Origin of the sequence: Pseudomonas sp. B26(2017), assembly GCF_002113045.1 — a bacterium.
Classification (GTDB): Bacteria; Pseudomonadota; Gammaproteobacteria; order Pseudomonadales; family Pseudomonadaceae; genus Aquipseudomonas.
This window is the reverse complement of record NZ_NEJJ01000012.1, coordinates 1-111534: the sequence shown is the minus strand read 5'-3', so window position 1 is coordinate 111534 and position 111534 is coordinate 1. Positions and strand designations below refer to the sequence as shown.

The following is a 111534-nucleotide window of genomic DNA, read 5'->3' as shown; positions in this document are numbered from 1 at the left end:
GGTGTACAGCCTGGACGATATCGGCAAGCACCTGGTCGAGGCATGCGTCTGATGGATGTTCTAAGCCTTATCGGGATCATCATGGCGTTCGTCGCCATCATCGGCGGCAACTACCTTGAAGGTGGTCACCTCGGCGCGCTGGCCAACGGCCCGGCGGCGCTGATCGTGCTCGGTGGCACCATCGGTGCCGCGCTGCTGCAATCGCCGATGAGCGCGTTCAAGCGCGCCATGCAGATTCTGGCCTGGATCTTTTTCCCGCCGCGTGTGGATCTGGCGGGCGGCATCGACCGCGTCGTCAACTGGAGCCTCACCGCCCGCAAGGAAGGTCTGCTGGGCCTGGAAGGCGTGGCGGATGCCGAGCCCGACGCTTACTCGCGCAAAGGTCTGCAACTGCTGGTCGACGGCGCCGAGCCGGAAGCGATCCGCAGCATCCTCGAAGTGGATTTCTACACTCAGGAAGCCCGCGACGTCGAAGCGGCCAAAGTGTTTGAAAGCATGGGTGGCTACGCGCCGACCATCGGCATCATCGGTGCGGTGATGGGCCTGATCCACGTGATGGGCAACCTGGCCGATCCGTCGCAGCTGGGCAACGGGATTGCGGTCGCGTTCGTCGCTACCATCTACGGTGTGGCCAGTGCCAACCTGGTATTGCTGCCGGTTGCCGCCAAGCTCAAGTCAATCGCGTTGCGACAGTCGCGTTATCGCGAAATGTTGTTGGAAGGGATCCTGTCGATCGCTGAAGGTGAAAACCCACGCTCCATCGAGTTGAAGCTTCAGGGCTTCATGGATTAAGGGACTAACCTCATGGCACGTCGTCGCCAGCATGAAGAGCACGTAAACCATGAACGTTGGCTGGTTTCCTACGCCGACTTCATCACCTTGCTCTTTGCCTTTTTCGTGGTGATGTACTCCATCTCGTCGATCAACGAAGGCAAGTACAAGATCATCTCCGAAGCGCTGATCGGGGTCTTCACCGACTCCGACCGCGCGCTCAAGCCGATTCCGATCGGTGAAGAACGACCGAAGACCGTGACCCCGGCCAAGCCGCTGGTCAAGGACGCCGAACAGGTCGACGCCGGCATCGCCGGGGCCAGCGATCCGCTCAAAAGCATCGCCGATGACATCAGCGCCGCATTCGGCGACCTGATCGCAAGCAACCAGATGACCGTGCGCGGCAACGAGCTGTGGGTCGAGATTGAACTCAACTCCAGCCTGTTGTTCGGCAGCGGTGATGCGATGCCGAGCGACATCGCGTTCAACATCATCGACAAGGTCGCGGCGATCCTCAAACCGTTCGATAACCCGATCCACGTCGAAGGCTTCACCGACGATCAACCGATCCGCACCGCGCAGTACCCGACCAACTGGGAATTGTCCTCGGCGCGTTCGGCGAGCATCGTGCGCATGCTGGCGATGCAGGGCGTGAACCCTGGGCGTCTGGCCTCGGTGGGCTACGGCGAATTTCAGCCGGTTGCCAACAACGCCACGGCCGAAGGCCGGGCGAAGAACCGTCGCGTGGTGCTGGTGGTGTCGCGCAATCTCGATGTGCGCCGCAGCCTGACCGGCACCGGAACCGCCAATGCAACACCGGACGCCGCGTTGAAGCGTGCTGGCACACAAACTGCACCGACCCCGGTCAAGACGCCGGGACGCGAGAGTGCCGTCAATTCTCCGTCGCCCGCATTAATACGCTGAACCATGTCTCGGCCGAGTATCCCGGCCGGGAGGAACGATCTGAATGAGAGTCTGGGCAGTCGCCAATCAAAAGGGTGGTGTTGGTAAAACCACTTCTTCCATCGCTTTAGCCGGTTTGCTGGCAGAGGCGGGCAAGCGCGTGGTCGTGGTCGATCTCGACCCGCACGGCTCGATGACCAGCTATTTCGGTTACGACCCCGACAGCCTGGAACACAGCAACTACGACCTGTTTCTGCACAAGGGCGGCGTGCCGCAAGGCCTGCCGGGCCAGTTGCTGCTGTCCACCAGCGATGAACGCATTTCCCTGTTGCCGTCGAGCACCGCGCTGGCCACCCTTGAGCGCCAGTCGCCGGGGCAGAGCGGTCTGGGCCTGGTGATCGCCAAGAGTCTGGCGCAGCTGTGGCAGGACTTCGATTACGCGATCATCGACAGCCCGCCATTGCTCGGCGTGCTGATGGTCAACGCCTTGGCCGCCAGTCAGCAACTGGTGATCCCGGTGCAGACCGAGCACCTGGCCGTCAAAGGCCTGGAACGCATGGTCAACACCCTGGCGATGATCAACCGCTCGCGCAAGCAGGCGCTGCCGTTCAGCATCGTGCCGACCCTGTTCGACCGCCGCACCCAGGCGTCGATGGGCACCTTGCGCGTGCTGCGCGACAAATTCCCCGACGAGATCTGGCAGGGTTACATCCCGGTCGATACCCGTCTGCGCGACGCCAGTCGTGCCGGTGTCACCCCTTCGCAGTTCGACGGCAAAAGCCGTGGCGTGCTGGCTTACCGCGCACTGCTCAAGCATCTGCTGGCGCAGCAACTCGTTCCGCAGGTGGCTTGAGGATGAATCGGCCGATCAAACTGACTTCGCGTCCGCAACTGGCTGTGCAGTCCTATCTGGACAGCTTGCTGCAGGAAGTGACAGACGAGGTCGAGCAGGAAATCGCAGCGCCGGCCGAGGAGGTCGAGACCGCTGCGGCACTCGATGAATTCCAGGCTGCCGTGCTTGAAGAGCAGGCCCGGGATGCGCAAAAAGCCGCCCGGCCGGTCGCCCCGGTCGTAGCGCCTGCCGCTGTGGTGGCGAAGGCACCTGCGACGTTGATCAAAGAGCCTGAACCGGTGCGCGTGGTTTCGACTCTGGCACCGCTGCTGCAATCCCAGCTTCTGCAAACCCCTCCGGTTCCGGCGGCGCCAGAGCCCGCACCTGAAGCGCCTGCGCCAGCCCCGGTCGAGCCGACCCTGGTGGCGCCGCTGGTCGAAGTGCATCTGCCACCCAGCAATACGCCGCCACCGGTGGAAACCGATGGCCGTCCGGCCTGGGCGTCGGAAGCGTTCGAGTGCCTGCTGTTCGACGTGGCCGGGCTGACGCTGGCGGTGCCGCTGGTGTGCCTGGGCTCGATCTATTCGCTGGCCGGCCACGAACTGACGCCACTGTTCGGTCAGCCGGAGTGGTTCCTCGGCATCCTGCCGAGCCAGGCCGGCAACCTTAAGGTGCTGGACACCGCGCGCTGGGTCATGCCGGATCGCTATCGCGATGACTTCCGTCAGGGTCTGCAATACGTGATTTCGGTTCAGGGTTACGAGTGGGGCCTGGCGGTGCATCAGGTCAGTCGCTCGCTGCGTCTGGATCCGAATGAAATCAAATGGAGAAGTCAGCGGGGTCAGCGGCCATGGCTCGCCGGCACGGTGATTGAACACATGTGCGCCTTGCTCGATGTCTCCGCTCTGGCCGAGTTGATCGCCAGCGGTGGGGCAAAGCACATGTCCGGCAGTAAGCCGAACCACAAACCGACATAAAGACAGTACCGGCATTCAAATGCCGGCGAACGAAACACACACCGCCAGGCGCGGTTTTTCGAGGGGCTAGGGTATGAACGACAAGGCTACGGCGGCAAAGGGTTCCGAAGATCCGATTCTGCAATGGGTGACCTTCAAGCTGGACAACGAAACCTACGGCATCAACGTGATGCGCGTTCAGGAAGTCCTGCGCTACACCGAGATCGCTCCGGTTCCGGGTGCGCCAAGCTACGTGCTGGGCATCATCAACCTGCGCGGCAACGTGGTGACCGTGATCGACACCCGTCAGCGCTTCGGCCTGATGAGCGGCGAGATCAGCGACAACACCCGTATCGTCATCATCGAAGCCGACAAGCAAGTGGTCGGCATCATGGTCGACAGCGTGGCTGAAGTGGTTTACCTGCGTCAGTCGGAAATCGAGACCGCACCGAACGTCGGTAACGAAGAGTCGGCCAAGTTCATCCAGGGCGTATGCAACAAGAACAACGAGTTGCTGATCCTGGTCGAGCTGGACAAGATGATGACTGAAGAAGAATGGTCGGAACTGGAGAACATCTGATTGATTCTGGAGGTAGCGGTCATTGTCCTGTTCCTGTTCTGGGCAGGCACGCTGGCGATGTTTCTGGCGTACATCAAGGCGCAGCGCGTGATCGCTGCGCAACAGGCCCAGGGCGATGCGCTGCGTGATCAGCGCATCAAGGACCTGGCCAAGCGTGTCGACGATTACCAGAACGGCAACGTGCGCATGGGCGAAGCCCTGCACGAGCTGCGCTCGGTCGTCGGTCCGATCCCGGACAAAATCTCCCAGCTCGAACAGCGCGATCCTTCCAGCCTGTCATTCGCCCAGGCGGCGAAGCTGGTGGGGATGGGCGCGAGTGTTGATGAGCTGACCCAGTCCTGCGGGTTGACCCAGGCTGAGGCGGAGTTGATGCGCAAGCTGCACAAGAACTGATTTTTGCGCTCAAGCTGATGGCCTATTCGCGAGCAAGCTCGCTCCCACATTAGATCGGTGTACGCCGAACCAATGTGGGAGCGAGCTTGCTCGCGAAGGCGTCTTTGAAGTCTCAATAATCGTCGCCGCGTTCGGTGACGTCTTTCTCGACCATCGGCGCATCCGGATTGTGTCCCGCCGGGAACTTGCCCTTGAGGTTCCAGGCAAACGCGATGATTTCGGCGATCGTGCGGTACAGCTCTTCAGGAATGCTGTCGCCCAGTTCCATGCGCGCCAGCAACTTCACCAGTTCGGCGTTCTCGTAGATCGGTACTTCACAGTCGCGGGCGATCCGCAGGATTTCTTCGGCCAGTTCTTCGTCGCCCTTGGCGGTGAGGGTCGGGGCGTGGCTGCCGTCGTATTTGAGGGCGATGGCCTGGCGTGGAGCGGTGGTGTCATTCATGCGGTTTCGTCGACCCAGCGGTGTTCGAGGCGGGTTTGGATGCCTTGCGGCGGGGTGCCGAGGTGGCAGTCGAGGTCGCCGACATTCAGCCCGGAATCCAGCAGACGCTGGCGCAGTGCGGTCAGATTGCTTTCGATCAGGCTCGCGGTGTACGGCCGCTCGGCCCATAACTGGCTGGACAGGCTGCCGCTTATCAACTGTGCCTGAATCTGCATCGGCCCCAGCGGTTCCATGTCGAACGCCAGATCGACGCGCCACAGTTGTTGTTTCGGTTCCCGTTCATCGCGGCGCTGCTCGTTCGATTCCTGTTTCTGCGGCGCTTCTTCGCGCTGGAACTTGACCTGCAGCGGCACGATGTCCTGCAGGTTGCGCATCGGGATTTCCAGTTGCCAGGTGCTGAGCAGGCGGCCGTCGTCGGTGACGCCGGTCTGCTCCAGGCTCGACAGCTGATGACTCTGCAGGCGTGACACGGCGGCTGCGGCGAGGCGCAGCAGATGCTCCAGATCGCCTTCGCCTTCCAGACTTTGCAGCAACCGGTCGGGCAGCGGGAAGCTGCTTGGTACCGGTTTCGCGCTGACCTGACCGAGCATGCCGAGGGCGTTGCGCACGAAACTCGGTAGCGCCTGAGCCAGAGTGTTGGCGGCGATGATCGCGTTCAGGTTGGTGTTGCCCGGCAGGCCGGGGGTGAGCTGGGCGATCAGCTTGAGCAGATCGGCTTTCATGTCCGGAACCAGCGCCGGGTTCTGTCCGGTCAGCAGTTTGGTCTCCAGGAACACACCGCTGTTGGCCAGCGCCTGGGCCAGACCTTTTGGGGTGCTCAGTTGCTGCACGTCGGGCAGGTTGGCGAGCAGCCTGTCCACGGCGGCGCGCAAATCCCGGGACGTCTGATCAGTGGCGGGCGGCAGGCTCTGGAGCATTTTCAGCAAGCCGTCGAGCGAACCCTGACGGCTTTGCTGACTGACTAGTTGCTGGCTGACCGCCAGTTGTTCCTGGCGATTGCTCAGCGGCAGGAACTTCAGGGTCTGCGAGTCTTGCACCAGCGCCGACAGCAGGGTGCCGATGCGCAACGGTTGCGGGCTGTCGATGCTCAGGGTGCTGCCGCTGAGCGCGGTGTTGAGCAGGCTGACCATCGAGCGGTAAACCGTCGGTTGCCCCGGAACCTGCGGCAAGACCTGAGCCGTCAGCACCTTGCCTTGCAGCAGCGTGCCGACCGGCAATTGCGCGGTGTCGATGCGGGTGAGGGTGGCGACGCTGCTGGCGATGGCCTGTTGCACGGTGATCGCCAGATTGCCCGCCGACGGCTGGGTGATCGCCAGGCTGGTGCCCTGAGGCAGCGGCAGATTGCTGGTGGCTTGCACGGTGGTCTGACGGCCGCTGTCCAGTGTCACCTTGAGCAGCAATTGAAAGGTCTGATCCGCCTGCTTGAGCGACAACACCTCGGCCTTGGCGCTCTGGCCGGCGGCAATCAGCCCGTCGACCGGCGTCAGCAACTTCAACAGCTCACCCACCTGCGGGCGAGCGGTCGCCGGGGTGGTGGGCGGGAGCGGGAGGATGTTCATTTCGCCTGTCATACGCGGACACAACCTGAGGAAAATGCACTCGGGAGAGCGGGGGACGCCATGTATAATGCCGCCCGTCCTTCCATTCGTTCAAAAAACATAGCAATTGTTTGACGCAGCTCTCTGGATTGAGCCGTCATTGCATTTATGCTGCAACTCTTTAACGGCCGCGCCAGAGCCGACTTGAACCGTATAAGGCCCGTGATCCCTTGACCAGTCCTGTCCTGCAAACCGTTGCCCTCGCGTGTGAACGTGATCTCAGACTGCTCTTCGACAATCTCGAATTGAGACTGGCCAGTGGCGATATGGTGCAGATCAGCGGTCCCAACGGCAGCGGCAAGACCAGCTTGTTGCGCTTGCTGGCCGGCCTGATGCAGCCGACCGACGGTCAGGTGCTGCTCAACGGCAAGCCGCTGGGCGAGCAACGCAGCGAACTGGCACGCAACCTGTTGTGGATCGGTCACGCCGCCGGGATCAAGGACTTGCTTACGCCGGAAGAAAACCTCGCCTGGCTCTGCGCCCTGCATCAACCCGCCGAACGCGACGCCATCTGGCAGGCCCTGGCGGCGGTTGGATTGCGTGGTTTCGAGGATGTTCCCTGCCATAGTCTGTCTGCCGGCCAGCAGCGCCGCGTGGCGCTGGCGCGGTTGTATCTGGACAGCCCGCCGTTGTGGATTCTCGACGAACCCTTCACCGCCCTCGACAAGCAGGGCGTGGCACAGCTTGAAGAACACCTGGCCGGGCACTGCGAACGGGGAGGGCTGGTGGTGCTCACCACGCACCACACCTTGAGCCGGATGCCGGCCGGTTATCGCGACATCGATCTGGGGAATTGGGCGGTATGAGTGTGTTCGGCCTGCTGGTTGCCCGTGAATCCCGACTGCTGTTCCGCCGCCCGGCGGAGCTGGCCAATCCGCTTATTTTCTTCGCCATCGTCATCGCCCTGTTCCCGCTGGCCGTCGGACCGGAAACTCAAGTATTGCAAAACTTGTCCCCGGGGTTAGTCTGGGTGGCGGCACTTTTGTCGGTCCTGCTCTCGCTGGACGGGCTTTTCCGCAGTGATTTCGAAGACGGATCCCTCGAACAGTGGGTCCTTTCGCCGCACCCCCTGCCACTTCTGGTATTGGCCAAGGTGCTGGCACACTGGCTTTTTTCCGGGCTGGCACTGGTTTTGCTCTCGCCGTTACTGGCGTTGATGCTCGGGTTGCCGGCTGCGTGTCTGCCGGTATTGCTGCTTTCGTTGCTGCTGGGTACACCGGTGCTGAGTTTGCTCGGCGCGGTGGGCGCGGCGTTGACGGTCGGTCTGAAGCGCGGTGGCCTGTTGCTGGCGCTGCTGATTCTGCCGTTGTACATCCCGGTGTTGATCCTGGGCAGTGGCGCCTTGCAGGCGGCGTTGCAGGGGATGCCGGCGATTGGTTATCTGTTGTGGCTTGGTAGCCTGACCGCCCTGGCGATAACCCTGACACCCTTTGCAATAGCTGCTGGCCTGAAGATCAGCGTCGGCGAATAATGAGGTCTGGTTAAAATTTAACCAGCAAAGGCCCTGAGACTGCTCACACCGATGAGCGGCACCCGTGATGGAAACAGTATGAACTGGACCTGGTTTCACAAGCTCGGCTCGCCCAAGTGGTTCTACGGCATCAGCAGCAAGTTCCTGCCGTGGCTGAGCATTGCAGCGTTGCTGCTGATCGCTGTCGGCGTCGTCTGGGGCCTGGCCTTCGCGCCGCCGGACTATCAGCAAGGCAACAGCTTTCGCATCATCTATATCCACGTACCCGCAGCGATGCTCGCTCAGTCGATCTACGTGATGCTGGCGGTGTGCGGTGTGGTCGGGCTGGTGTGGAAGATGAAACTGGCCGACGTCGCCCTGCAATGCGCCGCGCCGATCGGCGCGTGGATGACCGCCGTGGCGCTGGTCACCGGGGCGATCTGGGGCAAGCCGACCTGGGGTTCGTGGTGGGTCTGGGACGCGCGGCTGACCTCGATGCTGATTCTGCTGTTTCTGTATTTCGGCGTGATCGCGCTGGGCAACGCCATTAGCAATCGCGACAGCGCCGCCAAGGCCTGCGCGGTGCTGGCCATCGTCGGTGTGATCAACATTCCGATCATCAAATACTCGGTGGAGTGGTGGAACACCCTGCACCAGGGCGCGACCTTCACCCTCACCGAAAAACCGGCGATGCCCGTCGAGATGTGGCTACCGCTGTTGCTGACGGTGCTGGGGTTCTACTGTTTCTTCGGCGCCGTGCTGTTGCTGCGCATGCGCCTTGAAGTACTCAAGCGCGAAGCCCGCGCCAGTTGGGTGAAAGAAGAAGTGCAGAACAGCCTGGAGGCCGCTCGATGAGTTTCGCGTCATTCGGCGACTTCCTCGCCATGGGCCATCACGGCCTGTATGTCTGGTCGGCCTACGGCATCTGTCTGGCGGTACTGATCCTCAACGTGGCGGCGCCGATCGCGGCCCGCAAGCGTTATCTGCAACAAGAGGCGCGTCGTCTGCGCCGGGAGAACGGCAAGTGAATCCGCTGCGCAAAAAACGCTTGATCATCATCCTGGCAATTCTGGTCGGGGTCGGCGCTGCCGTCGGCCTGGCCCTGAGCGCCCTGCAGCAGAACATCAACCTGTTTTACACCCCGACCCAGATCGCCAACGGCGAAGCGCCGCAGGACACCCGCATCCGCGCCGGCGGCATGGTCGAGAAAGGTTCGCTGCAACGTTCCCCTGATTCGCTGGACGTCAAATTCGTGGTCACCGACTTCAACAAGTCCGTGACCATTACTTATCGCGGGATCCTCCCGGACCTGTTTCGCGAAGGGCAGGGCATTGTGGCGCTCGGCAAGCTCAACGCCGATGGCGTGGTGGTTGCCGATGAAGTACTGGCCAAGCACGACGAGAAATACATGCCGCCGGAAGTGACCAAAGCCCTGAAGGACAGCGGTCAATCCGCGCCAACCCCTGCGAAGGAGGGTTGATCGATGACATCCACCATTTTCATTCCCGAGCTTGGCCATCTGGCCATGATTCTCGCGCTGTGTTTTGCGCTGGTGCAGGCCGTGGTGCCGTTGCTCGGTGCCTGGCGCGGTGATCGTCTGTGGATGGGCCTCGCTCAACCGGCAGCGTGGGGCCAATTCGCATTTTTGCTGTTCGCCTTCGGCGTCCTGACCTACGCGTTCATGACCGACGATTTCTCCGTGGCTTATGTCGCGATGAATTCCAACAGCGCGCTGCCGTGGTACTACAAGTTCAGCGCGGTGTGGGGTGCCCACGAAGGTTCGTTGCTGCTGTGGGCGTTGATCCTCGGCGGCTGGACCTTCGCCGTGTCGGTGTTCTCCCGACAGTTGCCGCAAGTCATGCTCGCGCGCGTGCTGGCGGTGATGGGCATGATCAGCACCGGTTTCCTGTTGTTCCTGATCCTCACGTCGAACCCGTTCTCGCGGATCCTGCCGCAGATTCCGGCCGACGGTCGTGACCTCAATCCGTTGCTGCAGGACATCGGCCTGATCGTGCATCCGCCGATGCTGTACATGGGTTATGTCGGGTTCTCGGTGGCCTTCGCCTTCGCCATCGCCGCACTGCTGGGCGGTCGCCTCGATGCGGCGTGGGCACGCTGGTCGCGTCCGTGGACCATCGTTGCCTGGGCCTTCCTGGGTATCGGCATCACCCTGGGTTCGTGGTGGGCTTATTACGAACTCGGTTGGGGGGGCTGGTGGTTCTGGGACCCGGTGGAAAACGCCTCCTTCATGCCATGGCTGGTGGGCACTGCGCTGATTCACTCGTTGGCGGTCACCGAGAAACGTGGTGTGTTCAAGAGCTGGACGGTGTTGCTGGCGATTGCCGCGTTTTCCCTGAGCCTGCTCGGCACCTTCCTTGTGCGTTCCGGGGTACTGACGTCGGTGCATGCGTTTGCCTCCGATCCCGCGCGCGGCGTGTTCATCCTGATTTTCCTGCTGTTCGTGGTCGGTGGTTCGCTGACCCTCTTTGCCTTGCGCGCTCCGGTGGTCAAGAGCCAGGTCGGCTTCAATCTGTGGTCGCGGGAAACCCTGCTGCTGGGCAACAACCTGGTGCTGGTGGTGGCTGCCTCGATGATCCTGCTCGGCACGTTGTATCCGCTGATCCTCGATGCCATCAGCGGCGCCAAGCTGTCGGTCGGCCCACCGTACTTCAATGCACTGTTCATACCGTTGATGGCGTTGCTGATGGTGGTGATGGCGGTCGGCGTGATCGTGCGCTGGAAAGACACCCCGGTGAAATGGCTGGCCAACATGTTGACCCCGGTGCTGTTGGGCAGCGTCGCTCTGGCGGTCGTTGCCGGTATTGCCTATGGCGATTTCAACTGGGCGGTGATCGCAACCTTCCTGCTGGCGGCCTGGGTGTTGCTGGCCGGCGTGCGCGACATCTTCGACAAGACGCGCCACAAAGGCCTGATCAAAGGCCTGCCGACCCTGACCCGCAGTTACTGGGGCATGCAACTCGCCCACCTCGGTATCGCCGTCTGCGCGCTGGGCGTGGTGTTGTCGAGCCAGAACAGTGCCGAACGTGACCTGCGTCTGGCGCCGGGCGAGTCGATGGACCTGGCCGGTTATCAGTTCGTGTTCGAAGGCGCCAAACATTTCGAAGGCCCGAATTTCACCTCCGACAAGGGCACCATCCGGGTGATCCGCGATGGCCGTGAAGTCAGCGTGCTGCACCCGGAAAAACGCCTGTACACCGTGCAGAGTTCGATGATGACCGAAGCCGGGATCGACGCCGGCTTCACCCGCGACCTCTATGTCGCGCTGGGTGAACCACTGGGCGACGGTGCCTGGGCGGTGCGGGTGCATGTGAAGCCGTTCGTACGCTGGATCTGGTTCGGCGGTCTGCTGACCGGCCTGGGCGGGCTGCTGGCGGCGCTGGACCGGCGTTACCGAGTCAAGGTCAAAGCCAAAGTGCGTGAAGCGCTGGGCATGGAAGGAGCCGCTGCATGAGACGTTGGTTGATGCTGGTGCCACTGGCGATTTTCTTGCTGGTGGCGGTATTTCTTTATCGCGGTCTGTACCTGGATCCGGCGGAGCTGCCGTCGGCGATGATCGGCAAACCGTTCCCGGAGTTTTCCCTGCCGGCGGTGCAGGGCGACAAGACCCTGACCAAGGCTGACATCCTCGGCAAACCGGCGCTGGTCAACGTCTGGGGCACCTGGTGCATTTCCTGCCGGGTCGAGCACCCGGTGCTGAACAAACTCGCCGAGCGCGGCGTGGTGATCTACGGCATCAACTACAAGGACACCAACGCCGATGCGCTGAAGTGGCTGGCCGAGTTCCACAATCCGTATCAACTCGACATCCGCGATGACGAAGGCTCCCTGGGCCTGAACCTCGGTGTCTACGGCGCGCCGGAAACCTTCTTCATCGACGCCAAGGGCATCATCCGCGACAAGTACGTCGGCGTGATCGACGAGCAGGTCTGGCGGGAAAAGCTGGCGGCCAAATATCAGGCGCTGGTCGATGAGGCCAAGCCATGAAGCGCTTTTTAGCTGCCATGGTGCTGGGCTTGAGCCTGGCCGGTGTGGCCCACGCCGCTATCGACACCTACGAGTTTGCCAAAGAAGGCGATCGCGAGCGTTTTCGCGAACTGACCAAGGAGCTGCGCTGCCCCAAATGCCAGAACCAGGACATCGCCGATTCCAATGCGCCGATTGCCGCCGACCTGCGCAAAGAGATTTTCCGCATGCTCGGCGAGGGCAAGGACAATCAGCAGATCATCGACTTCATGGTCGACCGCTATGGTGATTTCGTCCGCTACAAGCCGGCGCTCAATGCCAAGACCGCGTTGCTCTGGTTCGGCCCGGCCGGTTTGTTGCTGGGCGGGTTCGTGGTGATTGCCGTGATCGTCCGCCGCCGTCGCGGGCAACGCGCCGAGACGCCGCAATCGCTGTCCCCTGAAGAGCGTCAGCGCCTCGACCAACTGTTGGATAAAAACCAAGAATGATTGATTTCTGGCTTGCCGCAGGGCTGTTGCTTCTGGTCGCCCTGAGTTTTCTGCTGATCCCCGTTCTACGCGAACGTCGCGCCCAGCGTGAAGAGGATCGAACCGCTCTCAACGTCGCCCTGTATCAGGAACGCGTCGCCGAACTGCAATCGCAGCAGGCCGAAGGCGTTCTCGATGCCGCGCAAATGGACAGCGGCCGTGCCGAAGCGGCCCGTGAATTGTTGGCCGATACCGAAGGTGTGGCGCCGGCGCGGGTGTCGCGTTTGGGCAAGCCACTGCCATTGTTGGCGGCTGTGCTGGTGCCGGTGCTGGGCCTCGGTCTGTACCTGCATTTTGGCGCGAGCGACAAGGTCGAGCTGACCCGGGAATTCGCCCAGGCGCCACAGTCGATGGAAGAGATGACTCAGCGTCTGGAGCGCGCAGTCGCCGCGCAACCGGATTCCGCTGAAGGTGTGTATTTCCTCGGTCGCACCTACATGGCCCAGGATCGTCCGGCGGACGCGGCGAAGATGTTCGAGCGCGCCGTCAATCTCGCCGGTCGTCAACCGGAGCTGCTGGGTCAGTGGGCGCAGGCCCAGTACTTTGCCGACAACAAGAAATGGTCGGACAAGGTGCAGGCGCTGACCGATGAAGCGCTGAAAGCCGATCCGAAGGAAGTCACCAGCCTCGGCCTGCTGGGCATCGCCGCGTTCGAAGGCGAGCGCTATCAGGAAGCGATCGACTACTGGAACCGTCTGCTGGCGCAACTGCCGCCGCAGGACAAATCCCGCGAGGCCCTGCAGGGCGGCATCGCCCGCGCCACCGAAAAACTGCAGGCCAGCGGCGGCAAGGTTGCCCAGGCGCCGGCGGCGAAAGCGGCGGCGCTGTTGAAAGTGCGGGTGGATCTGGCCAGCGAGTTGAAAGGCAAGGTGCAACCGGGCGACAGCGTGTTCATTTTTGCCCGCGCCACCTCGGGCCCGCCGGCGCCGCTGGCGGCCAAGCGCCTGACCGTCGCCGATCTGCCGGTGACCGTCGAACTGGGCGATGCCGACGCGATGATGCCGCAATTGAAACTGTCGAACTTCCCCGAAGTCCAACTGGTTGCGCGCATCTCCCGTGCCGGTCAGCCGACCGCCGGTGAGTGGGTCGGTCGCAGCGGGCCTCTGGCCAGCAGTACCACCGCGCCACAGACACTGACCATCGACAGCCCGGACAAATAGCCGGAACCAACAGGAACGCACCGCCATGAACGCCATCGCCCGAATCACAGTCCTCACACTGGCCCTGGGCTTGAGCGCATGTGCGGTGCAACGACCGGAGCCGAGCACCAGGCTGCCGCCGATCCCGCCGTCACAACCCAGCCCGACCCCGTCGACCAGCCCGACGCCGAGCAAACCGGGGATTCCGGCCAAGCCCGCCAAACCCGTCCCGCGCACCTCCGCCAGCTTCGCCCCGCCACCGGGCGGCAACAGCCACTGGGACCAGAAGCTGGGCGTGTATGTGCTCGACGACCAGACCAACACCTTCTACCGCCAGCGCACCTACTATCGCTGGAACAACGGCTGGAGCCGCTCGATCAGCCCCAACGGCCCGTGGGAAGAAACCAACATCCACGGCGTACCGGCGGGACTGGGCAAACAGTTCGGGGAGTAATGAAAAACGGCGATCTTTGGATCGCCGTTTTGCTGTCTGGGGTGATGAACAATGCCTCACTCGTATCCAGTCCTTACCGCCTGAGCTTTCTTTGCGAGAAGCGCCATCGCCTGCTCGCCGGGCCACTGCATCAATCACATGCTGCAAAACAACCGAACGTCGTGCTGTGAATTTCTGTGCTTGAGTAAAGATAACTCTAGGGTTGCTTTTGTTAAGCCGAAGCAAGGAGGCGGTTGGTGCAGAGCAGGCTATTGATCAAGGAGCTGGAGGAGGCAGGCTGGACGCTGGACCGGATAACCGGCAGTCACCACATCTTCACGCACCGTTACAACCCATACACGATTCCCGTCCCTCATCCGAAAAGGATTTGCCGGTCGGGACGGTCAAGAGCATCAGAAGGCGTGCCGGGTTGTACAACCCGCCAGCCAGTGACACAGGAGATTCGTAATGCAATACCCAATCTGCATCGAGTGGGGTGACGAGAACACCGCCATCGGGATTCAGATCCCTGACATTCCCGGCGCGGTAACCGCCGGGGATACGTTTGAGGATGCCTACAACGCGGCCGTCGAGATTGCCCATATCATGCTGCAGGAGATCGCGGCTGATGGCGACTCGATCCCGATGCCGACTTCGGCGGCCGCCCATCGCAACAATCCGGAATTTGCCGACATGGGTTGGGGCATGCTGGAGCTGGATATTTCGCCGTACATGGGCAAGACCGAAAAGGTCAATGTGACGTTGCCCGGCTATGTCATCCAGCGCATTGACCGCTACGTGCGTGAACACAACGTCAAAAGCCGTTCCTCTTTTTTGGCAGATGCCGCCATGGAAAAACTGGTCCGGCATTGAGCCTCGAGCACTGTCGGATCAGCGATCCGGCAGTGCTTTTCAGCTTCTAGGCAGTTGCCAGAACAGGCTTTTGCGAAGCACTCAAAAACCGCACCAGCGCCAGCAGCGGAAACGCACTGCCAACAATCACGATCCACAACCAGCCGCCATGCTCGTACACCGCACTCGCCACCGAGGAGCCGAAGGCGCCGCCGACGAAGATGCTGGTCATGTACAGCGCATTGAGGCGGCCGCGGCTTTTGGCGTCGAGGGAGTAGACCGCGCGCTGGCCGAGCACCATGTTCATCTGTACGCAGAAGTCGAGCACCACGCCGGTCACGGCCAGGCCGATCACGCTGTAGGCCGGATGGATGAAGGCGGGCAGGAAGCTCAGGCTGGCGAACAGCATGGCCAGCAGTGAGGCGATGCGGGTGTGGCCGGCGTCGGCCAGGCGTCCGCTGATCGGCGCTGCGATGGCACCAATGGCGCCGACCAGGGCGAAGATCGCGATTTCACTCTGGGACAGGCCATGGTTGCGTGCCAGTTCCAGCGGCACGGCGGTCCAGAACAGGCTGAACGTGGCGAACATGCAGGCCTGGTAAAACGCCCGCTGACGCAGCACCGGTTGCTTGCGCAGCAGCGTCCACAGCGATCCGAGCAACTGACCATAAGAAGCACTGTGATCCGGCTGGCGCTTGGGCACGGTCAACAACAGCACCACGCTGATTGCTGCCATCAAGGCTGCTGCAATCATGAACATCGCCCGCCAGCCGAGATGGTCGGCGACCACGCTCGACACCGGACGTGCCAGCAGAATCCCCAGCAACAGACCGCCCATGATCCCGCCGACCACCCGGCCACGGGATTCCTCCGGCGCCAGATGCGCTGCCAGTGGAATCAGCACCTGCACCGACACCGAGCTGAAACCTACCAGCAACGAAATCAGCAGGAACACATTCGGTTGATCGGTAAACGCCGCACCCAGCAGGCTGGCAATCGCCACCACGGTGGTGATGATCATCAGACGGCGGTTTTCCAACAGGTCGGCCAGCGGCACCAGGAAAAACAGGCCCAGCGCATAGCCGATCTGGGTCAGCGACACGATGAAACTGGCCATGGTGTCGGTCAGGCCGATGTCCGGCGCGATCAGGCCGATGATCGGCTGGGCGTAGTAGATGTTGGCAACGATGGCGCCGCAGCAGAAAGCGAACAGCAGCACCATGCCTCGGGTCATTGCGTGAGTTGTGGCGGTCATAGGGTTCTCGATCCAGCGAAAAGGAATGCGGTGAGGCTAAGGGACGGGCCGAGCCGGCAGTAGAGGCTTCTGATCGATATCAGTTATTCCGTTGCGGAACAGGTGGCGCCGAGCAATCCATTGTTCATCGGCGAACCTTGCGTCCGACCGTTGAGTGGCGATGATACATTCACTTACATCTTGTTCGATAGCGTGCTTATGTTGTGACCGGGTTTCAACGTTCATCAACGGAGGATTGCGATGTTTCGTCAGTTGCTTCGCCACACCAAAACCATTGCCCTGATCACTCTGCTCGGCGTCACTGCCGCACAGGCCGCCGAAGCGCCGGGGATGCGCATGGGCGTGCGCGGCGAGATCACCGGGGTCAGCCCCGACTCGCTCAAGGTTCACGTCACCAGCGGTGAAAACGTGGTGGTCCGGTTGACCCCGGACACCAAGGTCCGCGCGGTCACTCTGGCCAATATCGAAGACATCAGGCCCGGCAGCTACATCGGTTCGGCCGCCATTCCCCAGGAGGATGGCACGCTCAAGGCGCTCGAGGTTCACGTCTTCCCACCGGAGCTGGCCGGTAGCGGCGATGGCCATCGGCCGTTCGATCTCGCCAAGGGCAGCAGCATGACCAACGGCAGCGTCGGCGATCTGGTGGTCAGCAACGGCCGGGTGCTGACCGTCAATTACAAGGGCGGCCAGCAGAAGATCCTGGTGCCGGAGGATGTGCCGATCGTCAACCTGACGCCGGGCGATCGCAGCCTGCTCAAGGTCGGGGTGAAGATCGTCACTTTCGTGACCCAGAGCGCGGACGGCACGTTGACTGCGCAATCGATCTCGGCGGGCAAGGATGGCGTCAAGCCGCCTATGTAGCCGCAGACAAAAAAGGCGACCTCTTCAGGTCGCCTTTTTCATGTCAGCTCACGCCTTACTGGCCGTTGTAGATCTGGTCGAAGATCCCGCCGTCGTTGAAGTGGGTCTTCTGCACGGTGCGCCAGTCGCCGAAGGTCTTCTCGACCGACAGAAAGTCGACTTTCGGGAAACGGTCGGTGTACTTGGCCAGTACCGCCGGGTCACGTGGACGCAGGTAGTTGGCGGCGGCGATTTCCTGGCCTTCCGGCGACCACAGGAACTTCAGGTATTCCTCTGCCGCGGCGCGCGAGCCTTTCTTCTCGACGACTTTGTCGACTACCGACACCGGCGGCTCGGCTTCGGCGGAGACGCTCGGGTAGATGACTTCGAACTGGTCGCGGCCGAATTCGCGGGCGATCATTTCCGCTTCGTTTTCGAAGGTCACCAGTACGTCGCCGATCTGGTTGGTCATGAACGTGGTGGTCGCGGCGCGGCCACCGGTGTCCAGTACCGGCGCTTGCTTGAACAGCTTGCCGACGAAGTCTTTGGCCTTGTTCTCGTCACCGCCGTTCTTCAGCACGTAGCCCCAGGCCGACAGGTAGGTGTAGCGGCCGTTGCCCGAGGTTTTCGGGTTCGGCACGATCACTTGCACGCCGTCCTTGAGCAGGTCCGGCCAGTCTTTCAGGGCTTTCGGGTTGCCCTTGCGGACGATGAACACGGTGGCCGAGGTGAACGGTGCGCTGTTGTTCGGCAGGCGGGTGACCCAGTCCTTCGGCACCAGTTGACCGTTGTCGGCCAGGGCGTTGATGTCGGTGGCCATGTTCATGGTGATGACGTCAGCCGGCAGGCCGTCGATCACCGAACGGGCTTGTTTGCTCGAACCGCCAAAAGACATCTGCACGGTGATGTTCTCTTTGTGCTCGGCTTGCCAGTGTTTCTGGAACGCAGTGTTGTAGTCCTTGTAGAAATCGCGCATCACGTCGTAGGAAACGTTAAGCAGAGTCGGTGCGGCCTGAGCCACGCTGCCGAAGGCGAGACCAGCGGCGAGAAGTGAGGCGCCAAAGAGTTTTTTCACTGCGCATTCCTTGTTCTGTAGGGGGTGTTTTTTACAAAGATGAGGCCATTTGCCAGCGACTATAGCGGGGCACGCATAGTCGTTTAAAGATTAAAAAGAACTTTGCTTATTCCATTTTTTTGAATAACGGATTACCGCACCGCGAACAGAATGCGGCGCTGCTTTCATGGCTCTTTTTTTGGCAAACCGGGCAGTCGTGTTGCAACTGTTCACCACGCATCGCATTGGCCAGTTCAGCGGTGAAGATTCCGGTGGGCACAGCGATGATCGAGTAACCGGTGATCATCACCAGCGATGAAATCACCTGCCCCAATGGCGTCTTCGGCACGATGTCACCGAAACCGACGGTGGTCAGGGTCACGATAGCCCAATAGATACCCTTGGGGATGCTGGTGAAACCGTGCTCCGGGCCTTCGATCACGTACATCAAGGTGCCGAAGACCGTTACGAGTGTGCAGACGCTCACCAGAAACACCACAATCTTCTGCTTGCTGCCGCGCAGCGCCGACATCAGGTAGTTGGCTTGTTTGAGGTAGGGACTGAGTTTGAGGACTCGGAAAATTCGCAGCATCCGGATGATCCGGATAATCAGCAGGTACTGCGCATCGCTGTAGTAGAGCGCGAGGATGCCCGGCACGATCGCCAGCAGGTCCACCAGTCCATAAAAACTGAATGCATAGCGCAGAGGTTTGGGCGAGCAGTACAGACGCAGAATGTACTCGCCGGCAAAGATGATGGTGAACCCCCACTCGATATATGCCAGCACGTCGGCGTAATTGCGGTGAACGCTGTCGATGCTGTCGAGCATCACGATCACCAGGCTGGCAAGAATGATCAGCAGCAGGATGCCGTCAAAACGTCGCCCGGCGGGGGTGTCGCTCTGGAAAATCATGACGTAAAGCTGTTCACGCCAGTGCTTGTTACTGTCCATGGATAACGCCTGAATCAAAGATCAGCGCAGCCTAGGTTGATTCTCCCCGTCAGCGCAAGGCGCGACGTTGATCTGCGGTTGGTGCATCAGGCGAATGCCGGTGCGCAGCAACCAGCAGGCGAGAATGAACGGTGCCGTGAGAGTCGCCAGACCCAGGGCACTGAACAGCGGCGTCAGCAGCAGCGCCAGACCAATGCCCAACAGCGGCAGCCAGGGTTGCTGGCGCTGGGCGCTGAAGGCGAGGGCGGCGAGCACAGCGTTGTAACCCCCCAGGCCCAACAGCGCGACCTGGCCGTCGTGGTGCAACAGGCTGGAACCCAGGCCGATCGCCGACGCCAGCAACGCCCAGGCAAAGGCCCGGCGATCGGCGATCAGCAAACCGGCGGCGATCAATCCACCGGCCAACGGATGGTCGAGGAACATCACCTGACCGAAGCTTTTCAGCGCGGCGCCGAGCAGGTTCGCGGTATTCATTTCAAGCGCCGGAGCTGGCGTCGAAGGCTCGGCGAAACACAGGAACACCCAGCTCAACAATACGAACGGCGCAGTGTAAGCGGGCAGGTACTCGGTGAGGCGTGCGCGTTTGAGCCACTGCTGCGTGATCATCGCGCTCAGGCCACCGGCCGCCAGAATCAGCGGTGGCAGCATCGGCGACCAGGGGAAATACAGGCTCAGCAAAAGACCGACCAGCACGCCGTTGTAGCTGAACAGTCCGGCCTGACGATCAGCCTTGGCGTAGTTGCGCCGTTGCGCGGTGAGCAACCCGGCGACCGCGCCGAGCAGCGCGCCGGCAAACAGCACCGGCGCGGTGAATAGAATGGCCAAAAGGCACAGCAGGCCACACAGCGGATGACGCTGGAGGAAGATCTGACTGAAACCGTTGAGCAAAGCCTCGGCCCAGTCGGGGCAGTGGGTGTTGAAATGATTGGCAGGCATGGCAGGTCATTCGGTACTGATCGTTCCCACGTCGAGGCGTCGAACCGTCTGCGTGGGAATGCCTCAAAGGACGCTCTGCGTCTGCTCTTGGGACGCAGAGCGTCCCGGGCCGCATTCCCACGCGGAGCGTGGGAACGATCTTGGTCAGTGGTTAAATCAACGTTTCGATCCGCAGCGAATTAGTCGACCCCGGCTGCCCGAACGGCACACCCGCGGTGATCAGCAACGTATCGCCACGCTCGGCCATTCCTTGAGCCTGAGCGATTTCCAGCGCGGTCGAGCACACTTCATCCACCTGACGCAGGCGATCATTGACCACCGAGTGAATGCCCCACGCCACGCTCAAGCGGCGGGCGGTCTGCAGGTTCGGCGTCAGGTTGAGGATCGGCGCTTTCGGCCGTTCCCGCGCCGCCCGCAGACTGGATGTGCCGGACTCGCTGTAGTTGACCAGCACCGCCACCGGCAGCACGTTGCTGATGCGGCGGATCGCGCAACTGATCGCATCGGAAACAGTCGCTTCGGCTTTCGGCCGGCTGACGTCGAGTTGGGTCTGGTAATCCGGACCGTTCTCGACCTGGCGGATGATCTTGCTCATCATCTGCACGGCTTCCAGCGGGTACTCGCCGGACGCCGTTTCTGCCGACAGCATCACCGCATCGGCGCCTTCGGCCACGGCGTTGGCCACGTCGGTGACTTCGGCGCGGGTCGGGGCCGGGGAGAAGCGCATCGACTCAAGCATCTGCGTCGCCACCACCACCGGTTTGCCGAGCTGACGGCAGGTGGTGATGATGTTTTTCTGGATCTGCGGCACGCTCTCGGCCGGCACCTCCACGCCCAGGTCACCGCGAGCCACCATGATCGCGTCGCTCAGTTCGGCGATCTCGCGCAGTTGCTCGACGGCCGACGGCTTCTCGATTTTTGCCATCAGGAACGCCTTGTCGCCGATCAAGGCGCGGGCTTCGCGGATGTCTTCAGGACGTTGCACGAACGACAGCGCGACCCAGTCCACACCCAGCTCCAGACCAAAGCTCAGGTCGCGACGATCCTTGGTGGTCAGCGGGCTCAGGTCGAGCACCGCTTGCGGCACGTTCACGCCTTTGCGGTCCGACAGCTCGCCGCCGTTGAGCACGGTGGTGTCGATCGCATCGCTGTATTTGGTGACGACCCGCAGACGCAGTTTGCCGTCATCGAGCAGCAGGTCCATCCCGGCTTCCAGTGCCGCGATGATCTCCGGATGCGGCAGATTCACCCGGCGTTCGTCGCCCGGTGTCGCGTCCAGATCGAGGCGGAAGGCCTGACCGCGATGCAACTGAACCTTGCCGTCAGCGAACTTGCCGACCCGCAGTTTCGGCCCTTGCAGATCCATCAGGATGCCGAGCGGATAGTTGAGCTGGCGCTCGACTTCGCGGATCCACTGATAGCGCTTGGCGTGGTCGGCGTGATCGCCGTGGCTGAAGTTGAGGCGGAAGATGTTGACCCCGGCCTCGACCAGCTCGCGGATGTCTTCGATGCCGTCGACGGCAGGCCCGAGGGTGGCGAGGATTTTGACCTTTTTGTCAGGCGTCATGATTTGGAACTCTCGAGGATCAGAATGGCGCGGAAGTCGTTGACATTGGTGCGGGTCGGCTCGGTGACGATCAGCGCATCGAGCGCCGCGAAGTAACCGTAACCGTTGTTGTTATCCAGCTCGTCGCTGGCGCTCAGACCCAGGGCGGCGGCGCGGGCGTAGCTGTCCGGGGTCATGATCGCGCCGGCGTTGTCTTCCGAGCCATCGATGCCGTCGGTGTCACCGGCCAGCGCATAGACGCCGGGCTGGCCCTTGAGGCTGTCGGTGAGGCTGAGGAGGAATTCGGCGTTGCGTCCGCCACGGCCATTGCCGCGCACGGTCACGGTGGTTTCGCCGCCGGACAGGATCACGCACGGCGCTGCCAATGGCTGGCCGTGATGAATGATCTGGCGTGCGATGCCGGCATGGACTTTCGCCACTTCGCGGGATTCGCCTTCCAGGTCGCCAAGGATCAGCGTGCTGAAACCGGCCTGACGGCATTTCACCGCCGCCGCATCGAGCGATTGCTGAGGGCGGGCGATCAGCTGGAAGTGACTGCGGGCCAGGCTCGGATCGCCGGGTTTGACGGTTTCCGATTCCGGGCTTTGCAGCCAGGTGCGCACGGAGGCCGGAATCTCGATGCCGTAGCGCTTGATGATCGCCAGCGCTTCGGCGCTGGTGCTCGGGTCGGCCACGGTCGGGCCGGAGGCGATGACCGTGGCGAGGTCGCCCGGTACATCGGAAATCGCGTAGGTATAAACAGTCGCCGGCCAGCAGGCTTTGCCCAGCCGTCCGCCCTTGATCGCCGAGAGGTGCTTGCGCACGCAGTTCATCTCGCCGATGGTCGCGCCGGATTTGAGCAGGGCTTTGTTGATCGACTGCTTGTCGGCCAGGGTGATGCCTTCGGCCGGCAGCGCCAGCAGGGCAGAGCCACCGCCGGACAACAGGAAGATCACGCGGTCGTCTTCGGTCAGGTTGCTGACCAGTTCCAGCACCCGTTTGGCCACGGCCAGACCGGCAGCGTCCGGCACCGGGTGCGCGGCTTCGACCACTTCGATTTTTTCGCACGGGGCGCCGTGACCGTAACGGGTCACCACAAGGCCCGAGACTTCACCTTCCCAGCAGCGCTCGACCACTTGCGCCATGGCAGCGGCAGCCTTGCCGGCGCCGATGACAATCACGCGACCTGTGCGATCGGCCGGCAGATGAGCTTCGAGGACCTGGTTCGGATGGGCCGCGTCGATGGCTGTGGCAAACAGCTCGCGCAGCAGGTGTTGCGGATCGACCGACATGGCGGGCTCCCATTCTTATTGTTCTTGGTTAGTGCGGGTGATCGTTCCCACGCTCTGCGTGGGAATGCCTCAATGGACGCTCTGCGTCCGCTTCGGCAGGGACGCGGAGCGTCCCGGGCTGCGTTCCCACGCAAAGCGTGGGAACGAGCGACGGGGCAGGCTTACTTCTTGTCGCGAATCGAGAAGTTGGCCATGTGTTCCAGGCCCTTGATCAGCGCCGAGTGGTCCCAGTTGCTGCCACCGATGGCCGCGCAGGTGCTGAACACTTGCTGGGCGTTGGCGGTGTTTGGCAGATTGATGCTCAGCTCCCTGGCGCCTTGCAGGGCCAGGTTCAGGTCCTTCTGGTGCAGGCTGATGCGGAAGCCCGGATCGAAGGTGCCCTTGATCATGCGCTCGCCGTGCACTTCGAGGATCTTCGAAGAGGCGAAACCGCCCATCAGCGCTTCACGCACCTTGGCCGGATCGGCACCGTTTTTCGAAGCGAACAGCAGGGCTTCGGCGACGGCCTGAATGTTCAACGCAACGATGATCTGGTTCGCCACTTTCGCGGTCTGACCGTCGCCATTGCCACCGACCAGAGTGATGTTCTTGCCCATGGCCTGGAACAGCGGCAGTGCGCGTTCGAAGGCATCGGCGTCGCCACCGACCATGATGCTCAGGGTCGCAGCCTTGGCGCCGACTTCACCACCGGACACCGGGGCGTCGAGGTATTGCGCGCCTTTCTCGTTGATCTTCGCGGCGAAAGCCTTGGTGGCGGTCGGCGAGATCGAGCTCATGTCGATCACGACCTTGCCTTTGCCGATGCCGGCCGCTACGCCGTCGGCGCGGAACAGCACGTCTTCGACCTGCGGGGTATCCGGCACCATGACGATGATGAATTCGGCTTCCTGGGCCACTTCTTTCGGGTTGGCCAGAGCGACCGCGCCAGCGGCGACCAGGTCGTCAGGGGCCGCGTCGTGGTGCGCCGACAGGAACAGGCTGTGACCGGCTTTCTGCAGGTTCGCCGCCATTGGGTGGCCCATGATGCCGGTGCCGATGAATCCGATTTTAGCCATGAGAAAATCCTCTTGTTTTTGTCTTGCTCAAGCAAATAGGGGGTCAGATCGCGTTGTGGGTCTTCAGCCAGCCGAGGCCTGCTTCAGTGGTGGTCAGCGGTTTGTACTCGCAGCCGACCCAGCCCTGATAACCGATGCGATCGAGGTGTTCGAACAGGAAGCGGTAGTTGATCTCGCCAGTGCCCGGCTCGTTGCGGCCCGGGTTGTCGGCCAACTGCACATGGTTGATCTCGGCCAGATGCGATTGCAGGGTGCGGGCCAGATCGCCTTCCATGATTTGCATGTGATAGATGTCGTATTGCAGGAACAGATTGGCGCTGCCGACCTGCTCGCGAATCGACAGGGCCTGCGCCGTGTTGTTCAGGTAGAAACCCGGGATGTCGCGGGTGTTGATCGCTTCCATCACCAGTTTGATGCCGACGGCTTGCAGCTTTTCGGCGGCGTACTTGAGGTTGGCGACGAAGGTCTTTTCAACGGTGGCATCGTCCACGCCCTGCGGACGGATACCTGCCAGGCAGTTGACCTGGGTATTGCCCAGGACCTGTGCGTAGGCGATGGCCAGATCGACCCCGGCGCGGAACTCTTCGACCCGGTCCGGCAGGCACGCGATACCGCGCTCGCCCTTGGCCCAGTCACCCGCCGGCAGGTTGAACAGCACTTGGGTCAGACCGTTGGCGTCGAGTTTGGCCTTGATCTCGGCAGAGCTGAAATCGTACGGGAACAGGTACTCGACACCGCTGAAGCCGGCCTTGGCGGCGGCATCGAAACGGGCAAGGAAATCCTGTTCGGTGAACAGCATGGACAGGTTGGCTGCGAAACGCGGCATGGTGGTCTCCCGTTCTAGATTCTCGTTCCCACGCTCTGCGTGGGAATGCCTCTATGGACGCTCTGCGTCCGCTTTGGGACGCGGAGCGTCCCTGGCTGCATTCCCACGCAAAGCGTGGGAACGATCAAGCAAAAGCAATCAATCGAGCAACGAAATCGCGGTAGGCGCATCGTTGCCGACCAGTGCCAGGTCTTCGAATTCGTTGACGGCGTTGATCTCGGTACCCATGGAGATGTTGGTCACACGCTCCAGAATGATCTCGACGATCACCGGCACCTTGAACTCTTCGATCAGCTCTTCGGCCTTGCGCAGGGCAGGGGCGATGTCAGCCGGTTCGAACACACGCAGTGCCTTGCAGCCCAGACCTTCGGCGACTGCGACGTGGTCGACACCGTAACCGTTGAGTTCCGGCGCGTTCAGGTTATCGAAGGACAGCTGCACGCAGTAGTCCATTTCGAACCCGCGCTGGGCCTGACGGATCAGCCCCAGGTACGAGTTGTTCACCACGACGTGGATGTACGGCAGATTGAACTGAGCGCCGACCGCCAGTTCTTCGATCATGAACTGGAAGTCATAGTCCCCCGACAGGGCCACGACTTTCCGGTTCGGATCGGCCTTCACCACACCCAGCGCTGCCGGAATGGTCCAGCCCAACGGGCCGGCCTGGCCGCAGTTGATCCAGTGACGCGGCTTGTAGACGTGCAGGAACTGCGCGCCGGCAATCTGCGACAGACCAATGGTGCTGACGTAGCAGGTGTCTTTGCCGAACACCTGGTTCATTTCTTCGTAAACGCGCTGCGGTTTGACCGGCACGTTGTCGAAGTGGGTCTTGCGTTGCAGGCTGGACTTGCGCTGCTGGCAGTCCTGCAGCCATGCGCTGCGGTTTTTCAACTTGCCGGCGGCTTGCCATTCACGGGCGACTTCGATGAACACGGTCAGCGCGGCAGCGGCGTCGGACACGATGCCCAGGTCCGGGGTGAACACGCGGCCGATCTGGGTCGGTTCGATGTCGACGTGAATGAACTTGCGGCCTTCGGTGTAAACGTCGACCGAACCGGTGTGACGGTTGGCCCAGCGGTTGCCGACGCCCAGTACCACATCGGATTTGAGCAGGGTGGCGTTGCCGTAGCGGTGCGAAGTCTGCAGACCGACCATGCCGACCATCAGCGGGTGATCGTCCGGGATGGTGCCCCAGCCCATCAGGGTCGGGATGACTGGAATACCTGTCAGCTCGGCGAACTCGACCAGCAGCTCGCTGGCGTCAGCGTTGATGATGCCGCCACCGGCGACCAGCAACGGACGTTCGGCCTGATCCAGCATCGCCAGGGCTTTTTCGACTTGCACGCGGGTCGCGCTCGGCTTGGCCAGCGGCAGTGGCTGGTAGGCGTCGATGTCGAATTCGATTTCAGCCATCTGCACGTCGAACGGCAGGTCAATCAGCACCGGGCCCGGACGGCCGGAACGCATTTCATAGAAGGCTTTCTGGAAGGCGTAAGGCACTTGGCCCGGCTCCAGAACAGTGGTCGCCCACTTGGTCACCGGCTTGACGATGCTGGTGATGTCGACGGCCTGGAAGTCTTCCTTGTGCATACGGGCGCGGGGTGCCTGGCCGGTAATGCAGAGGATCGGGATCGAGTCCGCGGAGGCGCTGTACAGACCGGTGACCATGTCGGTACCGGCCGGGCCGGAAGTGCCGATGCACACGCCGATGTTGCCGGCCTTGGTGCGGGTGTAGCCCTCGGCCATGTGCGAGGCGCCTTCAACGTGGCGAGCGAGGACGTGATCGATGCCACCGACTTTCTTCAGGGCGGAATACAGCGGGTTGATCGCAGCACCCGGAATGCCAAAAGCGGTATCGACCCCTTCACGGCGCATCACCAGAACGGCGGCTTCGATTGCTCTCATTTTGCTCATGGTTTTGTGCCTCTTTACGTTTTGTAATTGTATACAAGTGGCTTTGCGCAGAGTGTATTCACGGCGGACGGCGCAGGTCAATCCATTTTCTCAAGCACCTGTTTCATTCGTCGGAAGCCGATTCTGCTGTGGCTTTTCGTCGCATGAGGCGCTTTTCGGCGATTATTGTATACAAAAAAATAATTCATTGTGTTCTATTTGTTGCATCGGGCTGCGGCACAAACGCGCAGCACAAACACGCAGCCCAACGACTTTCCCAATAACAAAATGAGGACGGCACCATGAGCGCTTTAACCTTGAAAGTCGCAGTCAAGCTGGTCAACGAAGCGATCAGTGCAGGGCGGGCCATCTCCGCCGCGCCGCTGACCATCGCGGTACTGGATACCGGCGGCCATCTGGTCACCCTGCAACGCGAAGACGGCGCCAGCCTGCTGCGTCCGAACATCGCCATCGGCAAAGCCTGGGGCGCCATCGCCCTGGGCAAGGGCTCACGCCTGCTGGCGCTGGACGCGCAACAACGCCCGGCGTTCATCGCCGCGCTCAACAGCATGGGACAGGGCAGTGTCGTGCCGGCACCGGGCGGTGTGCTGATTCGTGATCAGGCGGGCAACGTGCTGGGTGCGATCGGCATCAGCGGCGATCTGTCGGACATCGATGAGCAGGTCGCGATCAAGGCCGTAGAGGCCCTGGACCTGCGGGCGGATGCGGGGGTGGCTGCGTGATTTGCGGCGTTTGAACTGACGCCATCGCTGACTGGCTCGCTCCCCATTGATTCGAAGTGTCGGACACAAAATGTCTAACACTGCGAGCCCACTGTGGGAGCGAGCTTGCTCGCGAAGGCGATTCAACAGACACATCCTGCCAAAGTCATCCGCAGTCTAATTCTGTTCGCGGATCTAACCTTTCAAATCTTCTATTGAAAGGGCAACGGAATGCCGAAATCATCAGCCTCACATCGACTGCGCTTGGGGCGTTATGACGAACCCAATCGCATTTATCTGCTGACTGCCAATACGTTGAGACGTGCTCCTTTTTTCAGGGGCTACATGTTGGGTAGATTGGTCGCAGATCAGTTTCAAAGTGCTCAGGAGCAAGGCTTGGTTGATTCATTGGCCTGGGTGGTCATGCCTGATCACTTGCACTGGTTGATCAATCTGAAGCAGGGATCGCTCCGTGAGCTGATGCAGAAAACCAAATCCTTGAGTGCGCGGGCTGTGAATCTAAGCGCCGGGAGAAGCGGAAGTATTTGGCAGCCGGGGTTTCATGATCATGCGCTGCGTCGGGACGAGGATTTGGTGAAAATGGCCTGGTATGTGGTGGCCAACCCATTGCGGGCCGGTTTGGTGAAAAAGCTGGCTCAGTACCCGTTGTGGGATGCGGTCTGGGCCTGTCGGTAAGACTGAGTCGCCCCGTTCGCGAGCAAGCTCGCTCCCACAGAAGATTTGTGAACGCCACAGATCCAGTGTGGGAGCGAGCTTGCTCGCGAAGGGGGCACCGCAGTCTTTCAGTCCGGCTCGCAGCCCTTGAGCACCAACCGGATGATGGTTTGTGCTGCCGCTTCATAGTCGGCTTCGTCGAGCTTTTCCTTGCCGGTCACTGCGGAGATCTGCCAGTCGAAGTCGGCGTAGGTCTGGGTCGCGGCCCAGATGCTGAACATCAGGTGGTTGGGGTCGATCGGGGCGATCTGGCCGCGCTCGATCCAGGTCTGGATGCAGTCGATGTTGTGCTTGGCCTGGCCGTTGAGCTGCTCGACCAGGTCGGCGCTCAGGTGCGGGGCGCCGTGCATGATTTCGCTGGCGAACACCTTGGAGGCGAAAGGCAGGTCGCGGGAGATGCGGATCTTCGAGCGAATGTAGCCGCTCAGTACTTCGCTCGGTACGCCGTCCGGGTTGAACGGGGTCGAGGCCTGCAGGATCGGCACGATGATACTTTCCAGTACCTCGCGGTAGAGGTTTTCCTTGGACTTGAAGTAGTAATAGACGTTGGGCTTGGGCAGTCCTGCCTTGGCGGCGATGTCGCTGGTTTTGGTCGCAGCGAAGCCCTTGTCGGCAAACTCTTCACTGGCTGCACGCAGGATCAGTTCTTTGTTGCGCTCGCGGATTGTGCTCATAAACCCGGTGGTTCCTTGCCTGTTCTGGCGGTTGCGCATGGTAGCACCGGCCTCGCGCGGCGCTCAACAATGCCCCGTGTGGCCTGCAGTCGCGGTATGCTGCGCGGCATTATTCACATAAGGAAACAAGATTCATGGCAGGAAGCAGTTTGCTGGTGCTGATCGACGACATCGCCACCGTTCTGGACGACGTTGCGTTGATGACCAAAATGGCTGCCAAGAAAACCGCCGGCGTGCTCGGCGACGACTTGGCGCTCAATGCCCAGCAGGTCTCCGGCGTACGCGCGGAGCGGGAAATCCCGGTGGTCTGGGCGGTGGCCAAGGGCTCATTCGTCAACAAGCTGATCCTGGTGCCGTCGGCGCTGGCGATCAGCGCGTTCGTGCCGTGGCTGGTGACGCCGCTGTTGATGGTCGGTGGCGCCTACCTGTGTTTCGAAGGTTTCGAAAAACTCGCGCACACGTTTCTGCACAGCAAGGCTGAAGACGAGGCCGAGCACGCCCAGTTGGTCGAAGCCGTTGCTGATCCGGCAACCGATCTGGTGGCCTACGAGAAAGACAAGATCAAGGGCGCGATCCGCACCGACTTCATCCTCTCGGCGGAAATCATCGCCATCACCCTCGGTACCGTGGCCGATGCTTCGCTGACCCAGCAAGTGATCGTGATGTCGGGCATCGCCATCGTCATGACCGTGGGTGTTTACGGTCTGGTGGCCGGTATCGTCAAGCTCGATGACCTCGGCCTGTGGCTGACGCAGAAGCCCGGCGCTGCGGCGAAGCGTATCGGTAACGCTATCCTGCGTGCCGCACCTTACATGATGAAAGGCCTGTCGGTTATCGGCACCGCAGCGATGTTCCTGGTCGGTGGCGGCATTCTGACCCACGGCGTACCGGTGGTGCATCACTGGATCGAAAGCGTCGGCGCAGCGGCCGGTGGCGCCGGGTTTGTGGTGCCGATGCTGTTGAACGGCGTGGCGGGGATCATCGCGGGTGCGGTGGTGCTGGCGGGCGTGTCCGTGATCGGCAAAGTCTGGAAAGCCCTGAAGGGTTGAATCCCGAGGCAAACAAAAAGGCCATTCGACTCGCATCGAATGGCCTTTTTTTGTAGCTGGCGTTTTTACTCGGCGATCTGCAACTTGCGCGACTCGGTGTAGACGTAGCGCACCTTCTCGTACTCGAACGGTGAGTTCAGCTGACCGTAGCGGAAGCTGGTCTGGTAACGCTTGTCGACCGCGCGCAATGCCCAGACTTCCGGATGGTTGGAGCTGACTTCCGAAACATTGAGAAAGTTGATCGCGGACTCGGCTGAGAAATCCACCGCAAGGCCGGCGGTATCGCGCAGGTTCGACGGGCCGAGAATCGGCAGCACGAAATAGGCGCCGCCCGGTACGCCGTAGAAGCCCAGGGTCTGACCGAAGTCTTCGTTCTGGCGCGGCAGGCCCATGGCGGTGGCCGGGTCCCAGAGCCCGGCGATGCCGATGGTGGTGTTGAGCAGCAGGCGCGCGGTGGTTTCCATCGAGCGTTTGCCCTTGAACTGCAACAGGCTGTTGACCAGATTCGGCACGTCGCCAAGGTTGTTGAAGAAGTTGCTCACGCCGGTGCGCACGAAGCTCGGGGTGATGTAGCGATAGCCATCGACCACCGGCAGGAACACCCATTGGTCGAAGCGGTAGTTGAAGTGGTAGACGCGCCGGTTCCACTCTTCCAGCGGGTCGTAGACGTTCAGCGCGCTGAGGGTCGAGCGCTCGAACTCGCGCTGATCCAGCCCCGGGTTGAACTTGAGTTTGGACAGCGGCTCCTTGAAGCCGTCGCTGTCGATGACCACCGGTGCATTGGCTTTGCTGTTGTCGGCCTGGGCCATACCTGCACTGAGGAGCGCTGCAATCAGCAGGAGATATTTAGCCACGGAAGAACTCCAGCATGGCGTCGCTGTTGACGCGATAGTTAAGGTTGCCGCAATGGCCGCCCAGTGGGTAAACGGTCAGGCGATCACCGAAGGTCCGACGCAGGAAACCGAGATCGCCCGGACCGAGGATCACGTCGTCGGCGTTGTGCATGACGGCGATTTTCGGGCTGTCGTGCAGGTAATCCTTCAATGCGTACAGGCTCACCTGATCGATCAGTTGCAGCAGGCTGCCGCCGTCGGTGCGGGCGCGCCACATCGGGATCACCTGTTCGGTGAGGTAGCAGTCGAAGTCACATTGCAGCGCACGCTTGAGGAACGGCGTGAGGCTGGTGCCTTCGGTGATCGGGAATTTCGGCGGGGTGATCAGGCCACGGCGGTTGATCAGGTCCGAAGTGAACGCGATGTCCGCCGCCGAGAAGCGGAACGAGGTGCCGATCAGCATCGCCATCTGCTCGTTGCTCAGATGCTGCTTGGACTGCTGGAAGTCGTAGAGCAACGCATCGTTGAGGTCGATGTAGCCTTTTTGCTGGAAGTAGCGGGTCAGTTTGCTCAGCACCAGTTCATAGAAGGTGGTGCTGTTGTTGATGCCCTTGACCTCGGTCTGCACCAGCTTGTCGAGGTTGGTGATCGAGGTATAGAGGTTGACCGGTGGATTGAGCAGCAGGACTTTCTTGAAGTTGAAGCTGCGACGGGTTTCATCCAGATGGGCAACGAACGCTGCGTCCAGTGCGCCGAGGCTGTAGCCGCTGAGGTAATAGTCGGTGACCGGCAGTTTCGGGTTCTGCGCCCGCACGGCCTGCATCACCCGATACATGTCTTCGGCGTCTTCCTTGGTCACGCCGGGGGTGGCGAAACGCGAGGCGGCGCTCATGAAGTCGAAGCTGGTCGGCGACGACAGCTGCACGACGTGGTAGCCGGCCTTGTAATAAAGCTTCTTCAGGTATTCGTTGAGCGTGCTGTCGTAGCGCGCGCCAGTGCCGGCGATCAGGAAGATCAGCGGCGCGGCCTTGTCCTGGGTGGCGATGCGATAGGTCAGTTTTTTCACCGGCCAGAAATTGTCCGGCAGGATGAATTCGCGCTCGGGGCGCAGGGTGACGCTGCGATCGGTCTGATCGATGTCGTCGTCCAGTGGCAGTTCAGGGCGCAAGTCCGGCGGCGTGGTGGCGATGGTCGCCTCGAACGGATTGGTCAGGGGATAGCCATAGCTGGCGGCGTCGATATCCACCGCCAGCGCGGACGCACTCAGAATAAGGCCGCCAAACAGGGCGGCGAAGCGCAAGGAACGGAGCATGACTGGATCCCTTAGAGGAAGGTGCCGAATGAAGTTCGCAGGCTATGACCACCGGGTTTGCGCCAAAGTGCCATGCCACGGCATCTATCTGACGGAATTCGGAGTAATAGTAGCCGGACGATACACTTTGCAAGGAATGAATGACCAGTTAAGAGTTGTTAGTCCTTGCGTATGCGCGGCGGCGGATTAAGCTGGCCGCCGATTTCATCGATTGGAGTGTTCCATGTCCCGCCGCTTGCCTGTGATTCTGCTGCTCGTTCTGTTGCCGTTGTGGCTGGCCGCCAGTTATGGCGCGCGTTATGGCTTCATGGAGGACGCGCTGTGGGTAGGCATCTGCGTGGATGAGGCGAGCCGTTGGGAATGCTCGGTGCGCTCGAATCTGGGCCTGATCATTCATTTCCAGATGCTGGGCTGGGCGGCGGTCGCGGCCGCGGTGATCGGTTTTGTCGTGCCGGGACGGGCAGGGCGGTGGCTGGCGGTGCTGGCGCTGATGTTCGGGTTGCCGGCGCTGGCGCTGTACAACACGACGCTGGCGGTGTTTGCGGTGGTGATTGCCGGGTTGCGGTTGGTAAGAAAGTCGATGATGCGCTAAGCAGGTTTGCATGACCTGTTATTTCTGACAGTTGACGATGTCTGCGGCACCGAACATATTCAAGCCGTCGTAGAGGGTTGATCCTGTCGGGAGATTCCGCGATGCATTCACATACGCCTGTGATGACCGTGACGGATCCACGAGGTTTGGTGGTGCGTGATGTCGCCTATTACAGGGCTGCTGTCGGGAATCTCATTGAACGACGGGTCACCCATCAGGCCTACGATGCTTCCAGGCGTGCAACCAAGCGCTATGACCCTCGTCTGTTCCTGCTTCTCGATATGGAGCCCGATATCCGCGCAAGCCTGCGAACGGTATTCAACCTCGCGGGGGAAGAACTGCTGACCGATAACGTCGACATCGGCTGTCGCGTGCAATTGTCAGGGCCTGCTGGCCAGAACGTCGATAGCTGGGACAGCAGGTCAACGCATTTTCATACGGTTTACGATGAGCTTATTCGTCCTGTAAAGGAAACCGTGCGTGTGCCCGGCCAGGCTGAACGGACCTGTACGTATTTTTCGTATGGTGGCAGCGGAGTGCCGTTTGCCGAGCGCAATCAATGCGGGCAACTCATTCGGCAAGATGATAATGCCGGAACAAAATTTCATCGCTCGTATTCACTCAAAGGCGAGTTACTCGAAAGTACTCAACACTTTCTAGAGATCGTGGCACCACCGGATTGGCCTTCTTCAGAGATTGATCGCGATCTGCTCCATGAGTCAGGCACTGGTGCAACGACCCGCTCTTGTTACAGCGCGACGTCTCAACTGCTTAGCGAAATCGATGCCAAGAGCAATACCCGCATCTTCAATTATCAAGTGGATGGGCAGGCTCTCGGAATAAAAGTGAAAGTAGGAAAGGACGGGGCGCCAACTGATGTGGTCACCGAGATTCGGTACAACGCTTTCAATAAAGTCGAGCAGCAAACTCTGGCCAATGGGCTGGTCTGCTCTGCCTCTTATTCTCCGGTCGATGGAAGACTGTATGAGCTGAGATCACAGATCCCGGGCCATTCGCCTCTGCAGCACCTTGTTTACCGATACGACCCGGTGGGTAACGTGGTCGCTATCGAAAACCGCGCGTTGCGCGTTCGCTACTTCGGTAATCAGAAGATTGATCCTGTCAGGACGTTCCGTTACGACACAAATTACCAACTCATCGGTGCTACTGGATGGCAGGTGATTGGAGGGAGTGCAGGCCCGAGCCTGCCTGCGTTTCAGTCCCCGGCGGATCCGGGGCAGTTGGAAAACTATACGGAGTCGTTCGATTACGATTGCAGCGGAAATCTGATCAAGCAAGTTATCAGCGCAGCGATTGGAAGTCGCACTCAGCAGATGGTTGTCTCGAAGTACAGTAATCGTGCACTGGTGCAAAAAGAAAATGGAGATTTACCAACGGAAGCTGAAATTGCACAGGGGCACGATTTGGCTGGCAACAAGCTTATTCTGCTACCGGGGCAGCAACTGGAATGGGATGAGCGCAATCGATTGTGCAGAGTAGGGACGGTAGTGCGCCCTGATTTGCCAAACGATGATGAGGCATACGTTTACGATCATGGCGGGCAGAGACTGCGGAAAATTCGCACGACTCTGCGCGGTCGTTTGGCAATTCCCCAGGAGGTTCGTTATCTGGGAGCGCTGGAAGTGCGAACCAGCAGTTCAAGCCTGCTGCAAGTCATCAACGTGCAGGCAGAACTGTGCGATGTCCGTGTGCTCAACCGAAAAGATCCGCGGTCAGGTAAAGCCACTGTCACTATCCGGTTTGCAGTGACTGATCAGATTGGCTCTTGCTGCCTGGAACTTGATGAGACCGGCGCGCTTATCAGTGAAGAAGTTTTTTCTGCCTTTGGCCGCACAGTCTGGTGGGCGGGCAGCGACCAGATTAAAGCCAGTGACAAGACCCGGCGTTTTTCGGGCAAGGAACGGGACTTAACAGGACTGTATTACTACGGAGTGAGATATTACGTGCCTTGGTGGCACCAATGGCTCAGCCCGGATCCTGGCGGTGTGGTGGATGGTTTGAATTTGTACCGTATGGTTGGTAATAACCCGGTTACTTTTTTTGATGACGCAGGGTTTGCCGGTACTGATATCAATGTAAGTAGCCAGGGCAATTATGAGAGTCTGGTTGCCAGCTTTTCAGCGGGCGATATTCTGTTCGGGCTGCGAGAACCTCGTGATGCTGCGCTGAAAGCCCTGGAAAAGGTCGGGTTCAAGGAATTTTCAAGAGTGCCTTTGTGGAGAGGCGGGTTAACGAGGGTGCTTTGGGAGAAAAAACGCAATGTCCTGAAGCAGAATGACCTGACCGATGCTGCGTTTGGCCCGACGGTTACGGCGGGTATTTACAGAACGAACGAGCAGATCAAGTCAGAGCTGGTCGATGTGGATCGTGGTATTGGTTACAAAGAGTTTGCAATGACCAATCGGTATTTTCAAAAGGATGAAAAAGGCACCGGCAACTTCATTGAAATAAACGTTCCGATGTGGCGTCGCTCAAGTAAAGCAGGTTTGGAGTACCAGATTTTCGGGCGAAATAAAAAAGTCCTCTTTGCGATCGATAACTTGATGGAGACGCTGGATGACATTGTTGCAAAAACGGCAGGAGCAGGAACCAGTGTGACGGCCTCTGAAATAAGATATGTGTATCGGCGAAAAGACACGCCTGAAGTCAAAAACAATGTGAAATTTTTTGTGGCTGACAGAGAAGTGCCGCAGGCAGAGTTCTTTGCATTGCCGGCCTGGAAGAATTATCAACCTAAGAAAACGTTCAAAAGCGTTGCTGTACCGCGTCGAGCAACGCAAAACATGCATTAGTCGCGGGCTTTCAGGTTAGCGGGATAAGTTGGTACATGAGGGGGGGAGCGCAAATCCTGTTCTCCAGGCTGGAGACAGGATTTGCGTGCAGTCCTGAATATCAGTTCTTGCGAACCCGCAAGCAGCGCCAAAGCGCAGCCACCATCAACACGCTGACCAGCGCCCAGCCCCACGCCTGCTGATTCTGCAAACCTTCGCGGAACAGTTGCGGCGCAATGCCGGCGCCGATGATGAAGGTCAGCAGGGCGATCTCCCGACGGGCCACATTTACCGGGCGGCACAGGTAAACCAGCGCCGGCAGGATGAATGCCACACTCGGAAAGCTTCGGTAGCGCGGATCGAACACCAGCTCCAGCATCATCACCGCAGCGGCGAATCCGGCCGCTGCGACCAGCCAGCCGGCCCGTCGCTCAAAAGCGTTGAACGCCCGCTCACGCCAGCCGCTGCGGGCGCTCAAGGTCAGCGCGGCATGGGCCAGCACCAACAGATTCAGAGCCGTCAGTAACCCGACCCACAGCCATTCGCTGGCAAACCGCGTGGTCACTCGCGCCAGATCACCCCAGGCGCCAATCGAACAGGCGGCGAGGGCGCCGAGCAGCGGCAGGATCAGCGCCGAGCGCGTCGTGCGAACCCGGCCACCCAGCAGCAATGTTCCGAGGAAAATCAGCCCGCCGACCGCCAGCCACTGCGACCAGTACGGCACGTTCGACACCGGCCCGGCCAGCACGCCTTTGTCCTGGCGATCAGCATCGAACAGTCCCCAATAACCGCCGACCGCCCCCTCGCTGCCGCGCTTCCACGGCTGGTCGAACGCTTCGATCAGGTTGTACCGCCAGCCTTCCTGTTCGGCGAGGGTGACAAAACCACGTATGAACCTGGCTTCGTTGACCCGGCTCGGCAGTGCGGTCTCACGCTGGCGGCCTTCACTCGGCCAGCCGGTTTCGCCGATCATCACGTCCTTGGGCGCGAACTTGTTGCCGAATACTTGGCGCACTTGCGCTACATGATGCAGCGCGACGTCAATGTTCGACGGATCGTCTTCCCAGTACGGCAGCAAGTGAATGGTCAGAAAATCCACCGCCGGCGCGACTTCCGGGTGTTTGAGCCAGAACTCCCAGACATCCGCGTAGGTGACTGGTTGCTTGATGTGGCTCTTGACCTTGTTGATCAGCTTCGCCAGTTGCGCGCCGGTCACTTCCTTGCGCAGCAGGGCTTCGTTACCGACGATCACGGCGCTGACCACGTCCGGGTTGGCATTGGCCGAGGCAATCAGTAGGTCGACTTCCTTCTCGGTGTCCACCGGGTTGCTGTTGACCCACGCGCCGATCATCAACTTCAGGCCATGCTTGCGCGCCAGATCCGGCAGCGCTTCGAGGCCGGTCATCGAGTAGGTGCGAATGCATTCGAAGCGGGTGGCGAGCAGGGCGAGGTCGGCGTCCATGCGCTCCGGGCGCAGTTTGAACGGGACGTCGAACGGCGACTGGTCCTTGTCGAACGGGGTGTAGGAGGCGCATTGCAGCTTGTGGGTCGGGGTGGTGACGTCCGGCAGGATCACCGGTTTGCCGAGTCCGTACCAGAAGCCGCACAGGGCAAACAGCCCGAGCAGGCAGGCGAGCAGATAAGGAAGAAAGGGGAAGCGGGAGGTCGCGGACATGGTCAGGCCGAGTGGCTGCAAAGCGACGCATGTTACCTGCATTTATGAGCAGGTTGGTGGCCCGCACGATTTTGACATGCAAAGTTCGGGCGGATTGTCTGGCGCCAAATATCCGAATGCAGTTAATGGCTTTCTGATGTCGTTTCTCGTTGCCTTGAGGTCGCTGACAGAGCAGGTCTTATCGGGCGTCGGGTTGATGATCGGAGCCATCAGTACTCCGCTGATGTTCTAACGAGTTTGCGGTCGGGCGTGATGGGGGCGCTGTGCACCATAACAATACGTTGACGATGCCCGGCATCCGTCGGGCGCAGCATTTCGGGGAAGTAACGATGAAGATGCGACGACTTTTAGGCGCAGGTGCCGCTCTGGTGCTTGCGATGGGCTCCACTTTCGCCAGCGCTGAAAAACAGACCCTGAACATCGGTTACGTTGACGGTTGGTCCGACAGTGTCGCGACCACCCACGTGGCGGCCGAAGTGATCAAGCAGAAGCTCGGCTACGACGTGAAACTGCAAGCCGTCGCCACCGGCATCATGTGGCAGGGTGTCGCCACCGGCAAACTCGACGCCATGCTCTCGGCCTGGCTGCCAGTGACCCACGGCGAATACTGGGCCAAGAACAAGGATCAGGTCGTCGATTACGGCCCGAACTTCAAGGATGCGAAAATCGGTCTGATCGTGCCGGAGTACGTCAAGGCCAAGACCATCGAAGATCTGAAAACCGACGACTCCTTCAAAAAACGTATCGTCGGCATCGACGCCGGTTCAGGCGTGATGCTCAAGACTGATCAGGCGATCAAGGATTACGACCTGACCGGCTATCAACTCAAGGCCAGTTCCGGCGCCGGCATGATTGCCGAGCTGACCCGCGCCGAGAAGAAAAACGAATCCATCGCCGTCACCGGCTGGGTGCCGCACTGGATGTTCGCCAAGTGGAAACTGCGCTTCCTCGACGACCCGAAAGGTGTGTATGGCGCGGCTGAAACCGTGAACAGCATCGGCAGCAAGGAGCTGGCGACCAAGGCGCCGGAAGTGGCCAAGTTCCTGAAAAACTTCCAATGGGCTTCGAAAGACGAAATCGGCGAAGTCATGCTGGCGATTCAGGACGGTGCAAAACCTGACGTAGCGGCCAAGGATTGGGTGGCCAAGCACCCTGAGCGTGTTGCCGACTGGACCAAGTGATTTAAGCCGAAGCGTCTAATCTGCGCTTCCCAGGGCTGTCCGACATATCAGTCGGACGGCCTTTTTTGTTGGTCCTCTATTAATAGGCAGCGTTGGCCTTTTTTCGACGGGTCTGGAAATTGGCAAAAACGTCATGGCGTTCTACTACTAAGGTCGTCTGGAACCCGGCTCGCAGCCGCATACAGTGGATATGTTCCAAAAATAAAAATCTGTGCTGCGAGGATAAAAACAATGAACGACAGCATTTACCTCTCGATTCAGAACAGCCCGCGCTTCAAGGAGCTGGTCAAGAAAAGAGAAAGGTTCGCCTGGATACTCTCGGCGATCATGCTCGGGCTCTACTCCGGCTTCATCCTTCTGATCGCGTACGGGCCGCAAGTGCTCGGGACGAAAATCAGTGCCGAATCATCCATCACCTGGGGCATCCCGATCGGTGTCGGACTGATTGTCTCGGCCTTCATCCTGACCGGCATTTACGTGCGCCGCGCCAATGGCGAGTTCGACGACCTGAACAACGCGATTCTCAAGGAGGCTCAGCAATGATCCGGCGTCTACTGGCTCTTTTGAGCATCGCAGCGTTCGCTCCGGCCGTCTGGGCCGCTGACGCCCTGACCGGCGAAGTCCACAAGCAACCGCTCAACGTTTCCGCGATCGTCATGTTCGTGGCGTTCGTTGGTGCGACCCTGTGCATCACTTACTGGGCGTCCAAACGCAACAACTCGGCAGCCGACTACTATGCGGCGGGCGGCAAGATCACCGGTTTCCAGAACGGTCTGGCAATTGCCGGTGACTACATGTCGGCGGCGTCCTTCCTGGGTATTTCCGCGCTGGTGTTCACCTCCGGCTACGACGGCCTGATCTACTCGATCGGCTTCCTCGTGGGTTGGCCGATCATTCTGTTCCTGATCGCCGAGCGTCTGCGTAACCTGGGTAAATACACCTTTGCCGACGTGGCGTCCTACCGTCTCGGGCAAACCCAGATCCGCACCCTGTCTGCCTGCGGTTCGCTGGTGGTGGTGGCGTTCTACCTGATCGCGCAAATGGTCGGTGCCGGCAAGCTGATCCAGCTGCTGTTCGGTCTCGACTACCACGTTGCGGTGATTCTGGTCGGTATCCTGATGTGCCTGTACGTGCTGTTCGGCGGCATGCTGGCAACCACCTGGGTGCAGATCATCAAGGCTGTGCTGTTGCTGTCCGGTGCCTCGTTCATGGCGCTGATGGTGATGAAGCATGTCAACTTCGACTTCAACACCCTGTTCTCCGAAGCCATCAAGGTTCACGCCAAGGGCGAAGCGATCATGAGCCCGGGCGGTCTGGTAAAAGACCCTATCTCGGCATTCTCCCTGGGTCTGGCACTGATGTTCGGTACCGCCGGCCTGCCGCACATCCTGATGCGCTTCTTCACCGTAAGCGACGCGAAAGAAGCTCGTAAAAGCGTGCTGTACGCGACCGGTTTCATTGGCTACTTCTACATCCTGACCTTCATCATCGGCTTCGGTGCGATCCTTCTGGTCAGCACCAACCCGGCCTTTAAAGATGCGGCGGGCGCTCTGCTCGGCGGCAACAACATGGCGGCAGTGCACCTGGCGAACGCCGTGGGCGGCAGCGTGTTCCTCGGCTTCATCTCGGCGGTGGCGTTCGCGACCATCCTGGCGGTGGTGGCCGGCCTGACTTTGGCCGGTGCTTCGGCGGTGTCTCACGACCTGTACGCCAGCGTGATCAAGAAGGGCAAGGCCAACGAGAAGGATGAGATTCGCGTTTCGAAGATCACCACCATCGCGCTGGGCGTTCTGGCCATCGGCCTGGGCATCCTGTTCGAAAGCCAGAACATCGCGTTCATGGTCGGTCTGGCGTTCTCCATCGCGGCAAGCTGCAACTTCCCGGTGCTACTGCTTTCGATGTACTGGAAGAAGCTGACCACTCGTGGCGCCATGATTGGTGGCTGGCTGGGGCTGGTGAGCGCGGTGGGGCTGATGATTCTTGGCCCGACCATCTGGGTGCAGATCCTGCATCACGAGAAGGCGATTTTCCCTTACGAGTATCCGGCGCTGTTTTCGATGATCATTGCGTTCATCGGGATCTGGTTCTTCTCGATCACCGACAAGTCGGCTGAGGCCGAGAACGAGCGGGCGCTGTTCTTCCCGCAGTTTGTGCGTTCGCAGACCGGGTTGGGGGCGAGTGGGGCGGTATCGCACTGAGGATCTTGTGTAGTTTGAGTTGAATGAAAATGCCCTGGTCGAGAGATTGGGGCATTTTTTGTGGGCGGTTATCGGACTTTCTTTGGGGTGGGATATCCGTTGCTGCGGTAATGGGCACCAGCGGTGGCACCCGAAGAAACGGCTATGTACCCAATCAACAATAAACCAGTCGGTCCAAAGGCCGCTGAAATGCCCCAAACAAAAAACGGCCCCCATTCTCATGGAGGCCGTTCCCGGTACAGCGCTAAGACGCTATCGCTAGACAGCTCTTATTTGCGGTCTTCCAGCTTGGTGATGTCCCGCGACTCGTAGCCAGTGTAAAGCTGGCGCGGACGGCCGATCTTGTACGGGCTGGAGAGCATTTCCTTCCAGTGCGAGATCCAGCCGACAGTACGTGCCAGGGCGAAAATCACAGTGAACATGCTGGTCGGAATGCCGATCGCCTTGAGGATGATCCCCGAGTAGAAGTCGACGTTCGGATACAGCGAGCGCTCGATGAAGTACGGGTCGGTCAGCGCGATCTCTTCCAGGCGCATGGCCAGTTCGAGTTGCGGATCGTTCTGGATGCCCAGTTCCTTCAGCACTTCGTCGCAGGTCTGCTTCATTACAGTCGCGCGAGGGTCGCGGTTCTTGTAGACGCGGTGACCGAAGCCCATCAGCTTGAACGGATCGTTCTTGTCCTTGGCCTTGGCGATGAACTTGTCGATGTTCGAAACATCGCCGATTTCATCGAGCATGGTCAGCACGGCTTCGTTCGCACCGCCGTGGGCAGGGCCCCACAGTGCGGCGATACCGGCGGCGATACAGGCGAACGGGTTGGCACCCGAGGAGCCCGCCAGACGCACGGTGGAGGTCGATGCGTTCTGCTCGTGGTCGGCGTGGAGGATAAAGATCCGGTCCATGGCCTTGGCGAGTACCGGGCTGATCGGTTTGATCTCGCACGGGGTGTTGAACATCATGTGCAGGAAGTTTTCCGCGTACGACAGGTCGTTGCGCGGGTACATCATGGGTTGACCCATGGAGTACTTGTAAACCATCGCGGCCAGGGTCGGCATCTTGGCAACCAGGCGGATCGCGGAGATTTCGCGATGCTGCGGGTTATTGATGTCGAGGGAGTCGTGGTAGAAGGCCGAGAGGGCGCCGACTACACCACACATGACGGCCATCGGGTGGGCGTCACGGCGGAAGCCGTTGAAGAAGGTTTTCAGCTGCTCGTGAACCATGGTGTGGTTCTTTACGGTGCCGACGAACTGGGCCTTTTGCTCTGCAGTTGGCAGTTCGCCGTTCAGCAGCAGGTAGCAGGTTTCCAGGTAGTCCGACTTTTCAGCCAGCTGTTCGATCGGGTAGCCGCGGTGCAGCAGGATGCCGTTGTCGCCGTCGATATAGGTGATCTTCGATTCGCAGGAAGCGGTCGACATGAAACCGGGGTCGAAAGTGAAGCGGCCCGTGGCCGTCAGGCCCCGAACATCGATAACATCGGGACCAACGGTGCCGGTTAAAATGGGCAGCTCGACGGGGGCTGCGCCCTCGATGATCAACTGCGCTTTTTTGTCAGCCATGTGGCCTCCTATTTATGCTTGAAATCATCAGACAGACCCCCACGCAGGGCCCGCACCACTATAGTGAGATAAATTCGAATGTCAATTTGCCTAAAGTCTTGCTCCAGAAGGCTTTAACCGTACTTTTTCCTCGAAATTGCCTGCCATTTACGCCTTTTATACGACTTGTGCAATCCGCTATTGGGGGTAGGCGATTGCGTTGTCATTAGTAGCCTAACTGTCTATACTCGGCGACCGACCGCCAAGGGCTTTTGGGCTCGCTTTCATTGGGGGTCGCATCCCTGGGTGGTGGTTACCTGACCAGTGCACTCCCCAACAACTTTGCCCTGATTGTTAGGGGCTCTTCAGTGTGAAAAAAAAGCCGTGAAAAGCCAACGACCTGTAAACCTAGACCTAAGGACCATCAAACTCCCCATCACCGGCGTTACGTCGTTTCTTCACCGTGTTTCCGGCATCATCCTCTTCCTGGGCCTCGGCATCATGCTTTATGCATTGGGCAAATCCCTGGGTTCCGAGGAAGGTTATGTCGAGGTGAAGGCATGCTTGACCAGCCCGCTGGCCAAGTTCGTAGCATGGGGCCTCCTGTCCGCTCTTCTGTATCACCTGGTTGCCGGTGTGCGCCACTTGATCATGGACATGGGCATCGGTGAGACGCTGGAAGGCGGCCGCCTGGGCTCGAAACTGATCATCGCCGTTTCCGTGGTGCTGATCGTTCTGGCAGGAGTTTGGATATGGTAACCAGCGTTACAAACCTTTCGCGTTCGGGCCTCTATGACTGGATGGCACAACGTGTGTCTGCGGTCGTTCTCGCGGCTTATTTCATTTTCCTGATCGGCTACCTCGCCGCGAACCCGGGCATTGGCTACGACCAATGGCACGGCCTGTTCGCCCACAACGGAATGCGTATCTTCAGTCTGCTGGCACTGGTTGCCCTGGGCGCTCACGCCTGGGTCGGCATGTGGACCATCGCGACCGACTACCTGACGCCAATGGCGCTGGGCAAGTCCGCGACTGCAGTACGTTTCCTTTTCCAGGCAGTATGCGGCGTCGCGATGTTCGCTTACTTCGTCTGGGGTGTGCAGATTCTCTGGGGTATCTGATTCATGGCTAACATTCCAACGATTTCTTTCGACGCCATCATTATTGGTGGCGGCGGTGCCGGCATGCGCGCTGCGCTGCAACTGGCACAGGGTGGTCACAAGACTGCCGTGATCACCAAGGTTTTCCCGACCCGCTCGCACACTGTGTCCGCACAGGGCGGCATCACCTGCGCCATCGCATCGGCCGACCCGAACGATGACTGGCGCTGGCACATGTACGATACCGTCAAGGGTTCCGACTACATCGGTGACCAGGACGCTATCGAATACATGTGTCAGGAAGGCCCGGCTGCCGTTTTCGAGCTGGACCACATGGGTCTGCCGTTCTCGCGTACCGAAACCGGCCGTATCTACCAGCGTCCATTCGGCGGTCAGTCGAAGGATTACGGCAAGGGCGGGCAGGCTGCCCGTACCTGCGCCGCTTCCGACCGTACCGGTCACGCGCTGCTGCACACTCTTTATCAGGGCAACCTGAAAGCCGGTACCACGTTCCTGAACGAGTACTACGCAGTCGACCTGGTGAAAAACCAGGAAGGCGAATTCGTCGGTGTGATCGCAATCTGCATCGAAACCGGCGAAACCACCTACATCCGCGCCAAAGCCACCGTACTGGCTACCGGCGGTGCAGGTCGTATCTATGCCTCCACCACCAACGCCCTGATCAACACCGGTGACGGCGTCGGCATGGCTCTGCGTGCCGGCGTGCCGGTACAAGACATCGAAATGTGGCAGTTCCACCCGACCGGCATCGCCGGCGCCGGTGTACTGGTTACCGAAGGTTGCCGTGGTGAAGGTGGTTACCTGATCAACAAGCACGGCGAGCGTTTCATGGAGCGTTATGCTCCGAACGCCAAAGACCTTGCCGGTCGTGACGTGGTTGCCCGTTCGATGGTTAAAGAAATCATCGCCGGCAATGGTTGCGGTCCGAATGGCGACCACGTAATGCTCAAACTCGACCACCTGGGCGAGGAAGTGCTGCACAGCCGTCTGCCAGGCATCTGCGAACTGTCGAAGACTTTCGCACACGTTGATCCGGTGGTTGCTCCGGTTCCGGTTGTTCCGACTTGCCACTACATGATGGGCGGCGTTGCCACCAACATTCACGGCCAGGCGATCACTCAGGACGCCGAAGGCGTGGATCAGATCATTCCTGGTCTGTTCGCAGTCGGTGAAGTGGCTTGCGTATCGGTTCACGGTGCCAACCGTCTGGGCGGCAACTCGCTGCTCGACCTGGTGGTATTCGGCCGCGCTGCCGGCCTGCACCTGGAGAAGGCGCTGACCGACGGCATCGAATATGACGACGCTACCGAAGCCGACATCGAAGCTGCCCTGGCGCGTCTGAACGCCCTGAACAACCGTACCGACGGCGAAGACGTCGCCACCCTGCGTCGCGAGCTGCAAAGCTGCATGCAGAACTACTTCGGTGTATTCCGTACCGGCGAATACATGCAGAAGGGTATTGCCCAGCTGGCAGATTTGCGCAAGCGCATTGCCAACGTGAAGATCAACGATAAGTCGCAGGCGTTCAACACTGCGCGTATCGAAGCGCTGGAACTGCAAAACCTGCTGGAAGTGGCTGAAGCTACCGCCATCGCTGCCGAAGTACGTAAAGAGTCCCGTGGTGCTCACGCCCGTGAAGACTTCGAAGACCGTGACGACGAAAACTGGCTGTGCCACACCCTGTACTTCCCGGGTGAGAAACGTGTCGCCAAGCGTGCCGTGAACTTCTCGCCGAAGACTGTTCCGACTTTCGAACCTAAAGTCCGGACTTATTAAGGGTGACCGCCATGTTGAAAGTCAGTGTTTATCGTTACAACCCTGATCAGGACGCTGCGCCGTTCATGCAGGAATTCCAGGTCGATACCGGTGGTAAAGACCTGATGGTGCTGGACGTGCTGGCCCTCATCAAGGAACAGGACGAAGGTTTCTCCTATCGTCGCTCCTGCCGTGAAGGCGTCTGCGGCTCCGACGGCATGAACATCAACGGCAAGAACGGCCTGGCGTGCATCACGCCGCTGTCCGCTGTCGTGAAAGGTAACAAGCTGGTCATTCGTCCGCTGCCAGGTTTGCCGGTTATCCGTGACCTGGTTGTCGATATGAGCATCTTCTACAAGCAATACGAGAAGGTTAAGCCATTCCTGCAGAACGACACGCCGGCTCCGGCCATCGAGCGTCTGCAGTCCCCTGAAGAGCGTGAAAAGCTCGACGGTCTGTACGAGTGCATCCTGTGCGCTTGCTGCTCGACCTCTTGCCCGTCCTTCTGGTGGAACCCGGACAAGTTCCTGGGTCCGGCTGCCCTGCTGCAAGCGTACCGCTTCCTGGCAGACAGCCGTGACACCAAGACGTCCGAGCGTCTGGCGTCCCTCGATGACCCGTTCAGCGTCTTCCGCTGCCGGGGCATCATGAACTGCGTCAACGTATGTCCGAAAGGCCTGAACCCGACTAAGGCCATCGGTCACATCCGTAACATGTTGCTTTCGAGCGGCGTGTGATTCAGCTGCTGTAACCGCTGTACCCGAAGAAGGCTTAGGCGCGGGCTTCAACCCGCGCCATGGCTATAACCAGAGCAGCAGCCATAAGCTGCGGCTCTTATTTTGAAGAAATGAGACAAGCAGGGGCATCCGGGCTGGTACCCGGACTATCAGTGTGATCCTAAGTGGCTTGTTTTGGTCGCTGCATTCGGACTTCTGCAAGCTTGCTCGGTGTCGACACCGGTGGTGTTCCCCTAACCGAGGGTGACCAAGCATGCAAGAAAGCGTGATGCAGCGCATGTGGAACAGCGCCTACCTTTCCGGAGGTAACGCTGCCTATGTGGAAGAGCTTTATGAGCTCTACCTGCACGACCCTAACGCTGTGCCAGAAGAGTGGCGCAACTACTTCCAGAAGTTGCCTGCCGACGGCAACTCCTCCACCGATGTTTCGCACTCCACGATTCGCGATCATTTCGTGCTGCTGGCAAAGAACCAGCGCCGCGCCCAGCCGGTTTCCGCCGGTAGCGTGAGCACTGAGCACGAGAAGAAGCAAGTTGAAGTGCTGCGATTGATCCAGGCCTACCGTATGCGTGGCCACCAGGCAGCCCAGCTTGACCCGCTGGGGCTGTGGCAGCGTCCTGCACCTGCAGACCTGTCGATCAATCACTACGGCTTGACCAATGCCGATCTTGATACGACCTTCCGTGCCGGCGACCTGTTCATCGGCAAAGAGGAAGCGAGCCTACGCGAAATTCACGAAGCGTTGCAGCAGACATATTGCCGCACCATCGGCGCTGAATTTACGCACATCACCGATTCCGAGCAGCGCCAGTGGTTCCAGCAGCGTCTGGAAAGCGTACGTGGCCGTCCGGAATACTCCGCCGACATCAAGAGCCACCTGCTCGAGCGTGTGACGGCCGGTGAAGGTCTGGAAAAATACCTGGGTACCAAATACCCGGGCACCAAGCGTTTCGGTCTGGAAGGCGGCGAAAGCCTGATTCCGATGCTCGACGAACTGATCCAGCGTTCCGGTTCCTACGGCACCAAGGAAGTCGTCATCGGCATGGCCCACCGTGGCCGTCTGAACGTACTGGTCAACACCTTCGGCAAGAACCCGCGCGAGCTGTTCGATGAGTTCGAAGGCAAGAAGAAGGTCGAGCTGGGTTCCGGTGACGTTAAATACCACCAGGGCTTCTCGTCCAACGTAATGACCACCGGCGGTGAAGTTCACCTGGCCATGGCGTTCAACCCGTCCCACCTGGAAATCGTTTCCCCGGTGGTCGAGGGTTCGGTTCGCGCCCGTCAGGATCGTCGCAACGACCCTACCGGTGAGAAGGTTCTGCCGATCTCCATCCACGGTGACGCGGCATTCGCCGGTCAGGGCGTGGTGATGGAAACCTTCCAGATGTCGCAGACCCGCGGTTTCAAGACCGGCGGTACCGTGCACATCGTGATCAACAACCAGGTTGGTTTCACCATCAGCAACCCGCTGGACTCGCGCTCCACCGAGTACGCGACCGACGTTGCGAAAATGATCCAGGCGCCGATCCTCCATGTGAATGGTGATGATCCGGAAGCCGTATTGTTCGTGACCCAGCTGGCCATCGACTACCGCATGCAGTTCAAGCGTGACGTGGTGATCGACCTGGTCTGCTACCGTCGTCGCGGCCACAACGAGGCCGACGAGCCAAGCGGCACCCAGCCTCTGATGTATCAGCAGATCACCAAGCAGCGCACCACCCGTGAGCTGTACGCTGATCGTCTGACCCAGGCCGGTGTATTGGATGCAGAGCGTGTTCAGGCGAAAGTCGACGAATACCGCAACGCGCTGGACAACGGTCTGCACGTGGTGAAGTCGCTGGTCAAGGAGCCGAACAAAGAGCTGTTCGTGGACTGGCGTCCGTATCTGGGCCACACCTGGACTGCGCGTCACGACACACGCTTCGATCTGAAGACCCTGCAGGAACTGTCCGCCAAGCTGCTGGAAATTCCGGAAGGCTTCGTGGTTCAGCGTCAGGTCGCGAAGATCTACGAAGACCGTCAGAAGATGCAAGCCGGCGGCCTGCCGATCAACTGGGGTTATGCCGAAACCATGGCGTACGCGACCCTGGCGTTCGAAGGTCACCCGATCCGCATGACCGGTCAGGACATCGGCCGCGGTACGTTCTCGCACCGTCACGCTGTGCTGCACAACCAGAAAGATGCCGGTACCTACGTGCCGTTGAAGCATCTGTTCGAAGGTCAACCGCGTTTCGAACTGTACGACTCGTTCCTGTCGGAAGAAGCCGTACTGGCGTTCGAATACGGTTACTCGACCACCACGCCGAACGCGCTGGTGATCTGGGAAGCCCAGTTCGGCGACTTCGCCAACGGTGCGCAGGTCGTGATCGACCAGTTCATCACCAGCGGTGAACACAAGTGGGGCCGTCTCTGCGGTCTGACCATGTTGCTGCCACACGGTTATGAAGGTCAGGGCCCTGAGCACAGCTCGGCGCGTCTTGAGCGTTACCTGCAGTTGTGCGCCGAGCACAACATTCAGGTGTGCATGCCGACCACCCCGGCCCAGATCTACCACTTGCTGCGTCGTCAGGTGATTCGCCCGCTGCGCAAGCCATTGGTCGTTCTGACTCCAAAGTCGCTGCTGCGCCACAAACTGGCCATCTCGACCCTGGAAGATCTGGCCGAAGGTTCGTTCCAGACCGTTATCCCGGAAATCGATGCCCTGGACCCGAAAAAGGTCGAGCGCGTTGTTCTGTGCAGCGGCAAGGTCTACTACGACCTGCTGGAAAAACGTCGTGCCGAAGGCCGCGAAGATATCGCCATCGTGCGTATCGAGCAGCTGTATCCGTTCCCTGAGGACGACTTGAAAGAAGTCCTGGCTCCTTACACCAATGCCAAAGCGGCCGTGTGGTGTCAGGAAGAGCCGATGAACCAGGGCGCCTGGTACTGCAGTCAGCACCACCTGCGTCGCAGCATCAGCAACCTCAACAAATCTCTCGTCCTCGAGTACGCGGGCCGTGAGGCTTCTGCTGCACCAGCATGTGGTTACGCATCGATGCACGCCGAGCAGCAGGAACAACTGCTGCAAGACGCGTTTACCGTTTAACGCCTTCGCGCACCTGAAACCGAATTTAAGGAACCACAGATAATGGCTATCGAGATCAAAGCCCCCACTTTCCCGGAATCGGTTGCCGATGGCACCGTTGCCACCTGGCACAAACAACCGGGCGACGCCGTCAAGCGTGACGAACTGATCGTCGACATCGAAACCGACAAAGTCGTACTGGAAGTGCTGGCTACCGCCGACGGCGTGCTGGGCGCAATCGTCAAGGGCGAGGGCGAAACCGTCCTGTCCGACGAAGTTCTGGGCTCCATCGTTGAAGGCGGCGCTGCTGCCGCCGCTCCGGCTGCCGCTGCTGCTCCGGCCGCTGCTGCCGCTACCGCTGCTCCGGCCGCCGATGGCGAAGACGACCCGATCGCTGCTCCTGCCGCGCGCAAGCTGGCTGAAGAGAACGGCATCAACATCGCTTCCGTTGCCGGCACCGGCAAGGGCGGTCGCGTGACCAAGGAAGACGTGGTTGCAGCCGTTGCTGCCAAGAAAGCCGCTCCGGCTGCCGCGCCTGCCAAGGCTGCTGCTCCGGCCGCCGCCGCTCCTGTGTTCGCCGCTGGCGACCGCATCGAGAAGCGCGTTCCGATGACCCGCGTGCGTGCCACCGTTGCCAAGCGTCTGGTTGAAGCTCAATCGAACATGGCGATGCTGACCACTTTCAACGAAGTCGACATGACCGAAGTCATGGCCCTGCGTTCGAAGTACAAGGACCTGTTCGAGAAGTCCCACAACGGCGTACGCCTGGGCTTCATGTCGTTCTTCGTGAAGGCTGCCACCGAAGCGCTGAAGCGCTTCCCGGCGGTCAACGCCTCGATCGATGGCAACGACATCGTTTACCACGGTTATGCCGACATCGGCGTTGCTGTTTCCAGCGACCGTGGCCTGGTAGTTCCGGTTCTGCGTAACGCCGAACACATGAGCCTGGCTGAAATCGAAGGCGGCATCGCCACCTTCGGCAAGAAAGCCCGTGACGGCAAACTGTCGATGGACGAAATGACCGGCGGTACTTTCACCATCACCAACGGTGGTACCTTCGGTTCGATGATGTCGACCCCGATCGTCAACCCACCGCAGGCAGCGATTCTGGGCATGCACAACATCATCCAGCGTCCGATGGCCATCAACGGTCAGGTCGTGATCCGTCCGATGATGTACCTGGCACTGTCCTACGATCACCGTCTGATCGATGGCAAAGAAGCTGTAACCTTCCTGGTGACCATCAAGAACCTGCTGGAAGATCCGGCTCGTCTGTTGCTGGATATCTGATAGAAGCAGTCGCGCGCTGCAAGCTTCAAGCTGCGGGAAAACGCAGCCTGGCTTGCAGCGCGCGGCTTGAAGCTTTTCGCTAAAGAGGATTTTTTGAATGTCGCAGAAATTTGACGTAGTAGTGATCGGTGCTGGCCCTGGCGGCTACGTGGCAGCTATCAAGGCCGCGCAACTCGGCCTGAGCACTGCCTGCATCGAGAAGTACACCGATGCTGAAGGCAAGCAAGCCCTGGGCGGCACCTGCCTGAACGTAGGCTGCATTCCTTCCAAGGCGCTGCTGGACAGCTCCTGGAAATACAAGGAAGCGAAAGAAAGCTTCAACGTCCACGGTATCTCGACCGGCGAAGTCAAAATGGACGTCGCTGCGATGGTTGGCCGCAAGGCCGGCATCGTCAAGAACCTGACCGGCGGCGTTGCCACCCTGTTCAAGGCCAACGGCGTTACTTCGATCCAGGGCCACGGCAAGCTGCTGGCTGGCAAGAAAGTCGAAGTCACCAAGCCGGACGGCTCGGTTGAAGTCATTGAAGCCGAAAACGTCATCCTGGCTCCAGGTTCGCGTCCGATCGACATTCCACCGGCTCCGGTCGATCAGAAAGTCATCGTTGATTCGACTGGCGCTCTGGAATTCCAAACCGTACCGAAGCGTCTGGGCGTAATCGGCGCTGGCGTGATCGGTCTGGAACTGGGTTCGGTCTGGTCGCGTCTGGGTGCAGAAGTGACTGTCCTGGAAGCGCTGGACACCTTCCTGATGGCAGCGGACACCGCTGTTTCCAAGGAAGCGCTGAAAACCCTGACCAAACAGGGTCTGGACATCAAGCTGGGCGCTCGCGTGACCGGTTCCAAAGTGAACGGCGACGAAGTCGTTGTGAACTACACCGATGCCAACGGCGAACAGACCATCACTTTCGACAAGCTGATCGTAGCCGTCGGTCGTCGTCCGGTGACCACTGATCTGCTGGCTGCCGACAGCGGTGTGACCTTGGACGAGCGCGGTTTCGTGCACGTTGACGATCACTGCGCTACCACCGTACCGGGCGTTTACGCCATCGGTGACGTGGTTCGCGGCATGATGCTGGCGCACAAGGCCTCGGAAGAGGGCATCATGGTTGTCGAGCGCATCAAGGGCCACAAGGCCCAGATGAACTATGACCTGATCCCTTCGGTTATTTATACTCACCCGGAAATCGCATGGGTCGGTAAAACCGAGCAGGCCTTGAAAGCTGAAGGCGTTGAAGTTAACGTCGGCACCTTCCCGTTCGCAGCATCCGGCCGTGCCATGGCCGCCAACGATACCGGTGGTTTCGTCAAGGTTATCGCCGATGCCAAGACTGACCGCGTATTGGGCGTGCACGTGATTGGCCCGAGCGCTGCAGAACTGGTTCAGCAGGGCGCGATCGGTATGGAATTCGGCACCAGCGCTGAAGACCTGGGCATGATGGTTTTCTCCCATCCGACCCTGTCTGAAGCCTTGCACGAAGCAGCTTTGGCAGTGAATGGCGGCGCCATCCACATTGCCAACCGCAAGAAGCGTTAAGACACACAATAAGAAACCACGGCGGTACGGCCCGTCGTGAGCCTTGCGTGCAAGACTCACCGCGGAATGTCCGCTGGACGCAGCCTTGCGTAGCTGCACCGGGTATCCGGAAACGCTACGCAAGCAGCAGTCACAGGTGGCGCGGCACTCATAAAGAGCGCAGCGCCGAATGCGCAGTACCTAACGAAGACGGTAAAAAGCATGAATCTTCACGAGTATCAGGGTAAGCAGCTGTTCGCTGAATACGGCCTGCCAGTTTCCACTGGTTTCGCAGTAGACACCCCGGAAGCAGCAGCAGAAGCTTGCGACAAAATCGGCGGCAACGAGTGGGTTGTCAAAGCCCAGGTTCACGCCGGTGGTCGCGGTAAAGCGGGCGGCGTCAAGCTGGTTCGCAGCAAAGAAGACGCCAAAGCCTTCGCACAGCAGTGGCTGGGCAAGCGTCTGGTGACTTACCAGACTGACGCCAACGGCCAGCCAGTCACCAAGATCCTGGTTGAATCGTGCACTGATATCGCTAAAGAGCTGTACCTGGGCGCTGTCGTTGACCGTTCGAGCCGTCGCATCGTGTTCATGGCTTCCACCGAAGGTGGCGTGGACATCGAGAAAATCGCTCACGACACTCCAGAAAAAATTCTGAAAGCCACTATCGATCCACTGGTTGGCGCTCAGCCATTCCAGGGTCGCGAGCTGGCATTCCAGCTGGGTCTGGAAGGCAAGCAGGTTGCTCAGTTCGCCAAGATCTTCGTAGGTCTGGCCAAGCTGTTCAAGGATCACGACCTGGCTCTGCTGGAAGTGAACCCGCTGGTGATCAAGGCTGACGGTGATCTGCACTGCCTGGACGCCAAGATCAACATCGACGCCAACGCAATGTACCGTCAGCCCAAGCTGAAGACTTTCCACGATCCGTCGCAGGACGATCCGCGCGAAGCGCACGCTGCCAAGTTCGAACTGAACTACGTAGCGCTGGAAGGCAACATCGGCTGCATGGTGAACGGTGCCGGCCTGGCCATGGGTACCATGGACATCGTCAACCTGCACGGCGGCAAGCCAGCCAACTTCCTCGACGTAGGTGGTGGTGCTACCAAAGAACGCGTAACCGAAGCTTTCAAAATCATTCTGTCCGACAGCAATGTCGCTGCAGTACTGGTTAACATCTTCGGCGGCATCGTTCGTTGCGACATGATTGCCGAAGGCATCATCGGTGCAGTGAAAGAAGTCGGCGTGAAAATCCCGGTTGTTGTTCGTCTTGAAGGCAACAACGCTGAACTGGGCGCTAAAGTACTGGCAGAAAGCGGTTTGAACATCATCGCTGCTACCAGCCTGACCGACGCTGCTCAACAAGTCGTTAAAGCTGCGGAGGGCAAGTAATGAGCGTCCTGATCAATAAAGACACCAAAGTAATCTGCCAGGGCTTCACCGGTGCGCAGGGTACTTTCCACTCCGAACAAGCCATTGCCTACGGCACCAAAATGGTTGGCGGCGTGACGCCAGGCAAAGGTGGCACCACTCACCTGAACCTGCCTGTGTTCAACACCGTGAAAGAAGCTGTAGAAGCCACTGGCGCTACCGCCAGCGTGATCTACGTTCCGGCTCCTTTCTGCAAGGACTCGATCCTGGAAGCGGCGTTCGGCGGCATCAAGCTGATCGTCTGCATCACCGAAGGCATTCCTACCCTGGACATGCTGGACGCCAAAGTTAAGTGCGACGAGCTGGGTGTTACCCTGATCGGCCCTAACTGCCCAGGCGTGATCACTCCTGGCGAATGCAAGATCGGCATCATGCCCGGTCACATTCACTTGCCAGGCAAGGTCGGTATCGTTTCCCGTTCCGGCACCCTGACCTACGAAGCTGTCAAGCAGACTACTGACGCCGGTTTCGGTCAGTCGACTTGCGTCGGCATCGGTGGTGACCCGATTCCGGGTTCGAACTTCATCGACATCCTGAAGCTGTTCCAGGAAGACCCGAAGACCGAAGCGATCGTAATGATCGGCGAGATCGGCGGTTCTGCTGAAGAAGAAGCGGCTGCCTACATCAAGGCCAACGTGACCAAGCCGGTTGTTTCCTACATTGCTGGTGTGACTGCTCCTCCGGGCAAGCGCATGGGCCATGCTGGCGCAATCATCTCCGGCGGCAAAGGCACTGCAGACGAGAAATTCGCTGCTCTGCAAGACGCTGGCGTGAAAACCGTGCGTTCGCTGGCAGACATCGGCAAGGCCCTGGCCGAGCTGACTGGCTGGGAAGTGAAGAAGTAAGCTTCGGCTGACTCCTCTGCTCCAGCAACAAAGGCCACCCTCGGGTGGCCTTTGTCGTTTCTGGCGTTCGGGTAGGCGATGGCAATTTATAAGCACTCACCCAATAACATGCAAAAACGCGACACGGAAACGTCGCGTATCGGATAGTTCGCCCTCTAACAGTGCGTTTGTCAGGCAAATTCGTTAGGCTAGCAGCCATTTTTGCGTCTGCCGCCCACAAGGCATGCAACGCGCTAAACGGGTCAGTCCTATACGGATTGACAGCATTTCCCTAACCCCACAGGGAAATCCCCCTCTAAATTCCGATTCAGTAGTGTGGTATTTCCTTAATGAAAGTTTTGAAAGGTCAGGACATCCTGGCACTTGGCTTTATGACATTCGCCCTGTTCGTCGGGGCCGGCAACATCATTTTCCCGCCTATCGTCGGTTTGCAGTCCGGGCCCAACGTCTGGATAGCGGCGCTGGGCTTCCTGATCACGGCGGTCGGTTTGCCCGTGGTCACCGTGGTCGCACTGGCCAAGGTCGGTGGCGCAATGGACGCTCTGAGCAGCCCGATCGGCAAGATCGCCGGCGGCGTACTGGCAGCCGCTTGCTATCTGGCGGTCGGCCCGTTGTTCGCCACCCCGCGTACCGCGACCGTTTCCTTTGAAGTAGGCCTGGCGCCGCTGACCGGAGAGAGCCCACTGGCGCTGTTCCTCTACAGTTCGGTGTACTTCCTGCTGGTGTTCTTCATTTCGCTCTACCCTGGACGTCTGCTGGATACCGTCGGTCGCTTCCTCGCGCCGCTGAAGATCATCGCCCTGGCCGTCCTCGGCATCGCTGCGTTCGCACTGCCTGCCGGTGACATCGGCGTGGCGACTCCGGAATACGTTGCGGCACCTTTCTCCCAAGGGTTCATCAATGGTTACCTGACCATGGATACCCTCGGCGCGCTGGTGTTCGGCATCGTCATCGTCAACGCGATCCGCTCCCGTGGCGTCGAATCGCCGGTGCTGATCACCCGTTACGCGATCATTGCCGGGCTGATTGCCGGTGTCGGTCTGGCGCTGGTGTATGTCAGCCTGTTTCGTCTGGGTTCCGGCAGCCATGAAGTGGCGGCGGGCGCGACCAACGGCGCCGCGGTGCTGCATGCGTATGTGCAACACACCTTCGGTTCGCTGGGCAGTGGCTTCCTCGCCGTGCTGATTTCCCTGGCGTGCCTGGTGACCGCGGTTGGCCTGACCTGCGCCTGTGCCGAATACTTCAGCCGCGTACTGCCGCTGTCGTACAAGACCCTGGTAATCATCCTCGCGGCGTTCTCGCTGCTGGTGTCCAACCTGGGTCTGACCAAGCTGATCGCGTTCTCGATCCCGGTACTGACCGCGATCTACCCGCCGTGCATCGTGCTGGTGGCCCTGAGTTTCTGCGCTGCGTTCTGGCATGAGCAGAGCCGCATCATGGGCCCGGTGATGCTGGTGTCGTTCGTGTTCGGCACCATCGATGCGTTGAAAGGCGCCGGTCTGGCGGACTGGATGCCATCGCAACTGGCCCACCTGCCGCTGAGCGAGCAAGGTCTGGCGTGGCTGGTGCCGTGCGTGATGACCCTGGCAGTTGCCGTGGTGTGCGACCGCCTGCTGGGCAAGCGCGCCGAAGCACTCGCCTAAGATTGCCGGGCCGCCACAAGCGGTCGCCGAGCGATTAAACAGAAATGCCCCGTATCAATCGATACGGGGCATTTTTTATGGGCTTCAGGCAGTGTCTTTTTCCCTCGACTAACGTCGAAGGGGAGCCGAAATCTTCATCACAGGGAATTGCATGTCGTTCATCCAAGCCAACCTGATCCACCTGCTGGCCGCGCTCTGGTTTGTCATCTGCTGGGCCGGCTACACCCGTTATGCCACCTGGAAAGGTCGTGATACCGCGTGCCTGGCCAGCGTGCTGCACCTGTACCGCGAAGACTGGATGCGCCGCATGCTGCTGCGTGACAACCGTATCGCCGACGCCAGTGTGATCGGTAACCTGGAGCGCAACGCCTCGTTCTTTGCCTCCAGTACGCTGATTATCCTGGCGGGCATTCTGACCGTGCTCGGCGCTTCCGAGCGCGCGGTGTCGCTGCTGGCGGATATTCCGATGGTGCAACAGGCCTCGCAGGGCATGTCGGAGATCAAATTGCTGTGCCTGGCACTGGTGTTCGTCTATGCCTTCTTCACCTTCAGCTGGTGCATGCGTCAGTACAACTTCGCCGCCATTCTGGTCGGCTCGGCCCCGATGATCGGTGAGCGGCAAGTGTCGGAGCAGGAGCGCAAGGCATTTGCATCGCGGGCGGCGCGGGTGATCTCGATGGCCGCCAACCAGTTCAACTTTGGTCTGCGTTCCTACTACTTCGGAATGAGCATGCTGGCGTGGTTCGTCAGCCCGTGGCTGTTCATGTTGATGAGTGCAGGCGTGGTGCTGGTGTTGTATCGCCGCGAGTTTCATTCCGACGTACTCGATGTAATGGTCTATACCCCTACAGAGGCGCCATTGCCCGAAGCGAACAAAGAGGCTGCTTGATGAGTATTCCGTTCTGGTGTGTGTTTATCAGTGCATTGTTGATCTACGTGGCGCGTATGCCGGTCGGCAAGGCCATGAAAGAACAGGGCGGTTACAACAACCACCTGCCACGTCAGCAACAGGCGCAACTCACCGGTTACGGGGCCCGTGCGCTGGCGGCACATCAGAACAGCATCGAAGCGTTCATCCTGTTTGCCGTTGGCGTGCTGATGGCGCATACCACGCAGACGGCGGGATGGCTGATCGATGCATTGGCGATCATCTTCGTGATCTCGCGAATTCTCTATCTGTGGTTCTACCTGGCGGATATTCCTACGCTGCGCAGTCTGGTCTGGCTGGTCGGCTTAGTGTGTTCATTGTTGCTGATGATTAGTCCGACTTTTAGAACCGTCTTGCTCTAAGACGGCATTGGCAAAAAATCACAGGCAAAAGAAAACCCGCACTTGGCGGGTTTTCTTTTTTGCTATCGAGAAGCAGCTTATTGCTTCTTGGCAGCTTCTTCTTGCGCTGCAGCGTTCGATTCGGCCTGATCTTTGGCGGCTTCGGCGTTTTCTTTCGCCGCGTCGTTCACTTTATCCTGAGCTTCGTTCATTTTTTGCTGAGCTTGTTCAGCATGTTGGTTGGCATCTTGAGCTTTGTCCTCGGATTTTTTATCGCAGGCAGCGAGACCGAGGGAAGCGGTCAACATCAAGGCAATAGCTAAAGTCTTACGCATGGGGTGTTTCTCCTTATGGAAAATAACTACTGGCCTTAAGAGCTCAGGCCCTTGGGTTAAGTTCCTCATTTCTTTCAGATATATAAGTTTGTTTTGCAATGGAACTTTTGCTGTTCTTTCCACTACGGCGAACAGTGATTAACAAGAGTAATTATCAAATGGCCGAAAGCCCCGTTTTTGAGCGTGCGACACGGTTTCTCTCGGCCTTGCGCCACTGTCAGGTGCTGGGATTGAAGATGCATAGCGCAAGTGGCGAAGGCCTGACGGTGGTGCTGCCGTACAGTGCACAAATCGTCGGCAATCCGCTGACCGGCGTAGTCCATGGCGGGGCGATCACGTCGCTGATGGACACTGCGTGCGGAATGTCGACGCTGTGCGTCCTGCCGGAATTCGAAGTCTGCCCGACCCTCGATCTGCGCATCGACTACATGCACGCCGCCGAGCCGAATAAAGACGTGTATGGCTTCGCCCAATGTTATCGAGTCACCACCGATGTGATCTTCGCCCGCGGCTTCGCTTATCAGGACGATCCCGAGCAACCGATTGCCCACGTTGTCGGCACCTTCATGCGCATGGGCAAGGGGCTTAAAGGCACCAAAGGCTTTGGTGGCGCGATCAAGGGAGAAAACCCATGAGCGATGATTTCAAGCAGCAACTGCAAGGCGCCCACGAGAAGGGGGACTACGCGCCGCTGCTGAAACTGATCCCCTACGCCGGACTCATCGGCGTCGAGTGTTCGCGGGTCGGTGACGACTTGCTGTTCAAGCTGCCGGCAAACAAGGACAACATTGGTAACCCTTTATTGCCGGCGATTCACGGCGGGGTGATCGCCGGGTTCATGGAGCTGTCTGCGGCCCTGCATCTGTTGATTTTCACCGGTGCGCCCGGTGTGCCGAAGATTATCGATTTCTCCCTTGATTACCTGCGAGCCGGGCAGTTTCGCGATACCTGGGCCCGGTGTCAGGTCTGCCGTCAGGGCCGGCGGGTGGCCAACGTCGCGGTCACGGCCTGGCAAAGCACTGAGAGCGAACCGATTGCCACTGCCCGCGCGCATTTCAAAATCGATGAGCCCTTGAAATCCTGAAGCACGCCCCCAATTCACAGATCAACCCGCCGCCGACCAGCAAGGTCGCGGCCAATGCCATCTGATTGGAGTTTGATGACCATGAGTGTGGAAACTCAAAAGGAAACCCTGGGCTTCCAGACCGAGGTGAAGCAACTGCTGCACCTCATGATCCATTCGCTGTATTCCAACAAGGAAATCTTCCTTCGCGAATTGATCTCGAACGCCTCTGACGCCGTCGACAAATTGCGCTTCGAAGCCCTGGCCAAGCCAGAGTTGCTCGAAGATGGCGCTGAACTGAAAATCCGTGTGAGCTTCGACAAGGACGCCAAGACCGTCACCCTCGAAGACAACGGCATCGGCATGAACCGCGACGATGTGATTACCCACCTGGGAACCATCGCCAAATCCGGCACTGCCGATTTCATGAAAAACCTGTCCGGCGATCAGAAGAAGGATTCGCACCTGATCGGTCAGTTCGGTGTGGGTTTCTACTCCGCATTCATCGTTGCCGACCAGGTTGACGTGTACAGCCGTCGCGCCGGCACCGCTGCCAGCGAAGGCGTGCATTGGTCGTCGAAAGGCGAGGGCGAATTCGAAGTCGCCACCATCGACAAGCCAGAACGCGGCACCCGCATCGTCCTGCATCTGAAAAAAGGTGAAGACGAATTCGCCGATGGCTGGCGTCTGCGCAACATCATCAAGAAATACTCCGACCACATCGCGCTGCCGATCGAGCTGCCGAAAGAAGTGGCCGCTGCCGAAGGCGAAGAAAAGCCTGAAGCCGAATGGGAAACCGTCAACCGCGCCAGCGCCCTGTGGACCCGTCCTCGCACTGAAGTGAAGGATGAGGAATACCAGGAGTTCTACAAACACATCGCCCACGACTTCGAAAATCCGCTGTCGTGGAGCCACAACAAGGTCGAAGGCAAGCTCGAATACAGCTCGCTGCTGTACGTGCCGGCCCGCGCACCGTTCGATCTGTACCAGCGTGAAGCGCCGAAAGGCCTGAAGCTGTACGTACAGCGCGTGTTCGTAATGGATCAGGCCGAGTCGTTCCTGCCGCTGTACCTGCGCTTCATCAAGGGTGTGGTCGACTCCAACGACCTGTCGCTGAACGTGTCGCGGGAAATCCTGCAGAAAGACCCGATCATCGACTCGATGAAGTCGGCGCTGACCAAGCGCGTGCTGGACATGCTGGAAAAACTGGCGAAGAACGAGCCTGAGCAATACAAGGGCTTCTGGAAAAACTTCGGTCAGGTCATGAAAGAAGGCCCGGCAGAAGATTTCGCCAACAAGGAAAAAATTGCCGGTCTGCTGCGTTTCGCATCGACCAATGGCACCGATGGCGAGCAGATCGTCGGTCTGGCCGAGTACCTGGCGCGTGCCAAGGAAGGTCAGGACAAGATCTACTACCTCACCGGCGAAACCTACGCGCAGGTCAAGAACAGCCCGCACCTGGAAGTCTTCCGCAAGAAAGGCATCGAAGTGCTGCTGTTGACCGACCGCATCGACGAGTGGCTGATGAGCTACCTCAGCGAGTTCGACGGCAAGAACTTTGTCGACGTCGCGCGCGGTGATCTGGACCTGGGCAACCTGGACTCGGAAGAGGACAAGAAGGCCGCAGAAGAAGTCGCCAAGTCGAAGGAAGGTCTGGTCGAGCGTCTGAAAACCGCACTGGGCGACTCCGTTGCCGAAGTCCGGGTTTCCCATCGCCTGACCGACTCGCCGGCCATTCTGGCCATCGGTGAGCAGGACCTGGGTCTGCAAATGCGTCAGATCCTCGAGGCCAGCGGGCAGAAGGTGCCGGAATCGAAGCCGATCTTCGAATTCAACCCGAGCCACCCGCTGATCGAGAAGCTCGACAACGAGGCCAGCGACGATCGCTTCAGCGACTTGTCGCACATCCTCTTCGACCAGGCCGCCCTGGCGGCTGGCGACAGCTTGAAAGACCCGGCCGCTTACGTGAGCCGCCTGAACAAGCTGCTGGTCGAACTGTCTGCTTGATCAAGCTTTAGAAAAACCCGCTTCGGCGGGTTTTTTCATTCTGGTGTTCAACCACTCTGGAGTCAGAAATGAGCCAAGTCACTGTACGTTCCGTGGTCTATCAGATTGACGGCCAGCCATATGAAGGTCGTCTGGCGTTCGACGCCGAGCACACAGGCGCACGCCCGGGCCTGTTGATGGCGCCGAACTGGATGGGTGTCAGCGCTGGCGCTGAAGAGATCGCCAAATCGGTGGCGACCAAGGGTTATGTGGTACTGATCGCTGACGTTTACGGCCAGGCCGTGCGTCCGCAGAATGCCGATCAGGCCGGTGCGGCAATGATGCCGCTGAAGAATGACCGCGCGCAGTTGCGCAAGCGTATGCAGGCCGCGTTCGAGCAATTGCAGAAACAGGGCGAGGCGGCGGTTGATACCTCGAAACTGGCTGTGTTCGGTTTCTGCTTCGGCGGCTGCTGTGCGCTGGATCTGGCGCGCACCGGTGCGGCAGTGAAAGCGGCGGTGTCGTTCCACGGCACGCTGGATTCGCCGAACCCTGCGGACGCGAAGAACATCAAGGGCTCGGTGCTGGTGCTGCACGGTGCTTCGGACCCGCTGGTGCCGAAAGAGCAGTTGCCGGCATTCGAAGACGAGATGAACGCCGCCGGTGTCGACTGGCAGCTGCTGAGCTACGGCGGCGCGGTGCACTCGTTCACCGATCCGCACGCCAACGTGCCGGGCAAGATGATGTACGACGCGAAGACCGCAGCGCGGGCGTTCAAGTCGATGCATGACTTGCTGGAAGAAGTGTTCAAGGGCTGATTCGGTTGAAAACACTCCCACGCCTGGCGTGGGAGTGCTGGTTTAAAGCGGTGTCGGCTCGCTGCGTGATTTCGGCAGCTCGATCCGCTCGACTTCCCCCGGCACTGTCGGCCAGTCACCGGCCGCCCACTTGCGCCGCGCCTCATCGATTGCTGCCGGATCGCTCGCGACAAAGTTCCAGTTGATCCGCCGTGGCCCATCCAGTGGTGCGCCGCCGAACAGCACCGCGTGGCTGTCGCTCTCGGCGAACAGACTCATCTCTTCCCCGGTAGGCAATACCACAAGCGCGTGGGGTTCGACCGCTTCGCCGTTCAACTGCACATCACCACTCAACACATACAAAGCCCGCTCTTCATGCTCAGTCGGAATCAGCAGCGTGGTTGCGGTCTGCATCTTCAGTTCGGCATAGAGCGTAGGAGAAAGCACCGGCACCGGCGATTCCAGGCAAAAGCCTGACCCGGCAATCATGCGGATCTGCACGCCAAGGTTATCGCTGACCGGCAATGTCGAGGCCGGGTGATGGCTGTAATGTCCCGGGCCTTGTTCGTGATCTTTGGGTGAGGCGAGCCAGATTTGCAGGCCGTGCATCTTGAAGCTCTGATCCCATAGCGGGTCGGGCGTGCGCTCGACGTGAGCGATCGCCGTGCCGGCCGTCATCCAGCTGACATCGCCGGCGCTGACCACCTGATCCGAACCCAGGCTGTCCTTGTGCTGAATCTGTCCTTCGAACAGGTACGTGAGGGTCGAGAGACCGATGTGCGGGTGCTGTCGGATATTCATGCCTTTGCCCGCCGGATAAACCGTTTCGAGCATGTGGTCGAAAAACACGAAAGGCCCGACGCTGCGGCATTTGGCTGACGGCAGCGGACGCAGAATCGGCTGGCCTTCGACGTCTTCGGCGCGCGGGCGGATGATCAGGGGTTGGGTGTCCATGGTCCATTCCAGGCTGAGCGGGTGATGCGTGGAGCATAACCCGCCGGTGTCGTCGGGTGATTACTGGCTGTCGAAGCCGACGGGTGCGTGAGTCTCGATAGTGACTTCGCTGGTGGTCATCAGCTTGTGGATCGGGCAGCGATCGGCCACGCGCAGCAGTTCTTCGCGCTGGGCATCGGTGAGCACGCCCTTCAGGGTGAGGGTTACGTGCAGGGCGTATTTGCCTTTCTGTTCCTGGCTGTTGTCGCGTTTGACCTCAACGCCGACGCCGGTCAGCGGGATGTCCTTTTTCTTCGCGTACAGCTTCAAGGTCAGGGCCTTGCAGGCGCCGAGGGCGGCGTCGAAGTAATCGTGCGGCTCCGGAGCCGAGCCTTCGCCGCCGGCGGTCGTCGGCACATCGGCAAACAGCTCATGCTCATCGATCTGTACGCTGTGGCGAAAACCATCGGCGGACACGGTATTGACTGTAACGGTCATGTGAACCTCGCATGCGGTAGGAAAAAGGGATTCGATCAAAAAAGACCTTTGCAGGTATAGAGCATTCCCACACAGGCGCGTTCCACTTTCTTGCCGGGTGAACCCTCGTCGCCCGACAAGGGTCTAGGCTATGCCTGTCTGCCGGAGAATGCTTGTGTCCGTGTTTCGTTTGAGCCTTGCCTGCCTGATAGTTTTCACCGGCGCCGCCAGTGCCCGGGATTACACCTACAGTGACGCGCACCTGCATTACGTGGATTTTTTCCAGGAAACCGCCGGCATGCCGAAATTGCTGACGGCCATGAAGGAAAACTCCATCGAGCACGTGATGATTTCCGGCATTCCCGTGGCGAAGAAATGGCACGAAGACGAGCCGAAACGCCCGCGTTATTACGCAGGCGATGACGCCGATGCCTATTGGTACAGCGCGACTGACGTGATCGTCGCCGACGCGGTGCAGAAGCTCACGCCGGAGCAGCGCCAGTACTTTCACCCGTTTCTTTCAGGCTTCAACCCCAACGACAAGAACTCCGCCGCGCACATCCAGCGCATGCTCGATCTGTATCCCGGCTTGTGGCAGGGCATCGGCGAAGTTTTCACCCGTCACGACGACCTTACGGCGCTGACCTCCGGCGACACGCCACGTGCCAACAACGAAGCCATGACCCGCGTCTATCACCTGGCCGCCGAAAACGATCTGCCGGTGATGCTGCATTCCAACATCACCTCCAAGCGTGAGAAAAATCCGCTGTACCTGAAGGAAATCGAAGAGCCGCTGCGCAATCATCCGCACACCCGGTTCATCTGGGCGCATGCCGGTACCAGTGCCGAAATCCATCGTCATCAGGCGCAGCTGGATTTTTTGCTGCCGACCCTTGCGCGAATGCTGGAGGCGTACCCGAACCTGTTCATCGATTTGTCGTGGAGCCTGCTGACGCCTTATCTGCTGGACGAAAAGGGTCAGCCGCGAGCGGAATGGGTGCAACTGGTGGAGCGTTATCCGGATCGCTTCATGATCGGTTCGGATGTGGTCGGGCGATTCAATAAACTCGGCAAGGAAATCCACGGCTTCAAGCCGTTTCTCGACGCCTTGCCGGAGGCGGTGGCGAAAAAAGTCGCGCGAGACAACTTCCTGGCGATCTTGCCGCGAACAGCGCTCAAGTCCGGCAAATCCGCGCTGAATCGTTAATGCCGATGGTTCGGAGTATCAAGGCTATTTGATATCACGTTTTGGTCTTACGCATTTTTCCAAAGGGCCGATACCTTCTAGAGCAACCAGCTGCAGGGTTGATGCAGCGCTTTTGGAAGGAACCAGAGCAATGAGTATCCGTAGTCTCAATATCGCGCCTCGGGCCGGGCTGGGTTTTGGGGTGCTGGCGTTGATGGTGTTTGCCCTTGGCGCGTTCGCCCTGTTGCAGATGTCGAACATGCGCGCGCAATCCGACGAGGTCGACAATAACTGGTTGCCCAGCGTGATGGCGGTGGGCGAGATGAGCCAGGACATGCTGCGCCTGCGCGCGCTGACCATGCGCCTGTTGCTCAATCGCGATCCGCAGGCGCTGGATCAGAATGTGGCCAAGCTCAACGATTTGCGCGGTGTGCTGAGCGAAGCCCAGCAGCGTTACGACATCCTGATCGTGCTGCCCAAAGAGCGCGAACTGTTCGAGCGCTTCAAGGTCGCCGAACACAAATACCTGGAGCTTCAGGCGCAGGTGATGACGTTATCCGCTCAGGGACGAGTGGAGGAGGCGGCCGCCATTCTCAACGGGCAGATGAGCCCGCTGGCGGATGATATTGCAGTGACCCTGCGGGAGCTGGTGGAACTGAATAAACACAACGCCAATCTCGCCACTGAGGCCGCACGGCTGGTGTTCACCAACTCGCGGGTGTGGGTCGGGGTGATGATCGGCATCACCGCGCTGATTACCATCGCGCTGGCGTTATTGCTGACCCGCAGCATCGTGCTGCCGCTGTCGCAATCGCTCGACGTCGCGCAAGTGGTGGCCAGTGGCGATCTGACCGGCGATATCAGCATTTGCGGCAAGGACGAACCGGCGCGGCTGCTCCACGCGCTCAAGAGCATGCAGCACAATCTGCGCGACACCATCCGCCGGATCTCGGAGTCCTCCAGTCAACTGGCTTCGGCCTCGGAAGAGTTGAGTTGCGTCACCGAGGACGCGACGCGAGGACTGCACCAGCAGAGTCTGGAAATTGAACAAGCCGCCACGGCAGTCAATCAGATGACCGCCGCCGTGGAAGAGGTGGCGAGCAATGCCGTCGCCACTTCAGAGGCTTCCCGTGAGTCTGATCGCATAGCCCAGCATGGCCGCGAGCAGGTGCAGCAGACAGTGTCGTCCATCGAGCTGCTGGCGGACGATGTCACTGCCAATGCCGCGCAGGTGGAAGATTTGGCGCAGAAGGTCTACAGCATCAGCAAGGTGCTGGATGTGATCCGCTCGATTGCCGAGCAAACCAATCTGTTGGCCTTGAACGCGGCAATCGAGGCCGCGCGGGCGGGGGATGCCGGACGGGGTTTTGCGGTGGTGGCGGACGAAGTGCGGGCGCTGGCCCATCGCACTCAGCAATCGACGCAGGAGATCGAGCAGATGATTGGCGGCATCCAGCAGGGCACCGATTCGGCGGTCAGCTCGATGCAGCAGAGCAACGTCCGGGCGCGCTCGACCCTGGAGCTGGCAAAGGCTGCTGGCGTGGCGCTGGAGGAAATCGCTTCGGCGTTCACTTTGATCAATGAGCGCAACCTGGTGATCGCCAGTGCGTCGGAAGAACAGGCCGCCGTTGCGCGGGAAGTGGATCGCAACCTGATGAATATTCGTGATCTGGCGATGCAGACTTCGGCGGGGGCCAATCAGACCAGCGCCGCGAGTCAGGAGCTGTCGCGGCTGGCGGTGGACCTGAACAGCATGGTCGCCAGGTTCTCGGTCTGATCACCGTTCGACAGGCGAAAAAAAGCCCCGCATTTGCGGGGCTTTTCAATGTTGCGTCGGATCAGCTGCCTTTGACCGTTTTGCCGTTGACCGTGCCGTCGAGGAGCATGATGTTGTACTCCTTGCCGTCGGTTTCGACCTGTTGCAGGCGAACCAGCAGGTAATCCCAGTCCTTGGCGAACCACAGGACAGTGATGCGCTTGCTTTGTGTCGGATCGCGCACGCGTTCGACCTTGATCGCATCGATCTGGCCGGCCTTGGTTTCGACTTTTTCCGAGCCCAGCACGCGGAAGTCGTAGGTATCGACTTCGCCATCATCGACGACCTGATAGCTCATGCTTTTCTTGCCGGCAGCCACATCATGCTGCAGCGCCAGCTGATAGGTGGATTTGTCGACCATGCCGCGGTTGAGCGGGATTTTCACCGCATCGCCGCGGTCGGTGCCGGTCACCAGCTTGTTGGCCCAGTCGAAGTCCAGGTCAGCTTTTTTCGCTTTGCCCAGGCCACCGCGTTCGAAGTGGTAGGACTGTGGCAGCAGGGTGTCCTTGTCCAGGGTCAGCGTGCTTTCCTCGGACAGGCTGGCAATCATCATCGACGCCTTGAAGCTGAGCTTCCAGACCCCGTTGGCTTCCTTGGTCAGGCTGCGTGAAGCGGTGCCGCTCATGGGCAGTTGCTTCCAGTCGGCGGTGTAGCTGGCGGAGAACGGTTGAAGGTCTGCCGCCTGGGCGAAAGGCAGGGCGAGCAGAGCGCAAGCGAAGAGCAGGGCGCGACGCATAAAATCTCCTAGTTTCGAATCAAGTGACCGCTGGCCCCGAGTAACTGGCCATCCAGTAAAGCACCTTGCTCGCCGAGGCTCAGCCGTCCTTCGGCGAACCAGCGTACGGCCATCGGGTAGATCAGGTGTTCCTGCATGTGAACCCGTTGCGCCAGACTTTGCGGCGAATCGTGCAACTCTACCGGTATTACTGCCTGTACGACCAGTGGTCCGCCATCGAGTTCCTCGGTGACGAAGTGCACGGAGCAGCCGTGTTCGGCATCGCCGGCCTCCAGCGCGCGCTGATGCGTGTGTAACCCTTTGTATTTGGGGAGCAGCGACGGGTGGATGTTGAGCAGGCGACCCTGGTAGTGACGGACGAAGTCAGCGCTGAGAATGCGCATGAAGCCGGCCAGTACCACGAGTTTGGGGTTGAATTCGTCGATCAGTTCGATCAGAGCGGTATCGAAGGCCTCGCGGCCCTCGAATCCCTTGTGATCCAGCGAGCGGGTGGCGATACCCGCGTCACTGGCGCGTTGCAGGCCGTAGGCGTCGGCGCGGTTGGAAATCACCGCAGCGATGCGGACCGGGCTGTCGCCGGTCCGCGTGCTGTCGATCAGGGCCTGCAAGTTACTGCCGGTGCCGGACAACAGCACCACGACATCACAGGTGTTTGGCATCAGTGAGCCTTGAGGTTCTTCAGTTCGACCTGAGCCGCGCCTTCGGCAGCGTCGGCGATCTGACCGATGACCCAAGGCTGCTCGCCGGCGTCACGCAGGGTGTTCAGGGCAACTTCAACGTGTTCTTGAGCCACGCAGATCACCATGCCCACGCCGCAGTTCAGCACGCGGTGCATTTCGGTTTCGTCGACGTTGCCTTTCTCTTGCAGCCAGTCGAAGACAGCCGGGCGGTTCCAGCTGGCCACGTCAACCACGGCCTGAGCGCCTTTTGGCAGGACGCGCGGGATGTTGTCGAGCAGACCGCCACCGGTGATGTGGGCCATGGCTTTGACCGCGCCGGTTTCCTTGATCAGCTTGAGCAGCGGCTTCACGTAGATGCGGGTCGGGGCCATCAGCAGTTCGGTCAGCGGCTTGCCGTCGAGCTGAACGGTTTCGATGTCGGCACCGGACACTTCGATGATCTTGCGGATCAGCGAGTAGCCGTTGGAGTGCGGGCCGGACGATGGCAGGGCGATCAGGGCATCACCGGTGGCGACTTTCGAGCCGTCGATGATTTCGGCTTTTTCCACGACGCCGACGCAGAAGCCGGCCAGATCGTAGTCTTCGCCTTCGTACATGCCAGGCATTTCAGCGGTTTCGCCGCCAACCAGCGAGCAGCCAGCCAGTTCGCAGCCTGCACCGATACCGGTAACCACGGTGGCGGCCACGTCGACGTTCAGCTTGCCGGTGGCGTAGTAGTCGAGGAAGAACAGCGGCTCGGCGCCGCACACCACCAGATCGTTGACGCACATGGCGACCAGATCCTGGCCGATGCTGTCGTGCTTGTTCAGGTTCAGCGCCAGGCGCAGCTTGGTGCCGACGCCGTCAGTACCGGAAACCAGCACCGGTTGTTTGTAACCGGCCGGGATCTCGCAGAGGGCGCCGAAACCGCCCAGGCCGCCCATGACTTCCGGGCGCGCAGTGCGCTTGGCGACGCTCTTGATGCGTTCGACCAATGCTTCACCGGCGTCGATGTCTACACCGGCGTCCTTGTAGCTCAGGGAGGGTTGCTTGCTCATGATCCAGGCCTTTAGGGGAGGGGATTCAGGGGTAACGACCGAGTTCAGCGGGAACGCCGAATCCGACAGGGGCGATTGCCTCACGCGAAGTTCGGGGTGCCCGGCTGTTGCCGGTCTGCGAAGGCGCGCGATTTTATCAGGCTTGAGGGGCAGCGGCCATCCTCACGCCGACGGGCAGGGGCATATCGGTGGAAAAATTTTGCAATTGACACTGTGGGTGACATCACGGGTGCCTGTATAAGGAACCGTCTATCGTTAGGACTGTGCGAAAACTTACCGACCGCTTGTGAATGTTTTGCGACGGCCTGTGGTCACAGGCTTGCAGAACGGTTCACGCGGCCTGTTCCAGCCGCTCTTGTCGACGGGAATTCTCCATGCGTTTTTGTAAATTGCTGTTAGTGGGTGGCTTGTCTCTGATCAGCCTGGCGAGTCAGGCCGAAAATCTCAAAAGTCTTTATCAGGTGCGCGAACCGGTCACTGGCCAGTCGCCAGAGGAACGTGATCGTGCCACCCAGGCCGCGCTGGATACGCTGGTGCTGCGCCTGACCGGCGACCCGAAGGCCCCGCAGAACCCGGGGCTGGCGCCGGTTCGCAAGGATCCACAGCAGATCATGAGCCAGTTCGGTTTCGATGCCGGGCCGCCGGAAGTGCTGAAAGTCGATTTCGATCCGGGAACCACCGAGCAGGCGTTGCGCCGTGCCGGACTGGCGCTGTGGGGTGCCAACCGGCCCTCGATCCTGAGCTGGTGGCTGAATGATTCGACCGAGGGCTCGAGCCTGGTCGGCGACGGTCAGGCCAGTGCCGCGCCTTTGCGTCGCGCCGCTCAGCACCGTGGGTTGCCGTTGCGCCTGCCGCTGGCGGACTTGAGCGAGCAATTGGTTGCCACGGCACCCGCGCTTGAGGGGGCTGACCCGGCGCCATTGCGCAACGCTTCCGAACGCTACAACGCAGACGCTTTGCTCGCCGTGCATGCCCGCGAAGAAGGCGGGCAATGGCAAGCCAAATGGCAGTTGTGGCTCGGCGACAAAAAAGAGGCGGGCAATGTGCAGGGCGCGGATCAGGCCGCCGTGGCCGATGCAGTGATGCTGGCGGTGACTGAACGGTTGGCGCCACGCTTTGTAGCCAAGCCGGGTGCGTCCGGCCAGCAGACCCTGGAAGTGCAGGGCATGAATCTGGAGCACTACGCGGCGCTGTTGCGGTTACTCGAACCGTTTGGCGTGCGTCTGCAGAGTGTCGATGCCGATCGCATTCTGTATCGGGTCAATGGCAGCGCCGATCAGTTGCGAGCGCAGTTGTCGCTGGCGAAGTTGCAGGAACTGCCGGCCGAGGCGCCCGCTCCGGTGGCTGCGCCGCAACCTGCGGTCGCCGGGACGCCGCCAGTCGTTGCGCCGACGCCGACACCGGCGGCGCCGTCGTTGCGGTTCCGCTGGTAGGTTTTCTTTCTTATATATAAGCAATGGAGTGTTACATGGCCGATACGCGGCGTTGGTTCTGGCTCGGTGGGGTGCTCCTGCTTTGCGCGTTTGTCTGGTTGCTGCATCCGATTCTCACGCCGTTCCTGGTGGCGCTGTTGCTCGCCTATCTGTTCGATCCGCTCGTCGATCGTCTGGAGCGTCTGGGGCTGTCGCGCACCTGGGGTGTGATTGCGGTGTTCGCCCTGTTCACCCTGATCGTCACCGCGTTGTTGCTGGTGCTGGTGCCGATGCTCGCCAGGCAATTGCTGCGGCTGTACGAACTGGCGCCGCAAATGCTCGACTGGTTGCAGCACACTGCTGTGCCATGGGCGCAATCGAAACTGGGGTTGTCGGACGGCTTCTGGAAGTTCGACAAGGTCAAGGCCGCGATCAGCGAACACATGGGTCAGACCACCGACATCGTCGGTGTGGTGCTGAGTCAGGCGACGGCGTCAAGTCTGGCGCTGATCGGCTGGCTGGCAAATCTGGTGCTGATCCCGGTGGTGAGCTTTTACCTGCTGCGTGACTGGGACGTGATGATGGCCAAGATCCGTGGCCTGCTGCCCCGTGATCGCGAAGAGCGTGTGGTGGCGCTGGCGGGTGAGTGCCATGAAGTGCTGGGCGCGTTCGTGCGCGGGCAGTTGCTGGTGATGCTGGCGCTGGGCGTGATTTATGCGGCGGGCCTGATGATTGTCGGGCTGGAGCTGGGTCTGTTGATCGGTCTGATCGCGGGGCTGGCGGCGATTGTTCCGTACATGGGGTTCGTGATCGGTATCGGTGCGGCGTTGATTGCCGGGTTGTTCCAGTTCGGTGGCGATCTGTATCCAATGATCGGCATCGTGGCGGTGTTCATGGTCGGTCAGGCCCTGGAAGGCATGGTGCTGACGCCCTTGCTGGTGGGGGACCGGATCGGCCTGCACCCGGTGGCGGTGATCTTTGCGATTCTGGCCGGTGGCGAGCTGTTCGGCTTCACTGGTGTGCTGCTGGCATTGCCGGTGGCGGCGGTGATCATGGTGCTGGTGCGGCATGTCCACGATCTGTACAAGGATTCGGACATCTATAGCGGGGCGGATGAGCCGGAGTTGTAATCGTGACGTGCGGGCCGCCCGGTGGATTGCCGGGTTGGCCCGTCTCATGCAGGCCATGGCGCCAAAGAAACTGTCATAAAACCAGCACGTTAACGCAAACCTTTGATTTTGCTTGGGGTCTGTCGCATTGTGCGCTCCGCTTCACGGGTATAAACTTCGCTCACTTTACACAGAGGCCACTAACGGTTCCTTGGGAACTGTTCAGTCAGCATGAAACCGATTCAGCTGCCCCTAGGTGTGCGTCTGCGTGACGACGCCACCTTCATCAACTACTACCCAGGCGCCAATGCCGCTGCACTCGGCTATGTCGAGCGTCTATGCGAAGCCGACGCCGGCTGGACCGAAAGCCTGATCTATCTGTGGGGCAAGCACGGGGTGGGGCGTACGCATCTGTTGCAGGCCGCGTGCCTGCGCTTCGAACAGATGGGCGAGCCGGCGGTGTACCTGCCGCTGGCCGAGTTGATGGATCGCGGCATCGAAATTCTCGACAACCTCGAACAGTACGAACTGGTCTGCCTGGACGACTTGCAGGTGATTGCCGGCAAGGCGGACTGGGAAGAGGCGATGTTTCATCTGTTCAACCGTCTGCGTGACAGCGGTCGCCGCTTGCTGATCGCCGCCTCGACCTCGCCGCGTGAACTGCCGATCAAGCTTGCCGACCTGAAATCGCGCCTGACCCTGGCGCTGATTTTCCAGATGCGTCCTCTCTCCGATGAAGACAAATTGCGTGCCCTGCAATTGCGCGCATCCCGTCGTGGTCTGCACCTGACCGACGAGGTCGGGCATTTTATTCTGACTCGCGGTACCCGCAGCATGAGCGCGCTTTTCGATCTGCTGGAACAGCTCGATCAGGCCTCTTTGCAGGCTCAGCGCAAGCTGACCATTCCCTTCCTGAAAGAAACCCTGGGCTGGTAAAACCGGTGCTTTCAGCCGGTTTCGGCATATTTCAGGCGCCAGAAAACCCGCTTTCCAGTGCGTTGCGCAGGCTGCGTCTCGATTCAAATAGGCTTAAGCGCTTAGATGTTAACGAGAAACCGGGAAGTCACAAAAAGATCGATTGAATTTGCAAATGAGGCTGATAGCGGGCATAGTCTCGGCTTCTTTACAACTATCAGCCACGGTCGTGCCCATGCTAAAGCGCTTCGCACCCCTCGTGCCTCTCGCACTCGTCACTCTGTTGTTCGGTTGCGCTGCTCATTCACCTGTTAATCAAGAGCAGCAACAACAGGCTAAAAATTCCGCCACCGCCCAGTCTTCCGTTATTTACCAGGAAGAGCTGGACACCGAAAAAGAACTCGCCGACTTCAACGGCAAGAAGCCTTACCAGCTTCCGGTTCTGGCCGACAGCATCCTCGAACGCGGCATGTCCCTGATCGGTACCCGTTACCGTTTCGGCGGTACCTCTGAAGCCGGTTTTGATTGCAGCGGTTTCATCGGCTACCTGTTCCGCGAAGAAGCCGGCATGAACCTGCCGCGCTCCACCCGCGAAATGATCAACGTTGATGCGCCACTGGTTTCGCGCAGCAACCTCGAGCCGGGCGACCTGCTGTTCTTCGCCACCAATGGTCGTCGCGGTCGTGTAAGCCACGCCGGGATCTACCTGGGCGACAACCAGTTCATCCACTCCAGCTCTCGTCGCAGCGGCGGTGTTCGCATCGACAGCCTGGGCGACAGCTACTGGAGCAAGACCTTCATCGAAGCCAAGCGCGCTTTGGCGAACGCTCCAACCGTGGTTACCGCTCGCAAGTAACCACGCATTTGTCGCCACGCTCGTGGCGACAAAAAGGCCTTTCAGAGGCAATAGACCTAAACTTTACAAGGTGAAGTTAAAGTCTTACTTGAAGTTTGCCGCGTAGCCGCTAGAATCCTGATCTATATTGATGGCAAACCGCCTGCGTTCCACCGCAGGCGGTTTTGTTTTCTGTCGAATCGGCAGTCAAAGCCTCAGCCAGATCAGGATGTTCTGCATATGACGATGTCGGCCCGCTTTGCCTTGATGTTCTTCGCTGCGCTGCTCAGCGCCTGCGCCAGCCGCACTCCGCCGCCTGCACCGGTGGTTCGCGCTCCGATCGTGTTCGGATCCTCCCAGGCTTTTTCACCCGCTGCCGAAGACGTACTGTTTCGCGCGCTCGGGCTGGTGGGCACGCCTTATCGCTGGGGTGGCAACACGCCGGATTCGGGCTTCGATTGCAGCGGTCTGATCGGTTTCGTCTACCGTGATGCCGCCGGCATCAGCCTGCCGCGTTCGACCCGCGAGATGATCGTCATGCAGGCGCCGAATGTCAGCAAGGAAGGGCTGCAAACCGGCGACCTGATCTTCTTCGCCACCAATGGCGGCTCTCAGGTCAGTCATGCGGGAATCTACGTCGGGGAAGGGCGCTTCGTGCATGCCCCGGCCACCGGCGGTACGGTGAAGCTGGACAGCCTGTCGAAAGCGTATTGGCAGAAAGCCTATCTGAGCGCCAAGCGCGTTCTGCAGCCGGAGCACCTGGCACATAACCCGTAGCCCAGATACATAAAAACCCGTGGGAGTCGAACGACTCCCACGGGTTTTTTAATGCCTGCAATACGTTAGCGGGTCGCTGACACCCGCCACACCTTGTTCCCCACGTCATCGGCTACCAGCAATCCACCTTGCTGGTCGATCACCACGCCGACCGGGCGACCCAAAGCGTTCTCGTCCTTGTCCAGGAAACCGGTCAGCACATCCACTGGCGTGCCGCTCGGCTTGCCAGCGGCGAACGGTACGAAGATCACCTTGTAGCCACTGTGCGGTTTGCGGTTCCACGAGCCGTGCTGGCCGATGAATGCGCCTTCCTTGAACTGCGCCGGCAGGCGATTGCCTTCGGCGAAGGTCAGGCCCAGTGACGCGGTGTGCGGGCCGACGGCGTAGTCGGGGGCGATGGCCTTGGCCACCATGTCCGGCCGCTGTGGTTCCACGCGCACGTCGATGTGCTGGCCGTAGTAGCTGAACGGCCACCCATAGAAACCACCGTCCTTGACCGAAGTGATGTAGTCCGGCACCAGATCGCTGCCGATTTCGTCGCGCTCGTTGACGGCTGTCCACAGCGCGCCGGTTTGTGGCTCCCAGGCCAGGCCGTTGGGATTACGGATGCCCGAGGCAAAGATCCGGTGATTGCCAGTGGCGCGGTCCACTTCCCAGATCGCCGCACGACCTTCTTCCTGATCGAGGCCGTTTTCACCGACGTTGCTGTTCGAGCCGACGGTGACGTACAGCTTGCTGCCATCCTTGCTGGCGATGACGTTCTTGGTCCAGTGGTGGTTGAGTGTGCCGCCCGGCAAGTCCACGACCTTGATCGGCTGGCTCTTGATTTCGGTCGCGCCGGGCTCGTAGTTGAAGCGCAACAGGCGATCGGTGTCGGCCACGTACAGATCGTTGCCGACCAGAGTCATGCCGAACGGCGAGTTGAGGTTCTGCAGGAACACCGTGCGGGTCTCGGCCACGCCATCATGATCGGCATCGCGCAGCAGGGTGATGCGGTTCGGGCTGGGGACGCCGGCACCCGCGCGGCCCATGACTTTTTTCATCACCCAGCCGCGAATGCCCTTGCTGTCGTCCGGTTTCGGCGGAGCGTTGGTTTCCGCCACCAGCACGTCGCCATTGGGCAGTACATACAGCCAACGCGGATGATCGAGATTTTCGGCGAAGGCTGCCACCTGAGTACCTGCCGCTGCCGTCGGTTTCGCGCCGGCCGGCCAGCCGATGGCCGGGGCGATGTTCACCGTCGGAATCAGGGTCTTGTTCGGTTCGGGCAGTTTCGGTGACGGGCCAGTGCCGTCGGAGACTTGCAGGCTGGAGGATTCACCACAGGCGGCGAGCCCTCCGGCGAGCACGATGACGAAAACGAGCTGGGGCTTGCGCATTGCTGATCTTCCCTATGAATGCATTCTTAGTCATAGAGAAGCGCACAAGCCCGATGGTTCAACCCTCAGCCGCGGGCTTCCTTGAAAAGCACGGCAATGCCGGGGTGATAGTTGCCGGCTTCGCTGCGCAATTTGCGGTAGGCGTAGGGAAAGTACCAGGCGACGGCGCAGGTGTGTTCCTTTTGCAGGTCGTCGACCATGTCCTGCAACTCTTCCGGGCTGGCGCTGTGCTGGGCTTTTTGCGGGGCGACGAACAGGCAGCCGAGTTTCAGGTCGCTGGCGTAGCTGATGCGCCTGGCGTCGCTGGTGATATCCACCAAAGCCTGCGTCAGATTCAGGTTGGTGACGCGCGGCCAGCGTTGGGTGGCCTGGATGAAGGCGCGATCTTCGGCGCCAGCAATGAACAGGTCGGCGCGGGCATTGCGCTCGCCTTCTTCGTTTTGTTTGCGGGTGGCGGTGTCGCTCAAGGTCACCAATTCGGCCATCCAGGCAGCGGCGGACAGCAGGCCGAGGTTGGCTTTTTCGTCGTGCCAGTAAGGAGTGTCATTGTCGCCGCGCACGGCGTTGTAGCGGTCGATACAGTCAAACCAGCGTTCCAGCACCGGGCGCAGGAATTCCAGCCGCGGATTGCTGATGATCATGCCTTGCATGGTGCTCTCCCTTGTTATTGTGATGTGCTCTCTGCAGTCAAAAAGCATGGCTCTTTGATATCACTGCTGACAGTGTGGCACAAGATTGGCGTCAGTTAATTGATCAGCGGCAGTTATTCGCCGCACGAGACCCTCTTCAATTGACGCTCCACCCCCAACCCTCTAACCTTCGCGGCTTGTTTCAGGTGCTCTGTGGCGCATGTCGACAGAGTGAAACAGGGAAGCCGGTGAGGCGGGTCTCCAAGTGATGAATCCTCACGATCCCGGCGCTGCCCCCGCAACGGTAAATGAGTAAAAGCTGCGTCTGATGCCACTGCGTAAAAGCGGGAAGGCGCGCAGCCAGGCGCAAGCCGCTCATGAGCCCGGAGACCGGCCTGATCCATCCAGCGGCATCACGGTGGGCGATGCCAGGCTTGTTGCCGTCTATTCTTGTGCCTGCCCGCCGTTATCCAGCCTCAACGGAGAGCTCCCCCATGACTGATTCCCCCGAACGCGACGAGCGCCACCTGGCGCGCATGCAGCGCAAAAAAGCCGTGATCGACGAGCGCATCGCCAATTCGCCGGACGAATGTGGCCTGGTGCTGGTGCTGACCGGCAATGGCAAAGGCAAAAGCAGCTCGGCGTTCGGCATGCTCGCCCGCGCCATGGGCCACGGCATGCAGTGTGGTGTGGTGCAGTTCATCAAGGGCCGCAACAGTACTGGCGAAGAGCTTTTCTTTCGTCGTTTCCCCGAGCAAGTGCGCTTCCATGTAATGGGCGAGGGCTTCACCTGGGAAACACAGGACCGTCAGCGTGACATCGCCGCCGCCGAAGCGGCCTGGGCAGTCTCCCGCGAGCTGCTGCGTGATCCGTCGATCGGTCTGGTGGTGCTCGATGAACTGAACATCGCCCTCAAGCACGGTTACCTCGATCTGGATCAGGTGCTCAGCGATCTGCAGGCCCGTCCGCCGATGCAGCATGTGATCGTCACCGGTCGCGCCGCCAAACCGGAAATGCTCGAGATGGGCGACACCGTCACCGAAATGGGCATGATCAAGCACGCCTTCCAGGCCGGCATCAAAGCGCAGAAAGGCGTCGAACTTTGAATCAACCACGTCACTGCCCGGCGGTCCTGATCGCCGCGCCGGCTTCCGGTCAGGGCAAGACCACCGTCACCGCCGCGCTGGCCCGTTTGCATCGCAATCAGGGGCGCAAGGTTCGCGTGTTCAAATGCGGCCCGGACTTTCTCGACCCGATGATCCTCGAGCGCGCCAGCGGTGCGCCGGTCTATCAACTGGACATGTGGATGGTCGGCGAGCAGGAAAGTCGACGCCTGTTGTGGGAAGCCGCCGCCGAAGCCGATCTGATTCTGATCGAGGGCGTGATGGGCTTGTTCGACGGCACGCCGTCGAGCGCCGATCTGGCCCGGCATTTCGGCGTGCCGGTGCTCGGCGTGATCGACGGCACCGCGATGGCCCAGACCTTCGGCGCGTTGGCCCTGGGGCTGGCGCGCTATCAGCCGGACTTGCCGTTCGCCGGCGTGCTGGCCAACCGTGTCGGCACCGTGCGTCATGCGCAGTTGCTCGAAGGCAGCCTCACCGAAGGCCTGCGCTGGTACGGCGCGTTGTCCCGGGAAACCGGGATCGAACTGCCGAGCCGCCATCTCGGTCTGGTGCAGGCCAGCGAACTCAATGACCTCGACGTGCGCCTCGACGCCGCCGCCGAAGCGCTGGCCGGCACTTGCGAGGTAGCGCTGCCACCGGCCGTGGAGTTCGCCGCGCCTGAAATCGGCAAGACCGAAAGGCTGCTCGAAGGCGTGCGAATCGCTGTCGCCCGCGACGAAGCTTTCGCCTTTACCTACGGCGCCAGTCTCGACTTGCTTCGGGCGATGGGCGCCGAATTGAGTTTCTTCTCGCCGATCCGCGACAGGCAACTGCCCGACGCCGACAGCTTGTACCTGCCCGGCGGCTATCCGGAATTGCACCACGTTGCCTTGTCGCAGAACGCCGACATGCTCAAAGCGATCCGCGCGCACCATGCGGCCGGCAAACCGCTGCTCGCCGAATGTGGCGGCATGCTGTACCTGCTCGACTCGCTGACTGATGTCGAAGGCACCCGCGCTGATCTGGTCGGCCTGTTGAGTGGCGACGCCGTGATGCAAAAGCGCCTCGCCGCGCTGGCGCTGCAAGAAGTCGACTTGCCGGAAGGCCAGTTGCGCGGCCACACCTATCACCATTCCCTGACCACCACCGAACTGACGCCAATCGCCCGTGGCCACAGCCCCAATGGCGGGCGCGGCGCGGAAGCGGTTTACAGGCAAGGGCGGATGACCGCCTCGTACGTGCATTTCTATTTCCCGTCCAATCCTGCAGCTATCGCAATATTATTTGCGCCCGACCATAAGGCCCCCATCGCTGGCAAGCCAGCTCCCACAGTGGGCGGTGTGATGTCTGAAGAAACGCAATCCGTTGTGGGAGCTGGCTTGCCAGCGATGGGGCCATGACCGACAACGCCTTCACTGACGCCGAGCGCCAAGCGGTCTACCGCGCCATCGCCGAACGCCGCGACATGCGCCACTTCAGCGGTGGCACGGTCGAGCCGGAACTGTTGCGCCGATTGCTTGAGGCGGCACATCAGGCACCGAGCGTCGGCCTGATGCAGCCGTGGCGCTTCATCCGCATCAGCGACCGCGCCTTGCGTGGCCAGATCCAGAACCTTGTTGAAGAAGAACGCGTGCGCACCGCCGAAGCCCTCGGCGAGCGCAGCGACGAGTTCATGAAGCTCAAGGTCGAAGGCATCAGCGACTGCGCCGAAGTGCTGGTGGCTGCGTTGATGGACGATCGCGAGCGACACATTTTTGGCCGCCGTACGCTGCCGGAAATGGACATGGCGTCGCTGTCCTGCGCGATCCAGAACCTGTGGCTGGCCGCGCGTGCCGAAGGCCTGGGCATGGGCTGGGTGTCGCTGTTCGAGCCGCAGGCACTGGCCGATCTGCTGAAACTGCCGGCCGGGGCCAAGCCGCTGGCGGTGCTTTGCCTGGGGCCGGTCAAGGAATTCTATCCGGCGCCGATGCTGGTACTCGAAGGTTGGGCGCAGGAGCGTCCGCTCAATGAGTTGCTGTATGAAAATTTCTGGGGAGTGAGTCAATGAGTGTGGCGTTGTTGAGTGTCGCCGCAGTTGCGCTGGATGCGCTGCTGGGTGAGCCGAAGCACTGGCATCCGCTGGTGGCGTTCGGCAATTTCGCCGGGCGCATCGAGCAACGTTTCAACAGCGCCGGTCGTGGTTGGCGCAGCCATGGCGTCACCGCGTGGGTGATCGCGGTGTTGCCGCTGACCCTGCTGGCCACCGCGTTGTCCTGGGCGCCGTATGTGGGCTGGATCGTCGAGATTCTTGCGCTGTATTGCGCCCTCGGCATGCGCAGCCTGGGTGAGCACGTCGAGCCGGTCGCCAAGGCCCTGCGCAGCGATGATCTGGAGGAGGCGCGCAAGCGTGTGGGTTATCTGGTCAGTCGACAGACCGATGAGCTGGACAGCACCGCCGTCGCCCGGGCCGCCACCGAATCGGTACTGGAAAACGGTAGCGATGCGGTGTTCGCCGCGCTGTTCTGGTTTGTCGTGGCCGGTGCGCCGGGCGTGGTGCTTTATCGTCTGAGCAATACACTTGATGCGATGTGGGGCTATCGCAACGAGCGCTTCGAGCGATTCGGCTGGGCGGCGGCAAAAATCGACGACATCCTCAACTACATTCCTGCGCGGCTGGTGGCGTTGACCTACGCGCTGCTGGGCAATACCCGACTCGCGTTGAAATGCTGGCGCACTCAGGCGCCGAAATGGGACAGCCCGAACGCCGGCCCGGTGATGGCTGCCGGCGCAGGTGCCTTGGGCGTCGAGCTGGGTGGCCCGGCGATCTACCACGGCGAGCTGCACGAGCGTCCGCAACTGGGCGAGGGCGCGCCGGCGGATGCCGATTCCATTGATCGCGGCTGGCAATTGGTCCGGCGCGGGGTATGGTTATGGCTGCTGATTCTCTGCGTGGGGGCTGAATTCTATGCTTGAGCACGGTGGCCGGTTGCGCAGGGCGGCGCTCGAATACGGTATCGCGGAAGAAGACTGGCTCGACCTGTCCACAGGCCTGGCGCCGTGGCCGTTTCCGGTCCCGGAGATTCCGCTGCGAGCCTGGGCACGTTTGCCGGAGAACGATGACGGTCTGGAGCAGGCTGCCTGCGATTACTATGGGGCCAACAGTTTGCTACCGGTGGCCGGTTCACAGATGGCCATTCAGTTGTTGCCGCGATTGCGCCGGGCCGGCAAGGTCGGCGTGCTGTCGCCATGTTATGCCGAGCATGCCGAAGCCTGGCGGCGCAGTGGCTACATCGTGCGTGAGGTGCTGGAGCAGGAAGTCGATTTCTTTCTCGACAGTCTCGACGTCCTGGTAGTCGTCAATCCGAACAATCCGACAGGCCTGAATCTGACCCCGGCGCGTTTGCTCGACTGGCATGCGCGGCTGGCCCAGCGCGGTGGCTGGCTGGTGGTCGACGAAGCGTTCATGGACAACACACCGCAGTTGAGTCTCGCCCCCCATGCGCATCAAGTGGGGTTGATCGTGCTGCGCTCGTTCGGCAAGTTTTTTGGTCTGGCCGGTGTGCGGCTGGGGTTCGTGCTGGCCGAGCGCAAGTTGCTCCGGTTGCTGGCCGAACAGGTCGGGCCCTGGGCAGTCAGCGGGCCGACTCGTGTGCTGGGGCAGGCCTGTCTGCGCGACACCGAAGGCCACACGCGTCAGCGGATTCGCAGCGACGAGGCCAGCGAGCGGCTGGCTGCGCTGCTCGAACGTTATGGCTTCAAACCGCAAGGCGGCTGCGCGCTGTTTCAGTGGTTGATCACCGAACAGGCCGCCGCGCTGCATGAATTCATGGCTCGACGCGGCATTCTTCTGCGCCTGTTCGCGCACAACAGCAGCCTGCGATTCGGGTTGCCCGCCGATGCCGCGGACGAGGCGCGCCTTGAGCAAGCCCTGCAAGCATTCGCCAAGCATTGTTCCAAGGAAAAAACCGCATGACCACATTGATGGTGCAGGGCACCACCTCCGATGCCGGCAAAAGCACGCTGGTGACGGCACTGTGCCGCTGGGCGACCCGTCAGGGCGTTGCCGTGGTGCCGTTCAAACCGCAGAACATGGCGCTCAACAGCGCGGTGACTGCCGACGGCGGCGAGATCGGCCGCGCGCAAGCGGTGCAGGCCCAGGCGGCGTTTCTCGAACCGCACACCGACATGAACCCGGTGCTGCTCAAGCCCAACAGCGACACTGGTGCCCAGGTCATCATCCACGGCCGTGCGGTCACCAGCATGAACGCCGTCGCCTATCACGACTACAAAGCCATCGCCATGCAGGCCGTGCTCGCTTCCCATGAGCGCTTGAGCACCGCGTATGCGCTGGTCATGGTCGAAGGCGCAGGCTCGCCGGCAGAGATCAATCTGCGCGCCGGCGACATCGCCAACATGGGCTTCGCCGAAGCGGTGGACTGTCCGGTGCTGTTGATCGCCGACATTAATCGTGGCGGCGTGTTTGCCCATCTGGTGGGCACGCTGGAACTGCTGTCGCCGAGCGAGCAGGCGCGAGTCAAGGGCTTCATCATCAACCGTTTTCGCGGCGACATCGCCTTGCTGCAACCGGGCCTCGACTGGCTGGAGCAGCGCACCGGAAAACCGGTGGTGGGCGTACTGCCGTATGTGATGGATCTGCATCTGGAGGCCGAGGACGGCATTGATCAGCGCCAGACCGACAAGGTCGAGCAAGTCCTGAAAGTGATGGTGCCGGTGCTGCCGCGCATCAGCAACCACACCGATTTCGATCCGCTGCGTCTGCATCCTCAGGTGGATCTGCAATTCATCGGCCCGGGGCAGGCGATTCCGCCGGCCGACCTGATCATTCTGCCGGGCTCGAAAAGCGTGCGCAGCGATTTGGCCTATCTGCGCGCCAATGGCTGGGAGACCGCCATCAGCCGGCATCTGCGCTATGGCGGCAAGTTGCTGGGGATTTGCGGCGGTCTGCAAATGCTCGGCGAGCAGGTGCACGATCCGTTGGGCCTGGAAGGCGCACCGGGTTCCAGCGCCGGTCTGGGGTTGCTGGCGTTTGAAACGCAGCTCGAAGCCGAAAAACAGTTGCGCAATGTGCGCGGGCGTCTGGCGCTGGAAGATGCCGAGGTCAGTGGCTATGAAATTCATGCGGGCGTGACGACGGGAGCGGCGCTGGAAAAGGCGGCTGTGCGTCTGGACGACGGTCGCTGCGACGGCGCGCAAAGTCTCGACGGGCAGATTTTCGGCACTTACCTGCACGGCCTGTTCGAATCGCCGGCGGCCAGTGCGGCCCTGTTGCGCTGGGCCGGACTGAGCGATGTGCAGGAGGTGGATTATCACGGCCTGCGCGAACGCGATATCGAGCGGCTGGCGGATCTGGTGGAAAAACATCTGGACACTGATTTGTTGCGTCAACTCTGTGGAATGTGATTTGCCCATGCCGGCCCCTCGCGAGCGAGCTTGCTCGCGAAGACGGTAGCTGTAGCACTGATATTTATAGGATTTATCCATGCTCCAACTGATCCTCGGCGGCGCCCGCTCCGGCAAAAGTCGCCTGGCCGAAAAACTCGCCACTGAGAGCGCGCTGGCCGTCACTTACATCGCCACCAGCCAGCCGCTGGATGGCGAGATGAATGAACGCGTCGCCCATCATCGCGCGCGGCGTCCAGCCGAGTGGGCGTTGATCGAAGAGCCGCTGGAGCTGGCTCGGGTGCTGCGCGAAACCGCCAGCCCCGACCGTTGCCTGCTGGTGGATTGCCTGACCCTGTGGCTGACCAATCTGCTGATGCTCGAAGACGTCGAACGCCTCGCCGCCGAACGCGAAGCGTTGCTTGAATGCCTGGCGTCGCTGCCGGGTGAAATCATTTTTGTCAGCAACGAGACCGGAATGGGTGTCGTGCCGCTGGGCGAATTGACTCGCCGCTACGTCGATGAAGCCGGTTGGCTGCATCAAGCTCTGGCCGAGCGTTGTCAGCGAGTCGTCCTGACGGTCGCCGGCCTGCCCCTGACTTTGAAAGGACCTGCGTTATGACCCAAGCCTGGTGGCTGAATCCGTGCAAACCGGTGGATGCGCAAGCCGTTGAAAACGCGGCGGCGCGTCAACAGCAATTGACCAAACCCGCCGGCTCCCTCGGGCAGCTCGAATCGGTGGCGGTGCAACTGGCCGGGTTGCAGGGCCGGATCAAGCCGAACCTCGATCAGGTCTGGATCGCGATTTTTGCCGGCGACCACGGCGTTGTCGCCGAAGGCGTTTCTGCGTTTCCGCAGGAAGTTACCGGGCAGATGCTGCTGAACTTCGTCAGCGGCGGCGCGGCGATCAGCGTGCTGGCGCGGCAACTCGGCGCGCAGCTGGAAGTGGTGGATCTGGGCACCGTGACCCCGTCGTTGAACCTGCCAGGTGTGCGTCACCTGAACATCGGTCCGGGCACGGCGAATTTCGCCAAGGGCGCAGCGATGACTCGGGCCCAGGGCGAACTCGCCTTGCAGGGCGGCCGCGACAGCGTGCTGCGCGCGAAGGCGGCGGGCGCGCAATTGTTCATCGGCGGTGAAATGGGCATTGGCAACACTACCGCCGCCAGTGCGCTGGCTTGTGCTTTGCTGGATTGCCCGGTGGCGCACCTGACCGGCCCCGGCACCGGGCTGAATGCCGAAGGCGTCAGCCATAAGGCGCAGGTGATCGAGCGGGCGCTGGCGCTGCATGCGGCACAGCGCGGTGATGCGTTGCAGACCCTGTTCAATCTCGGCGGCTTCGAGATTGCAGCGTTGGTTGGCGCGTATCTGGCGTGTGCTCAGGAAGGTGTGGCGGTGCTGGTGGACGGTTTCATCTGCACGGTCGCCGCGTTGGTGGCGGTACGCCTGAATCCGGCCTGCCGTGAATGGTTGCTGTTCGGTCATCGTGGTGCGGAGCCGGGCCATCGCCATGTGCTGGAAACCCTTGGCGCTGAACCGCTGCTCGAACTGGCTCTGCGTCTGGGGGAGGGCAGTGGTGCGGCGCTGGCGGTGCCGTTGTTGCGTCTGGCCTGCGATCTGCACGGCCAGATGGCAACCTTCGCCGAAGCGGCGGTGGCGGATCGCCCGGCATGACTTTGCGTCTGGATCTGCTGCGCCACGGTGAAACCGAACTCGGCGGCGGCCTGCGCGGCAGTCTTGACGATGCGCTGACCGAAAAAGGCTGGGCGCAAATGCGCGAAGCGGTGATCGGAAAAGGGCCGTGGGATCGGCTGGTCAGCTCGCCGTTGCAGCGTTGCGCGCGCTTCGCTGAGGAATTGAGCGCGCAGCGGGATCTGCCGGTATCTCTGGACAAAAATCTGCAGGAGCTGCATTTCGGTGCCTGGGAAGGGCAGAGTGCGGCGGCGTTGATGGAAACCGATGCCGAGGCGCTGGGTCTTTTCTGGGCGGATCCCTACGGGTTTACCCCGCCGCAGGGTGAGCCGGTCAGCGATTTCTCTGCGCGGGTGCTGGCGGCGGTGATGCGACTGCACGCGGCACACGGCGGCGAGCGGGTGTTGCTGGTCAGTCATGGCGGCGTCATCCGTCTGCTGCTGGCGCGGGCCCGTGGTTTGCCCCGTGAACAACTGCTCAATGTCGAAGTCGCTCATGGCGCACTGTTTTCGCTGATCGTCTCGGCTGATGGTTCGCTCAAGGAGGTGTGCTGACATGCTGCCTCTGTGGATCGCCCTGCAATTTCTCAGCAGCCTGCCGATTCGTCTGCCGGGCATGCCGACCCCTGAACAGCTCGGCCGCTCGCCGCTGTTTTATCCGCTGGTGGGGTTGTTGTTCGGTGTGATTCTCTGGGCGCTCAACTTTGTGCTGGCGGGCGCGCCGTTGCTGCTGCACGCGGCGCTGTTGCTGACGGTGTGGGTGCTGCTCAGCGGCGCGTTGCACCTTGATGGCCTGGCGGACAGCGCCGATGCGTGGCTCGGTGGTTTCGGTGATCGCGAGCGCACGCTGACGATCATGAAGGATCCGCGCAGCGGGCCGATCGCCGTAGTGACGCTGGTGCTGGTGTTGCTGCTCAAGTTCGCCGCGTTGCTGGCCTTGATCGAGCAGAAGCAGGGTATGACGTTGATCTTCGTCCCGCTGATCGGGCGTGCGGCGCTGCTCGGGCTGTTCCTCACCACTGCCTATGTGCGGGCCGGTGGATTGGGGCAGGCGCTGGCCGATCATCTGCCGCGCAAGACGGGTTGGCAGGTGCTGGCGCTGAGTGCAGCGGCATGTGTGGTGATCGCCGGGCTTAACGCGGTCGTGGCGTTGTTGCTGGCGGTCGTCGTGTTCATCTGGCTAAGGCATCTGATGGTGCGGCGACTGGGCGGAACCACAGGAGATACGGCGGGTGCGTTGCTGGAATTATTGGAGATGTCGGTGCTGGTCGGGCTGGCTTTGTTTTGATCTGTAACTTGATTTAACAGACTTGCGGGTATATACACGCATCATGCTTCCTTCTCAGTGTTTGTGCACCAACCTGCGACGCGCCGCCCGTGGCGTCAGCAGGCATTACGACGGCGCTCTCGACGGCTTCGGGATCAACGTTGCCCAGTATTCTTTGCTGTGCAATCTGCAGCGCCTGGATCAACCGAGCATTTCCGAACTGGCCGAAGCGATGGGGCTGGATCGCAGCACCCTCGGGCGCAATCTGCGGGTGCTGGAAGGCGAAGGGCTGGTGGCGCTGGCCGAGGGCGAAGACATGCGCAACCGCATCGTCCGGCTCACCGAAACCGGTGCGCAACGACTGGCAGCGGCTTTGCCGGCCTGGGAAGCGGCGCAGCAGCGGTTGATCGACCGACTGGGTGCCGAGAAGCGTGAAACCTTGCTGCGGCTGTTGGATGAACTGGCCTGAGGGCCGGTTTTTTCCGAATCTAAGCGGGTATATACCCGCGACTGGAGAATAACAATGAGTTCGATGTGGCGTACGTGCGGTTGGGTGTTGCTGGGGAGTGCGCTGATTCTGGCGTTGTCATTGGGCGTGCGGCACGGTTTCGGGCTGTTTCTGTCGCCGATGAGCGCGCAGTTCGGCTGGGGCCGTGAAGTGTTCGCGTTCGCCATCGCCTTGCAGAACCTGATCTGGGGTCTGGCGCAGCCGTTTACCGGCGCACTGGCCGACCGCTTCGGCGCGGCAAAAGTGGTATTGATCGGTGGTGTGCTGTACGCCTTGGGCCTGGTGTTCATGGGCCTGTCGGAAACCGCGCTGGGCCTGTCTCTGAGTGCCGGTCTGCTGATCGGCATCGGGCTCTCCGGCACCTCGTTCTCGGTGATCCTCGGCGTGGTCGGCCGTGCTGTGCCGCCGGAAAAACGCAGCATGGGCATGGGCATCGCCAGTGCTGCCGGTTCTTTCGGCCAGTTCGCCATGCTGCCCGGCACCCTCGGGCTGATCGGCTGGCTCGGCTGGTCGGCGGCATTGCTGGTGCTGGGCCTGCTGGTGGCGCTGATCGTGCCGCTGGTGAGCATGCTCAAGGACAAACCGCTGCCGGTGCTGGGCCATGAACAAACCCTGTCCGAAGCCCTGCGTGAGGCTTGCTCGCATTCCGGTTTCTGGCTGCTGGCGTTCGGCTTTTTCGTCTGCGGGTTTCAGGTGGTGTTCATCGGCGTCCACCTGCCGGCGTATCTGGTCGATCAGCATCTGCCTGCAAGTGTCGGCACCACGGTGCTGGCGTTGATCGGTCTGTTCAATATCTTCGGCACTTACACCGCCGGTTGGCTCGGCGGGCGCATGTCCAAGCCGCGTCTGCTGACCGGACTTTATCTGTTGCGCGCCGTGGTGATCGTGCTGTTCCTGTGGCTGCCGGTGACGACGACCTCGGCCTATCTGTTCGGCATGGCCATGGGCTTCCTGTGGCTGTCGACGGTGCCGTTGACCAACGGTACGGTGGCGACCTTGTTTGGTGTGCGGAATCTGTCCATGCTCGGCGGTATCGTGTTCCTGTTCCATCAATTGGGTTCGTTCCTTGGCGGCTGGCTGGGCGGGGTGGTGTACGACCGGACCGGGAGTTATGACTTGATCTGGCAAGTGGCGATTCTCTTGAGCCTGCTGGCGGCGGCGCTGAACTGGCCGGTGCGCGAGCGCCCGGTCGAGCGCCTGCAAACGCGTGCGAGCGCTGCATGAACCGTTATTGGCCGCAGATCGTCATCACCGCACTCGGTGCCGCGTTGCTGGCGCTGGTGTGGTGGGGCTGGCATCGGGGCGGGCTGGCGCTGATGCAGTTGGGCATGGGTGCTTGCTAGACCGGCGGGAGGGCGAGTAACGTCGAGGTCTGACGATTGCTCAAGGATGCCCGACATGCTCAAGCGCTGGTGTGCTGTTCCCGCTTTGCTGATGGCGTTGACCGGACTGGCCCAGGCCGCGGATTGTCCGGATCTGTTGCAAGGTTCGTTGCCCAAGTTGCGGGCCAAGGAATCCATCGACCTGTGTCAGCGTTACGCCGACAAACCGCTGGTGGTAATCAACACGGCCAGCTTCTGTGGTTTCGCGCCGCAGTTCGAGGGGCTCGAAGCGCTCAATCAGCGCTACAAGGCCCAGGGCCTGGAAATGCTCGGCGTGCCTTCCAATGACTTCAAGCAGGAATCCAAGGATAGCGCCGAGACCGCCAAGGTCTGTTACGCCAACTACGGCGTGACGTTCACCATGACCGAGCCACAGAAGGTGCGGGGCGACGATGCCACCCACCTGTTCCAGGTGCTGGCCAGACAGAGCAGCGCGCCGAAGTGGAATTTCTACAAATACGTCATCGACCGTCAGGGCAAGGTCATTGCCAACTTCTCCAGCCTGACCAAGCCGGATGATCCGGAATTTCTGGCAGCCATTGAAAAAGCCATTGCCTCCAAGCCGCTGAAACCCTGATCTACGCCCACTAAAAAGCCCCGCCTCTGTGAAGAGAGCGGGGCTTTTTAGTGGACGAGGCCTCAAACGCTAAAGAGATCAGCTTCGCCGTACAGCATCAGAAGCGGTAGGTTGCGCCGACACCGAAGCCGTTTGCCGAGTTTTCGTACTGCGAGTTGTAGCTCTGGCCACGATCGTTTTCGTTGCGGATGTTGACCTTCTCTTCCTTCAGGTACGAGTAGGCAACGTCGATGGTCAGGTCTTCGGTCGGGCTCCAGCCGGCACCGATGCTGAAGATGGTCCGGTCGCCGGTCGGGATGCGTGGCGAACGGTCGACGTTGTTGGTCGGCGCCTGGTCGAACGTCAGACCGGTACGCAGTACCCATTCCTTGTTCAGCTGGTAGGACGTACCGATGGCGTAAGCCCAGGTGTCATGCCAGTTCTGCTCTTCGGTGATCTCGCCGAACTGGCCAGCCAGCAGAGGCTGTACGCCGGAGTTCTTGACGGTGATCTTTTCCAGCTGGCTCCAGCGGGTCCAGGTGGTACCGGCGTAGACGTTCCAGCGGTCGTTGATCGCCTGCGTGACCGAGAAGTCCACGGATTCAGGCGTGGTGATCTTCAGCGAAGCGTCGTATTTCTGGTTCGCACCCAGGCCGACCGCGCCCAGCACACCGTAGTTGACCTTGGTGTTGCCTTCGAGCTTGTAGTCGACTTTCGAGTGGTAGGTCAGACCCAGGCGAGTGGTGTCGGTAGCCTGTACCAGAACGCCGATGTTGTAGCCCAGTGCGGTGTCGTCACCCTTGATCTTGACCTTGCCGTCCGGCGCAGCCTGAGTGATCGACAGGTTGGATTCCAGCGAGCCGTCGATGCGGTTGATGGTCGGACCGAAACCGATCGACACCACGTCGTTGAATTTGTAGCTGACAGTCGGCTGGAAGGTAATGACCTTGACTTCGGACTTGCTGCCGAAGTAGCGGCCGGCAAAGCCGTTTTCATAGTCGGTGATCAGGCCGAAGGGTACGTACACACCCAGGCCGAATGTCCAATGCTCGTCGATCGGCTTGACGTAGTAGCCCATAGGTACGGAGGTGAAGGGCACCATGTCGCCTTTGTTGCTGCCGCCGTTCGGGCTGGAGCTGGCGTCATTGATATCGGTTTTTGCGTCGAGGAATGCAACACCGCCAGTGACTTGTTCGCGCGTGATGCGCGACATGCCGGCAGGGTTGCCATAAACAGTGCTTGCGTCGTCGGCAGAAGAAGATCGCCCGGCGTACCCAGTCCCCATCCCGCTGATGCTGTGTTCGTTGATGGCAAAGCCAGCTGCGAAGATCTGGGTGGATGCCACGGTTACGGCAAGGCTAAGGGTGGTTTTGAGCATGACTTTTTTCATTATTAGAACTCCTGGTGATCACCGGGGCGAAAATTACCAACATTTTCGTCCTAGCGCTATAGGCCGTATGCCTTGAGTTAGAGCGGTTTTGTAGGACAATCCGACCAGATTCGCTACTCGTTGAACGATGTTGCGAAACCGGCGGATCAGCAAGCGACCTGATTCAGCGGTGAAACACAGGTTTGCCAGGCGCAGGTGAAATCGCGCAGACGACCTTGAGGCTGGAAGGTCTGACGCCAGATGCGCGCCATGCCCAGCAGGTCATCCGACTCGGGGAGGACGGGGTTTTGTTCTTCGACCAGCAGCCAGGCAATGGCCGTGGCGTAACGCAGGTTGACGGTCAGTTCGAGGTGCGGGCCGCTGAGGAAGGCATGCTGGCTTGCGAGGCCACGAACCAGGCTGGCGCGTTCGGGATCCAGTGCCAGGTAATGATCCCAGAGCGCCTGGTGACGGTGTTCGGCGATCCGGTACAGGCCGTGGCCACGGCGGTCGTGCAGGGCGGAACCGAGGGCGGACTGGCTGGCGGCGATGCCCAGCAACAGGGATTCGGCGGTGGCGCAGTGACGTCCCAGATAAATCAGCGTGGGACGGATCACATGGCGGCACAGTTCGCTGGCAGCGATACCCATAAAACCCTCGGATCTTGTTATTGGGCGGCGAGACCTGAAGGGGAGCTTGGCAGCTGTGGATCGAATCAGGCCCGCCGGAAGCGGATCACGCCGCTTGAGTTGAAGTGTAGTGTCATATTCGCGACGTAAAGGCCTGTTTTTAAAATATTTCCGGCGGGGCGTTATAACCGTTATATCAGTTGGTGCTTAAGCGGAAAGTCGCAAAAGCGAAACATCGGGCAATAAAAAGCCCCGCGTTTTAAGCGGGGCTTTTGCTTTTGCAGCCATTTCGGCCTCTCAGGCGATCAATGCCTGACGGGTGCGATCAATTACGGCCTGCAGCGGTTCGGCGCTGGAGTATTGATCGGGATACAGACGCTCGCTGTGGCGGGCGATCCCGTGTTCATTGACCACGGTGAAGCTGAAGCAGCCTTTGCGAGCGGCCATGATCAGGCAGTTCATTGGAGCAAAAGCGTTGGTTAGGGTGCGAATGGCATCCTGAGTCTGGATTTGAGTCGACATAGTTATTAGGTGTTCCTACAAATGACACGGATAAGAACCGTGCAACGTTAAAACGTTCCAGTAACGTCAACCACCATTGGTCGAACGAAGAACCCGACTGGAACAAGGCAGCCAGTTCGAGCGCTATAAAAGTGGGCGCGCTTGGGCTGGCAGGTAGGTACTTAGGAGGACAGGCAACACATCGAGGGCAGAGGTTCTGGGCCCGGGGTGAAGATCCTGATCAATTTGCAGGTTGGTTCGGTCAGAGTAAGGGGTCTTCGCAACACCCTTTGCATTCGATTCAAAGGCTGTGTTGTCGCAAGATTTACCTGGAAACCATCGAGGGGTCGATCCCGCTTTTGTCGGTGGAGGCTTCTGTGAAAGAAGGCTGACCGTGGGGTGTGTTCGACCGGAATTGACTTTCAGCTTGGTACTAACGCCGCGGATACTAACGGAACGATCCCCGAAAGGCAAACCCGCTGATCAAAAATAAATCAGGAGACATTGCCAGGCCCGTAACCTGCCCCGATCTGGCTCACACAATGACCGTCGGTCGCCACGACGTGACCGGCGCTGAAGCTCGGCGCAGGGGCTTGTCCCCAGCCTGAATGCCAAAACGACCCGAAAAGGCGCATCGATATAACCGCGTAACAGGTACTTGTGCACATTAGTTGCGCAGACGGTAACGGCGCTGTCATAACGATCCTGACCCCGATGGCTGCCTGCATCGAAAGTTTAAGTCAATGAAAAACATCGCTTTTTTTAACTGGTGAAAAAATCGTCAGTTTGACTGCGAGCCCCGTTCCACAAGGCTTTGCGGCGACTGGAAGGCGGTTGTCCACTGAGTTATCCACAGCTTCTGTGGATTGTCCCGAGCGCTTGCTCTAGCACGGGCGTGCCGGGTTTTTTTCGACTTTACCTGTGCGAAAAAAAGAGTAGAGTGGCGCGCCTTCCGATCTGTCCCACAGTGCTTTATGAAGTTTCGTTCAGCTCCAGAATCTGTTACCTCTCAACCCCCTCGTGTTACCGCTCCCAAGCGATTTTCCGTGCGCGTGGCCGAATGGCTGCTGGACAGCCCGCGTCTGGGCGAGAGCCAGAATGCCAAGCACCTCGCCGGCCGCCTGCTCAAGCAACCGGCCCGGGAAGGGGTGGTCGCGGCGCAAAGTCGTCTCGGCCAGTTGATGTGCCGCGAGTGCGGCAATGCCCGGGATCGCCGCATCGGCCAGGACCTGCTGCGTCAGGCCGCCCGCGCGGGTGACCGACGTGCGCAACAGGAACTCGGCCTGATCGAAGACTGAGCTGTCCAAGACCTGGCGCCTTGGTTAACCTTCAGGCTTTATCGGATCGGCGAGAATCACTATGGCGATGGACTTGACCGGCATCCTGCTGGGACTGGCAGGCGCGGCGGTGCCGCTGCTGGCACTGGCGTGGCAACTGCAACGTCGGGCCAGTCAGAGCCGGTCTGAAGTCGCGTTGCTTGAGGAGCGGCTGGCCATGGCGCAGATGGCCCAGGACGGTCTCACTGCACAATTAGAAGCCTGCCGCGATGAAGTCGCCGACCTCGGCCAGGCCAACGCCTCCAGACAAGCGGATCTCGCGGCCGTGCGCCGGGAAGTCGAGCTGTTGCAGATCGAGCGCGATGACGCCCGTGACGCCGCCCATGCCTGGAACATTGAGCGCGCCAACAAGGAAGCCGAATTGCGGCGCCTGGACGCCCAGGCGGCTTCGCTGAATGCCGAATTGCGCGAGCAACAGGAAAGCCATCAACAACGCCTGGATGACCTGCAAGGTTCCCGCGACGAGCTGCGCGCTCAGTTCGCCGAACTGGCCGGCAAGATCTTCGATGAGCGCGAACAACGCTTCGCCGAAACCAGCCAGCAACGCCTCGGCCAATTGCTCGACCCGTTGAAGGAGCGCATCCAGTCGTTCGAAAAACGTGTCGAGGAAAGCTACCAGGCCGAAGCCCGCGAGCGTTTTTCGCTGGCCAAGGAACTGGAACGCTTGCAACAACTGAACCTGCGCCTGAGCGATGAAGCGACCAACCTGACCCGCGCCCTGAAGGGCCAGAAGACCCAGGGCAACTGGGGCGAGCTGATTCTTGAGCGCGTGCTTGAGCATGCCGGGCTGGAGAAGGGGCGCGAGTACCAGACTCAGGTCAATCTCAAGGGGCCGGACGGCGAGCGTTTCCAGCCGGACGTGATCATTTACCTGCCGGGCGACAAGCAGGTGGTGGTCGACTCAAAGGTCAGCCTCACCGCGTATCAGCAGTACGTGGCGGCGGACGACGACGCCATTGGCCAGATCGCCATGAAGCAGCATGTGCTGTCCTTGCGCAGCCACGTCAAAGGCCTGGCCGGCAAGGATTACAAGCGTCTGGAAGGCTTGCACAGCCTCGATTTCGTCTTGCTGTTCGTGCCCATAGAAGCGGCGTTTTCCGCAGCATTGCAAGCCGAACCGGCGCTGTTCCAGGAAGCTTTCGATCGCAACATCGTGATTGTCAGCCCGACCACATTGCTGGCGACGCTGCGGGTCATCGACAGTCTGTGGAAGCAAGAGCGCCAGAGCCAGAACGCCCGGGAAATCGCCGAGCGCGCCGGTTGGCTGTATGACAAGTTCGTGTTGTTCATTCAGGATCTGGACGAAGTCGGCAATCGCTTGCAGCAACTGGACAAAGCCTACAGCGCGGCGCGCAACAAGCTGACGGAAGGACGGGGCAACCTGGTCAGCCGCAGCGAACAGCTCAAGTTGCTCGGTGCGCGGGCCAGCAAGAGCCTGCCGGCCGATCTGCTGGAACGCGCAATGACCGATGCCGACGGGTTGGTCGAACTGCCTGAATAAGTTGCTCTTCTAGAGCGGCAAATAGCGACTCAACAATGCCCGCAACGCCGCCGGTTTCACCGGTTTGGCCAGATAATCCAGCCCCGCTGCATGAACCTGCGCCACGGTTTCCGGATGCCCGTCGGCGCTGATCACCACTCCCGGCACCGGCTCGCCCAGTCTTGTGCGCAACCAGGCCATCAGATCAGTGCCGGTTTCGCCGTGATCCAGGTGATAGTCCACCAGCGCCAATTGTGGCCGCACGCCGTCGTCCAGCAGCGCCGCGCATTCTTCGCGGTTGCGCGCGGTCCAGACCTGACAGCCCCAGCGTGTGAGCAGGCTGTTCATGCCGATCAGAATGCTGTCTTCGTTGTCGATGCACAGCACCTGCGCGCCGCTGTGCAGTTTGCCATTGATTTCCACCGCCGCTGGCGGCTGCACGGTCTGCGCTTTGGTCAACGGCACGCGGACACTGAACACGCTGCCACGCCCCGGCCATGAACGTACGCGCAATGTATGACCGAGCACTCGGCACAGGCCGTCGGCGATCGCCAGGCCCAGACCCAGACCTTTTTCGGCGCGGGTCTGGTGGCTGTCGAGGCGTTTGAATTCCTCGAAGATCACTTGCTGTTTGTCCTCCGGAATCCCCGGCCCGCGATCCCACACTTCAAGACAGATTTCGCCTTGTCGCCGACGCACGCCCAGCAGCACCGGGCCTTTTGCGTAGCGGAACGCATTGGTGAGGAAGTTCTGCAGAATGCGCCGCAGCAACTTGATGTCACTGTCGATGCGCAACTGACTGCCTCGTACCCGGAAACTCAGGCCCTGTTCCTGGGCCAGTGCCTTGAACTCCGCGCCGAGGGTATCGAACAGCTCATTGATCGCGAACGGCTTGCGATCCGGGTTGATCTTGCCGTTTTCCAGGCGCGAGATGTCCAGCAGGTCGCTGATCAGGTCTTCGGCCGAACGCAGCGAACTGTCCAGATGCTGCACCAGTTTCTGCGCCTCGCCGCTCAAGCCGTCGTTCTGATGGGAGAGGGCGGCGGAGAACAGCCGCGCGGCGTTCAACGGCTGCATCAGGTCGTGACTGACGGCGGCGAGGAAGCGGGTCTTGGACTGGTTGGCCGCCTCGGCATTGCCTTTGGCCTCCGTCAGCGCGACGTTGAGTTGCGACAGTTCTTGCGTCCGTTCGCTGACCCGTTGCTCCAGGCCTTCGTTGGCCTCGGTCAGCGCCTGCTCGGCTTCGCGGAACGCGGTGATGTCGGTGAAGCTCATGACGAAACCGCCGCCGGGCATCGGGTTGCCGATCAGCTCGATCACCCGGCCGTTGGGGAACAGTCGCTCGGAGGTGTGGGCACGGCCCTGACGCATCCAGTGCAGGCGCCGGGCAACGTGAACTTCCGCTTCACCGGGGCCGCACAAACCGCGTTCGGCGTTGTGGCGAATGATGTCGGCAATCGGGCGGCCAACGCTGATCAAGCCGTCCGGATAGTTGAACAGCTCCAGATAGCGACGGTTCCAGGCCACCAGTTTCAGCGACTGGTCGACCACGCTGATGCCCTGGGTAATGTTCTCGATGGCGCCTTGCAACAGTGCGCGGTTGAACTGCAGCACTTCCGACGCTTCGTCGGCGATCCGGACCACGTCCTCCAGCTGCATTTCCCGACCTTCGATGGCGGCTTTTACTACAGCACGCGTCGAAGAGGCACCGAGGACACCTGCCAGCAAGCGCTCGGTGTGGGCGATCCATTCGCCGTCGGCATTCTGATTCGGGTTGAAGCCTTTGCCCTGGCGGTAGGCGAAGCGGATGAAACTCTGCCGCGCGCGTTCTTCACCGACAAAACGCGCGGCCAGTTGCAGCAAGTCGTCGATCTGCACCGCCAGCATCGAGCGTGCACTCGGCCGGGCGCTGATTTCCTGGCCGATAAAACGTCCGGCCTGCCAGTGCTCCGAGACCCGTGTACGGGACAGCACCGAGACCCAGGCGAACAACGTGAAGTTGCCCGCCAGCGACAGCACCACGCCTTGGGTCAGCGGGGTGATCGGCAGGTTCAGTGGGTTGCTGTGCAGCCAGGCGAGGCCGGGAAAACTGTCCAGCGACCAGCCGAGGCTGCGGGCAGCGATCGGCAGGATCAGGGTGTAGAACCACAGGAACGTGCCGGCGGCCAGGCCGGCGAACACGCCGCGACGGTTGGCCTGTTTCCAGTACAGCGCGCCGAGCATCGCCGGGGCCAGTTGGGTCACAGCGGCGAAGGCAATCTGGCCGATGGTCGCCAGGCTCGCGGTCGAGCCGAGCAAACGGTAGCTGACGTAGGCCAGCAACAAAATCACCACAATGCTGACCCGGCGCACCGAGAGCATCCACTGGCGGAACACTTCGAACGGGCGCTCGGCATTGTTGCGGCGCAGCAGCCACGGCAACAGCATGTCGTTGGAGACCATGGTCGACAGCGCCACACTCGCCACGATCACCATGCCGGTAGCCGCCGATGCACCGCCGATAAACGCCAGCATCGCCAGCGCCGGGTGGGCCTGGGCCAACGGTAGGCTGATCACGAAAGAGTCGGGGATGACCGAGCTGGGCAGCATCATCTGACCGGCCAGGGCGATCGGGACTACAAACAGCGCTGCCAGGGCGAGGTAGGTCGGGAACACCCATTTGGCCAGGCGCAGATCCTGCGGGTCGATGTTCTCGACCACTGTCACGTGGAACTGCCGGGGCAGGCAGATGATTGCCATCATCGCCACGCCGGTCTGTACCACCATCGATGGCCAGTTGATGGTTTCCTTCCAGTATTCCTCGAGGCGCGGTGCGAGCATTGCCTGATTGAACAAATCGTCGAAGCCGTCATACAGCCCATAGGTGACGAAGGCGCCGACGGCGAGGAAGGCAAACAGCTTGACCAGCGACTCAAAGGCAATCGCCAGCACCATGCCGCGGTGGTGCTCGGTGGCATCGAGGTTGCGCGTACCGAAAACAATGGTGAACAGGGCCAGCACCAGCGACACGATCAGGGCCGTGTCCTGGGCGCGGGTGCCCATGGCGTCGGCACCGGCACCGATCAGCAGGTTCACGCCGAGGACGATGCCTTTGAGTTGCAAGGCGATATAGGGCAGAACGCCGACCAGACAGATCAACGCGACCACCACCGCCAGCGATTGGGATTTACCGTAGCGGGCGGCGATGAAGTCGGCGATGGAGGTAATGTTCTCCTGTTTGCTGATCATCACCATTTTCTGCAGCACCCACGGCGCGCCCAGCAATAGCAGGATCGGCCCGAGGTAGATCGGCAGGAACGACCACAGTTGTTCGGCGGCCTGACCGACCGCGCCGAAAAACGTCCAGCTGGTGCAGTAGACGGCCAGCGACAGGCTGTACACCCAGGCACGCACCCGTGGCGGCAGCGGTGTGCTGCGACGGTCGCCGTAGAAGGCGATGGCGAACATGATGGCCATATAGGCCAGGGCGACGGCGGCGATCAGCCCGGTGGACAACGACATGGAACACTCCCGACAGAAAACGACCGGACTTGCGCCCGGTCAGACAGTCTCGCACGGGCGCGACAGTTAGTCAGTGTCGACCAAGGTCGTGGCGCGGCGGGGTGTCGCAGTCACGGAACCGGGCGGTTCTGTGGTCAATCCGGTTTGAGCGCGAGGTCGATCAAACGGTGCAGTTCATCGACTTCCAGCGGCGCCGCCGAAAACAGAATGCGGAACACCACCGGGGACACCACCAGATTGATCAGCCGATCCACGCTCGGCGCCGTTTCCTCTGGGTGGCGCTCGATGATGGTCTGCAATTGCGCACCGATGATCGTCACGCAATACCCCGGCGTCGCGCTTGCCTGCACATCGCGCATCATGTTGCGCCCGGGTTCAGAACTCATTTCGTCGAGATATTGTTCGGCCCATGCGCGGATATCGCTGCGCAGGCTGCCGGTTTCTGCCGGCTCGCTGTCGGGGCGCATGCGGGCGAGGGCGACGTCCGCGAGCAAGGCCGCCAGATCTCCCCAGCGTCGATAAATCGTCGACGGCGTCACGCCTGCACGCGCCGCGATTTGCGGGACGGTCACCGTTGAGCGCTCCTGTTCTTGCAGAAGCGCGCGGACTGCCGAGTGAATCGACTCTTGCACCCGGGCACTGCGACCGCCGGGGCGTAAACCTTCTTTAATAGCCATGCGCCAGACCTTAACACAAAGAATTTGCTTTAAGCGCAAGCCGAGAGCACACTCCGCAAAAGCAAAAAATTAGCTTTTGCGGAGTGTGCCCATGACCAGCCTTGCTTCCAACCGATCCAGCCTGTGGTTTCTGGCGATCACCTTACTGAGTTTTCTCGCCGCTTCCACTGCGCCGACGCCGTTGTATCACCTGTATCAGGATCAGCTGCATTTTTCGGCAGCGGTGCTGACCCTGATTTTCGGCGTCTACGCGCTGAGTCTGCTGGCCGCGTTGCTGACAGTCGGGTCGCTGTCGGATCACCTGGGACGCAAACCGGTGATCTTCACCGCCGTGACGCTCAATTCGCTGGCGATGCTGCTGTTTATCTACGCCGACAGCGTGGGTTGGCTGATCGGCGCGCGAGTGCTGCAAGGCTTCGCCACCGGCATGGCCACCGCGGTGTTGAGCGCGACGCTGCTGGACACCGACCGTCAGCAGGGCCCGCTGATTAACAGTGTCGCTCCGTTGCTGGGCATGGCGTTGGGCGGCATGGGCTGCGGCTTGTTGGCCGAGTTCGCTCCGGCGCCGTTGCAGTTGACCTATTGGTTGCTGCTCGCGCTGTTTGTGTTGCAGGGGATTTATGTGTGGCGCTTGCCGGAAAGCGTCTCGCCGCAAGCCGGGGCATGGGCCTCTTTGCGGCCAACCCTGCATGTGCCGGTTCAGGCGCGTTCGACGCTGTGGCGGGTCTTGCCGCTGAACACCGCGACTTGGGCGCTCGGTGGTTTCTATGCCTCGCTGGCCCCATCGCTGGTGCGCACGGCCACTGGCTCCACCTCCAACCTGATCGGCGGCGCGACTGTGGCGGCACTGACCGTCACCGGTGCGTTGATGATCTTCACGTTGCGCAATCGTCCTGCTTCCCGGGCACTGCAACTCGGCGCGAGCCTGCTGCCAGCCGGGCTCGTGTTGGTTCTGCTGGGCGTGCACAGCGCCAGTCTGTCGCTGTTCTTCTTCGGTACGCTGGTGGCCGGTTGTGGGTTTGGCTCCGGTTTTCTGGGAGCGGTGCGCAGTCTGGTGCCGCTGGCATTGCCGCATGAGCGCGCCGGGTTGATGTCGGCATTCTATGTGCTGAGTTACCTGGCGTTCTGCCTGCCGGCTCTGCTGGCCGGGCACTTCACCCATAGCGTGGGCCTGCTGGCCACCACCGATGTGTATGGCGCGGTATTGATCGTGCTGGCGGTCGGAGCGCTGCTGATGAGTTTTCGGGCGCAAGCGGCGAAGACCTGCAGCGCGCCATAAGCCTGCGGATTCGGTTAGCCTTGGCCAGCCACAACTTTTTCACGGATCGACGCATGAAGATTATTCGCAGCAAGACCTTCACCGCCGAGCGCGCCTGGGGCGCGCTCGACATCGCCAACATGAACGGCATCACCACGCGTCTGCACTGGACCGATCAGCCCTACAAATGGCACGTCAATGACGGCGAAGAAGTGTTCGTGGTGCTCGACGGTCAGGTGCTCATGCACTATCGCGAAGAAGGCGAGGAGAAGCAGGCATTGCTGGAGGTTGGCGACATCTTCTATGCGTCCATCGGCACTGAACATGTCGCTCATCCTCAGGGCGCGGCGCGAATTCTTGTCATTGAAACCGAAGGCAGTGTCTGACTGCATATCTACTAAATAGATAACAGTTAGAGATATTACCCGTTATATAGATATTCGATTCGGTTCTACCATGAGCTCAACCTCACCTGAGGACAGGAGTTCATGATGATTTGCCCCAACAGCGCCAAACCCGGCATCAAGCCATTCAGCCAGCTTCAGCACCCGCGCGAAGTGATCCGCCAATTCACCCCGAACTGGTTCGCCGCCACCATGGGCACCGGCGTGCTGGCGTTGGCGCTGGCGCAATTGCCGGTGTCCGTTCCCGGATTGCACGCCGTGGCCGAAGGGCTGTGGCTGTTCAACATTCTGTTGTTCGTGCTGTTTACTGCTGCCTACGCCGCCCGCTGGATTCTGTTCTTTGACGAAGCGCGGCGGATCTTCGGCCACTCCACGGTTTCGATGTTCTTCGGCACCATTCCCATGGGCCTGGCGACGATCATCAACGGCTTTCTGCTGTTCGGTCTGCCACGCTGGGGTGAAGGAGTCATTCAACTGGCCGAAGTGTTGTGGTGGCTGGACGTGGCGATGTCGCTGGCCTGCGGCGTGCTGATCCCTTACATGATGTTCACCCGTCAGGCGCACAGCATCGATCAGATGACTGCCGTCTGGCTGCTGCCGGTGGTGGCGGCGGAAGTGGCGGCGGCCAGCGGCGGACTTCTCGCGCCGCATCTGGCCGATGCGCACTCGCAACTGGTGATGCTGGTGACTAGCTATGTGCTTTGGGCGTTTTCCCTGCCGGTGGCGTTCAGCATCCTGACCATCCTGTTGCTGCGTATGGCCTTGCACAAATTGCCCCACGAAAACATGGCGGCTTCGAGCTGGCTGGCGCTGGGGCCGATCGGCACCGGGGCGCTGGGCATGTTGCTGCTGGGCGGCGATGCGCCAGCGATCTTCGCGGCCAACGGTCTGTCAGGCATCGGCGAAATCGCCTCGGGCCTGGGCCTGATAGCAGGGATCACGCTCTGGGGGTTTGGTCTCTGGTGGATGTTGATGGCGCTGCTGATCACCGTGCGTTACCTGCGTGATGGCATCCCGTTCAATCTCGGCTGGTGGGGCTTTACCTTCCCGTTGGGCGTGTATTCGCTGGCGACTCTGAAGCTGGGCAGCACCTTGCACCTGACGTTCTTCAGCGTGGCCGGTTGTGTACTGGTGACGTTGCTGGCGGCGATGTGGCTGATTGTAGGTAAACGCACGCTGCAAGGCGCATGGCGCGGCGAGCTGTTTGTTTCTCCGTGCATTGCAGGTTTGAAGAAATAACCTGAAAAGTTTAGGTAAGGTGTGGCCTGGATCGCGGACCGACATTCCAATAAGCGTATCCAGGCCACTCGTTACCCAACATCAGGGACACACGGAAGATGAGTCACCCCTCACAGTTCAACCTGCTGCGTACCCGGCGCTTCCTGCCGTTCTTCATCACCCAGTCGCTGGGCGCGTTCAACGACAACGTGTTCAAGCAGTCGTTGATCCTCGCCATTCTCTATCGGCTGACCATCGAAGGTGACCGCTCGATCTGGGTCAACCTGTGTGCACTGCTGTTTATTCTGCCGTTCTTCCTGTTTTCGGCGCTGGCCGGGCAGTTCGGGGAAAAATTCGCCAAGGACGCGTTGATCCGTCTGATCAAACTGGCTGAAATCGTCATCATGGCCGTGGGATCTGTCGGCTTCCTGTTCGATCACCTGTCATTGATGCTCGTGGCGCTGTTTGCCATGGGCACGCACTCGGCACTGTTCGGGCCGGTGAAATATTCGATCCTGCCGCAGGCGTTGCGCGAGGACGAACTGGTCGGTGGCAACGGGCTGGTGGAGATGGGTACATTCCTGGCGATCCTGGCCGGGACCATCGGCGCCGGGGTGATGATGTCATCGGCCAATTACGCGCCAGTGGTGTCCGCCGCGATTGTCGGCATCGCCGTGTTGGGTTACCTGGCCAGTCGCAGCATTCCCCGCGCTGCGGCGGCCTCGCCGCAGATGCGCCTGAACTGGAACATCTTCAGTCAATCATGGGCAACCTTGAAACTGGGGCTGGGGCAGACACCAGCAGTTTCGCGCTCGATTGTCGGCAACTCGTGGTTCTGGTTTGTCGGGGCGATTTATCTGACGCAGATTCCGGCTTACGCCAAGGAATGGATGCACGGCGACGAAACCGTAGTCACCCTGATTCTGACTGTCTTCTCGGTCGGCATCGCACTGGGTTCGATGCTGTGCGAGAAGCTTTCAGGGCGCAAGGTCGAGATCGGCCTGGTGCCTTTTGGCTCGTTCGGCCTGACTGTTTTCGGTCTGTTGCTGTGGTGGCATTCCGGTGGAATTCCGGAAAGCGCCGTCGGCCATAGCTGGATCGAAGTGCTGAGTTTCGGCCATGCCTGGGCGGTGTTGCTCGATGTGCTGGGCCTCGGGATCTTCGGTGGGTTCTACATCGTGCCGCTGTACGCGCTGATCCAGTCGCGCACCGCCGAGAACGAGCGGGCGCGGGTGATTGCCGCCAACAACATTCTCAACGCGCTGTTCATGGTGATTTCGGCGATTGTCACCATCGTGTTGTTGAGCGTGGTCAAGCTATCGATCCCGCAGCTGTTCCTGGTGGTGTCGCTCCTGAACATCGGCGTCAACGCCTACATCTTCAAGATCGTTCCCGAGTTCAGCATGCGTTTCATGATCTGGCTGCTCAGCCATTCCATGTACCGCGTCGAGCATCGCAACCTTGAGGCGATTCCCGATGAGGGCGCGGCGTTGCTGGTGTGCAACCACGTTTCGTTCGTCGATGCCTTGCTGATTGGTGGTGCGGTACGTCGGCCGATTCGCTTTGTCATGTACTACAAGATCTACAACCTGCCGGTGCTGAACTTTATCTTTCGCACAGCGGGGACGATTCCCATCGCCGGACGCCAGGAAGACATCCAGATCTACGAAAAGGCCTTCACCCGGATTGCCCGGTATCTGAAGGAAGGTGAGCTGGTTTGCATCTTCCCGGAGGGCAAGTTGACCGCCGATGGTGAGATCAACGAGTTCAAGGGCGGGCTGACGCGGATTCTCGAAGAGACACCGGTGCCGGTGATTCCGCTGGCGTTGCAGGGGTTATGGGGGAGTTTTTTCAGTCGCGATCCGAACAAAGGGGTGTTCCGGCGCTTGTGGTCGCGGGTGACGCTGGTGGCGGGTAAGCCGGTCGCCGTTGACGCGGCGCAACCAGCGGAGCTTCAGGCGATGGTCGGGGAATTGCGCGGGACTGTCAGGTAGTTATCAAGAAAGCCGCCATCCCTGACGGATGGCGGCAACGGCTCAGGCGCTGACCTTGAGCCCGATCAGCCCTGCGACGATCAACGCCACACTGGCCAGGCGGATCAGCGCCATCGATTCGCCAAACAAAATGATCCCGGCAATCACCGTGCCCACGGCACCGACCCCGGTCCAGATCGCATAAGCCGTGCCCAGCGGTAGTTCCTTCATCGCCAGCCCCAGCAAGCCCAAACTGACTGCCATGGCGGCAACGGTGAGAACGGTGGGAAGCGGACGGGTGAACCCATCGGTGTATTTCAGGCCGACGGCCCAGCCGACTTCGAACAGGCCGGCGAAAAACAGAATGATCCAGGACATGAAAGACCTCCATCGATTGACGGGGCCGTCCCCAGATTGAAAACTCGATTGAGCCGCAGGGTCGTCCCCGCGTGGCGCACATACTACCGAAAATTGTGCGCCGCGCCTTGATACGGGATCAGTCGGCCGCCTGTTGCGCCAACGTCTCACGGTCTTGTTTTTCGCTCATCCGCCGGAAGTACGTCGACAGCAGCGCCCCGGAAATGTTGTGCCACACACTGAACAATGCGCTCGGTACCGCCGCCAGCGGCGAGAAATGCGCACTGGCCAGCGCGGCACCCAACCCCGAGTTCTGCATGCCGACTTCCAGCGCCAAAGACTTGCGCTGAGGCAGCGGCAGGCCGAACAGGCGCCCGGTGAAATAACCCAGCAGATAACCGAAGCTGTTGTGCAACATCACCACGGCCATGATCAGCAGGCCGGATTCGGCGATCTTCGCCTGGCTTGCGGCAACCACGGCGGCAACGATGATCACGATGCTGACCACCGACACCAGCGGCAATACTTCCACCGCGTGGCGCACCTTGTCACCGAGCACACGTTGCGCGACCACACCGAGGACGATTGGCAGCAGCACCACTTGCAGGATCGACCAGAACAATTCCATGAACGAAACCGGCAACCAGGCCGAGGCCAGCAGCCAGATCAGCGCCGGTGTCAGCAGCGGGGCGAGGAGGGTGGTGACGGCGGCGATGGCCACCGACAGTGCCAGGTCGCCACGGGCCAGCCAGGTCATGACGTTCGATGAGGTGCCGCTCGGGCAGCAACCGACCAGAATCACGCCGACGGCGATTTCCGGCGGCAGATGAAAGATCTGGCACAGCAACCACGCCATCCCCGGCATGATCACGAAATGCGCGACCACGCCCAGGGCCACACGCCACGGATGGCGGGCGACAGCGGCGAAGTCGTCGAGTTTGAGGGTCAGGCCCATGCCGAACATCACCAGCCCGAGCAGCGGTACGATCGCGCTTTTCAGACCGAGGAACCAGGCCGGTTGCAGGAACGCGAGCACCGCGAAAATCAGAACCCAGTAAGCGAAGGTGTTGCCGACAAAACGACTCAGTGCAGCCAGTGCGCGCATGGTCTGTTCCTTATTATGTGAAAACGCCACCGAAGCGGTGGCGTTTGAAGATAACCCAAAGACTGCGCAGAGACTCAGATCCCCTGCGGAGTCTCTTCACCGCCCAGTGCTTCAACCAGCGCCGGCAGGAAGTCGCCGAACGTCAGCATCATCAGGGTGAAGCTGGCGTCCAGTTGGCCGAGGGCTTCGTCGCCGCCGTCCTGTTCTGCCTGATCCTGCAACAGATCTTCGAATTTCAGGCGCTTGACGGTCATCTTGTCGTCGAGCATGAACGACAGTTTGTCCTGCCAGGCCAGCGACAGTTGAGTCACAACCTTGCCGGTGCTCAGGTGCAGCTGGATTTCTTCGCTGGTCAGATCCTGACGCTTGCAACGCACGATGCCGCCGTCTTCGTGGGTGTCGCGCAGTTCGCACTCGTCCAGTACGAAGAAGTCCGGAGCGGCTTGCTGGGTGGTGACCCATTCAGTCATCACGGCGGTCGGCGCGGTTTTCACGGTCAGTGGGCGAACCGGCAGGGTGCCGATCACTTCACGCAGCGTGGAGAGCAGGTCTTCGGCGCGTTTCGGGCTGGCCGAGTTGACCAGGATCAGACCCTGTTTCGGCGCGATGGCGGCGAAAGTCGACGAGCGGCGGATAAAGGCGCGCGGCAGGAAGGCCTGGATGATTTCATCCTTGATTTGATCGCGTTCCTTCTTATAGACCTTGCGCATCTGCTCGGCTTCGATCTCTTCGACCTTTTCCTTGACCGCATCGCGCACGACGCTGCCCGGCAGGATGCGTTCTTCTTTACGAGCGGAGATCAGCAGGAAGTCACCGCTGACGTGCACCAGTGGCGCATCTTCGCCCTTGCCGAACGGCGCCACGAAACCGTAGGTGGTCAACTCCTGGCTTGCACATGGACGCGCCAGTTTGGTGGCCAGTGCAGTTTCCAGCGCCTCGGCATCGACAGGCAGGTCTTGGGTCAGGCGATAGATAAGCAGGTTCTTGAACCACATGGGGTGAGTCTCTCCTTTATACAAAGGGGGCATTATTGTCTTCGCCGGGTCATAGGCCAACCCTTCTCTAAGCCTTTGGAAGGGCTAAGAAAATTAATTAAAAAAGTGCTTGCCAGAGGTTGGGACGCTCCGTAGAATGCGCGCCACACCGAAGCGAAGGGTGATTAGCTCAGCTGGGAGAGCGTCTGCCTTACAAGCAGAATGTCGGCGGTTCGATCCCGTCATCACCCACCATTCGTTTCAAGTGTTTAGCGCAGCGGTAGTTCAGTCGGTTAGAATACCGGCCTGTCACGCCGGGGGTCGCGGGTTCGAGTCCCGTCCGCTGCGCCATATTCGGTAACCTGGAACACTGAACGCCAGGTCGCCACGGAAAAACCCGCCGAGGCGGGTTTTTTTCTGCCTCGAGTTGTACCTGCGGGATGTATCGTTTCACCGGTTTTCGGATTTATTTGAAAAAAACTTCAATTAAATCAACATGTTACGAAAATCTGTGGCATAATGCGCCCCGTAACGAAGCGAAGGGTGATTAGCTCAGCTGGGAGAGCGTCTGCCTTACAAGCAGAATGTCGGCGGTTCGATCCCGTCATCACCCACCATTCGTTTCAAGCGTTTCGCGCAGCGGTAGTTCAGTCGGTTAGAATACCGGCCTGTCACGCCGGGGGTCGCGGGTTCGAGTCCCGTCCGCTGCGCCATATTCGGTAATCTGGAACACTGAACGCCAGATCACCTCAGAAAGCCCGCCTTGTGCGGGCTTTTTGCTGCCTGGGATTTGGCTTTCGCTGAGTCTGGCCATGAGAAAGCGACCGTTGACGGTCGCTTTTTTCGTTTCTGGCGCTGCTATTGCGCCGAGTTGCGGCTGTGGCGGTAATCGCTGACCGCTTCATATACCGCTTTGCGCAGCCGGTTGATTCCGCCAATCGGGCGATGGGCTTCGATGCCGAACCAGGGATTGAACGACAGGTTGTCGCATTGCAGGTTCAGCGCCGGGGTGTCGAAGTCCTGCGGGGGCAGAGTGATCCTGGCCACAGTCTGAAATGGACTGTCCTGCTCGCGCCATTCGATGCTGGTGTCTTCGATCGGCATGAACTTGTTCGCGTCCTGCCTCTGGATCTGCAACACAAAGCACGCCGGCATCCGGTCGGTGGACAGTTGCTGGTTCAATGCGCTGCGCAGGAAGTTCGGCAGATCCTGGTTCTGTTTCGGCAAGGTATAAGCGGGGCAGCGCTCCGGATCCGGCATCACCCGGAACTTGGCATTGGCCTCGCCGAACTTGTAGGGCGATACCGAGAAATATGTCGTGCGGGTCGGGCTTTCCGGCGGTGGCGATAAGGTTGCCAGTGCAATGAACAGATGCCGGATTTGCCAACTACGCGGATCCCACCCCGGAAAAAACGCCATGACCCTCTTGCCGTCAGCCTGCGCCGCCACATTCTGACGATACTCGGCGACATTGCTGACAAAGAAGTTCGGGTGACTGAACATCACGAAATCCTGTTCGCGCAGCTCCTGACGATCGGCCAGCAAGGATTTGCCCGGCACATCGAGCAATTTGATCGCCATGCCCCGGGCATCGCGGATGCTGTCGAATTGCGGATAGGCGTTGCCGTTGGACAGCCGCATCGTTGCTTTCCACAGCTTGCCCGGTTCGCTGAATACGCCCTGGCGCAATTCCTGAGCCAGATCCGGCAACACTTGTACATCGGCTTTCACGCAGCCATGGGCCTTGGCATGGGCATCGCGCAGGTAGCGGGTGCTTTCGCGGTGCTGATCGACGATGCGCACGGCGGTCTGGATCACGTCCTGGGTCATGGCGGCTTCGCCGTCCGGAATCTGCTCCAGCGCCGATACCGGACCCCGGTGCTGCCAGGCAAACCACGCGGTGGTCAGGGCCCAGCCGATCAGGCCGATCACCAGCAGGAACAACAGGGTTTTGCCCAGTAACCGTCCCAGCCAGAGCCAGAAACGCGCCAGCATCGAAGGTCTTTTGAAGGAATTGAAGATCATGGCAGTTGTGCCTCCAGCGGGCCGCCCAGCACTTTCAGGTATTCGAGCAGCGCCCAACGTTCTTCTGGCTGCAACAGTCGGCCGATCACCCCGTTGCCGCGTTCGCCGGCGCGGAATTCATGGCCACTGTTGTGGTTGCCGGTGATGCGGGTGTCGAACAGGAAACCGTTGGTGAAAGCCTCGGTGCGGTACCCAAGATGGCGTGGATCGTATTCAAGCGTGCCTTTATAGAAGGTCGTGGCGCGCTCGTCCTGAGGCGACAGCAACTGATAAAGGCTCGGGACCGAGCCGTTGTGCAGGAACGGGGCCGTGGCCCATACCCCGGCGAGCGGACGCGCCTTGTAGGCGACTTTTTCGCGAACGCCGATCGGCAGGCCGAAGCCATCGAGTTGTGGCTTCTCGGCAGCGGTAACGCCCGCTTCACGGTACGCACGGTTTTCCACGAAGGCGGTCACATAAGCCAGTCCCTTGGCCACTGATAGCTGGCTGAGGTCCAGTGGTTCCTTGGGGGTGGGGTGCAACTTCACGTCCATTTGTTCAAGCTCTGCCGGGTTCCATTGCAGGGCGGTCAGGTCGAAGCGGTGATTGGCAATGTTGTTGGCGGCATTCGGGTCGGTGCCGATGACATCCACCGCAAGCATGTGCAGGTGTTGTACCCAGCGCTCGCCTTCCCGGGTCTGGCGCGGGACGTGGCATCCGGCGCAATTCTCGGCGAACAGGGTTCGCCCCTTGGCTGCCAAGGGTTTGTCGACGACGCCCAGCACCTCTTCAGGCCATGCCGGCGGTTGCAGTTTTTGCAGGGTTTCTTCGATTTTGTGCAGATCACGCACACGTACGCTGGAGGCATAGCGCTCATCGCCCTGCAGCGGTTGGCCGTTGGCGTCGAAGAAATTCAGAGTGGCGCCGACACCCAGTGCCTCGCCGATATTGCGTGCCATCGGCTGCTGCGCCGAACCGTTCCACTGCACCCAGTCGAAGGTCCACATGTCCCACAGCTGCGGGTAATCCACGGGAGCGTTGGCCACGCGGTAATTGCTCGGGGAGATCGCATCGCCAAAGGTCGCGTTGGCGATACGGCCGAAGGCATCGGTGCGGCCCGGGCCTTCTTCGGTGGGGTAGAGGCCGCGGTGGGTGTCGTTCCACGCCACTTTGATGAAGGTGTTCAGTGAGCTTTTGAAGTCTTTGCGCAGTTGTTCATTGCGTGCGTCGTAGTCGTTGCCCAGCACATTGCGGGCGAAGCGCTCGAATTTCCACGGGTTGTAGTAAGTCGAGGTGAGACTGGCAACCAATGCCTGTCCGAAACTGCCGCCGCGCAATGTAGGAACGCTGGAAGGCAACACGTGTTGGGCCGTGCCCCCGTCGATGCGTATCGCCTGGCCATTGAAATGCAGCTCGCCGGTGTGGCAGGCCGCGCAAGTGATGTCGAGATATTGCTCGGCGCTGCCGGGATTTTGATGCCGGGCGAAACCTACCGGCAGATTGCCCGGGTTTTCGGGCGTGGCTTTCTGCTGCGGATCGATCAGAAAACCAAAGCGTGCAAGGTATTCCGGGGAGGCAAAGCGTTGCTGCGAGAATGGTAGCTCCAGCGCCTGAAACCATTCGTAACGAAGGCCTTTGACCTGCGTCCCCTGCGGGGTGAAGTAGTAGGTCTGGCGCTCTTGCTCAGTCCATTGGTTCAGGTAATGCACTTGTTTTGCAGGCGCGGGGAAGGGCAATCTCGGATTGGCGACATAGTAAAGAACTACCGCCAGGATCAGTCCCAGCAGCACCACGATCAGCGTCAGCACACGGTATAAGAGGCGCAAGATGAACGTCCTTGTCGAGTTGTTGCGCTGTTATGCCTGAGCGAGGCCGTGTGCGGCAAGTGGCCATTACGCCAAGTGTTGTGGGAAGCGGCATCAATCACTGTCGGCGAAAGATGACAGAAGCTTCATCGTGCCTTTCGCCAAATGCTTTTTAATCCCTGAACTTATCGGAAGATTCCTGCTCTCATGCCGGTAGCCATTGGTCGTGGCGGCCTGATAAGCTCGCGGCTTTACTCGATTGCCCTTTCGGCGCATGAACAAGGAAATAGCATGAAACAGCATCGGTTGGCGGCGGCGGTTGCCTTGGTTAGCCTGGTACTCGCGGGTTGTGATTCGCAGACCAGCGTAGAGCTGAAAACCCCGGCGCAAAAAGCTTCCTACGGTATCGGCCTGAACATGGGCAAGAGCCTTGCTCAGGAAGGCATGGATGATCTGGACTCCAAAGCGGTAGCCCAGGGCATCGAAGATGCCGTCGGCAAGAAAGAACAGAAGCTGAAAGATGAAGAACTGGTCGAAGCCTTCGCCGCGCTGCAAAAGCGTGCCGAAGAGCGTATGGCCAAGATGAGTGAAGAGTCGGCAGCCGCCGGCAAGAAATTCCTCGAAGAAAACGGCAAGAAAGCCGGCGTGACCACCACCGCTTCCGGTCTGCAGTACGAAGTGGTCAAGAAAGCCGACGGCCCGCAGCCCAAACCTACCGATGTCGTGACCGTTCACTACACCGGCAAGCTGACCAACGGCACCGTTTTCGACAGCTCCGTCGAACGCGGCAGCCCGATCGATCTGCCGGTCAGCGGTGTGATCCCGGGTTGGGTCGAAGGCCTGCAACTGATGCACGTTGGCGAGAAGTACAAGCTGTACATCCCTAGCGATCTGGCTTACGGCGCACAATCGCCAAGCCCGGCAATCCCGGCCAACTCGGTTCTGGTTTTCGACCTGGAACTGCTGGGTATCAAGGATCCAGCCAAAGAAGACGCCGCCAAGTAATCTGCGTCGGTTTCAACAACAACGCCTCGCTTATGCGGGGCGTTGTTGCATCTGGACGATGGTCAGCGTAAACAGACCGAACCGATGCCGGTCCTGGCAGTCCTAGACTTTAAGGTTGCCGCGCTAGACGTCTAGAGCCGCCAAGTCAATGAAATATTGGGATTTTTTATGTGAGTAAAAAACGCCCGATCTGAGCGCAGCCCTTATGAAACGGGGCTCTCAGCGCTTAAATGCAGCTCTGTTCACAAGGTTATCCACAATTTGTGTGGATAACATTTCAACGGGAGAAATAAATGAAAGCGCCGTGGAATTTCGCCCGATTCCTTCCTCTGGCCGGACGATTGCTGGCGCGAGGCCGCTTGCCGACCCTGTTGTTCGCCGTGGCCAGCAAAGGCGCCGCCCAAGGCAATCGCCTCGGCAAGCTGAAGGACGATTTGCGTCTGTTGCAGGCACTGTGCCTGGCCTATTGGCGCGGCGAGTACCGCGCAATCAGCGCCAAGGCGATCGTTTCGGTGGTTGCCGGTCTGATGTATTTCCTCAGTCCGGTCGATGCAATTCCCGATTTCATTCCCATGTTCGGCATGCTTGATGACATCGCCGTCCTCGCCTGGCTGATGAAAACCCTCGACGATGAACTGAATGCTTTCCGCCTGTGGCGTCAGCGCCAGACGCCGGAAAAGCTCAGAGTGGTCGAGCGCCTGCCCGATACCCCCGAGCAACTTCAGCTTCAGGGCCCGAAAAAGTCCTGAATTGCGACAGCCTCTTATTCAGATAGATACCCCCCACGACCTTGGCCGCTGTTAGGATTACACTTCTAGGGAAAAGTGCCGACTCGCTAAGTGTTGTTGTCCTACGGGGTAGTCATGGATATTCAGATAATTGCACGCGATGGCGAACCCGAATATGCGGTTCTGCCATGGGCTCAGTATCAGGCTCTACTGAAAGCAGCAGGCATTAACGAAGCACCGTCGCAACCGGCTCCAGCGCCGCTTGCGGCAACCCCGGACCCGATTCTTCCAGGTCTGGATCAGTTACGCAGTTTGCGCGAAGGGAAGGGCATCGCCATCGAGGCGCTGGCCCGCACGGTAGGCATCAGCCCGTCTTACCTGGCCATGATTGAAAGTGGCGAGCGTCTGCCCGACGCCGCGATTCGCCGCAGCCTGGCCTGGGAGTTGACGGTGCCAGGGTGGAGGGAACAATCGTGAGCGTACGCATCAGTCGTCAACATTGGGACGGATTGCTGGGGGAACTGGATCAGGCGCGCAGGCAGCGCCATCTTTTGACTTATCGAGCCTTGCTCGAACGCCTGCAACTGCCCACGCCGGCCATGCAGACATTGACCGCTGCACTGGAGCATCTCGCGGCACTGGACGCGAAAGCCGAACAGCCGTTGCGCAGCTCGCTGGTGATCAGCCAGGGTGCCAGTCGCCTGCCACGCACCGGTTTCTTTGAATGTGTCGAGCGCCTGGGGCGTTTTTCCGGGCCGTCCGACGGTGTCGCCGCCGCCTCCTGGCATGCTTCGGAAGTGGTGCGGGTCTTTGAGTACGAGTACCCGGAATCGGCGGAGGCCTGAGTGTTTTTACGACTCAAGGCGCGGGCCAGTTACTGGCTGGCCCGCAGGCTGTTTCACTGGGCGTGGTTTGTCCGTCAGCCCCGCGGCTGGCGCTGGCTCGAAGGGCAGTTTGCGCGCATGGCCAATCTGGGCGATGTCGGCGCGCAAAGTTTTTACGGGCACATCCTGACGTTTCGCGGGGTTGGCCTGGGCGCACGTGAGGAAGGTGTACGTTTGTTGCGACTGGCGGCGCTGGCCGGGGATGGCAAAGCGGCATATCAAGTCGGTGTCATCAGTCTTGCAGGTACGCCGAGCAAAGCGCCAGATCCTTCGGAAGCCGCTCGCTGGTGGACCATGGCCGCGAAGGCCGGGCATCCGTTGGCCGAGCTCAAGTTGAAAGAGCTGGCCGGCCGAGACGCTTTTAAATAGGCAAATCATCTGTTCCGTGAACGGGGCGTGAGGTAAACCTCCCGCCCCGTTTTTGCGTCTGCCGTGCGATAAAAATCAGTTACAGACTTCTCCTACATCCTCCGCCTACTCGCCTGACTTCTTTTCTGATTGATCCCCCGCAAAGTCCCTCGCCTGATTTTTGCGCGAGGGAACGCATATGTTCGACCCGGTTTTACGTTTCGCCATGCGCATGGGATTGCGCTGATGGATGCCGTCACCCGCATCGAGCAAGAACTCGACAGCTTTCCCCGCACCCTCGATCTCTATCGCGAACAACTGAAGCACTGGCTCAGTCGCTCGGCAGATGGTGTCAGTCATGCGGCCGATCTGCCGTCGCTGATGGGAATGGAGCGGATCATCCGTTTCGGCGAGCACAGCACGGCGGTCGCGATTGACGACAACCGTTTCTCTTCTGCGCTCGTGCAATGCCCGGAATCCGGGCCGATGGAGATCGAGAGCAAGTTCGAGTCGGTATACGACATTCCATTGGGCGGCATCGTAGTCGATGTGGTGGCGATGGACGGTGGCGAGGTCAACTCCGTCACCCTCGATGCTCAAGGCAAGGGGGTGTTTACCGGTGAAGCAGGCAAGTTCTACCGGGTGTTGGTGCACAGCGAGGCCAGCGAGCAGCAGATTGATGCACTTTTCGAGTCCTACGATGGCCTGAGTCGGCAGCTGGATGGCTGGCTGCGCAGCGAGTGGCAAGGCTTCAAGCCGCAGTGGTCGCAGTCGGTGGTGACGGCGGCGGGCAACGGCATGCTCGCCGGGAGCTGGGCGGCGATCGAGGGGGTGTGGGACAGCATCGGGTTGTTGTCGGAAATTCTCAAGGACCCCGGAAAGTTTGCCGAGCGGTTGGGCAGTGGCGCCGCACAGCTGATTGCGCTGGCAGAAACAGCGCCTGAAATGATGGAGAAGCTTCAGTTACTGGTCAGTGACGAGGCGGCGCTGTGTTTGTTGCTGCGTACTGCGAGCCTCTGGCTGGAAATGTTGCCCGGCACTGAAATTGCCGGGAAAACCGCCGAGGCAGTCTCGATGGTGGTGGTGCAGCTGCTGATCGATGTATTGATCGGCGTTGTGCTGACTTTCGTTGGCGCCGGGGCAGGGATCGCTTATCTGACCTTGCGTCTGGCGGAGCGTGGCGCTCAGTTGTTGTCGGCGGTGACGCGACTGGTGAAGGCGATGTTCGGCATCGTCAGCACCTTTATCGGTTATGTGAACCACTACAAGTCCGTCGCCGCAAGGGGCATCGCCGCCGGGGTGAAAAAGGGTCGCATGCAATTGCGCTGGGATGCCCGGCGTAATGCTTCCCTGAAAAAAGACGAGCAGCACGACGACACGCCGGATCAGGCGAAAAATCCCAACGGCGACAGCGTCGATTGTGCGCCGCTGACCTGCACCAACGGCTGTCCGGTGTCGATGGTCACCGGGGAAGAACTGCTGACGTTGACTGACGGTGTACTCGATGGGCTGTT

General features: G+C 60.4%; 110 protein-coding genes, 4 tRNA genes, 2 pseudogenes and 1 riboswitch (1 of these 117 only partly in view). Of the genes and pseudogenes, 82 read left to right on the top strand and 34 right to left on the bottom strand.

Annotated elements, in window-relative coordinates:
* The 7 genes from CAF79_RS18885 to CAF79_RS18855 all read left to right on the top strand — a co-directional run.
* On the top strand, positions 1 to 52 hold the end of the coding sequence (locus CAF79_RS18885) for a chemotaxis response regulator protein-glutamate methylesterase (protein ID WP_085699432.1). The gene continues 1085 nt to the left of window position 1, outside the view; 52 of the gene's 1137 nt are visible here — the last part of the coding sequence; its start codon lies off the left edge, out of view; it ends in the stop codon at positions 50 to 52.
* A complete protein-coding gene (locus CAF79_RS18880) occupies positions 52 to 792 on the top strand; it encodes a flagellar motor protein (RefSeq protein ID WP_064384022.1) in 741 nt (246 codons plus the stop codon). Before CAF79_RS18885 ends, CAF79_RS18880 begins: the two co-directional genes overlap by 1 nt.
* Positions 793 to 804: 12 nt before the next feature.
* The gene (gene motD / locus CAF79_RS18875) at positions 805 to 1695 is read left to right on the top strand and encodes a flagellar motor protein MotD (RefSeq protein ID WP_085699430.1); all 891 of its coding nucleotides are present in this window, start codon (positions 805 to 807) and stop codon (positions 1693 to 1695) included.
* A gap of 43 nt (positions 1696 to 1738) precedes the next feature.
* Positions 1739 to 2527: a ParA family protein gene (locus CAF79_RS18870; protein WP_011333076.1), complete on the top strand. Its 789-nt coding sequence runs from the start codon at positions 1739 to 1741 to the stop codon at positions 2525 to 2527.
* Positions 2528 to 2529: 2 nt separating this feature from the next.
* Positions 2530 to 3483 carry a CheW domain-containing protein gene (locus CAF79_RS18865; RefSeq protein WP_085699428.1) on the top strand — a complete coding sequence of 318 codons (954 nt, stop codon included), beginning with the start codon at positions 2530 to 2532 and terminating at the stop codon, positions 3481 to 3483.
* Between the two features lie 73 nt (positions 3484 to 3556).
* Entirely contained in the window at positions 3557 to 4042 is a 486-nt protein-coding gene (locus CAF79_RS18860; RefSeq protein ID WP_065260749.1) for a chemotaxis protein CheW, read from the top strand.
* On the top strand, positions 4043 to 4435 hold the full coding sequence (locus tag CAF79_RS18855) for a DUF2802 domain-containing protein (RefSeq protein WP_085699425.1): 393 nt from the start codon (positions 4043 to 4045) through the stop codon (positions 4433 to 4435).
* A gap of 112 nt (positions 4436 to 4547) precedes the next feature.
* Here the strand turns inward: CAF79_RS18855 and CAF79_RS18850 are convergent, their stop codons facing one another.
* Both CAF79_RS18850 and CAF79_RS18845 read right to left on the bottom strand, forming a co-directional pair.
* Positions 4548 to 4877, bottom strand: a complete 330-nt coding sequence (locus CAF79_RS18850) for an EscU/YscU/HrcU family type III secretion system export apparatus switch protein (protein ID WP_007959228.1) — start codon at positions 4875 to 4877, stop codon at positions 4548 to 4550.
* A complete protein-coding gene (locus tag CAF79_RS18845; protein ID WP_085699423.1) occupies positions 4874 to 6448 on the bottom strand; it encodes a flagellar hook-length control protein FliK in 1575 nt (524 codons plus the stop codon). The genes CAF79_RS18850 and CAF79_RS18845 overlap by 4 nt, the downstream gene beginning before the upstream one ends.
* Positions 6449 to 6645: 197 nt before the next feature.
* Here CAF79_RS18845 and ccmA point away from each other — a divergent pair, with 197 nt between their 5' ends.
* The 13 genes and pseudogenes from ccmA (at position 6646) to CAF79_RS18785 (ending at position 14881) form a co-directional block, all read left to right on the top strand.
* Complete coding sequence (gene ccmA, locus CAF79_RS18840) at positions 6646 to 7281, top strand: cytochrome c biogenesis heme-transporting ATPase CcmA (protein WP_007959232.1); 636 nt, start codon at positions 6646 to 6648, stop codon at positions 7279 to 7281.
* The gene (gene ccmB / locus CAF79_RS18835) at positions 7278 to 7946 is read left to right on the top strand and encodes a heme exporter protein CcmB (protein WP_007959235.1); all 669 of its coding nucleotides are present in this window, start codon (positions 7278 to 7280) and stop codon (positions 7944 to 7946) included. Before ccmA ends, ccmB begins: the two co-directional genes overlap by 4 nt.
* A 78-nt stretch (positions 7947 to 8024) precedes the next feature.
* Entirely contained in the window at positions 8025 to 8780 is a 756-nt protein-coding gene (locus CAF79_RS18830) for a heme ABC transporter permease (RefSeq protein WP_085699421.1), read from the top strand.
* Positions 8777 to 8953, top strand: a complete 177-nt coding sequence (ccmD, locus tag CAF79_RS18825; protein ID WP_011333085.1) for a heme exporter protein CcmD — start codon at positions 8777 to 8779, stop codon at positions 8951 to 8953. Before CAF79_RS18830 ends, ccmD begins: the two co-directional genes overlap by 4 nt.
* Positions 8950 to 9405 carry a cytochrome c maturation protein CcmE gene (ccmE, locus tag CAF79_RS18820; RefSeq protein WP_085699419.1) on the top strand — a complete coding sequence of 152 codons (456 nt, stop codon included), beginning with the start codon at positions 8950 to 8952 and terminating at the stop codon, positions 9403 to 9405. The genes ccmD and ccmE overlap by 4 nt, the downstream gene beginning before the upstream one ends.
* Before the next feature lie 3 nt (positions 9406 to 9408).
* A complete protein-coding gene (locus CAF79_RS18815; protein WP_085699416.1) occupies positions 9409 to 11397 on the top strand; it encodes a heme lyase CcmF/NrfE family subunit in 1989 nt (662 codons plus the stop codon).
* Positions 11394 to 11930, top strand: a complete 537-nt coding sequence (locus tag CAF79_RS18810; protein ID WP_011333088.1) for a DsbE family thiol:disulfide interchange protein — start codon at positions 11394 to 11396, stop codon at positions 11928 to 11930. The genes CAF79_RS18815 and CAF79_RS18810 overlap by 4 nt, the downstream gene beginning before the upstream one ends.
* Complete coding sequence (locus tag CAF79_RS18805; protein WP_011333089.1) at positions 11927 to 12397, top strand: cytochrome c-type biogenesis protein; 471 nt, start codon at positions 11927 to 11929, stop codon at positions 12395 to 12397. Before CAF79_RS18810 ends, CAF79_RS18805 begins: the two co-directional genes overlap by 4 nt.
* A complete protein-coding gene (gene ccmI / locus CAF79_RS18800) occupies positions 12394 to 13596 on the top strand; it encodes a c-type cytochrome biogenesis protein CcmI (RefSeq protein ID WP_085699414.1) in 1203 nt (400 codons plus the stop codon). Before CAF79_RS18805 ends, ccmI begins: the two co-directional genes overlap by 4 nt.
* A gap of 25 nt (positions 13597 to 13621) precedes the next feature.
* Complete coding sequence (locus CAF79_RS18795; protein ID WP_085682968.1) at positions 13622 to 14029, top strand: hypothetical protein; 408 nt, start codon at positions 13622 to 13624, stop codon at positions 14027 to 14029.
* Positions 14029 to 14199 (top strand): hypothetical protein, encoded by a 171-nt coding sequence (locus CAF79_RS29190; RefSeq protein WP_170929746.1) that lies wholly within the window; start codon positions 14029 to 14031, stop codon positions 14197 to 14199. Before CAF79_RS18795 ends, CAF79_RS29190 begins: the two co-directional genes overlap by 1 nt.
* A gap of 66 nt (positions 14200 to 14265) precedes the next feature.
* Positions 14266 to 14477: pseudogene (locus tag CAF79_RS18790) on the top strand (type II toxin-antitoxin system HicA family toxin).
* Complete coding sequence (locus CAF79_RS18785; protein WP_085699412.1) at positions 14477 to 14881, top strand: type II toxin-antitoxin system HicB family antitoxin; 405 nt, start codon at positions 14477 to 14479, stop codon at positions 14879 to 14881. The pseudogene CAF79_RS18790 and the gene CAF79_RS18785 overlap by 1 nt, the downstream one beginning before the upstream one ends.
* 46 nt (positions 14882 to 14927) lie before the next feature.
* Here the strand turns inward: CAF79_RS18785 and CAF79_RS18780 are convergent, their stop codons facing one another.
* The gene (locus CAF79_RS18780; RefSeq protein WP_085699410.1) at positions 14928 to 16115 is read right to left on the bottom strand and encodes an MFS transporter; all 1188 of its coding nucleotides are present in this window, start codon (positions 16113 to 16115) and stop codon (positions 14928 to 14930) included.
* A gap of 240 nt (positions 16116 to 16355) precedes the next feature.
* Between CAF79_RS18780 and CAF79_RS18775 the strand changes: the two genes are divergently transcribed.
* Positions 16356 to 16976 carry a DUF5666 domain-containing protein gene (locus tag CAF79_RS18775; RefSeq protein ID WP_085699408.1) on the top strand — a complete coding sequence of 207 codons (621 nt, stop codon included), beginning with the start codon at positions 16356 to 16358 and terminating at the stop codon, positions 16974 to 16976.
* A gap of 55 nt (positions 16977 to 17031) precedes the next feature.
* Here CAF79_RS18775 and CAF79_RS18770 read toward each other — a convergent pair whose 3' ends face one another.
* The 8 genes from CAF79_RS18770 to gcl form a co-directional block, all read right to left on the bottom strand.
* On the bottom strand, positions 17032 to 18030 hold the full coding sequence (locus tag CAF79_RS18770; RefSeq protein WP_085699406.1) for a sulfate ABC transporter substrate-binding protein: 999 nt from the start codon (positions 18028 to 18030) through the stop codon (positions 17032 to 17034).
* Positions 18031 to 18136: 106 nt separating this feature from the next.
* Positions 18137 to 18961, bottom strand: coding sequence for an ion transporter (locus CAF79_RS18765; RefSeq protein WP_064378643.1), 825 nt, complete (start codon positions 18959 to 18961; stop codon positions 18137 to 18139).
* Between the two features lie 21 nt (positions 18962 to 18982).
* Positions 18983 to 19897 carry an urea transporter gene (locus CAF79_RS18760; protein ID WP_085699404.1) on the bottom strand — a complete coding sequence of 305 codons (915 nt, stop codon included), beginning with the start codon at positions 19895 to 19897 and terminating at the stop codon, positions 18983 to 18985.
* A 151-nt stretch (positions 19898 to 20048) separates the two neighbouring features.
* Positions 20049 to 21464 carry a pyruvate kinase gene (pyk, locus tag CAF79_RS18750; protein WP_085699402.1) on the bottom strand — a complete coding sequence of 472 codons (1416 nt, stop codon included), beginning with the start codon at positions 21462 to 21464 and terminating at the stop codon, positions 20049 to 20051.
* Entirely contained in the window at positions 21461 to 22735 is a 1275-nt protein-coding gene (locus tag CAF79_RS18745; RefSeq protein ID WP_085699400.1) for a glycerate kinase, read from the bottom strand. Before CAF79_RS18745 ends, pyk begins: the two co-directional genes overlap by 4 nt.
* A 161-nt stretch (positions 22736 to 22896) precedes the next feature.
* Positions 22897 to 23790 (bottom strand): 2-hydroxy-3-oxopropionate reductase, encoded by an 894-nt coding sequence (locus tag CAF79_RS18740; RefSeq protein ID WP_085699398.1) that lies wholly within the window; start codon positions 23788 to 23790, stop codon positions 22897 to 22899.
* Between the two features lie 43 nt (positions 23791 to 23833).
* Positions 23834 to 24616, bottom strand: a complete 783-nt coding sequence (gene hyi, locus CAF79_RS18735) for a hydroxypyruvate isomerase (RefSeq protein WP_085699396.1) — start codon at positions 24614 to 24616, stop codon at positions 23834 to 23836.
* A 138-nt stretch (positions 24617 to 24754) separates the two neighbouring features.
* Entirely contained in the window at positions 24755 to 26530 is a 1776-nt protein-coding gene (gene gcl, locus CAF79_RS18730) for a glyoxylate carboligase (protein WP_085699394.1), read from the bottom strand.
* A gap of 281 nt (positions 26531 to 26811) precedes the next feature.
* Between gcl and CAF79_RS18725 the strand changes: the two genes are divergently transcribed.
* Together CAF79_RS18725 and CAF79_RS18720 are read left to right on the top strand one after the other, a co-directional pair.
* The gene (locus tag CAF79_RS18725; RefSeq protein ID WP_007959289.1) at positions 26812 to 27252 is read left to right on the top strand and encodes a heme-binding protein; all 441 of its coding nucleotides are present in this window, start codon (positions 26812 to 26814) and stop codon (positions 27250 to 27252) included.
* Positions 27253 to 27462: 210 nt separating this feature from the next.
* Positions 27463 to 27927 carry a transposase gene (locus CAF79_RS18720; RefSeq protein ID WP_085699392.1) on the top strand — a complete coding sequence of 155 codons (465 nt, stop codon included), beginning with the start codon at positions 27463 to 27465 and terminating at the stop codon, positions 27925 to 27927.
* Positions 27928 to 28034: 107 nt separating this feature from the next.
* Here CAF79_RS18720 and CAF79_RS18715 read toward each other — a convergent pair whose 3' ends face one another.
* Complete coding sequence (locus CAF79_RS18715) at positions 28035 to 28640, bottom strand: TetR/AcrR family transcriptional regulator (RefSeq protein ID WP_085699390.1); 606 nt, start codon at positions 28638 to 28640, stop codon at positions 28035 to 28037.
* Positions 28641 to 28774: 134 nt separating this feature from the next.
* On the opposite strand from CAF79_RS18715, the gene CAF79_RS18710 reads away from it, so the two are divergent.
* Positions 28775 to 29689, top strand: coding sequence for a DUF808 domain-containing protein (locus tag CAF79_RS18710; protein WP_085699388.1), 915 nt, complete (start codon positions 28775 to 28777; stop codon positions 29687 to 29689).
* A 65-nt stretch (positions 29690 to 29754) separates the two neighbouring features.
* Here the strand turns inward: CAF79_RS18710 and CAF79_RS18705 are convergent, their stop codons facing one another.
* Positions 29755 to 30543 (bottom strand): VacJ family lipoprotein, encoded by a 789-nt coding sequence (locus CAF79_RS18705; protein WP_085699386.1) that lies wholly within the window; start codon positions 30541 to 30543, stop codon positions 29755 to 29757.
* Positions 30536 to 31834, bottom strand: a complete 1299-nt coding sequence (locus CAF79_RS18700) for a serine protein kinase PrkA (RefSeq protein WP_007959293.1) — start codon at positions 31832 to 31834, stop codon at positions 30536 to 30538. The genes CAF79_RS18705 and CAF79_RS18700 overlap by 8 nt, the downstream gene beginning before the upstream one ends.
* A 223-nt stretch (positions 31835 to 32057) precedes the next feature.
* Here CAF79_RS18700 and CAF79_RS18695 point away from each other — a divergent pair, with 223 nt between their 5' ends.
* Together CAF79_RS18695 and CAF79_RS18690 are read left to right on the top strand one after the other, a co-directional pair.
* Positions 32058 to 32426, top strand: coding sequence for a hypothetical protein (locus tag CAF79_RS18695; RefSeq protein ID WP_085699384.1), 369 nt, complete (start codon positions 32058 to 32060; stop codon positions 32424 to 32426).
* 101 nt (positions 32427 to 32527) lie between these two features.
* A complete protein-coding gene (locus CAF79_RS18690) occupies positions 32528 to 35239 on the top strand; it encodes an RHS repeat-associated core domain-containing protein (RefSeq protein WP_085699382.1) in 2712 nt (903 codons plus the stop codon).
* 100 nt (positions 35240 to 35339) lie between these two features.
* On the opposite strand, the gene CAF79_RS18685 is transcribed toward CAF79_RS18690, so the two are convergent.
* Positions 35340 to 36935, bottom strand: coding sequence for a beta (1-6) glucans synthase (locus CAF79_RS18685; RefSeq protein ID WP_085699380.1), 1596 nt, complete (start codon positions 36933 to 36935; stop codon positions 35340 to 35342).
* A gap of 287 nt (positions 36936 to 37222) precedes the next feature.
* On the opposite strand from CAF79_RS18685, the gene CAF79_RS18675 reads away from it, so the two are divergent.
* The 3 genes from CAF79_RS18675 (at position 37223) to CAF79_RS18665 (ending at position 40272) form a co-directional block, all read left to right on the top strand.
* Positions 37223 to 38074, top strand: a complete 852-nt coding sequence (locus CAF79_RS18675; RefSeq protein WP_085699378.1) for a glycine betaine ABC transporter substrate-binding protein — start codon at positions 37223 to 37225, stop codon at positions 38072 to 38074.
* A gap of 231 nt (positions 38075 to 38305) precedes the next feature.
* Entirely contained in the window at positions 38306 to 38617 is a 312-nt protein-coding gene (locus CAF79_RS18670; protein ID WP_085682951.1) for a DUF485 domain-containing protein, read from the top strand.
* Complete coding sequence (locus CAF79_RS18665; protein WP_085699376.1) at positions 38614 to 40272, top strand: cation acetate symporter; 1659 nt, start codon at positions 38614 to 38616, stop codon at positions 40270 to 40272. The genes CAF79_RS18670 and CAF79_RS18665 overlap by 4 nt, the downstream gene beginning before the upstream one ends.
* A 269-nt stretch (positions 40273 to 40541) precedes the next feature.
* On the opposite strand, the gene gltA is transcribed toward CAF79_RS18665, so the two are convergent.
* The gene (gltA, locus tag CAF79_RS18660) at positions 40542 to 41831 is read right to left on the bottom strand and encodes a citrate synthase (RefSeq protein ID WP_007959044.1); all 1290 of its coding nucleotides are present in this window, start codon (positions 41829 to 41831) and stop codon (positions 40542 to 40544) included.
* A 363-nt stretch (positions 41832 to 42194) separates the two neighbouring features.
* On the opposite strand from gltA, the gene sdhC reads away from it, so the two are divergent.
* The 12 genes from sdhC to CAF79_RS18600 all read left to right on the top strand — a co-directional run bounded on the left by sdhC (position 42195) and on the right by CAF79_RS18600 (position 56496).
* Positions 42195 to 42569: a succinate dehydrogenase, cytochrome b556 subunit gene (sdhC, locus tag CAF79_RS18655; protein WP_011333113.1), complete on the top strand. Its 375-nt coding sequence runs from the start codon at positions 42195 to 42197 to the stop codon at positions 42567 to 42569.
* Positions 42563 to 42931 (top strand): succinate dehydrogenase, hydrophobic membrane anchor protein, encoded by a 369-nt coding sequence (gene sdhD, locus CAF79_RS18650; protein ID WP_007977503.1) that lies wholly within the window; start codon positions 42563 to 42565, stop codon positions 42929 to 42931. Before sdhC ends, sdhD begins: the two co-directional genes overlap by 7 nt.
* 3 nt (positions 42932 to 42934) lie before the next feature.
* Positions 42935 to 44707 carry a succinate dehydrogenase flavoprotein subunit gene (sdhA, locus tag CAF79_RS18645; RefSeq protein ID WP_085682949.1) on the top strand — a complete coding sequence of 591 codons (1773 nt, stop codon included), beginning with the start codon at positions 42935 to 42937 and terminating at the stop codon, positions 44705 to 44707.
* 11 nt (positions 44708 to 44718) lie between these two features.
* Positions 44719 to 45423: a succinate dehydrogenase iron-sulfur subunit gene (locus CAF79_RS18640; RefSeq protein ID WP_065260469.1), complete on the top strand. Its 705-nt coding sequence runs from the start codon at positions 44719 to 44721 to the stop codon at positions 45421 to 45423.
* A 253-nt stretch (positions 45424 to 45676) separates the two neighbouring features.
* Positions 45677 to 48508, top strand: a complete 2832-nt coding sequence (locus CAF79_RS18635) for a 2-oxoglutarate dehydrogenase E1 component (protein ID WP_085699374.1) — start codon at positions 45677 to 45679, stop codon at positions 48506 to 48508.
* A 42-nt stretch (positions 48509 to 48550) separates the two neighbouring features.
* Complete coding sequence (odhB, locus tag CAF79_RS18630; protein WP_085699372.1) at positions 48551 to 49777, top strand: 2-oxoglutarate dehydrogenase complex dihydrolipoyllysine-residue succinyltransferase; 1227 nt, start codon at positions 48551 to 48553, stop codon at positions 49775 to 49777.
* A 97-nt stretch (positions 49778 to 49874) separates the two neighbouring features.
* Positions 49875 to 51311, top strand: coding sequence for a dihydrolipoyl dehydrogenase (lpdA, locus tag CAF79_RS18625; RefSeq protein ID WP_085682946.1), 1437 nt, complete (start codon positions 49875 to 49877; stop codon positions 51309 to 51311).
* A gap of 201 nt (positions 51312 to 51512) precedes the next feature.
* Positions 51513 to 52679 (top strand): ADP-forming succinate--CoA ligase subunit beta, encoded by a 1167-nt coding sequence (gene sucC / locus CAF79_RS18620; RefSeq protein WP_007959029.1) that lies wholly within the window; start codon positions 51513 to 51515, stop codon positions 52677 to 52679.
* Positions 52679 to 53563 carry a succinate--CoA ligase subunit alpha gene (sucD, locus tag CAF79_RS18615; RefSeq protein ID WP_011333119.1) on the top strand — a complete coding sequence of 295 codons (885 nt, stop codon included), beginning with the start codon at positions 52679 to 52681 and terminating at the stop codon, positions 53561 to 53563. Before sucC ends, sucD begins: the two co-directional genes overlap by 1 nt.
* A 329-nt stretch (positions 53564 to 53892) precedes the next feature.
* Complete coding sequence (gene brnQ, locus CAF79_RS18610; protein ID WP_085699370.1) at positions 53893 to 55206, top strand: branched-chain amino acid transport system II carrier protein; 1314 nt, start codon at positions 53893 to 53895, stop codon at positions 55204 to 55206.
* 151 nt (positions 55207 to 55357) lie between these two features.
* Positions 55358 to 56095, top strand: coding sequence for a DUF599 domain-containing protein (locus CAF79_RS18605; RefSeq protein WP_085699368.1), 738 nt, complete (start codon positions 55358 to 55360; stop codon positions 56093 to 56095).
* Positions 56095 to 56496 carry an MAPEG family protein gene (locus CAF79_RS18600; protein ID WP_085699366.1) on the top strand — a complete coding sequence of 134 codons (402 nt, stop codon included), beginning with the start codon at positions 56095 to 56097 and terminating at the stop codon, positions 56494 to 56496. Before CAF79_RS18605 ends, CAF79_RS18600 begins: the two co-directional genes overlap by 1 nt.
* A 77-nt stretch (positions 56497 to 56573) precedes the next feature.
* Here the strand turns inward: CAF79_RS18600 and CAF79_RS18595 are convergent, their stop codons facing one another.
* Complete coding sequence (locus CAF79_RS18595; RefSeq protein WP_011333123.1) at positions 56574 to 56810, bottom strand: hypothetical protein; 237 nt, start codon at positions 56808 to 56810, stop codon at positions 56574 to 56576.
* 158 nt (positions 56811 to 56968) lie between these two features.
* On the opposite strand from CAF79_RS18595, the gene CAF79_RS18590 reads away from it, so the two are divergent.
* From CAF79_RS18590 to CAF79_RS18575, 4 genes are all read left to right on the top strand, one after another.
* Complete coding sequence (locus CAF79_RS18590) at positions 56969 to 57445, top strand: PaaI family thioesterase (protein ID WP_085699364.1); 477 nt, start codon at positions 56969 to 56971, stop codon at positions 57443 to 57445.
* Complete coding sequence (locus CAF79_RS18585) at positions 57442 to 57894, top strand: PaaI family thioesterase (protein ID WP_085699362.1); 453 nt, start codon at positions 57442 to 57444, stop codon at positions 57892 to 57894. Before CAF79_RS18590 ends, CAF79_RS18585 begins: the two co-directional genes overlap by 4 nt.
* Before the next feature lie 81 nt (positions 57895 to 57975).
* Positions 57976 to 59880 carry a molecular chaperone HtpG gene (htpG, locus tag CAF79_RS18580; RefSeq protein WP_085699589.1) on the top strand — a complete coding sequence of 635 codons (1905 nt, stop codon included), beginning with the start codon at positions 57976 to 57978 and terminating at the stop codon, positions 59878 to 59880.
* Between the two features lie 68 nt (positions 59881 to 59948).
* Positions 59949 to 60677, top strand: coding sequence for a dienelactone hydrolase family protein (locus CAF79_RS18575; protein ID WP_085699360.1), 729 nt, complete (start codon positions 59949 to 59951; stop codon positions 60675 to 60677).
* 42 nt (positions 60678 to 60719) lie between these two features.
* Here the strand turns inward: CAF79_RS18575 and CAF79_RS18570 are convergent, their stop codons facing one another.
* Positions 60720 to 61610 (bottom strand): pirin family protein, encoded by an 891-nt coding sequence (locus CAF79_RS18570; RefSeq protein ID WP_085699358.1) that lies wholly within the window; start codon positions 61608 to 61610, stop codon positions 60720 to 60722.
* A gap of 60 nt (positions 61611 to 61670) precedes the next feature.
* Positions 61671 to 62087, bottom strand: coding sequence for an OsmC family protein (locus tag CAF79_RS18565; protein ID WP_085699355.1), 417 nt, complete (start codon positions 62085 to 62087; stop codon positions 61671 to 61673).
* Between the two features lie 130 nt (positions 62088 to 62217).
* Here CAF79_RS18565 and CAF79_RS18560 point away from each other — a divergent pair, with 130 nt between their 5' ends.
* Both CAF79_RS18560 and CAF79_RS18555 read left to right on the top strand, forming a co-directional pair.
* Positions 62218 to 63273 carry an amidohydrolase family protein gene (locus CAF79_RS18560; protein ID WP_085699353.1) on the top strand — a complete coding sequence of 352 codons (1056 nt, stop codon included), beginning with the start codon at positions 62218 to 62220 and terminating at the stop codon, positions 63271 to 63273.
* Between the two features lie 130 nt (positions 63274 to 63403).
* Positions 63404 to 65029, top strand: coding sequence for a methyl-accepting chemotaxis protein (locus CAF79_RS18555; RefSeq protein WP_085699351.1), 1626 nt, complete (start codon positions 63404 to 63406; stop codon positions 65027 to 65029).
* A gap of 61 nt (positions 65030 to 65090) precedes the next feature.
* Here CAF79_RS18555 and CAF79_RS18550 read toward each other — a convergent pair whose 3' ends face one another.
* From CAF79_RS18550 to purM, 3 genes are read right to left on the bottom strand one after another with little or no spacing between them, the layout of a single operon-like run.
* Complete coding sequence (locus tag CAF79_RS18550) at positions 65091 to 65804, bottom strand: DUF3108 domain-containing protein (protein ID WP_085699349.1); 714 nt, start codon at positions 65802 to 65804, stop codon at positions 65091 to 65093.
* Positions 65805 to 65812: 8 nt separating this feature from the next.
* Positions 65813 to 66463 carry a phosphoribosylglycinamide formyltransferase gene (gene purN, locus CAF79_RS18545; protein WP_085699347.1) on the bottom strand — a complete coding sequence of 217 codons (651 nt, stop codon included), beginning with the start codon at positions 66461 to 66463 and terminating at the stop codon, positions 65813 to 65815.
* Entirely contained in the window at positions 66463 to 67521 is a 1059-nt protein-coding gene (gene purM, locus CAF79_RS18540; RefSeq protein WP_085699344.1) for a phosphoribosylformylglycinamidine cyclo-ligase, read from the bottom strand. The genes purN and purM overlap by 1 nt, the downstream gene beginning before the upstream one ends.
* 374 nt (positions 67522 to 67895) lie before the next feature.
* On the opposite strand from purM, the gene CAF79_RS18535 reads away from it, so the two are divergent.
* The 5 genes from CAF79_RS18535 to CAF79_RS18515 all read left to right on the top strand — a co-directional run bounded on the left by CAF79_RS18535 (position 67896) and on the right by CAF79_RS18515 (position 72569).
* A complete protein-coding gene (locus CAF79_RS18535; RefSeq protein ID WP_085699342.1) occupies positions 67896 to 68954 on the top strand; it encodes a DUF2066 domain-containing protein in 1059 nt (352 codons plus the stop codon).
* A gap of 35 nt (positions 68955 to 68989) precedes the next feature.
* Complete coding sequence (locus tag CAF79_RS18530; RefSeq protein WP_085699340.1) at positions 68990 to 70063, top strand: AI-2E family transporter; 1074 nt, start codon at positions 68990 to 68992, stop codon at positions 70061 to 70063.
* 210 nt (positions 70064 to 70273) lie between these two features.
* Positions 70274 to 70978 carry a DnaA regulatory inactivator Hda gene (hda, locus tag CAF79_RS18525; protein WP_007950396.1) on the top strand — a complete coding sequence of 235 codons (705 nt, stop codon included), beginning with the start codon at positions 70274 to 70276 and terminating at the stop codon, positions 70976 to 70978.
* A gap of 214 nt (positions 70979 to 71192) precedes the next feature.
* The gene (locus CAF79_RS18520) at positions 71193 to 71813 is read left to right on the top strand and encodes a C40 family peptidase (RefSeq protein ID WP_007950397.1); all 621 of its coding nucleotides are present in this window, start codon (positions 71193 to 71195) and stop codon (positions 71811 to 71813) included.
* 219 nt (positions 71814 to 72032) lie between these two features.
* Positions 72033 to 72569 (top strand): C40 family peptidase, encoded by a 537-nt coding sequence (locus tag CAF79_RS18515; RefSeq protein ID WP_085699338.1) that lies wholly within the window; start codon positions 72033 to 72035, stop codon positions 72567 to 72569.
* A 65-nt stretch (positions 72570 to 72634) separates the two neighbouring features.
* Here the strand turns inward: CAF79_RS18515 and CAF79_RS18510 are convergent, their stop codons facing one another.
* Both CAF79_RS18510 and CAF79_RS18505 read right to left on the bottom strand, forming a co-directional pair.
* Positions 72635 to 73948: a sorbosone dehydrogenase family protein gene (locus CAF79_RS18510; protein WP_085699336.1), complete on the bottom strand. Its 1314-nt coding sequence runs from the start codon at positions 73946 to 73948 to the stop codon at positions 72635 to 72637.
* Positions 73949 to 74013: 65 nt separating this feature from the next.
* The gene (locus CAF79_RS18505; RefSeq protein WP_085699334.1) at positions 74014 to 74598 is read right to left on the bottom strand and encodes a hypothetical protein; all 585 of its coding nucleotides are present in this window, start codon (positions 74596 to 74598) and stop codon (positions 74014 to 74016) included.
* Positions 74599 to 74764: 166 nt separating this feature from the next.
* Positions 74765 to 74991, top strand: a riboswitch (cobalamin riboswitch).
* Positions 74992 to 75071: 80 nt separating this feature from the next.
* Here CAF79_RS18505 and cobO point away from each other — a divergent pair.
* The 14 genes from cobO to CAF79_RS18440 all read left to right on the top strand — a co-directional run bounded on the left by cobO (position 75072) and on the right by CAF79_RS18440 (position 86484).
* Positions 75072 to 75683 (top strand): cob(I)yrinic acid a,c-diamide adenosyltransferase, encoded by a 612-nt coding sequence (gene cobO, locus CAF79_RS18500; RefSeq protein WP_085699332.1) that lies wholly within the window; start codon positions 75072 to 75074, stop codon positions 75681 to 75683.
* Entirely contained in the window at positions 75680 to 77080 is a 1401-nt protein-coding gene (locus tag CAF79_RS18495) for a cobyrinate a,c-diamide synthase (RefSeq protein WP_085699330.1), read from the top strand. Before cobO ends, CAF79_RS18495 begins: the two co-directional genes overlap by 4 nt.
* The gene (gene bluB, locus CAF79_RS18490) at positions 77077 to 77727 is read left to right on the top strand and encodes a 5,6-dimethylbenzimidazole synthase (protein WP_085699328.1); all 651 of its coding nucleotides are present in this window, start codon (positions 77077 to 77079) and stop codon (positions 77725 to 77727) included. The genes CAF79_RS18495 and bluB overlap by 4 nt, the downstream gene beginning before the upstream one ends.
* Positions 77724 to 78632 (top strand): adenosylcobinamide-phosphate synthase CbiB, encoded by a 909-nt coding sequence (cbiB, locus tag CAF79_RS18485; RefSeq protein ID WP_085699326.1) that lies wholly within the window; start codon positions 77724 to 77726, stop codon positions 78630 to 78632. The genes bluB and cbiB overlap by 4 nt, the downstream gene beginning before the upstream one ends.
* Positions 78625 to 79632 (top strand): threonine-phosphate decarboxylase CobD, encoded by a 1008-nt coding sequence (gene cobD, locus CAF79_RS18480; RefSeq protein ID WP_085699324.1) that lies wholly within the window; start codon positions 78625 to 78627, stop codon positions 79630 to 79632. Before cbiB ends, cobD begins: the two co-directional genes overlap by 8 nt.
* Positions 79629 to 81080, top strand: a complete 1452-nt coding sequence (locus CAF79_RS18475; RefSeq protein WP_085699322.1) for a cobyric acid synthase — start codon at positions 79629 to 79631, stop codon at positions 81078 to 81080. The genes cobD and CAF79_RS18475 overlap by 4 nt, the downstream gene beginning before the upstream one ends.
* A 79-nt stretch (positions 81081 to 81159) precedes the next feature.
* The gene (gene cobU / locus CAF79_RS18470; RefSeq protein ID WP_085699320.1) at positions 81160 to 81681 is read left to right on the top strand and encodes a bifunctional adenosylcobinamide kinase/adenosylcobinamide-phosphate guanylyltransferase; all 522 of its coding nucleotides are present in this window, start codon (positions 81160 to 81162) and stop codon (positions 81679 to 81681) included.
* Positions 81678 to 82733: a nicotinate-nucleotide--dimethylbenzimidazole phosphoribosyltransferase gene (gene cobT, locus CAF79_RS18465; protein WP_085699318.1), complete on the top strand. Its 1056-nt coding sequence runs from the start codon at positions 81678 to 81680 to the stop codon at positions 82731 to 82733. The genes cobU and cobT overlap by 4 nt, the downstream gene beginning before the upstream one ends.
* Positions 82730 to 83305 (top strand): alpha-ribazole phosphatase family protein, encoded by a 576-nt coding sequence (gene cobC / locus CAF79_RS18460; RefSeq protein WP_085699316.1) that lies wholly within the window; start codon positions 82730 to 82732, stop codon positions 83303 to 83305. The genes cobT and cobC overlap by 4 nt, the downstream gene beginning before the upstream one ends.
* A 1-nt stretch (position 83306) precedes the next feature.
* Positions 83307 to 84038 carry an adenosylcobinamide-GDP ribazoletransferase gene (locus CAF79_RS18455; protein WP_085699314.1) on the top strand — a complete coding sequence of 244 codons (732 nt, stop codon included), beginning with the start codon at positions 83307 to 83309 and terminating at the stop codon, positions 84036 to 84038.
* Positions 84039 to 84081: 43 nt separating this feature from the next.
* Complete coding sequence (locus tag CAF79_RS18450; RefSeq protein WP_007950413.1) at positions 84082 to 84486, top strand: MarR family winged helix-turn-helix transcriptional regulator; 405 nt, start codon at positions 84082 to 84084, stop codon at positions 84484 to 84486.
* Positions 84487 to 84540: 54 nt separating this feature from the next.
* The gene (locus CAF79_RS18445) at positions 84541 to 85749 is read left to right on the top strand and encodes an MFS transporter (RefSeq protein ID WP_085699312.1); all 1209 of its coding nucleotides are present in this window, start codon (positions 84541 to 84543) and stop codon (positions 85747 to 85749) included.
* Complete coding sequence (locus tag CAF79_RS29500) at positions 85746 to 85868, top strand: hypothetical protein (protein ID WP_256574712.1); 123 nt, start codon at positions 85746 to 85748, stop codon at positions 85866 to 85868. Before CAF79_RS18445 ends, CAF79_RS29500 begins: the two co-directional genes overlap by 4 nt.
* A gap of 55 nt (positions 85869 to 85923) precedes the next feature.
* Positions 85924 to 86484, top strand: coding sequence for a glutathione peroxidase (locus CAF79_RS18440; protein WP_085699310.1), 561 nt, complete (start codon positions 85924 to 85926; stop codon positions 86482 to 86484).
* A 97-nt stretch (positions 86485 to 86581) separates the two neighbouring features.
* On the opposite strand, the gene CAF79_RS18435 is transcribed toward CAF79_RS18440, so the two are convergent.
* The 3 genes from CAF79_RS18435 to CAF79_RS18425 all read right to left on the bottom strand — a co-directional run bounded on the left by CAF79_RS18435 (position 86582) and on the right by CAF79_RS18425 (position 88983).
* On the bottom strand, positions 86582 to 87853 hold the full coding sequence (locus CAF79_RS18435; protein WP_085699308.1) for an OmpP1/FadL family transporter: 1272 nt from the start codon (positions 87851 to 87853) through the stop codon (positions 86582 to 86584).
* Positions 87854 to 87999: 146 nt separating this feature from the next.
* Positions 88000 to 88482 (bottom strand): hypothetical protein, encoded by a 483-nt coding sequence (locus CAF79_RS18430; RefSeq protein WP_085699307.1) that lies wholly within the window; start codon positions 88480 to 88482, stop codon positions 88000 to 88002.
* 276 nt (positions 88483 to 88758) lie between these two features.
* Positions 88759 to 88983 carry a hypothetical protein gene (locus CAF79_RS18425; protein WP_007950419.1) on the bottom strand — a complete coding sequence of 75 codons (225 nt, stop codon included), beginning with the start codon at positions 88981 to 88983 and terminating at the stop codon, positions 88759 to 88761.
* Between the two features lie 953 nt (positions 88984 to 89936).
* Between CAF79_RS18425 and CAF79_RS18415 the strand changes: the two genes are divergently transcribed.
* Together CAF79_RS18415 and rmuC are read left to right on the top strand one after the other, a co-directional pair.
* Positions 89937 to 90260, top strand: coding sequence for a hypothetical protein (locus CAF79_RS18415; protein ID WP_085699306.1), 324 nt, complete (start codon positions 89937 to 89939; stop codon positions 90258 to 90260).
* A gap of 175 nt (positions 90261 to 90435) precedes the next feature.
* Positions 90436 to 91800, top strand: coding sequence for a DNA recombination protein RmuC (rmuC, locus tag CAF79_RS18410; RefSeq protein WP_170929749.1), 1365 nt, complete (start codon positions 90436 to 90438; stop codon positions 91798 to 91800).
* A 9-nt stretch (positions 91801 to 91809) separates the two neighbouring features.
* Here rmuC and CAF79_RS18405 read toward each other — a convergent pair whose 3' ends face one another.
* Positions 91810 to 95280, bottom strand: a complete 3471-nt coding sequence (locus CAF79_RS18405) for a hybrid sensor histidine kinase/response regulator (RefSeq protein ID WP_085699303.1) — start codon at positions 95278 to 95280, stop codon at positions 91810 to 91812.
* Between the two features lie 134 nt (positions 95281 to 95414).
* Positions 95415 to 95957, bottom strand: coding sequence for a TetR/AcrR family transcriptional regulator (locus CAF79_RS18400; protein WP_085699301.1), 543 nt, complete (start codon positions 95955 to 95957; stop codon positions 95415 to 95417).
* Between the two features lie 91 nt (positions 95958 to 96048).
* Here CAF79_RS18400 and CAF79_RS18395 point away from each other — a divergent pair, with 91 nt between their 5' ends.
* The 4 genes from CAF79_RS18395 to CAF79_RS18380 all read left to right on the top strand — a co-directional run bounded on the left by CAF79_RS18395 (position 96049) and on the right by CAF79_RS18380 (position 100831).
* Positions 96049 to 97236: an MFS transporter gene (locus CAF79_RS18395; RefSeq protein ID WP_085699299.1), complete on the top strand. Its 1188-nt coding sequence runs from the start codon at positions 96049 to 96051 to the stop codon at positions 97234 to 97236.
* Positions 97237 to 97289: 53 nt separating this feature from the next.
* Entirely contained in the window at positions 97290 to 97601 is a 312-nt protein-coding gene (locus tag CAF79_RS18390; protein ID WP_085699297.1) for a cupin domain-containing protein, read from the top strand.
* Positions 97602 to 97706: 105 nt separating this feature from the next.
* Entirely contained in the window at positions 97707 to 98858 is a 1152-nt protein-coding gene (locus CAF79_RS18385; RefSeq protein WP_085699295.1) for a TDT family transporter, read from the top strand.
* A 98-nt stretch (positions 98859 to 98956) separates the two neighbouring features.
* Positions 98957 to 100831, top strand: a complete 1875-nt coding sequence (locus CAF79_RS18380; RefSeq protein WP_085699293.1) for an MFS transporter — start codon at positions 98957 to 98959, stop codon at positions 100829 to 100831.
* Between the two features lie 42 nt (positions 100832 to 100873).
* On the opposite strand, the gene sugE is transcribed toward CAF79_RS18380, so the two are convergent.
* From sugE to rdgC, 3 genes are all read right to left on the bottom strand, one after another.
* Positions 100874 to 101188: a quaternary ammonium compound efflux SMR transporter SugE gene (gene sugE / locus CAF79_RS18375; protein ID WP_011333160.1), complete on the bottom strand. Its 315-nt coding sequence runs from the start codon at positions 101186 to 101188 to the stop codon at positions 100874 to 100876.
* Between the two features lie 118 nt (positions 101189 to 101306).
* Positions 101307 to 102272: a bile acid:sodium symporter family protein gene (locus CAF79_RS18370; RefSeq protein ID WP_085699291.1), complete on the bottom strand. Its 966-nt coding sequence runs from the start codon at positions 102270 to 102272 to the stop codon at positions 101307 to 101309.
* A gap of 74 nt (positions 102273 to 102346) precedes the next feature.
* Complete coding sequence (rdgC, locus tag CAF79_RS18365; protein ID WP_007950430.1) at positions 102347 to 103267, bottom strand: recombination-associated protein RdgC; 921 nt, start codon at positions 103265 to 103267, stop codon at positions 102347 to 102349.
* Positions 103268 to 103425: 158 nt separating this feature from the next.
* On the opposite strand from rdgC, the gene CAF79_RS18360 reads away from it, so the two are divergent.
* The 4 genes from CAF79_RS18360 to CAF79_RS18345 all read left to right on the top strand — a co-directional run bounded on the left by CAF79_RS18360 (position 103426) and on the right by CAF79_RS18345 (position 103959).
* Positions 103426 to 103501: transfer RNA gene (locus CAF79_RS18360), tRNA-Val, on the top strand.
* 19 nt (positions 103502 to 103520) lie between these two features.
* Positions 103521 to 103597: transfer RNA gene (locus CAF79_RS18355), tRNA-Asp, on the top strand.
* A gap of 190 nt (positions 103598 to 103787) precedes the next feature.
* Positions 103788 to 103863 (top strand) — tRNA-Val (locus tag CAF79_RS18350).
* A 19-nt stretch (positions 103864 to 103882) separates the two neighbouring features.
* A tRNA-Asp gene (locus CAF79_RS18345) sits at positions 103883 to 103959 on the top strand.
* A 145-nt stretch (positions 103960 to 104104) separates the two neighbouring features.
* Here the strand turns inward: CAF79_RS18345 and CAF79_RS18340 are convergent.
* Together CAF79_RS18340 and CAF79_RS18335 are read right to left on the bottom strand one after the other, a co-directional pair.
* Positions 104105 to 105241 carry a catalase family protein gene (locus CAF79_RS18340; protein WP_139832614.1) on the bottom strand — a complete coding sequence of 379 codons (1137 nt, stop codon included), beginning with the start codon at positions 105239 to 105241 and terminating at the stop codon, positions 104105 to 104107.
* A 26-nt stretch (positions 105242 to 105267) separates the two neighbouring features.
* Positions 105268 to 107076, bottom strand: a complete 1809-nt coding sequence (locus tag CAF79_RS18335) for a di-heme-cytochrome C peroxidase (RefSeq protein WP_085699287.1) — start codon at positions 107074 to 107076, stop codon at positions 105268 to 105270.
* A gap of 270 nt (positions 107077 to 107346) precedes the next feature.
* Here CAF79_RS18335 and CAF79_RS18330 point away from each other — a divergent pair, with 270 nt between their 5' ends.
* The 6 genes and pseudogenes from CAF79_RS18330 to CAF79_RS18305 form a co-directional block, all read left to right on the top strand.
* Complete coding sequence (locus CAF79_RS18330) at positions 107347 to 108060, top strand: FKBP-type peptidyl-prolyl cis-trans isomerase (protein WP_085699285.1); 714 nt, start codon at positions 107347 to 107349, stop codon at positions 108058 to 108060.
* A gap of 293 nt (positions 108061 to 108353) precedes the next feature.
* On the top strand, positions 108354 to 108809 hold the full coding sequence (locus CAF79_RS18325) for a YkvA family protein (RefSeq protein WP_085699283.1): 456 nt from the start codon (positions 108354 to 108356) through the stop codon (positions 108807 to 108809).
* A 114-nt stretch (positions 108810 to 108923) separates the two neighbouring features.
* Positions 108924 to 109265, top strand: coding sequence for a helix-turn-helix transcriptional regulator (locus tag CAF79_RS18320; protein ID WP_007950435.1), 342 nt, complete (start codon positions 108924 to 108926; stop codon positions 109263 to 109265).
* Entirely contained in the window at positions 109262 to 109633 is a 372-nt protein-coding gene (locus tag CAF79_RS18315) for a hypothetical protein (protein WP_003223109.1), read from the top strand. The genes CAF79_RS18320 and CAF79_RS18315 overlap by 4 nt, the downstream gene beginning before the upstream one ends.
* Positions 109634 to 110041: an SEL1-like repeat protein gene (locus CAF79_RS18310; protein ID WP_085699281.1), complete on the top strand. Its 408-nt coding sequence runs from the start codon at positions 109634 to 109636 to the stop codon at positions 110039 to 110041.
* Positions 110042 to 110266: 225 nt separating this feature from the next.
* Positions 110267 to 111534, top strand: a pseudogene (locus CAF79_RS18305) (type IV secretion protein Rhs); the annotation flags it as partial.

Coding starts and splice junctions, on each gene's coding strand:
- sdhA (WP_085682949.1), top strand. CDS start 42,935: ATGGCTAACATTCCAACGATTTCTTTCGACGCCATCATTATTGGTGGC.
- sugE (WP_011333160.1), bottom strand. CDS start 101,188: ATGTCCTGGATCATTCTGTTTTTCGCCGGCCTGTTCGAAGTCGGCTGG.
- CAF79_RS18850 (WP_007959228.1), bottom strand. CDS start 4,877: ATGAATGACACCACCGCTCCACGCCAGGCCATCGCCCTCAAATACGAC.
- CAF79_RS18805 (WP_011333089.1), top strand. CDS start 11,927: ATGAAGCGCTTTTTAGCTGCCATGGTGCTGGGCTTGAGCCTGGCCGGT.
- CAF79_RS18450 (WP_007950413.1), top strand. CDS start 84,082: ATGCTTCCTTCTCAGTGTTTGTGCACCAACCTGCGACGCGCCGCCCGT.
- CAF79_RS18665 (WP_085699376.1), top strand. CDS start 38,614: ATGATCCGGCGTCTACTGGCTCTTTTGAGCATCGCAGCGTTCGCTCCG.
- CAF79_RS18565 (WP_085699355.1), bottom strand. CDS start 62,087: ATGACCGTTACAGTCAATACCGTGTCCGCCGATGGTTTTCGCCACAGC.
- CAF79_RS18430 (WP_085699307.1), bottom strand. CDS start 88,482: ATGGGTATCGCTGCCAGCGAACTGTGCCGCCATGTGATCCGTCCCACG.
- CAF79_RS18445 (WP_085699312.1), top strand. CDS start 84,541: ATGAGTTCGATGTGGCGTACGTGCGGTTGGGTGTTGCTGGGGAGTGCG.
- CAF79_RS18600 (WP_085699366.1), top strand. CDS start 56,095: ATGAGTATTCCGTTCTGGTGTGTGTTTATCAGTGCATTGTTGATCTAC.
- CAF79_RS18865 (WP_085699428.1), top strand. CDS start 2,530: ATGAATCGGCCGATCAAACTGACTTCGCGTCCGCAACTGGCTGTGCAG.
- CAF79_RS18785 (WP_085699412.1), top strand. CDS start 14,477: ATGCAATACCCAATCTGCATCGAGTGGGGTGACGAGAACACCGCCATC.
- cobT (WP_085699318.1), top strand. CDS start 81,678: ATGACCCAAGCCTGGTGGCTGAATCCGTGCAAACCGGTGGATGCGCAA.
- CAF79_RS18590 (WP_085699364.1), top strand. CDS start 56,969: ATGGCCGAAAGCCCCGTTTTTGAGCGTGCGACACGGTTTCTCTCGGCC.
- CAF79_RS18670 (WP_085682951.1), top strand. CDS start 38,306: ATGAACGACAGCATTTACCTCTCGATTCAGAACAGCCCGCGCTTCAAG.
- CAF79_RS18560 (WP_085699353.1), top strand. CDS start 62,218: ATGCCTGTCTGCCGGAGAATGCTTGTGTCCGTGTTTCGTTTGAGCCTT.
- CAF79_RS18435 (WP_085699308.1), bottom strand. CDS start 87,853: ATGAAAAAAGTCATGCTCAAAACCACCCTTAGCCTTGCCGTAACCGTG.
- motD (WP_085699430.1), top strand. CDS start 805: ATGGCACGTCGTCGCCAGCATGAAGAGCACGTAAACCATGAACGTTGG.
- purN (WP_085699347.1), bottom strand. CDS start 66,463: ATGCCAAACACCTGTGATGTCGTGGTGCTGTTGTCCGGCACCGGCAGT.
- CAF79_RS18860 (WP_065260749.1), top strand. CDS start 3,557: ATGAACGACAAGGCTACGGCGGCAAAGGGTTCCGAAGATCCGATTCTG.
- odhB (WP_085699372.1), top strand. CDS start 48,551: ATGGCTATCGAGATCAAAGCCCCCACTTTCCCGGAATCGGTTGCCGAT.
- CAF79_RS18780 (WP_085699410.1), bottom strand. CDS start 16,115: ATGACCGCCACAACTCACGCAATGACCCGAGGCATGGTGCTGCTGTTC.
- bluB (WP_085699328.1), top strand. CDS start 77,077: ATGACCGACAACGCCTTCACTGACGCCGAGCGCCAAGCGGTCTACCGC.
- CAF79_RS18675 (WP_085699378.1), top strand. CDS start 37,223: ATGAAGATGCGACGACTTTTAGGCGCAGGTGCCGCTCTGGTGCTTGCG.
- CAF79_RS18530 (WP_085699340.1), top strand. CDS start 68,990: ATGGCCGATACGCGGCGTTGGTTCTGGCTCGGTGGGGTGCTCCTGCTT.
- CAF79_RS18810 (WP_011333088.1), top strand. CDS start 11,394: ATGAGACGTTGGTTGATGCTGGTGCCACTGGCGATTTTCTTGCTGGTG.
- ccmB (WP_007959235.1), top strand. CDS start 7,278: ATGAGTGTGTTCGGCCTGCTGGTTGCCCGTGAATCCCGACTGCTGTTC.
- CAF79_RS18440 (WP_085699310.1), top strand. CDS start 85,924: ATGCTCAAGCGCTGGTGTGCTGTTCCCGCTTTGCTGATGGCGTTGACC.
- gltA (WP_007959044.1), bottom strand. CDS start 41,831: ATGGCTGACAAAAAAGCGCAGTTGATCATCGAGGGCGCAGCCCCCGTC.
- CAF79_RS18570 (WP_085699358.1), bottom strand. CDS start 61,610: ATGGACACCCAACCCCTGATCATCCGCCCGCGCGCCGAAGACGTCGAA.
- hyi (WP_085699396.1), bottom strand. CDS start 24,616: ATGCCGCGTTTCGCAGCCAACCTGTCCATGCTGTTCACCGAACAGGAT.
- CAF79_RS18340 (WP_139832614.1), bottom strand. CDS start 105,241: ATGCTGGCGCGTTTCTGGCTCTGGCTGGGACGGTTACTGGGCAAAACC.
- CAF79_RS18760 (WP_085699404.1), bottom strand. CDS start 19,897: ATGCCTGCCAATCATTTCAACACCCACTGCCCCGACTGGGCCGAGGCT.
- purM (WP_085699344.1), bottom strand. CDS start 67,521: ATGAGCAAGCAACCCTCCCTGAGCTACAAGGACGCCGGTGTAGACATC.
- cobD (WP_085699324.1), top strand. CDS start 78,625: ATGCTTGAGCACGGTGGCCGGTTGCGCAGGGCGGCGCTCGAATACGGT.
- cobU (WP_085699320.1), top strand. CDS start 81,160: ATGCTCCAACTGATCCTCGGCGGCGCCCGCTCCGGCAAAAGTCGCCTG.
- CAF79_RS18380 (WP_085699293.1), top strand. CDS start 98,957: ATGAGTCACCCCTCACAGTTCAACCTGCTGCGTACCCGGCGCTTCCTG.
- cobC (WP_085699316.1), top strand. CDS start 82,730: ATGACTTTGCGTCTGGATCTGCTGCGCCACGGTGAAACCGAACTCGGC.
- CAF79_RS18400 (WP_085699301.1), bottom strand. CDS start 95,957: ATGGCTATTAAAGAAGGTTTACGCCCCGGCGGTCGCAGTGCCCGGGTG.
- CAF79_RS18700 (WP_007959293.1), bottom strand. CDS start 31,834: ATGCTCCGTTCCTTGCGCTTCGCCGCCCTGTTTGGCGGCCTTATTCTG.
- CAF79_RS18740 (WP_085699398.1), bottom strand. CDS start 23,790: ATGGCTAAAATCGGATTCATCGGCACCGGCATCATGGGCCACCCAATG.
- CAF79_RS18635 (WP_085699374.1), top strand. CDS start 45,677: ATGCAAGAAAGCGTGATGCAGCGCATGTGGAACAGCGCCTACCTTTCC.
- CAF79_RS18575 (WP_085699360.1), top strand. CDS start 59,949: ATGAGCCAAGTCACTGTACGTTCCGTGGTCTATCAGATTGACGGCCAG.
- cbiB (WP_085699326.1), top strand. CDS start 77,724: ATGAGTGTGGCGTTGTTGAGTGTCGCCGCAGTTGCGCTGGATGCGCTG.
- CAF79_RS18765 (WP_064378643.1), bottom strand. CDS start 18,961: ATGGACAGTAACAAGCACTGGCGTGAACAGCTTTACGTCATGATTTTC.
- ccmI (WP_085699414.1), top strand. CDS start 12,394: ATGATTGATTTCTGGCTTGCCGCAGGGCTGTTGCTTCTGGTCGCCCTG.
- cobO (WP_085699332.1), top strand. CDS start 75,072: ATGACTGATTCCCCCGAACGCGACGAGCGCCACCTGGCGCGCATGCAG.
- gcl (WP_085699394.1), bottom strand. CDS start 26,530: ATGAGCAAAATGAGAGCAATCGAAGCCGCCGTTCTGGTGATGCGCCGT.
- CAF79_RS18695 (WP_085699384.1), top strand. CDS start 32,058: ATGTCCCGCCGCTTGCCTGTGATTCTGCTGCTCGTTCTGTTGCCGTTG.
- hda (WP_007950396.1), top strand. CDS start 70,274: ATGAAACCGATTCAGCTGCCCCTAGGTGTGCGTCTGCGTGACGACGCC.
- rdgC (WP_007950430.1), bottom strand. CDS start 103,267: ATGTGGTTCAAGAACCTGCTTATCTATCGCCTGACCCAAGACCTGCCT.
- CAF79_RS18395 (WP_085699299.1), top strand. CDS start 96,049: ATGACCAGCCTTGCTTCCAACCGATCCAGCCTGTGGTTTCTGGCGATC.
- CAF79_RS18640 (WP_065260469.1), top strand. CDS start 44,719: ATGTTGAAAGTCAGTGTTTATCGTTACAACCCTGATCAGGACGCTGCG.
- CAF79_RS29500 (WP_256574712.1), top strand. CDS start 85,746: ATGAACCGTTATTGGCCGCAGATCGTCATCACCGCACTCGGTGCCGCG.
- CAF79_RS18605 (WP_085699368.1), top strand. CDS start 55,358: ATGTCGTTCATCCAAGCCAACCTGATCCACCTGCTGGCCGCGCTCTGG.
- CAF79_RS18520 (WP_007950397.1), top strand. CDS start 71,193: ATGCTAAAGCGCTTCGCACCCCTCGTGCCTCTCGCACTCGTCACTCTG.
- brnQ (WP_085699370.1), top strand. CDS start 53,893: ATGAAAGTTTTGAAAGGTCAGGACATCCTGGCACTTGGCTTTATGACA.
- CAF79_RS18775 (WP_085699408.1), top strand. CDS start 16,356: ATGTTTCGTCAGTTGCTTCGCCACACCAAAACCATTGCCCTGATCACT.
- CAF79_RS18330 (WP_085699285.1), top strand. CDS start 107,347: ATGAAACAGCATCGGTTGGCGGCGGCGGTTGCCTTGGTTAGCCTGGTA.
- CAF79_RS18385 (WP_085699295.1), top strand. CDS start 97,707: ATGATTTGCCCCAACAGCGCCAAACCCGGCATCAAGCCATTCAGCCAG.
- CAF79_RS18715 (WP_085699390.1), bottom strand. CDS start 28,640: ATGAGCACAATCCGCGAGCGCAACAAAGAACTGATCCTGCGTGCAGCC.
- CAF79_RS18830 (WP_085699421.1), top strand. CDS start 8,025: ATGAACTGGACCTGGTTTCACAAGCTCGGCTCGCCCAAGTGGTTCTAC.
- CAF79_RS18415 (WP_085699306.1), top strand. CDS start 89,937: ATGAAGTTTCGTTCAGCTCCAGAATCTGTTACCTCTCAACCCCCTCGT.
- CAF79_RS18320 (WP_007950435.1), top strand. CDS start 108,924: ATGGATATTCAGATAATTGCACGCGATGGCGAACCCGAATATGCGGTT.
- lpdA (WP_085682946.1), top strand. CDS start 49,875: ATGTCGCAGAAATTTGACGTAGTAGTGATCGGTGCTGGCCCTGGCGGC.
- CAF79_RS18535 (WP_085699342.1), top strand. CDS start 67,896: ATGCGTTTTTGTAAATTGCTGTTAGTGGGTGGCTTGTCTCTGATCAGC.
- CAF79_RS18595 (WP_011333123.1), bottom strand. CDS start 56,810: ATGCGTAAGACTTTAGCTATTGCCTTGATGTTGACCGCTTCCCTCGGT.
- CAF79_RS29190 (WP_170929746.1), top strand. CDS start 14,029: ATGAAAAACGGCGATCTTTGGATCGCCGTTTTGCTGTCTGGGGTGATG.
- CAF79_RS18745 (WP_085699400.1), bottom strand. CDS start 22,735: ATGTCGGTCGATCCGCAACACCTGCTGCGCGAGCTGTTTGCCACAGCC.
- CAF79_RS18425 (WP_007950419.1), bottom strand. CDS start 88,983: ATGTCGACTCAAATCCAGACTCAGGATGCCATTCGCACCCTAACCAAC.
- CAF79_RS18505 (WP_085699334.1), bottom strand. CDS start 74,598: ATGCAAGGCATGATCATCAGCAATCCGCGGCTGGAATTCCTGCGCCCG.
- htpG (WP_085699589.1), top strand. CDS start 57,976: ATGAGTGTGGAAACTCAAAAGGAAACCCTGGGCTTCCAGACCGAGGTG.
- pyk (WP_085699402.1), bottom strand. CDS start 21,464: ATGACGCCTGACAAAAAGGTCAAAATCCTCGCCACCCTCGGGCCTGCC.
- CAF79_RS18405 (WP_085699303.1), bottom strand. CDS start 95,280: ATGTCGTTGTCCACCGGGCTGATCGCCGCCGTCGCCCTGGCCTATATG.
- CAF79_RS18795 (WP_085682968.1), top strand. CDS start 13,622: ATGAACGCCATCGCCCGAATCACAGTCCTCACACTGGCCCTGGGCTTG.
- sucC (WP_007959029.1), top strand. CDS start 51,513: ATGAATCTTCACGAGTATCAGGGTAAGCAGCTGTTCGCTGAATACGGC.
- CAF79_RS18325 (WP_085699283.1), top strand. CDS start 108,354: ATGAAAGCGCCGTGGAATTTCGCCCGATTCCTTCCTCTGGCCGGACGA.
- CAF79_RS18550 (WP_085699349.1), bottom strand. CDS start 65,804: ATGCGTCGCGCCCTGCTCTTCGCTTGCGCTCTGCTCGCCCTGCCTTTC.
- CAF79_RS18390 (WP_085699297.1), top strand. CDS start 97,290: ATGAAGATTATTCGCAGCAAGACCTTCACCGCCGAGCGCGCCTGGGGC.
- CAF79_RS18710 (WP_085699388.1), top strand. CDS start 28,775: ATGGCAGGAAGCAGTTTGCTGGTGCTGATCGACGACATCGCCACCGTT.
- CAF79_RS18725 (WP_007959289.1), top strand. CDS start 26,812: ATGAGCGCTTTAACCTTGAAAGTCGCAGTCAAGCTGGTCAACGAAGCG.
- sucD (WP_011333119.1), top strand. CDS start 52,679: ATGAGCGTCCTGATCAATAAAGACACCAAAGTAATCTGCCAGGGCTTC.
- CAF79_RS18510 (WP_085699336.1), bottom strand. CDS start 73,948: ATGCGCAAGCCCCAGCTCGTTTTCGTCATCGTGCTCGCCGGAGGGCTC.
- CAF79_RS18515 (WP_085699338.1), top strand. CDS start 72,033: ATGACGATGTCGGCCCGCTTTGCCTTGATGTTCTTCGCTGCGCTGCTC.
- CAF79_RS18690 (WP_085699382.1), top strand. CDS start 32,528: ATGCATTCACATACGCCTGTGATGACCGTGACGGATCCACGAGGTTTG.
- CAF79_RS18845 (WP_085699423.1), bottom strand. CDS start 6,448: ATGACAGGCGAAATGAACATCCTCCCGCTCCCGCCCACCACCCCGGCG.
- CAF79_RS18370 (WP_085699291.1), bottom strand. CDS start 102,272: ATGCGCGCACTGGCTGCACTGAGTCGTTTTGTCGGCAACACCTTCGCT.
- CAF79_RS18815 (WP_085699416.1), top strand. CDS start 9,409: ATGACATCCACCATTTTCATTCCCGAGCTTGGCCATCTGGCCATGATT.
- CAF79_RS18880 (WP_064384022.1), top strand. CDS start 52: ATGGATGTTCTAAGCCTTATCGGGATCATCATGGCGTTCGTCGCCATC.
- CAF79_RS18455 (WP_085699314.1), top strand. CDS start 83,307: ATGCTGCCTCTGTGGATCGCCCTGCAATTTCTCAGCAGCCTGCCGATT.
- CAF79_RS18685 (WP_085699380.1), bottom strand. CDS start 36,935: ATGCAGGTAACATGCGTCGCTTTGCAGCCACTCGGCCTGACCATGTCC.
- CAF79_RS18720 (WP_085699392.1), top strand. CDS start 27,463: ATGCCGAAATCATCAGCCTCACATCGACTGCGCTTGGGGCGTTATGAC.
- CAF79_RS18585 (WP_085699362.1), top strand. CDS start 57,442: ATGAGCGATGATTTCAAGCAGCAACTGCAAGGCGCCCACGAGAAGGGG.
- CAF79_RS18475 (WP_085699322.1), top strand. CDS start 79,629: ATGACCACATTGATGGTGCAGGGCACCACCTCCGATGCCGGCAAAAGC.
- CAF79_RS18555 (WP_085699351.1), top strand. CDS start 63,404: ATGAGTATCCGTAGTCTCAATATCGCGCCTCGGGCCGGGCTGGGTTTT.
- ccmD (WP_011333085.1), top strand. CDS start 8,777: ATGAGTTTCGCGTCATTCGGCGACTTCCTCGCCATGGGCCATCACGGC.
- sdhD (WP_007977503.1), top strand. CDS start 42,563: ATGGTAACCAGCGTTACAAACCTTTCGCGTTCGGGCCTCTATGACTGG.
- CAF79_RS18870 (WP_011333076.1), top strand. CDS start 1,739: ATGAGAGTCTGGGCAGTCGCCAATCAAAAGGGTGGTGTTGGTAAAACC.